Raw genomic sequence first — 112571 nt, forward strand, 5'->3', positions numbered from 1 at the left:
CCAGAGGCCACCCAGATCGCCACCAGGGCCGCCGCGATCACGATCGCCGCCACGACCAGCTTGGTCACCTTGGCCCGCTCGGCCGGGGTGAGCGGGTGCGGCACCCGCTCGCCCGCGCCCTCCAGCGACCGCTTGCGCGCGACGTACATGATCAGGCCGAGCGCCATGCCGACCGCCGCCGCGCCGAAGCCCAGGTGCCAGCGCGAGTCCCCGGCCAGCCACGGCGTGACGAAGATGCCGATCAGCGCGCCGAGGTTGATGCCCATGTAGAACAGCGAGAAGCCCGAGTCGCGGCGGGCGTCGTCCTGCTCGCGGTACAGGTAGCCGACCATGGCCGAGATGTTCGGCTTGAGCAGGCCGGTGCCGCAGATGATGAGGATCAGGCCGAGCCAGATCGTGGCGGGCGACTCGACGGGGATCGCCATCGAGATGTGGCCGAGCATGATGATGAACCCGCCCCAGAACACCGTACGGCGGGCGCCCAGGAGCCGGTCGGCGATCCAGCCGCCCGGCAGCGAGGTCAGGTAGACCAGCCCGCCGTACAGCGACACGATCGGCACGGCGGTCGTCTCGTCCAGGCCGAGGCCGTTGCGCACCGGGGGCGCGGTCAGGAAGAGCACCAGGATGGCGCGCAGGCCGTAGAAGCTGAAACGCTCCCACATCTCGGTGCCGAAGAGCGTGGACAGACCACGTGGATGGCCGAAGAAGGTCTTCTCATCCGTGCTCATGACGCCCCCCGACGACACAGTGTGCATGTGATCCAGCACTCTACGTGACCAGCGCGAAACGTTCCATATCCGGGTCTTGTCGAGCCTTGCGGCGATGTGGTGCGATGCAGGCCACCCGTGCAAGTGAGCACTGACTGGAGGCGCGTGCTATGGCCGATGTCCTTGAGGTTCGGGCCGAGATCGAGGGGCAGATCGCCGGGATGACCGTCTGCGAGATGCTCAGGCTGACCGCCGAGCGCCATCCGGACGCGCCCGCGTACTCCGATCCCGTCGAGGGCGGCTGGAGCACGCTGACCTACGCCGAGGCCAGGCGGCGGGTGCTGGAGATCGCGGCCGGATTCGCCGCGCTCGGCCTGGCGCCCGGCGAGGCGGTCGCGCTGATGATGATCAACCGTAGCGAGCACGTGCTGGCCGACCTCGGCGCCGTGCACGCCGGCGGCGTCCCCTGCTCGGTCTACTCCACCTTCGCCCCCGACCAGGTCGCCTTCGTGGCCGACAACGTGGGCGCCAGGTACGCCGTGGTCGGCGGGGCCGCCGACCTGTCCCGCTGGGATCCCGTCCTCGACCGGCTCCCCGACCTGCGCAAGATCATCGTGCTGGACGGCGCGCCGGCCGGTGACCGCTTCCTGAGCTGGGCCGACTTCCTCAAACTCGGCCGCGCCAGGCTGGCCGAGGCGCCCGGGGAGATCGAGGAGCGCTGGCGCGCGGTCACCCCCGGCGACGTGCTCACCGTCCTCTACACCTCCGGCACCACCGGCATGCCCAAGGGCGTCCCGCTGACCCACACGAACGTCTTCTACGAGGTCGAGTCCACCGACCGGCTCACCTCGCTGCCCGAGCGCGGCACCCAGGTCTCCTACCTCACCTACGCGCACATCGCCGAGCGCGTCCTCAGCCTCTACCTGCCACTGGTCAAGGTCTCGCACGTGCACTTCTGCACCGACCTGGCCAACCTGGGGGCCACGCTCGGCCAGGTGCGGCCGATGATGTTCTTCGGGGTGCCGCGCGTCTACGAGAAGATGATGGCCAAACTGCAGGCCGTCCTCGCCACACAGCCCGAGGAGCAGCAGGACAACGTCCGCAGGGCGATGGCCGCCGGCCGCGCCTACATCGAGGCGTGCCAGCACGGCGGCACCCTCACCCCGCAGATCCAGGCCGCCTACGACACCGCCGACGCGGCCCTGCTGTCCATCGTCAGATCCATGATCGGCTTCGACCAGGCGCAGTGGACCATCACCGGCGCCGCCCCCCTGCCCGACGACGTCCAGCGCTTCTTCGCCGGCCTCGGCCTGAAGGTCATCGACGTGTACGGCATGACCGAGACCACCGGCGCCTTCACCGGCAACAGCCCGGCCAGCTACAAGCTCGGCACCGTCGGCAGGCCCGAACCCGGCGTCGAGGTGCGCATCGCCGAGGACGGCGAGATCCTCACCCGCAGCCCGCTCAACACCTCGGGCTACGTCTCCCGCCCCGACGCCACCGCCGAACTGGTCGATGAGGAGGGCTGGCTGCACACCGGCGACATCGGCTCCATCGACGACGACGGCTTCGTCCGTGTCGTCGACCGCAAGAAGGAGCTCATCATCACCGCGGGCGGCGAGAACATCTCCCCGGCCGCCATCGAGAACCACCTCAAGGAGCACCCGCTCATCGGCCAGGCGCTCGCCTACGGCGACAACCGGCCCTTCCCCGTGGCCATCCTCACCCTCGACGGCGAGGCCGCGCCCGGGTGGGCGCAGGCGCAGGGCATCGCCTGCACCTCGCCGGTCGAGCTGGTCGAACACCCCGAGGTGCTCAAGGCCGTCGAGGCGGCCGTGCAGGCGGCCAACGACAGGCTGGCCAGGGTGCAGCAGGTCAAGCGGTGGGCGCTGCTGCCGGGGGAGTGGACGCCGGAGACCGAGGAGCTCACGCCCAGCCTCAAGCTCAAGCGGAGGGTCATCCACGCCAAGTACGCCGAGGTGATCGAGGGGCTGTACACCGGCTGAGCCTTTTGCCAACCGGGGCGTGTGTCACGACCCCGGCCATTACCGGATGCTTTCTACCGTCTTGATCATGACCAAGGCAGTTCTACTCGCATCGATGGTGGCGGGGGCGCTCGGCGTACCTGGACTGGTCGCGGCGCCGCCCGCCATCGCATCCGATCTCGAGATCAGGCAGATCACGGTACGGCCGGGCAGCCCGGTGGTCGGCCCCGACGGGGCGGTGAAGCTGGTGATCGACGTCGTGGCCCGGGGCGCGGAGGGCAAGGACGGCGTCACCATCAAGGTCGAGCCGGGGGCGCCGCCGCAGCCCGTCATCGGCTCGTGGCCCCGGCACACCGGGCCGGTCCAGGGGGGTGACCCCTTCGGGCCGGTACCCCTTGTTCCGGACGCGCCCGACCAGGAGCCGGCGGACACGGGGGCGGCGGACACGGGGGCGGCGGGGGCCGGGGAGGACGCGCAGGACCCGGCGAACTCGGGGGCGCCGGACGTCAGGGAACCGGCGGGCGTCAAGCCACCGGTCGTACGGAAGCCGCGGCCGGTCGTACGGAAACCCGCAGGTGTCAAGCCACCGGCCGTACGGAAACCCGGAGGCGTCGCGCCGCCGGAAGTGCGGGAACCCGAAGGCGTCAAGCCGCCGGAAGTGCGGGAACCGGAAGGTGTCACGCCGCCTGAGGTAGGGGAGCCGGAAGGCGGCCAGATGCCGGGGAACGAGGGCGGCACGGTGCCGGAGGTGGCGCCCCGGAGCGGGGACGCGGCCGCTCTCCTGGGCGAGGGGATGGCCGGCGCTCCCGCACCGCGCCCCCTGCTGAGGTGGCCTCCCCTGCCGTCCCGGGAAGAGGCCGCCGCGATGGACGCCCTGGCGGCCATGGGGGCCATGAGGCTGGCGGACGAGTGGGAGACCTGGCGGTTCCTGCCCGCCCGCGGACTGAATCGGTTCTACCCCGCGGGAGCGTGGACGATCACCGCGACCGCGAAGGACGAACACGGGCAGGTGGTGACGGAGTACCAGACGTTCGAGCTCAAGCATCAGACCAGACTCCGCTCGGTGGAGGCGGAGCGGGTGCAAGGCAAGCGGGGGGTACGCCTGCAGGGAACGCTGACCCGGGTCGACCCGCGCGGCTACACCGACTACGCGCCCTTCGCGGGCCAGCGCCTGGAGATCGAGCACCGGCGCGAGGGCGGCGACTGGACGAAGGCGGCCACCGTGACGACGACGGCCACCGGACGCTTCACCCGCACGGTACCCGGACGGGCGCACGGCACCTGGCGCGTCCGCTTCGAGGGCACCGGCAAGTACGCCCCTATCCAGAAAATCACCTAATACTGGGACAAATACCCCTAAGTCAATATGCTGTTGCCGAACTGTGATCTACTTTGCGGCAACTTTTCCTCCCTTTTGGGCGTCATTGCCGTAGGCGCACTCTGCTCGGAAGGCGTCTAAGCAACGGGGAGAGGAAGATCCAGATGAAGCGACGTATCGCCGCCGGCGTGGCGGCTGCCGCGCTCGGCGTCTCGGTGCTCGCGACCGCCGCTCCGGCGATGGCGGATCCCGGAGACGGTGGTTTCGAGCGCGGCGACGACCGCGGGAGCAACTACGACAGCGGCTACACCCGACTGGAGTTCGACGCGGGCCCCGAGCCGATCCGCGCGGGCCGTAGCCTTTCGCTGGGCGGCAGGCTGTCGGTCCGGTGTGACGAGGACTTCATCGACGGCTACGTGGTCGCCCACCAGTCCGGCTGGTGCAAGAGCGCGAGCTGGCAGCGGCTCGGCTGGAAGAACATCGTCATCCTGTTCAAGTCCGACCGTTCCAACCGGTGGGAGCACGTCGACACGGTCAAGACCGACCGTGGCGGCCACTTCTACACCGAGGCCAAGGCCTACACCTCCGGCACCTGGCGCGCGGTCTTCGAAGGCTCGCGCTACCTCGGCGGCGCCGAGGCCACGGACTGGGTGAAGGTCTACCGCGGCGGCTACCACCACTAGAGGTCCCAACGGACGCCCGGCCTCGAGAAGGCCGGGCGTTCGCAGTCTCACAGCTCCTCCAGCGCGGCCAGCAGCCGCTCGACCTCCGACCGGTCGTTGTAGTGGACCAGCCCCGCCCGTACGGCCGAGCCGCTGTCCCTGATGCCCAGCGCGGCCGTCAGCTCCCAGGCGTAGCAGTGGCCGTCCCACACGTTGATCCGCCTGGCCGCCAGGTGCTCGGCCACCTCGCGCGGGGTACGGCCCTCGACGGTGAAGTAGGCCGTGGCCGTACGGCGGCGCGGCGAGCCGATCAGGCGCACCGACGGCAGTGCGGCCAGCCCCTTCAGCAGATGCGACAGCTCGGCCTGCTCGTGGTCGCGCACCGCCGCCATCGAGGCCAGCACCCGCGCGCGGCGCGATCCCCGCGCCTCCGGGTCCAGCCCGGCCAGGTGGTCGACGGCGGCGCTCACCCCCGCCAGGTCGGCGAAGGGCAGCGTGCCCGTCTCGAAGCGCTCGGGCGCCTCCTCCGGTGCGGAGGCCAGCTTGTCCGGCACCAGGCGCGCCAGCAGGTCGGGGGCGGCGACGACGGCGCCGATGTGCGGGCCGCTCCACTTGTAGGCGCTGGTGGCGTACAGGTCGGCGCCGAGTTCGGCCACGTCGACGGGCAGGTGCGGGGTGGCGTGCACGCCGTCGACGTAGGTCAGCGCCCCCGCCGCGTGCGCGATCGCCGAGATGCGCGCCACGTCCGGCATGGTGCCCAGCACGTTGCTGGCGGCGGTCACGGCCACCAGCCGCGTGCGCCCGGTGACCAGCTTCTCGTACTGCGCGGCCGGCAGCTCGCCGGAGGGCAGCTCGACGTCGGCCCAGCGCACCTCCACGCCCGCCCGCCCGGCGGCCTGCACCCAGGGGCGGACGTTCGCGTCGTGGTCCAGGCGGGAGAGCACGATCTGGTCGCCGGGCCGCCAGCCGCGCGCGAACGCGGTGGCGAAGCGGTACGTCAGGGTGGTCATGTTCGGGCCCAGGACGACGCCCTCCGGCACGCCGCCGACCAGGTCGGCGACCGCGCGCCGGGCCCCGGCCACGATGGCGTCGGAGCGGGCGCTGGCCGGGAAGGCGCCGTGGGCGTTGCCGATCCCGGCCCGGTAGGCCCCGGCGATCGCGTCGATCACGGTCTGCGGCACCTGGGTGCCCGCGGCCGCGTCAAGCCAGGCGTACTCGTCGGAGAGGGCAGGGTAGAAGGCGCGCACACGGGAGACGTCGAAGCTCACAGTTCATGATGAACCCGGACGACTCCCGAATAAAAGGCGATCAACCCTTGTAATTGAACACTTGGCGCAGCGTGTGCTGGATGGTGACCAGGTCCTTCTGGTCGTCCATCACCTGGTCGATCGACTTGTAGGCGTCCGGGTGCTCGTCCACCAGAGCCGCCGCCCGGTCCGCGTTCCAGGTGCGCCCGCGCATCGCCTCGGTCAGCGACGCGACCGACAGCTCACGCTTGGCCTTGGTCCGCGACATCCGGCGCCCCGCCCCGTGCGAGCAGGAGTTGTACGACTCCGGGTTCCCCTGGCCGCGCACGATGTACGAACGCGTCCCCATCGAGCCCGGGATCACTCCCTCGTCACCCCGGTCGGCCTTGATGGCCCCCTTGCGGGTGATCCACAGGTCCTTGCCGTAGTGGGTCTCCCGCTGGGTGAAGTTGTGGTGGCAGTTGATCGTGCGGATCCGGACGCCCTTCCCCGCCACCCGGAACAGGGCGTTGACCAGGACCTTGTCCATCCGGGCGCGCGAGGCCATCGCGTACCGCTGAGCCCACAGCATGTCCTCGATGTACGCGGTGAACTCCGCGGTGCTCTGCACCAGGTAGGCCAGGTCCGGGTCCTCCAGGCCGATGGCCTGCTTCCTCATCAGCTTCTTGGCGTCGGCGATGTGCATCGTGGCGAGCTGGTTGCCGATGCCGCGCGAACCCGAGTGCAGCACCGTCCAGACCCGGTCGCGCTCGTCCAGGCAGACCTCGACGAAGTGGTTGCCGGAGCCGAGGGTGCCGAACTGGTCGGACACCTTCTTCTCCTGCCGGGGGGTCAGGTCGGTGTGCGGGCGGCCGAGCTCGCTCAGCGCGCGGTCCATGGCCGGGTCGGTGTGACCCTTGCCGACACCGGCCGGAATGCGGCGCTCCACCATCGGCATCAGCGCGGCCAGGGTGTCGGGCAGGTCGGCGGCGGTGAGCGAGGTCTCGGTCGCGACCATGCCGCAGCCGATGTCGACGCCCACGGCGGCGGGGATGATCGCGCCCTCCGTGGGGATCACCGAGCCGACCGTCGCACCGATGCCCACGTGCGCGTCCGGCATGAGAGCGACGTGGCCGGAGACGAACGGCAGGCGGGCGGCGCGCGCGGCCTGCGTGATCGCGCCTTCGTCGATCTCGCTGGCCCACGACAGCAGGTTCGGTGCGGGCTGGTTCGGCATGGTGATTCTCCTCGCTGGTCAATGATCAGTTTGTCCTGACCGGAAGGGAAATCCCACCTATTTTATCGCGCGGGCGACTTCGGGATCGGCGGCGCCGCAGGTCAGAGCCATCCTCTGGCGGACGCCTCGACCCCGGCCTTGAGCATCCGCAGCAGCAGCAGGTCCTCCTCGCTCGGCCGGTCGCCGACGGCGCCCAGGAACAGGGCGAACATGCGGTGAGCGGCGTTGTCGGTGCCCTGACATAGGCTGGGACCGATATCCCCCGGATAGGCAAGGAGGTGACGCCCGATGCTGAAGGACTCTTTCGGCCGGGTGGCAACCGATCTTCGGGTGTCCCTCACCGACAAGTGCAACCTGCGGTGCAGCTACTGCATGCCGCCCGAGGGGCTCGACTGGATGCCCAGCGCCCAACTGCTGACCGCCGACGAGATCGTCCGCCTGGTGCGCCTCGGCGTCGAACGCCTGGGCATCACCGAGGTCCGCTACACCGGCGGCGAGCCGCTGCTACGCCGCGAGCTGGTCGACATCGTCGCCCGCACCACCGCCCTGGCGCCGAGACCCCAGGTGTATCTGACCACCAACGGCATCGGCCTGGCCAAGCTGGCCGAGTCGCTGGCCGGCGCCGGGCTCGACCGGGTCAACGTCTCCCTCGACACCCTCGACCCCGAGACGTTCAAGCGGCTGGCCCACCGCGACCGGTTCGCCGACGTGATCGCCGGGCTGGAGGCCGCCGACCGGGCCGGACTGCGCCCGGTGAAGGTCAACACGGTGCTGATGCGCGGCGTCAACGAGACCGAGGCGGTGCCGCTGCTGCGCTTCTGCCTCGACCGGGGCTACGAGCTGCGCTTCATCGAGCAGATGCCCCTCGACGCCCAGCACGGCTGGAAGCGCGAGAACATGGTCACCGCCGACGAGATCCTGGCGATGCTGGAGCCCGAGTTCGACCTGACGCCCGACGACCTGGAGGAGCGCGGCAGCGCCCCGGCCGAGCGGTACCTGGTCGACGGCGGGCCCGCCAGGGTGGGCGTGATCGGCTCGGTGACCCGCCCGTTCTGCGCCGCCTGCGACCGGGTGCGCCTCACCGCCGACGGCCAGATCCGCAACTGCCTGTTCGCGACCGAGGAGTCCGACCTCAAGAGCGCCCTCAGGGCCGGCGCCACCGACGACGAGCTGGCCGAGCGCTGGATCGCCGCCGTGCGCGGCAAGCGGGCCGGGCACGGCATCGACGACCCGTCGTTCCTGCAGCCGTCCCGGCCGATGTCGGCTATCGGAGGCTGATCAGCTTCTTGTAGGAGTCGAGCCGGCGCTCCAGGTCGTAGGTGTTCATCGTGACCAGCACCTCCTGAGCGCCGGTCCGCTTCACCAGCGCGCCCAGCTCCGCCGCCACCTCGTCCTCGGTGCCGTGGATCTGGCCGCGCAGCGCCTCCTCCAGATACCCCCGCTCACGGTCGCTCATCGCCGCCCCGGCGATCTCCCGCGGCGGCCGCAGCGGCGGGAAGACGCCGTGCGTGCGCGAGTACGCGGTCGCCCACGCCTCGGGCAGCAGCAGCTCACGGGCGTCCTCGCCGACCGCGACCGTGGCCGCGACGATCACGTACGGCTCCGCCGCCCACTCCGACGGCCGGAACCTCTCCCGGTAACGTCCGGCGGCCTCGGCCTTGCCCCCGATGACCAGCGGCAGTCCGTGCTCGGCCGCGATGTCCGCCCCCGCCCCCATCGCCAGGACGAACACCGGCACCCGCAACCCCTCCGCGGGCATCGCGTGCACCCCGGGGTAGCGCCGCTGCCCCGAGAAGAACCCGAGCAGCTCCTCCAGTTGCTCGCCGAACCCGTCGGCGGCGCTCCTGTCCTGCCCGAGCGCCCGCCTGATGCCGCCGGTGAACCCGACCGAACGGCCGAGCCCCATGTCGATCCGCCCCGGATACAGCGACTCCAGCACCCCGAACTGTTCGGCGACGACCAGCGGCCGGTGGTTGGGCAGCATCACCCCGCCGGTGCCGACCCTGATCCGCGAGGTGGCCGCGGCGACGGCGGCGGCCAGCACGGTCGGCGCCGACCCCGCCACCCCGGGCACCGCGTGGTGCTCCGACACCCAGAACCGGTGGTAGCCGAGCGCCTCCGCCTCCCTGGCGAAGGCGACCGTGTCGCGCAGCGCCTGCCCGGGGTCGTGCCCCTGCCGGACGAGCGAGCGATCCAGAACCGACAGCCGTGTACCGATCACTACAGGTTCAACACGTTTCACCGGGGAGGATTCCCGTAGGGCCTGGGACGGCCAGTGCCTGCCCCGGGCGGAGCCCCGCGCCCCCGGCGGGGCAGGATGGTGGGCGTGGAGTACGACGCGATCATCCTCGCCGGGGGAGAGGCCCGCCGCCTGGGCGGGCGGGACAAACCCGGCCTCCAGGTACGCGGCAAGCCGCTGGTCGAACTGGTGGCCGCCGCGGTGCCCCAGGCGGCGCGGCTGGTCGTGGTGGGCCCGCCCAGGAACCTGCCCGGGGCGATCACCACCCGCGAGGACCCGCCCGGCGGCGGACCCGTCCCCGCCCTGCGCGCGGGGCTCGCCGAGGTCACGGCCCCCTACGTCGCCCTCCTCGCGGGCGACCTCCCGTTCCTCAGGCCCGAGCACGTCGCCGCCCTCCTCCGGGCGGCAGCGGGAGAGGACGCGCCCGTGCGAGGAGGAAGCGCGGCGGGAGCCGTACTCGTCGACGACTCCGGGCAGGCGCAGTGGCTGGCCGGGGTGTGGCGGACCGCGGCACTGCGTGCGGCGCTCGCCGGCTACGCGGGCCGCTCGCTGCGCGGGGTGCTCGCGCCACTGGAGCCGGTACGGCTGGCGCTGCCCGGCGAGCCCTGGTTCGACTGCGACACAATGGACGATCTACGCCAGGCCCGACAAGGAGAACCCGGATGAACGTGCTCAACGAGTGGACCGCCCTCGCCTGCGAGGAACTCGGCCTCGACCCCGCCACCGTGGACCGGGACCTGATCCTGGACCTCACCAAGGAGGTGGCGCACGGCGTGGCCCGGCCCGCCGCGCCGCTCACCGCCTACCTGCTCGGCCTCGCCCAGGGCGCGGGCACCGCTCCGCAGGACGCGGTGGCCCGCCTGACCGCACGAGCCCGCGAGTGGGAGAGGCCCACCTGACCTGCGGGTGGGGTGACAGGTGAACGTTCCTGTCAAGGCTGAGGATTTGCTGTGAGTCAGGACAGCGAACTGTAAACGATTTCGGGAAAGCGGCCCTATCCGAAATGTGAACACAAAAAAACCCCCGAAAAGGGGCGACGCCGGGTGGTTACGGGGGCAAACCACCCGGCGTCGCTTCATCGGCGTTCCGACGGGGGCCCGGAACGCCGGCACCAGCACTCCGACGGGGGACCGGAGCGCTTGGCTAAAGCGTACACCTACAACCCGTGGGATGCGTCAAGACTTAGTCACGACCCGATCTCGCGTCGGTGATGCGGTATCTCGTTTTGGTTAGCCGCAGGGCTCTGAAAGGTAGGAGGCGGGACATCCGACCCCCTCTCATTGGCCCCGATAACCGCTATGTACGGCAAAAAGATCGCCCCGGCGATGAACAGCAGCCGGTACGGCCACGGCACGGGCACCACGACCGCCAGGATCAGGCAGATCGTGCGGATGCCCATCTGGATGAGGTAGCGCTTCTCCCTGCGCCCGATGTCCTCGCTCAGCGAGCGCTGGGCATCGGTCACCTGATGGACGACCTGCTTCCTGCGCCAACCCCTCACCCCTCCCACGGTAGACCTCGGAGGGAAGCGGCGCGCCGGGCGCGGTGGCGGGCGAGGGCGGTCATGCGATCATGGCTTTCGAGTAAGGAGGTCGTGCTATGTCAGATCGAACGTATCGGGTGACGGAGATAGTCGGGACTTCGGGGGAGAGCCTCGACCACGCCATCCGCAACGGCATCCGCAGGGCGTCGCAGACCCTGCGGCACCTCGACTGGTTCGAGGTCACGGAGGTCCGCGGCCACATCGAGGGCGGCGAGGTCGCCCACTACCAGGTCGGGATGAAGGTGGGCTTCCGGCTGGAGGACGCCTGACGAGCCTTGTCACGATTCCGTAGGAGGCGTGACATCTGCCCCAGCGAGCGGGACACTCCGAGCAAGGAGTGATCGGCGAAGGGGACACCGCACGATGGGGATCAGGCACTGCCGTACCGCCGCGGTGTTGGCCGTGTTAGCGCTCGCCGCGGCGGCCGGCTGCGCGCGCGAGGCGGCACCGAAGGCCGCGCCCGCGGCGGCGCCGCCGGCCGCCGCGCCGGTGCTGCGGCAGAGCGGCGAGGAGATCGCCCGCACCACCGCGAGCCTGCGGCAGCTCGACGACCTGCCGATGTACGAGATGACCTTCCACGGCGGCTACGACCGCGAGGCGGTGCTGGCCGAGGAGGAACTGGCCAGGAAGGTCAAGGGCTGGGCCTGCTCGCTGTACCTGCGCGGAGCCGAGTTCGGCCGCAACTTCGACTGGGACCCCAACCCGGCGATGGTGGTGCGCGCCGACCCGCCCGACGGCTACGCCTCGCTGTCCGTGGTCGACCTGTTCTACCTGCTGGGCCGCCAGGGCTCGCCGAACCTGGCCGACGCGGGCGACCGCAGGCGGCTGGCGCACGCGGTGCTCGCCCCGTTCGACGGGATGAACGAGAAGGGCCTGGCGGTCGGCCTCGCCGCGCAGCCCGACGCCAAGGTCCCCGGCAAACGGCCCGGCAAGACCGCGGTGGGCAGCGTCCGGATCATCCGCATCCTGCTCGACAAGGCGGCCACGGTCGACGAGGCGGTCGCGCTGATGCGCGAGTACGACGTCGCCTTCGACGACGGGCCGCAGGTCCACTACCTCATCGGCGACAAGAGCGGCCGATCGGTCGTGGTGGAGTACGGCGACGGCAAGCTCAACGTCATCGAGGACGCCAAGCTGACCAACATCACCATGACCGGCACCACCCGGGCCGAGCGCCGCCAGGACACCCGCTACCGCGTGCTCGACGACGGCGTCGGCACCCGCGCCGACGGTCTCGACCTGCTCCAGCGGGTGGCCCAGGGGCACACCCGCTGGTCGGTCGTCTACGACCTCGACCAGGGCACCGCCAAGCTGGTCACGGCCAAGAGGTGGCAGCGCGTGCACCCCCTGGCCCTGAACGTCAGCTCGCCTGGCTGACCGTCGACATGTTGAAGTCGGGCACCCGGACGGCGGGCATGATCGTGCGGGTGAAGTAGTCGTTCCACTCGCGCGGCAGCGTCTGCTCGCTCGCCCCCACCTCGGTCAGCCGGCCCAGCAGGTCGACCGGGCTCTCGTTGAACCGGAAGTTGTTCACCTCGCCGACCACCTCGCCGTTCTCCACCAGGTACACGCCGTCCCTGGTCAGCCCGGTCAGCAGCAGCGTCTGCGGGTCCACCTGCCGGATGTACCACAGGCAGGTGAGCAGCAGGCCCCGCTCGGTTGAGGCGATCATCTCCTCCAGCGACCGGCCGCCCTCGGGCCCCCGCATGATCAGGTTGTCCACGCCCGGGGTGACGGCCAGCCCGCTCAGCCCCGCCGAGTGGCGGGTCTGCAGCAGCGCCGACAGCTCGCCGCCGGAGATCCACTCGGTGGCCGCCAGCGGCAGGCCGTTGTCGAACACCGAGCTCTCCCTGCCCGAGGTGTGCGCGATGGCGAACGGCGCGCACTCGATGCCCGCCGCCGCCGGATCGCTGGACAGCGTGACCGGCAGTTCGGCCAGGCGCTCGCCCACCCGGGTGCCGCCGCCCGGCTTGGAGAAGACCGTGCGCCCGTCGAGGGCGTCCCTGGCACCCGCCGACCAGTACATGTAGATCATCAGGTCGGCCACCGCGCTCGGCGGCAGCAGCGTCTCGTAGCGGCCGGCCGGGAGGTCGATCCGCGTCTTGGCCCACTCCAGGCGCTGGGCCAGTGAGGCGTCGAGGGCGGCCACGTCCACGTCGGTGAAGTCGCGGGTGGCCACGCCCGTCCAGGCCGAGCGCTTGAGGTCGACGGACTTGGCGTTCAGCTCCAGGCGGCCGGTCGGCTGGTCGTGACGCAGCCGCAGGCCCCTGCTGTTGCCGACGAAGGTGGAGGTCAGGGTGTGCTCGGCGAAGCCGTACAGCCTCCTGCCGCCCGCCTCGGCGGCGGCGAACGTCTCGCCCAGTGCGGGCGCGAAGTCGCCGAAGACCCCGATCGAGGTGGGCAGGACCGGGTCGGCCCAGTTGCCGGCCGAACCCGTGCCCTCGACGAGCGGCTGGGCGTCCTCGGCCGGCTGGGCGTCGCGCGCCGCCGCGTCGGCGGCGGCGACCACGCCGGAGAGCTGCTCGGGGCGTACGGAGGCGCGTGAGACGACGCCCACCCCCGGGCCCACGATCGAGATCACGGTGAGCTGCGAGGAGCGCGCCACGCCGTTGGTCGTCAGGGTGTTGCCCGCGAAGCGAAGGTTCGCGGTCGAGCCCTCGTCCACGATGACGACGCAGTCGTCGGCCTGGGAGAGCTCCAGCGCTCTCTCGACCATCTCCTGTGGATTCATCTGGGACTCCTCGCCCGCCTAGAGGTTCGCTCGCTCACTTTCCACCTTCCTGAACGGTGTTGAGAATCCGGACGCCGCGGAACAGCGCGGAGGGGCAGCCGTGGCTGACCGGGGCGACCTGGCCAGGCTGTCCCTTGCCGCAGTTGAAGGCCCCGCCCAGCACATAGGTCTGCGGGCCGCCGACCGCCTCCATGGACCCCCAGAAGTCAGTGGTCGTCGCCTGATAGGCGAAATCGCGGACTTGCCCTGAAATCTGACCGTTTTCGATCTTAAAGGCTCGCTGTCCGGTGAACTGGAAGTTGTATCGCTGCATGTCGATCGACCAGCTCTTGTCGCCGACGATGTACAGCCCCCGCTCGACGTTCCCGATCAGCTCCTCCGTGGAGGGGCCGCCCTCGGCCGGCCTGAGCGAGACGTTCGCCATCCGCTGGATCGGCATGTGGCCGGGGGAGTCGGCGAAGGCGCAGCCGTTGGAGTCGCCCAGCCCCTTCAGCAGCGCCATCCGGCGGTCGAGCTGGTAGCCGACCAGCAGGCCGTCCTTGACGATGTCGAACTCGCGGGTGGCCACGCCCTCGTCGTCGAAGCCGATCGTGGACAGGCCGTGCTCGACGGTCCGGTCGCCGACCACGTTCATCGCCGGCGAGCCGTACACCAGGGAGCCGAGCTGGTCGAAGGTGGCGAAGCTGGTGCCCGCGTAGGCCGCCTCGTAGCCCAGCGCCCGGTCCAGCTCGGTGGCGTGGCCGATCGACTCGTGAATGGTCAGCCACAGGTTGGACGGGTGGATCACCAGGTCGTAGTCGCCCGCCTCGACGCCGGGCGCGGCCAGTTTCTCCGCCAGCAGCTCGGGGAGCTGGGCCAGCTCGGCCGGGAAGTCCCAGCCGGTGCCCGTGAGGTACTCGTAGCCGCGGCCGACCGGCGGGGCGATCGTCGACATGTCGTCGAAGCCGCTCCCGCCCGCCTTCATCGCGTTGAGCTCGGGATGCACCCGCACCCGCTGCTGGGTGGTGACGGTGCCCGCGGTGTCGGCGTAGAACTTCTGCTCCTTGACCTGAAGCAGCCGGGCCGAGACGTGGTCGGCGCCCTTCAGCAGGCCCGCCGACCAGTCGGCCAGCAGTGCGACCTTCTCCTTCTGCGTGACGTCGAACGGGTCGATCTCGTAGGAGGAGACCCAGGTGACGTCGGCGTGCACGGGCTCGGGGGCCAGCGCGATGGGCTCCCTGTTGATCGGGGCGCTGACCTCCGCCACGCGCACCGCCTGCTCGGCCACCTCGGCCGCGGCCTCGGCGGTCAGATGCAGGCCCGCGGCGAAACCCCACGTCCCGTTCTTGATGACGCGTACGGCATAGCCGAGGTCGTCGGCGTCCACGGCGCCCTCGAGCCGGGCGTCGTAAAGGCTCAGCGTCTCCGCGCGGACCCGCTCGAGCCGGAAGTCGGCGTGCTCGGCGCCCAGGTCGCGGGCTCGCTGGAGTGCGGCGTCGGCCAGCCGCCTGAGCGGCAGGGCGAGGAAATCGGGATCGATCTGGCGCATGTCAACGATCCTAGCCCTGTGATCTTGTGCCTCCCGGACAAGTGCATACCCGCCGGTAGGAGATAGCGTCAGGTCCCATGGCACGCTCTGTACTCGTCACGGGAGGCAATCGCGGCATCGGCCTCGCGATCGCCCGAGAACTCGCCGCGGCCGGCGACGCCGTCGCCGTCACCTACCGATCGGGGGAGCCGCCAGAGGGACTGTTCGGCGTCCGCTGCGACGTGACCAGCATGGCCGACGTCGAGGCCGCCTTCGACAAGGTGGAGGCCGAGCACGGGCCCGTCGAGGTGCTGGTGGCCAACGCCGGCATCACCAAGGACACGCTGCTGGCGATGATGAAGGAGGAGACCTTCACCGACGTCCTGGACGCCAACCTCACCGGCGCCTACCGGGTGGCCAAGCGCGCCATCAGGCCGATGATGAAGCTCAAGCGCGGCCGCGTCATCCTGGTCTCCTCGGTCGTCGCCATGCTCGGCTCCGCCGGCCAGACCAACTACGCCGCCTCCAAGGCCGGCCTGATCGGCTTCGGCCGCTCCATGGCCAGGGAGTACGGCTCCCGCGGCATCACCGTCAACATCGTCGCCCCCGGCTTCGTCGAGACCGACATGACGGCCGAGATCGACACCGACGCGATCGTCAAGAACATCCCGCTGGGCCGCCAGGCCAAGCCCGGCGAGGTCGCGCGGGTCGTCCGCTTCCTGGCGAGCGACGACGCCTCCTACATCACCGGGGCCGTGATCCCCGTCGACGGCGGATTGGGAATGGGACACTGATGGGCATCCTCGAAGGCAAGCGCCTGCTGATCACCGGCGTCCTCACCGACGCCTCCATCGCCTTCGCCGTCGCCCGGCTGGCCCAGGAGCAGGGCGCGCGCGTCGTGCTCACCGGCTACGGGCGGCTGAGCCTGGTCGAGCGCATCGCCAAGCGGCTGCCCGAGCCGCCGCCGGTGATCGAGCTCGACGTCACCGACACCGCGCAGCTCGACTCGCTGGCCGACCGGGTGAGCGAGCACCTCGACGGCCTCGACGGCGTCGTGCACGCCATCGGCTTCGCCCCGCAGAGCGCGCTCGGCGGCAACTTCCTCAACACCTCGTGGGAGGACGTCGCCACCGCCGTGCACACCTCCACCTACTCCTACAAGTCGCTGGCGGTCGCCTGCCTGCCGCTGATGAAGGAGGGCGGCTCGGTCGTCGGCCTCGACTTCGACGCCACCAAGGCCTGGCCCGTCTACGACTGGATGGGCGTGGCCAAGGCCGGCCTGGAGTCCTGCAACCGCTACCTGGCCCGCGACCTCGGCAAGCAGGGCATCCGCGTCAACCTGGTCGCGGCCGGGCCGCTGCGCACGATGGCGGCCAAGTCGATCCCCGGCTTCAAGGAGTTCGAGGAGAGCTGGCCGGACAAGGCCCCGCTCGGCTGGGACCTGGGCGACACCGAGCCCGCCGCCAAGGCCTGCGTGGCGCTGCTGTCGGACTGGTTCCCCGCGACCACCGGCGAGATCGTGCACGTCGACGGCGGCGTGCACGCGATCGGCGCCTGACCGCACGTCCGAGGAGGGGCGCCGGCCGCCGGCCGGCGCCCCTTCGCCGTGCTCAGGCCAGCCGGTGGCGGCTGTTGCCGACGCGGACCGGCTCGAACGGGATGGAGCCCGCCCCCTGCTCGCGGCCGCGCCGCCGCTGCACCACCCGCGCGGCGAGCACCGCCGAGGCGAGCAGGATGGCGGTCAGCGTGGTGCCGAGCACGTCCCCGGCGGGCGCGCTCGGCCGTACCACCTGGTGGCCCGGCCACTTGCCGGACAGCTCGTCGGCGAACGACCCCGGCCACATCGGCTCCACCCTGACCTGGTCGGCGTCGGCCTTGCCGGGGTCGGCGACCACCGGGTCGGGGGTGTCGATGAGCTGTGGCTGCTGGTCGGGCGGGAGGGGGCCCTGCGTGGGCGCGACCGCGGTGTCCTGGTCGCGTTCGCGCGGCGTCGGGCTCGCCGAAGGCGTCGGCGTCGGCTTGGGCCGCCTGGCGTCCGCGGGCGCGGTCTCGGGGGGATCGTCCGGCTCGCCGAGATCATCGAAGCCGTCGCGATCGTCGTCCTCGTCGTCCTCGTCGCAGGCCGGCACGGTCAGGCAGGCCTCGTCCAGCGTCTCGGACACCAGGCCCTCGCCCGGCGGCCCGGCGGACTCCTCCCCGGCGTCATCGTCACCGCGGGGCGGGGCGACCGGCTTCGAGGTCGGCCCCGCCTCGCCGACCGTGCCGAGCACGGTGTCGGCGCCTTTTCCGAGCCGGTCGGTGACGGGTGCGAGGGAGTCGCCGGTCAGGTCGTCGACCGCATCGCCCACCTCGTCGACCAGATCGCACAGGCCGTCGGTCACGCCGGACAGCGCGCCGCCGCCCCGCTCGCAGTCACGCGCCTGCGCCGTCGCGGCGCCCGCGCCCATCGGGACCGCCGTCAGCGCCAGCGCCAGGACACCAATCGAGACCACGGATCTCCGGCGCCCAGTCCTCATCTCTCCCCCTCTTGCGTGGTTCACCAGAGGACAGCTTTCTGCAGGTGAGCCGTTTTTCCAGAGAAAGTTGCGATTCGGTATCGACTAGTGATACGCGAAGTGGACTCTCATTCGGTGGAGGAGACGTCGTCGAGGGCCTCGCGGATCTCCCTCGGCAGCACCAGGTCCTCCGACAGCAGGATGGCCCCGAGTTGCGCGTGCGTGCGCGCGCCGACGATCGCCGAGGAGATCCCCGGCTGGTCGCGCACCCACGACAGCGCCACCGACAGGGGAGAGACCCCGAGCCCTTCGGCCGCCGTGGTCACCGACTCCACCACCCGCCTGGACCGCTCGTCGAGGTACGGCCGGACGAACTCGGCGAAGTGTGGCGTGGCGGCCCGGGAGTCGGAGGGGATGCCGGTGCGGTACTTCCCGGTCAGCACCCCCCGGCCGAGCGGCGACCAGGCCAGCACGCCCGCCCCCACGTGCGCGGCGGCTGGCAGCACCTCGCGCTCGGGGTCGCGGGCCAGCAGGGAGTACTCCACCTGGGCGGCGACCACCGGAACCCGGCCTGGAACCGTCCGCTGCGCGGCGGCCGCGGCGGCGAGCTGCCATCCGCTGTAGTCGCACACGCCCGCGTAGACGGCCCGCCCCGAGGTGACGATGGCGTCCAGCGCCGCGAGCGTCTCCTCCAGCGGCACCTCCACGTCATAGGTGTGCAACTGCCACAGATCGACGTAGTCGAGCCCGAGACGGGCCAGCGAGGCGTCGACGGCGGCCAGCAGGTGCCGGCGCGAGGCGTCGCGCGGGCGGCGGCCTGCGGGGGTGAGCACGGCCTTGGTGGAGATCACCACTTCGGAGCGCGGCATGGTGTCCCTGATGAGCCGCCCCACCAGGCGCTCGGCGTCGCCGCCGGTGTAGACGTCGGCCGTGTCGATCAGGTTGCCGCCCGCCTCGGCGAACGTGCGCAGCTGGGCCGCCGCGTCCTCGGCGTCGGTGTCGCGCCCCCAGGTCATCGTGCCGAGTCCGAGGCGGGACACCGACAAGCCGCTCCGCCCGACATACCGCTGCTCCATGATCAGGCCAGATTACCGTCCGCCACCCCGAAACGCCGGGATGCCTCCGCCTGGCACGGCGCGCGTCTCGTGCCTGCGTCCCGCTGTCGCGGGCGCTTCGCCCGCTGTGTCCGCCCATAGGCTGTAGGGGTGGCGACTCTTCTCCTGGCCCGGCACGGGCTGACGGACCTGACCGGTCCCGTCCTCGCCGGGTGGACCCCCGGCGTCCATCTCAGCGAGGCCGGGCGGGCCCAGGCCAAGGCGCTGGCCGAGCGGATCGCCCAGGTGCGCCTCGACGCCGTCGTGTCCAGCCCGCTCGACCGCTGCCAGGAGACCGCCCAGGCGGTCGCCGACGGCAGGGGGCTGCCGGTGGAGACCGACGAGCGCTTCGGCGAGTGCGGCTACGGCGAGTGGACCGGCCGCCCGCTCAAGGAACTGGCCGAGGAGCCGCTGTGGCGGGTGGTGCAGTCGCACCCCAGCGCGGCGGTCTTCCCCGGCGGCGAGGCGCTGGCGGACGTGCAGCACCGGGCGGTCGCCGCCGTACGGGCGTGGAATGATCGCCTAGGGGAGAAAGCTGTCTACCTGGCGTGTACGCACGGTGACGTGATCAAGGCTGTCGTCGCCGACGCTCTCGGGCTTCACCTCGATCAGTTTCAGCGGATAACGGCCGATCCGGCGTCCCTGACCGTGATTCGTTATACCCCGTTGCGTCCCTTTGTTCTCAGGCTTAACGATGTGGGGGAATTGCGGTTCGCGGAGGGTTCGGAGGAGAAAGACGGGGGAGAAAACTCCACCGGGAGCGATGCCGCCGTCGGCGGTGGACCCGGGACCACGTAAGGTCGGGCTATGCCGGTCTTCGACTACGACCCACCAGAGAGGTTCGTGGCCGGTGCCATGGGGCAGCCGGGGGCACGAGTCTTCTATCTGCAGGCCCGGGCCGAGGGCAGACTGACCACGGTCGCGCTGGAGAAACTTCAGGTCGCCGCCCTCGCGGGCAAGCTCGACGAGCTGCTCGACGACGTGCTGCGCCGCAGCGGCGGCACCGCCCAGGTGCCCGCCATGGCGCCCGCCGACCTCACCGACAACGCCCCCCTCGACCAGCCCGTCACCGAGGAGTTCAGGGTCGGCACGATGGCACTGGCCTGGGACCAGGACACCGCCCAGGTCGTCATCGAGGCTCAGGAGATCACCGACGAGGAGGACCTCGGCGCGCCCGAACCGGCGATGCTCAGGGTCCGCATCAGCGCGGGCATGGCCCGCGCGTTCACCCAGCGGGCGCTGCGCCTCGTCGCCGCCGGCCGCCCGCCCTGCCCGCTGTGCGGCCAGCCCCTCGACCCCGAGGGGCACATCTGCGTCCGTCTGAACGGCTATCGCGGAGGTGAGGAGGCCACGTGAGCGCGCCCGAGAGCGAGCCGGCGTTCCGCCCCTTCCACCCCGCACGACAGGACTCCGACGGTGCGCTGCGGCTGCTCAGGGAGGGGCGGCTGGAGGTCGCCGGCCGCCTGGTCGAGGCGACCAACATGACGCTCTACTGCTCGGTCACGCTGGGCGGGCAGAGCGCGGCCTGCGTCTACAAGCCGGTGCGCGGCGAGCGCCCGCTGTGGGACTTCCCCGACGGCACGCTGGCCGCGCGCGAGGTGGCCGCCTTCGAGGTCTCCAAGGCGACCGGCTGGCAGATCGTCCCGCCCACCGTCTACCGCGACGGGCCGTTCGGGCCCGGCATGTGCCAGCTCTGGATCGACGCCGACCAGAGCGTCGACCTGATGGACCTGGTGCGCAGCCGCCACCCCGGCCTGCGCCGGATGGCGGTCTACGACGCCGTCGTCAACAACGCCGACCGCAAGGGCGGCCACCTGCTGCCCATGCCCGACGGCAACGTGTACGGCGTGGACCACGGCGTCTGCTTCTCCGCCGAGGACAAGCTGCGCACCGTGCTGTGGCAGTGGCGCGGCAGGCCGCTGCAGCGCGAGGCGGTCGGCGTGCTGGCCGCGCTGGAACGCGACCTGGAGTCGGGCTCCCTCGGCCGCCGCCTGCGCGAACTGCTCACCCTGGCCGAGGTCGAGGCCACCTGGATGCGGGTGCGCCGCCTCCTCGACACCGGCGTCCACCCCTACCCCTCCGAAGACTGGCCCGCCATCCCCTGGCCGCCCATCTAGGGGCCTGTCGTAGCCTGGGCCCATGTGCACGGTGATCGTGAAGACCGGGGACCCCCTGACCCTGCTCGGCGTACGCGACGAGTTCGCCGATCGGCCGTGGCAGGGGCCCGGCGAGTACTGGCCGGACCATCCGGGCGTGATCGGCGGTCGCGACCTCGAAGCCGGCGGCACCTGGCTGGCCGTCGACCCCGTCACCCGCCGCGCCGCCGCGCTGCTGAACGGGTGGGGACGGCCCGCCGACGAGAGCACCAGGACCAGCCGCGGCGACCTGCCGCTGCTCGCCCTGGACGCCGACGGCCTGCCCGACGTGGACCTGACCCGCTACGACCCCTTCCACCTGGTCCTGGCCAGCCCCGCCGGGGCCTGGCTGTGGTCCTGGGACGGCGAGGCGGTCACCAGCGCGCGGCTGCCCGACGGCACCAGCGTGATCGTCAACAGCGGCCTGGACGAGGCCAGCCCCAAGGTGGCCGCGCTGCGCCCGCTGTTCGACGCCGCCATCGACTGGCGCGCCCCGATGGCCGCCGACCCCACCGACGACCTCGACGCGCTGGTCATCAGGCACGAGCTGCCCGACGGCCGGGTCTACGCCACCCTCTCGGCCACCCTGCTCACTCTGGGCGAGGACGGCGTCGGCTACGACTTCAGCGATCTCACCGGCTGGAATTCCGTGAGCACCTCCCGCGTTGATCGAGGTGTTTCCCCGCACGGATAAGGTCAAAGCATGCGATCGTGGTCTGCCCAGAATGTGCCCAGCCTGCCCGGAAGCAGCGTCCCCCTGCGGTTGTACGACACCGCGGCCAGGCAGGTGAGGCTCACCGACCCCGGGCCCACCGCACGCATGTACGTCTGCGGAATCACCCCCTATGACGCCACCCACCTCGGCCACGCCAACACCTACCTGGCCTTCGACCTGGTGTCGCGGGTGTGGCTGGACGGCGGCCACCAGGTGCACTACACGCAGAACGCCACCGACGTCGACGACCCGCTGCTGGAGCGGGCCGAGCAGACCGGCCAGGGCTGGCGCGCGCTGGCCGAGCGCGAGATCGAGCTGTTCCGCACCGACATGGAGGCGCTGCGCATCCTGCCGCCGCGCGACTACGTCGGCGTCACCGAGGTGGTCGACCAGGTGGCGGCGCTGGTGTCGAGGCTCGCGGCCAAGGGCGTCACGTACACCGTCGAGGACGACGTCTACTTCAGCGTCGCCGACGCCCCCAAGTTCGGCGAGGTCTCCGGTTTCTCCCGCGAGGAGATGCTGCCGCTGTTCGGCGAGCGCGGCGGCGACCCCGAGCGGCCCGGCAAGCGCGACCCGCTCGACTGGCTGCTGTGGCGCGCCGAGCGTCCGGGCGAGCCCTCCTGGCCCTCGCCGCTCGGCCCGGGGCGCCCCGGCTGGCACGTGGAGTGTACGGCCATCGCCCTGGACCACCTGGGCGGCGGCTTCGACGTGGCGGGCGGCGGCACCGACCTGATCTTCCCGCACCACGAGTGCGGCGCCTCCGAAGGCCACGCGGCCACCGGCGAGTGGCCGTTCGCCAAGTTCTACACCCACGCCGGCATGGTCGCGCTCGACGGCGAGAAGATGTCGAAGTCCAAGGGCAACCTGGTGTTCGTCTCCAAGCTGCGCGCCGGGCACGACCCGATGGCCATCCGGCTCATCCTGCTGGCCCACCACTACCGCACCGACTGGGCGTACACCGCGGACCAGCTCCAGGCGGCCGAGGCGCGCCTGGAGACGTGGCGCTCGGCGGTGGCGCTCGGCGCCGGCCCGGACGCGGAGGGGCTGCTGGCCGAGGTGCGCGAGCGGATGGCCGACGACCTCGACGCGCCTGGCGCGCTGGCCGCCGTGGACGCGTGGGCCGCCCGGGCGCTGCGCGACGGCGGCTCCGACCCGGCCGCCCCCGCGCTGGTGCGGGACCTGGCCGACGCCCTGCTCGGCGTCGCCCTGTGACACCGGCCGCCCGTCCCAACGCCACGGCGACGGGCAGGCGGTAGGCGGTAGGCGGCGCGCCCTCGGTCGGGGCCGCGCCGTCACCCGGCGGCGGGCGGCTGCTCGCCGCCGTGCCGGACGGATCGATCCTGCAGGGGCCCGCCGCCGAACAGCTCAAGCGACTCCACGCCTGAGCGTTCGCGGAGCACGCTCAGGTACACGGCCTCGGTCAGCTCGGCGACGCGCGGCCAGCCGTACCCCTGCCGGGCCCGGACGGCGCCCGACTGGCCCATCGACCTGCGCCTGGCGGGATGGGCCAGCACCTCGCGCAGCGCCCTGGCCAGCGCCTGCGGGCGGCGCGGCGGCACCAGCACGCCGCAGCCCGCCACCGTGTCGAGGTGCCCGCCCACCCCGGAGGCGATCACCGGGACGCCGCACGCCATCGCCTCCAGCGGCACGATGCCGAACGGTTCGTACCAGGGCACGCTGACCAGCACGTCGGCCGAGCGCATCAGCTCGGGCACCCGCCCGCGCGGCACGCTGCCGATCACGCGGACCCGCCCGGCCAGGCCGTACGCCGCGGCCAGGTCCCGCAGCCGGTGCGCCTCGTCGTCCTCGGCGCCGCCGCCGGCGATCACCAGCTCCGCGCCGGGGACCTCGCGCAACGCCCGGACCAGCGTGTCGACGCCCTTGCGCGGCACCAGCCTGCCGATGCTCAGCACCCGCGTGCCGGGACCGCGCCGGACGGCCGGGCGCGGCCTGAACAGCCCCAGGTCGACCCCGCACGGCACGACTGCCACCCGCTCGGCGGGCACGCCCATCGCGCGCAGCTCGCGCACCTCGTCGGAGCAGGTGGCCACCACCGCGTCCACCCGCTCGCCGATCTCCCGCTCGGCCGCCACCCGGCAGGCCGGGCTGGTGTCGGCGCTGCCCTGCCAGCGGCGCTTCACCGTGCCGAGCGCATGGAAGGTCTGCAGCACCGGGAGATCCCCGCCCGCCGCCGCGAGCGCGGCCTGCCCGCTCATCCAGAAGTGCGCGTGCACCAGGTCGGGCGGCCTGGCCGACCAGCAGCGCGCCAGCTCCTCGGCGAAGGCCGCCATGTACGGCAGCAGCGTGTCCTTGGGCAACGGCGCGGCCGGTCCCGCCCGGACGTACTCGACGCTCGCGCCGGGGGCGAGAAACGCCCGGCGCGGCTGCGCGGGCGAGGTGCGGCGGGTGTAGACGACGACGTCGTGCCCGCGTGCCGCGAGCGCGGTGGCCAGCTCGGCGACGTGCACGTTCTGCCCGCCCGCGTCGGCACCGCCGAGCGCCGCCCGGGGATCCGCGTGTTCGGAGATCAGATCGACCTTCATGGAACCAGCTCCCTCCACTGCCAAGGACATTGGCTACCTGGACGAACGGCTCTCAAACGGAGCGGGGCGCCGAGCTGCGATTTTGCCGCGAACGGCGCATGACTCGCGGGTGAGGGGGTAAGCGGTGCACATTCACCGCTTCCTCAGGTCATTGGATCGCCATGACGACGACGTTCTTTCTCGGCCGTACCGGCAGGGCAGCCTGCCTGGACGAGGATCCCGAGCTGTTCTTCCCCATCTCGCCGGAAGGGCCCGGCCATGCCCAGGCAAACCTGGCCAAGGCCGTCTGCCGGCGATGTCCGGTGCGCGGCGCTTGCCTGGACTACGCGCTGCGCACCCGCCAGGCGCACGGCGTCTGGGGTGGTACCGACCCCGCCGAGCGCGGGGAACTGCTGACTAGCTCCCGCTGACGACCTGCTCCTCCAGCGAGGCGAGGAACCGCTCGCGCTCGTCCTCGGGCAGATGGTCGACGAACAGCACGCCGTCGAGATGGTCGACCTCGTGCTGCAGCACTCTGGCCAGCACGCCCAGCGCGCGGACCGTCACGGGCTTGCCCTGCATGTTCCGGCCACGGGCGGTGACCATGTAGGAACGTTCCAGTGGCCACCAGTGGCCGGGTGCCGACAGGCACGCCTCGTCGGCGGTGATCCTGCGCGGCGACAACTCCAGACGCGGGTTGATCAGATGGCCGGCCTTGCCGTCGTAGTCGTAGACGACGACCCGCCGCGGTATCCCGATCTGCGGGGCGGCCAGACCCGCGCGGCCCGCGCCCGCGCGCATGGTGAGGGTGAGGGACTTGACCAGATCGCGTAGCTCCCGATCGAAGACGGTCACAGGCTCGGCTACCGTGCGCAACAGGGGATCTCCGAACGCACGGATGAACTGGGCCACACGCAACTCCCCGAAACGATGTGCCGACATCCCGAGGATTCCCGCCCTGGCAGGCCCTCAACCGTCGTTAACTCCGTGTTTCCCGGGTGAATCAGATGCCCGCCGCGTTACTGCGGTGCAAGGGATGTAACCGGTGCACCGTCACACATCGTCATGGTGCGTAACAGCCTCTCCCTACCGTCGGGCGCACAACCGACGTAGGAGGAACCATGGCGCGACTGGCGTCCCGACGACCCCGCCTTCTGGCAGCGCGCAGGCAGGCCGGTGGCCAGGCGGAACCTGGCCTTCTCCATCCTGGCCGAGCATCTCGGCTTCACCGTCTGGATGCTGTGGAGCGTGGTGGCCGCCCAGATGGGGCCTACGACTTCAGCACCGACCAGCTCTTCTGGCTGGTCGCGCTGCCGTGCTACGTCCGCACCGTCGGCCTGGCCCGGCTGCCGGGCCTGGCCCACGCCCGCGTCTGACGCGGTTGGCCGCTCGTAGCACAGAGGTAACAGGTGGGACCCAGCGGTGAAATCACCCAGAAGCAGGATCGATCGCATGACCTCACTTCCCGATCGCGCGCCTGTGACGACGCGCGGCCCGCGCCCGGCACCGATCTGGCGCTCGCGTTGGGGCTGCTGCACCTGGTGGTCGCCGAGGGGCTGGTCGACGAGGAGTACGTGGCCGCCCGCACGAGCGGGTTCGAGGCGGTGCGCACCTCGGTGTCCGCCTGGTGGCCCGAGCGGGTGGAGCGGGTGACGGGGGTGCCACGGGCAGGGCGGCCGCGAGCACGGGCAGAAGGCCGACCAGCTCCCCGGGTACCGCAGGATCGACGACCCGGCCGTCGGCGCCCACGTGGCCGGGGTCTGGGGCGTCGACCCCGACGACCTGCCGGGGCCGGGACGGTCGGCGTACGAACTGCTCGACGCGCTCGGCATCGACGAGGGGCCCGCCGCGCTGCTGGTGTTCGGCTCCAACCCGGTGGTCTCCGCGCCGCGCTCGGCGCACGTCGCCCGCCGACGACGAGGGCGGGCCCGCCGACTACTCCGGCATCACCTACAGCCGACGATCGCCTCACCCCTGCACAAGCAGGTGTTCTCCCTGGTCACCGGGTTCTGCCTGGACGATCAGGCGGTGACGCTCCCGGCCTACCGGGTCCGGGTGCGCGACGGGTGGGTGGAGGTGGGACCCGTCACCGGGTCCCCTGACGAGGAAAGGCGATACACATGACGGTTGCCGGCACCGCCGAGGAAGGGCCCTGGGCACTGGAGACGTCGGTGGACGCGCTGGCCGGATTCACCATCGGGGTCACCGCGACCAGGCGGCACGAGGAGTTCCGCGCGCTGCTGGAGCGGCGCGGAGCCCGGGTGGTCAGCGCGCCCGCGATCAGGCTCGTGCCGCTCGCCGAGGACACCGGCCTGCTGGCCGCCACCCGCCGGAGCCTCGCCGGGCCCCTCGACGACGTGGTCGTCACCACCGGGGACGGCTTTCGCGGCTGGATGGCCGCCGCCGAAGGCTGGGGCCTGTCTGACGAGCTGGCCGAGCACCTCACCAGAGCCCGCCTGCTCACCCGCGGACCCAAAGCCAGGGGTGCCGTGCGCGCGGCCGGTCTCAACGACCACTGGACGCCGGCCACGGAGTCGTGCGAGGAGGTCAAGCGGCACCTTCTCGCCCAGGATCTGCGCGGGCGGCGCGTCGCCGTACAGCTGCACGGCGGGCCGCTGGACGGGTTCGTGGCCGAGTTGCGCGCGGCGGGCGCCGAGGTGATCGAGGTGCCCGTTTACCGATGGCTGCCCTACCGCGACAGTTCGCCGCTGCGGCGGCTGGTCAGCCAGGCCGTCTCGGGCGCCGTCGACGCCGTCGCCTTCACCAGCGCGCCCGCCGTACTCGCGATGCTGAACTCCGCCCGCGCCGACGGCCAGGAGGACGCCCTGCTCGCCGCCTTCGGCGACTCCGTCGTGGCCGCGTGCGTCGGCCCCGTCACCGCGCAACCGCTGATGGCCCGCGGCGTGCCGACCGTCCAGCCCGAACGCTCCCGCCTCGGGGCACTGGCCCGCATGCTGGCCAGGCACCTGCCCGAACGCCGGGTCACCCGCCTGGTCGCCGGCGGCCACGACCTGGAGATCCGCGGCCACGCGGTGGCGGTCGACGGGGCGCTGAAACCCCTGCCGCCGGCGCCGATGGCGATCCTGAAACGCCTGGCCGACAAACCCGGCCATGTCGTGCCCCGTTCGGAGCTGCGCACCGTGCTGCCCGGAGGAACGACCCGGGACTCGGCCGAACACGCGGTCGAGATGGCCGTCACCCGCCTGCGCCGCACCCTCGGCCCGGCCGGCATCGTGGAGACGGTCGTCAAACGCGGCTACCGCCTGGCCTGCGACCGCACCACCTTCCTGTGACGCCTGGGACCGACGCCCGCACGGGTGTCGCGGCGGCCCTCCGGCACGGTCCTCGCCAGGCCGCTCGGCCCGCACCCGCTGCTCGCCCGCGTCGCTGGCGCCACCGCCCGCACCGCCCGGGAGGGGCCGCGAATCGTGGTCGCCTCCTATCCGCTGGCTCCCGGGCACTTTCACCGGCTGCTCGCAGGCAGCGGCGCGGGGACGGTCAGCGAGCCGATCGGCGCGGCCGGGGAGGTGGCCGCGCTGATCTGGGCCCGGTTCGACGAGGCTCAGAGATCCGACGCCACCGGTTCGAGACGCAGCGCGCGGACGATCTCCTCGGCGCTCGCCGCCCGGGACGGGCCGTCGTCCTCCCCGGCGAACATCTCGTTGTAGGCGTGCCGGAAACACCCGGCCAGCAGCAGCCTGGCGCTGGCCACGGCGTCCACGGACGCCGCCACCCGGCCGAGGGCCTGCTCGGCCCGCAGATACTCCGACAGCGGGATTATCTCCGACATGGGGCCGAGGCCCTTGGCGCGTGCCGCGTCGCGGAAGCGGACGGTGACCGACGCGGAGGAGAAGGCGGGCAGCGCCGCCGACTGGATCTCCCCGTAGTAGTCGATGCCCGCCCGCGCGATCGGTACCAGGTTGTCGCTGACGCGCCCCTTTCCGATGAGGTGCGGCAGATCGTGCAGGATCCGCAGCCAGAGCGGAAGCCGGTCCTGGAGGAGTGCGAGAAAGTGGTCGACCGGCCCCCCGGTGCGGTCCTCTCGCATCGACAACGCCATCTCCAGAACGCGTCGCCGGGTCTCCTGGCTTCTCTGGTACGGGTCCACGTGCTTATCCAGCGGGAATGTCGCCATGGTTGCCCTTACGTGCGCAGTCACAGGGGTAGGTTCAACGTGGCAGGGGTGGAATTCGCGGAAGTTACACAGCCGTGTTTCTCATGGTTATTCAATCGTTGCCGGTTGGCGTTCCAACCTGGTGCGATACAGGTGAAACGCGCGAGGCACCGATTATTACTCGAAAACCCAGTTAAATGTGGGTATCGGAGAAACCTGAATTTTAGCTGTCAGTTTCGCCGTCACGGCGGCGCAGATAGCGCTCGAACTCCGCCGCGATCGCGTCGCCGGACGCCTCGGGAAGCTCGGCCGCGTCCTTGCGCTCCTCGAGCTCCTTGACGTACTCGGCCACCTCGCTGTCCTGCGAGGCCAGCTCGTCCACGCCGGTCTCCCAGGCGCGCGCCTCCTCGACCAGGTCGCCTAGCGGCATCGGGATGTCGAGCACGTCCTCGATCCGGCGCAGCAGCGCCAGCGTGGCCTTCGGGTTGGGCGCCTGGGCGACGTAGTGCGGCACCGACGCCCACAGCGAGACCGCCTTCAGGCCCGCCGTGCCGAACGCGTCCTGCAGGACGCCCACGATGCCCGTCGGGCCCTCGTACCGGGTCAGCTCCAGGTTGATGGAGCGGGCGAGGCCGTCGTCGGTCGCGGCGCCCACGATCGGCACCGGGCGCGTGTGCGGAGAGTCGTTGAGCAGCGCGCCGAGCATCAGCGCCAGCTCGATGCCCAACTCGTGGCAGACGCCGACGATCTCGTCGCAGAACGAGCGCCAGCGCATGTTCGGCTCGATGCCGCGCAGCAGCACCACGTCGCGCTCGGTGCCGGGCGGACGCGCCACGGACAGTCTCGTCGTCGGCCAGACGATCGAGCGGGTCAGCCCGTCGCCCATCTCCACGACAGGTCGCGTGACCTGGAAGTCGTAGTAGTCCTCCGGGTCCATGGCGACCAGAGGCTCGGCCTTCCACGCGCTCTCGAGATGGGAGATCACGCCGCTGGACGCCTCGCCGGCGTCGTTCCACCCTTCGAACGCGGCGATGAGCACCGGATCGACGAGCTCAGGGAGCCCTTCGAGCTCGATCACGCGCCGCCTCCTCTCACTGTCCTGCCGCTAAGCCTATGTGTAGAGGGGGGGCTCGCGTTACTGAGTATCGGCGATCAACCTCGCCCGCCCGGCAGAATGGCGGTCCCGCCGAGCCCGATAAGATTGGCGGCATGAACAACTCCCCATCGTTCCGTGAGGTCCTGTCCCAGCGCGTGATGGTCGCCGACGGGGCCATGGGAACGATGCTGCAGTCCTACGACCCCACCCTCGACGACTTCGAGGGTCACGAGGGCTGCAACGAGGTGCTCAACGTCACCCGCCCCGACATCGTGCGCGGCGTGCACGACGCCTACTTCGCGGTGGGCGTCGACTGCGTGGAGACCAACACCTTCGGGGCCAACCTCTCCGCTCTCGGCGAGTACGACATCGGCGCCCGCGTGTTCGAGTACTCCGAGGCGGGCGCCAGGATCGCCCGCGAGCGGGCCGACCACTGGTCCACCCCGGAGCACCCCCGTTTCGTGCTCGGCTCGATGGGGCCGGGCACCAAACTGCCGACCCTCGGCCACCTGTCGTTCGCCACCCTGCGCGACGCCTTCCGCGACAACGCCGCCGGGCTGATCGCCGGTGGCGCCGACGCGCTGATCATCGAGACCAGCCAGGACCTGCTCCAGGTCAAGGCCGCCGTCATCGGCGCCAAGCGGGCCATCGAGGACGCGGGCCGCGACGTGCCGATCATCGCCCAGGTCACCATCGAGACCAACGGCGCCATGCTGCTCGGCTCCGAGATCGGCGCCGCCCTCACCGCCATCGAGCCGCTCGGCGTCGACGTCATCGGGCTCAACTGCGCCACCGGCCCGGCCGAGATGAGCGAGCACCTGCGCTACCTCGCCCGCCACAGCCGCCTCAAGCTGTCCTGCATGCCCAACGCGGGCCTGCCCGTGCTGACCTCCGACGGCGCCTACTACCCGCTCAGCCCCGGCGAGCTGTCCGACGCGCACGAGAACTTCACCCGCGACTACGGCCTGGCCCTGGTCGGCGGCTGCTGCGGCACCACCCCCGAGCACCTCGCCCAGGTCGTCGAGCGGGTGCGCGGCAAGGAGCCCGCCGCCCGCCGCCCGCACCCCGAGCCGGGCGCCGCCTCCCTCTACCAGACCGTCCCCTTCCGCCAGGACACCTCCTACCTGGCCATCGGCGAGCGCTGCAACACCAACGGCTCCAGGGCCTTCCGCGAGGCGATGCTCGAAGGCCGCTGGGACGACTGCGTCGAGACCGCCCGCGACCAGGCCCGGGACGGCGCCCACATGCTCGACCTGTGCGTCGACTACGTCGGCCGCGACGGCGTGGCCGACATGAAGGAGCTGGCCTTCCGCCTCGCCACCGCCTCCACCCTGCCGATCATGCTCGACTCGACCGAGTCCGAGGTGCTCAGGGCCGGCCTGGAGATGCTCGGCGGGCGCGCGGTGGTCAACTCGGTCAACTTCGAGGACGGCCGCGGCCCCGACTCGCGCTTCCACAAGACCATGACGGCGGTGCGCGAGCACGGCGCCGCGGTCGTCGTCATGTGCATCGACGAGAACGGCCAGGCCCGCACCGCCGCCGAGAAGGTCCGCATCGCCGGCGAGACCATCGACGAGCTCACCGCCAACTGGGGCATGCGCGTCGAGGACGTCATCGTCGACTGCCTCACCTTCACCATCGCCACCGGCATGGAGGAGAGCCGCCGCGACGGCCTGGAGACCATCGAGGGCATCCGCGAGCTCAAGCGCCGCTACCCTGCCGTGCAGACCACGCTCGGCCTGTCGAACATCTCCTTCGGCATCAGCCCCGCCGCCCGCATCGTGCTCAACTCCGTCTTCCTCAACGAGTGCGTCAACGCCGGCCTCGACTCGGCCATCGTGCACGCCTCCAAGATCCTGCCCATGTCGCGCATCCCCGACGAGCAGCGCCAGGTCGCCCTCGACATGGTCTACGACCGCCGCCGCGAGGGCTACGACCCGCTGCAGCGCTTCATCGACCTGTTCGAGGGCGTCGACGTGGCCGCGCTGCGGGCGAGCAAGGCCGAGGAGCTCGCCGCGATGCCGCTGTGGGAGCGGCTCAAGCACCGCATCATCGACGGCGAGAAGAAGGGCCTGGAGGCGGACCTGGAGGAGGGCCTCGCCCAGCGCCCCGCCCTCGAGATCATCAACGACGTGCTGCTCGACGGCATGAAGACGGTGGGCGAGCTGTTCGGCTCCGGCCAGATGCAGCTGCCGTTCGTGCTGCAGTCCGCCGAGGTCATGAAGACCGCCGTCGCCTACCTCGAACCGCACATGGACCGGGTCGAGGGCGAGAACAAGGGCCGCATCGTGCTCGCCACCGTCAAGGGCGACGTGCACGACATCGGCAAGAACCTCGTCGACATCATCCTGTCCAACAACGGCTACGAGGTCGTCAACCTGGGCATCAAGCAGCCCGTCTCGGCGATCCTCGAAGCGGCCGAGGAGAACAGGGCCGACGTCATCGGCATGTCCGGGCTGCTGGTGAAGTCGACGGTCATCATGAAGGAGAACCTGGAGGAGATGAACTCCCGGGGCATCTCCCAGAGGTTCCCCGTCCTGCTGGGCGGCGCCGCGCTCACCCGCGCCTACGTCGAGCAGGACCTGGCCGAGCTGTTCACCGGCGAGGTCCGCTACGCCCGCGACGCCTTCGAGGGCCTGCGCCTGATGGACTCCTTCATGGCGGTCAAGCGCGGCGTCGCCGGGGCCACGCTCCCGCCGCTGCGCGAGCGCCGGGTCAAGACGGGCGCCGTCCTGCAGCGCACCCCCGTCGAGGAACTGCCCGCCCGCTCCGACGTGGCCGCCGACAACCCGCTGCCGAAGGCGCCCTTCCTCGGCGACCGCATCGTCAAGGGCATCTCGCTGGCCGAGTACGCCTCCTTCCTCGACGAGCGGGCCACCTTCATGGGGCAGTGGGGGCTCAAGGCCGCCCGCGGCGGCGACGGCCCCTCCTACGAGGAGCTCGTCGAGACCGAGGGGCGGCCGCGGCTGCGCATGTGGCTGGAGCGCATGCAGACCGAAGGGCTGCTGGAGGCGGCCGTCGTCTACGGCTACTTCCCGTGCGTGGCCGACGGCGACAACCTGATCATCCTCGACGAGGCCGGCGACGAGCGCACTCGCTTCACCTTCCCGCGCCAGCGCCGCGACCGCCACCTGTGCCTGTCGGACTTCTTCCGCGGCAAGGACTCCGGCGAGGTCGACGTGGTCGGCTTCCAGATCGCCACCATGGGCGGCAAGATCTCCGAGGCGACGGCCGAGCTGTTCGCCAAGGACGCCTACCGCGACTACCTGGAGCTGCACGGCCTGTCGGTCCAGCTCACCGAGGCGCTGGCCGAGTACTGGCACGCCAGGGTCCGCTCCGAGCTCGGCATCGGCGGCGAGGAGTCCCTCGACGACATGCTCAAGGTGAACATCCAGGGCTGCCGCTACTCCTTCGGCTACCCCGCCTGCCCCAACCTCGAGGACCAGGTGCAGCTCTTCGAGCTGCTCGCCCCCGAGCGGATCGGCGTCACACTGTCGGAGGAGTTCCAGCTCCACCCCGAGCAGGCCACCTCCGCCCTGATCACCCACCACCCCGAGGCGAAGTACTTCAACGTCTGACCGGGCTGACATCGGTCTGGCGTGTGGTGCTGGTGGGGCGGGTGTCAGGGTTCGGGCATGGTGGGGTGGGGGTGTGTGGCTGGTCGGGAGAGACCGCGTAGGGTTTGCGGACAAGGTTCTTGGCGGCGGGGGGAACATGGACGCGGTCTTCTTCGACATGGACGGCTTGCTGGTCGACACCGAGAAGGTGTGGCTGGAGATCGAGACCGACGTGATGGCCAGACTGGGCGGAGTCTGGACGCCTGAGCACCAGACGCACCTGGTCGGCGGCTCGATGGAGCGTACGGTCGACTACATGCTGGCCGTCTCCGGCTCCTCGGTCGCGCCCGCCCTGCTGCGCGAGTGGATGATCGACGGCATGGTCGCCCGCCTGGCCGGCGGGGTGAAGGTCATGCCCGGCGCCCTGGAACTCCTGGAGGACCTGCGCGCTGAGGAGGTGCCGGTGGGGCTGGTCACCTCCTCGCTGAAGGAGATCGCCGAGGCGGTGCTCGCCTTCGTCGGGCGCGAGCGCTTCGACACGATCGTCACCGCCGACGACGTGACGCGCACCAAGCCCGACCCCGAGCCGTACCTGACCGCAGCCCGCCGGCTCGGTGTCGAACCTGTGCGCTGCGTGGTGCTGGAGGACTCGCCCAACGGCGTCGCCGCGGGCACGGCGGCGGGCTGCGCGGTGGTGGCGGTCCCCAGCCTCCTCCCCATCGATCCCGCCCCCGGCCGCCTGATCGTCCCCTCCCTCACCGCCGTCACCACCCAGGACCTGCGCGACCTCCTCTGACCCGCCACCGCCCCTGTGCCGTACGAGAAGGAAGAAAGGGAAGCGACCCCTAAGGGTGGGGCCCTTCTTTCGGAGGAGGGGCGGGTGGAAGATCGCGTGCCAGGATGGGAGGGTAAGCGACGATGAGGGGCGGCCGTTATGGGCTTCGAGCAGATCGCGTGGTTGCCGCTGTGCGCCGGGGTGACCGCGGTGGGGCTGGTGTTCAGCTTCCTGGCGATGAGGCGCAGGGGAGTGGCGTCGGGGCTGAGGCTGGCGGCGTGGTCGCTGCTGCCCACCGCCGCCTACCTGACGGGGGCGATCGGCGCCCTGTGGACGATCGGCGCGACCGCGGTCGGGTTCGTCACGAATCTGGTGCTGAACCCGCTGGTCTGGGCGGGTGTGGCCGTGGCGGGGCTGTCGGCCGTCCTGTTCGTGGTCTCCGGGGTGATGCGATCCAGGAAGCTGGCGGGCGGGTCCCCGGCCAAGCAGGCCCCCGCGAAGGAGGCGGGCAAGGCGCGTCCGAAGCCGGCGGTGGCCGCTCAGGCCAAGCCCGCGGCGAAGGACGATGACTTCGGCGACATCGAGGACATTCTCAAGCGGCGCGGCATCAGCTGAAGATGTCACGGTTCCGAGACTCAACCGGAACGGCTCGTAGACATTCGCTTCAAGATCGATACGAATCCGTTTCGCGTGAATCACAGTTGAGCCACATAGCGGTCTGAGGGACTAGTCAGCGCAGCTCAGCCCATAGATCCTGCCTCCTGGGGCCGCGACATGCGGCCTGCACAGGCAAGGACGGGACCCCGGCAGGCGGTTCCGCCCAAGGGACGACGTCGTCCGCGATCCAGGGGGCTGTGAACATGCTCGCACCGGGCATGCGCGAGCACCGCACCCCGGTCTTGCGGTCGGCGGAGGAGGGCGCATGACCGCACCGCTCGATGTATCCGGCTCGGCTGGCGAGGCCGCGCCGGAGGCAGTGCTCGAAGGGGCGAGCGGCAAGGCGATCGTGGGCCGGTCGCTGGGACAGATCGCGTGGATGCGGCTCAAGCGCGACAAGGTCGCGATGGGCGGCGCCTTCATCGTCGTCTTCCTCATCCTGGTCGCGGTGTTCGCCCCGGTGATCGTCGCCATGTTCGGCCACCCGCCGCTCGACTTCAACCAGGACCAGATCGACCCCGCCACCCTCGCCCCGAAGGGCGCGTACGGCGGTATGAGCACCGAGTTCCTGTTCGGGGTCGAGCCGCTCAACGGCCGCGACCTGTTCAGCCGCGTGGTGTACGGCGCCCGCATCTCGCTGCTGATCGCCTTCCTGGCCACCCTGCTGTCGGTGGTCATCGGCACGATCATGGGCGTCATGGCCGGATTCTTCGGCGGCTGGGCCGACACCGTCATCGGCCGCACCATGGACGTCTTCCTGGCCTTCCCGCTGCTGGTCTTCGCGATCGCGCTGGCGGGCGTGGTGCCGGACAAGGCGTTCGGCCTGTCGGGCGACGCGCTGCGCATCGCCCTGCTGGTGTTCATCATCGGCTTCTTCAACTGGCCCTACATCGGCCGGATCGTCCGCGGCCAGACGCTCTCCCTGCGCGAGCGGGAGTTCGTCGACGCCGCGCGCAGCCTCGGCGCCAGAGGCCCGTACATCATCTTCAGGGAACTCCTGCCGAACCTGATGGCGCCGATCCTGATCTACGCCACCCTGCTCATCCCCTCGAACATCCTGTTCGAGGCGGCGCTGTCCTTCCTGGGCGTCGGCGTCAAGCCGCCGACCCCGACGTGGGGCGGCATGCTCGCCGACGCGGTGCGCTTCTACACGATTCCGCACTTCACGATCGTGCCCGGACTGGCGATCTTCGTCACCGTGCTGGCCTTCAACCTGTTCGGTGACGGTCTCCGCGACGCGATCGACCCGCGCAGCCGCTGACCTTCATGACCTCAGTGAACCCCCAGCTCAACACCCAACAAAGGGGTAGAAGTAATGAGTAGAAGATCCATACTGGCGACGGCGGCGCTGGGCACCGTTCTCGCCCTGGGCCTGGCGGCCTGTGGCGGCGGCGGGGCCGCGCCCACCCCGGGCCAGACCGGTGCCGCGTCCGCGGGCGCGGCGGCCAAGGACGAGTTCAACGCCAGCATCGACAAGATCTGGAACCCTTCCGACAAGAAGGGCGGCATCCTCAAGCTCGCCAACAACGGCACCTGGGACAGCCTCGACCCCGGCAACACGTACTACGGCTACTCCTTCAACTTCATCCGCCTGTACGGCCGGGCGCTGCTGATGTTCAAGCCGGCCCCCGGCAAGGACGGCAACACGCTGGTCCCCGACCTGGCCGAGAGCCTCGGTGAGACCACCGACGGCGGCAAGACCTGGACCTACAAGCTGCGCAAGGGCGTGAAGTACGAGGACGGCACCGAGGTGACCTCCAAGGACGTCGCCTACGCCGTGGCGCGCTCCTTCGACAAGAAGGTCCACCCGTCCGGCCCGAGCTACCTCAACGAGCTGCTCGACTGGCCCAAGGACTACAAGGGCGCCTACGAGAGCAAGGACGCCGACATCAGCTCGGCGATCACCACGCCGGACGACCAGACGATCGTCTTCCACCTGAAGCAGGCCTTCGGCTCCTTCGACTACATCGTGCAGATGCCGATGACGATGCCGGTGCCCAAGGACAAGGACACCGGTAGCAAGTACCAGGAGCACGTCATCTCGACGGGCCCGTACATGTTCGACAAGAACGAGATCGGCAAGAGCTTCACGCTCAAGCGCAACCCGAACTGGGACGCGGCCCTGGACCCGAACCGGCCCGCGCTGCCCGACGGCTACGAGGTCGCGCTCAACGTCAACGCCGACGACATCGACAACCGGATCATCTCCGGTGACCTGCACGTCGCCGTGGCCGGCACCGGCATGCAGACCGCCGCGCTGAGCCGTGTGCTGCCCGACCCGGCGCTCAAGGCGCGCGCGGACAACCCGTCGCTGCAGCGCCTGTGGTACACCTCGGTCATCCCGGACGTGAAGCCGCTCGACAACGTCGACTGCCGCAAGGCCATCCAGTGGGCGGCCGACCGGACCGGCCTGCAGCAGGCCTACGGCGGCGAGCTGTCCGGTGGCGAGATCGCGACCGGCATGATCCCGCCCATGCTGGCCGGCTACAAGAAGATCTCCACCTACGAGACCCCGGGCAGCAAGGGCGACGAGGCCAAGGCCAAGGCCGCGCTGACCGCCTGCGGCCAGCCGAACGGCTTCGAGACCAACATCTCCTACCGCGCCGAGCGCCCGGCCGAGAAGGCTGCCGCCGAGGCTCTGCAGCAGTCGCTGGGCAAGGTCGGCATCAAGCTGACGCTGAAGCCGTTCCCCCAGGGCGACTACTTCCAGCTGTACGCGGGCCGTCCGGCCTACGTCAAGGAGAACAACATCGGCCTGGCGATCAACGGCTGGGGCTCGGACTACCCCGAGACCTTCGGCTACCTGCAGGCCATCGTCGACTCCCGGACCATCCGTGAGGCCGGCAACTACAACCTCAGCATCAAGATGCCCGAGGTCGACAAGCTGATCGACAGCATCAAGGGCGAGGCCGACGAGGCCAAGCGCACCGAGATGTGGGCGCAGATCGACCAGCTGATCATGGACCAGGCCGTCACGCTGCCCGGTGTGTACGCCAAGTCGCTCCTGATGAGGGGCAAGGGCGTGACGAACGCGTTCATCAGCGACTCCCAGCAGATGTACGACTACGTCGCCCTCGGCGTCCAGCAGTAGAGCCAGCGGCGACAACAGATAGGCAGGTGAAGGCAACGGTGGCCGCCCCCGGCACAGCCTGGGGCGGCCACCCCGGCCGGGCACTGTGATCACTTACATCATCAGGCGCGTGATCGGCGCGGTACTCATGCTCCTCGTCGTGAGCGTGGTCACTTTCGCGATCTTCTTTCTGGTGCCCCGGATCGCCGGAGCGACACCGGAGGCGTTCGCCAGCCGCTATGTCGGCCGTACCGCGAGCCAGGAAACGATCCAGCTCATGGCCCAGCGCCTGGGCTTCAACGACCCGCTCGCCGTGCAGTACGGCCGCTTCATCAAGGGCGTCGTGGTCGGGTCGGAGTACGACACGGGCACGAGCGTCGAGAAGTGCCCGGCCCCCTGCTTCGGCTACTCCTTCATCACCCAGCAGCCCGTCTGGCCCGACCTGCTCGACCGGTCCCGGGTGACGCTCTCGCTGGCCGTGGGAGCCGCCGTCATCTGGGTGATCGCCGGTGTGTCCACCGGCGTGCTGTCCGCGCTGAAACGCGGCAGCTTCTTCGACCGGAGCGCCATGGGCATCGCCCTGGCCGGCGTGTCACTGCCGATCTTCTTCACCGGCATGATCTCCCTGGTCTTCTTCAGCTACAACCTGGGCTGGACCGTCCCGGGCGGCACCTACGTCGATCTCACGGTCGATCCGCTGCAGTGGGCCTACAGTCTGCTGCTGCCGTGGATCACCCTGGCCTTCCTGTTCGCCGCCGGATACGCGCGCCTGACCAGGGCGGGCATGCTGGAGGCGATGAACGAGGACTACATCCGCACCGCGCGCGCCAAGGGACTGCCCGAACGCACCGTGGTGGTCCGGCACGGACTGCGGGCCGCGCTCACCCCCATCGTCACCATCTTCGGCCTCGACTTCGGCCTGCTGCTGGGCGGCGCCGTCCTGACGGAGAGCACCTACTCCCTCAACGGCCTCGGCAAGTACGCCGTCGACGCCATCACCAACAACGACCTGCCCAAGGTGCTGGGCGTGACCCTGTTCGCGGCGGCCTTCGTCGTGGTGGCCAACCTGCTCGTGGACCTGCTGTACGCGGTCGTCGACCCGAGGGTGAGGCTCTCATGACCCAGGCGCACCTGGACGTGCGCGACCTGCGCATCCACTTCCCCACCGACGACGGCCTGGTCAAATCCGTCGACGGGCTGTCGTTCTCGCTGGACCGGGGCAAGACCCTCGGCATCGTCGGCGAGTCCGGCTCCGGCAAGAGCGTCACCAGCCTCGGCATCCTCGGGCTGCACAAGGGCGGCGGCGCGAAGATCTCCGGCGAGATCTGGCTCGACGGCGAGGAACTCGTCACGGCCTCGCCCGAGCACGTGCGCACGCTGCGCGGCAAGAAGATGGCGATGATCTTCCAGGATCCGCTGTCGGCCATGCACCCCTTCTACACGGTCGGCGCCCAGATCATCGAGGCGTACCGGATCCACCACGACGTGTCGAAGAAGGTCGCCCGCAAGCACGCGATCGACATGCTCGGCCGCGTCGGCATCCCCGAGCCGACCCGGCGCGTCGACGCCTACCCGCACGAGTTCTCCGGCGGCATGCGGCAGCGCGCGATGATCGCCATGGCGCTGTCCTGCGACCCCGAGCTGCTCATCGCCGACGAGCCGACCACCGCCCTCGACGTGACCGTCCAGGCGCAGATCCTCGACCTGATGCGCGACCTGCAGCGCGAGTTCGACTCCGCGCTGATCATCATCACCCACGACCTGGGCGTGGTGGCCGAGCTGTCCGACGACATCCTGGTCATGTACGGCGGCAAGTGCGTCGAGTACGGCACCGCCGAGGACGTCTTCTACCGCCCCGAGCACCCCTACACCTGGGGCCTGCTGGGCTCCATGCCACGCCTGGACCGGGAGGTCAGCGAGCGGCTGCTGCCGATCAAGGGCTCACCCCCCTCGCTGATCAACGTGCCGCCCGGCTGCGCCTTCCACCCCCGCTGCCCCTACGAGGAGCGCACGGACGGCAAGTCCAGGTCCGGGGTGCCCGAGCTGACCCAGACCGAAGGCGGCCACCTGGTGCGGTGCCACATGAGCAAGGACGAGCGGCGCGCCCTGTGGGAGAACGAGATCAAGCCAGTGCTGGAGAGCCAGTGACCGAGAACCGCAACGAGCCGCTGCTGTCCGTGCAGAACCTGGAGAAGCACTTCCCGGTGACCAAGGGCCTGCTCAAGCGGCAGGTCGCCGCCGTGAAGGCGGTCGACGGGATCAGCTTCGACGTGTTCAAGGGCGAGACGCTCGGCCTGGTCGGCGAGTCGGGCTGCGGCAAGTCCACCACCGGCCGGCTGGTCACCAGGCTGCTGGAGCCCACCCGCGGCAAGGTCGAGTTCCAGGGGCAGGACATCACCCACATGTCGCAGGGCAGGCTCAGGCCGCTGCGCCGCGACATGCAGATGATCTTCCAGGACCCGTACTCCTCGCTGAACCCCCGGCACACCGTCGGCACCATCGTCGGCGCGCCGTTCCGGATCCAGGGCGTGCAGACCGAGCACGGGACCAAGAAGGCCGTCCAGGACATCCTGGAGCTGGTCGGGCTGAACCCCGAGCACTACAACCGCTACCCGCACGAGTTCTCCGGCGGCCAGCGCCAGCGCATCGGCATCGCCCGCACGCTCGCGCTCAAGCCGAAGCTGATCATCGCCGACGAGCCGGTGTCGGCGCTCGACGTGTCGATCCAGGCGCAGGTCGTCAACCTGCTGGAGGACCTGCAGAACGAGCTCGACCTCACCTACGTGGTGATCGCGCACGACCTGTCGGTGGTGCGGCACATCAGCGACCGGGTCGCGGTCATGTACCTCGGCAAGATCGTCGAGATCGCCGACCGCAAGTCGCTGTACAGCTCGCCGATGCATCCGTACACCAACGCGCTGCTGTCGGCCGTACCCGTGCCGGACCCGAAGGTGCGCAGGGACCGCGAACGCATCCGGCTCACCGGCGACGTGCCGAGCCCGCTGAACCCGCCGCCCGCGTGCCGCTTCCACACCCGCTGCTGGAAGGCCCAGGACATCTGCAAGACCGTCGAACCCCCGCTGCAGGACATGGCAGGCAACCACAAGGTCGCCTGCCACTTCCCGGAGAACCCCCCAGCCGCCTAGAGCCTCCCTGTACGGCAAGCCCTCCCGCCCGCCACCCTCCGCACGTGGCGGGCGCCCGTCCAGGGCCACGCTCCCCGAGCGCACGCGGCCGGGCACCCAACGGAAGGCGGAACCTCAGGACAGCGCGCCCGGTGTGATCAGGCCCGTCTCGTAGGCCAGGACGACCGCCTGGACGCGGTCGCGCAGGCCGAGCTTGGTGAGGACGTTGCCCACATGCGTCTTGACCGTGGTCTCGCTCACCACCAGCTTGGCGGCGATCTCCGCGTTCGACATCCCCTTGGCGATCAGCTTCAGCACCTCCAGCTCCCGCTCGGTCAGCCGGTCGAGCCGCGCCGGAGTGGTCTGCTGGTAGGCCGACGGCAGCTTGGCCGAGAACCGGTCCAGCAGCCGCCGGGTCACGCTGGGCGCCACGATCGCGTCGCCCGCCGCCACCACCCTGATCGCCTGCACCAGCTCGTCCGGCGGCACGTCCTTCAGCAGGAACCCGGACGCGCCCGAGCGCAGCGCCTCCACGATGTACTCGTCGAGGTCGAACGTGGTCAGCACCAGCACCTTGGGCACGTGCGCGCCGGCCGCCGCGTCGCGCACGATCCTGCGGGTCGCCTCGATGCCGTCGACGCCCGGCATGCGGATGTCCATCAGCACCACGTCCGGCAGCAGCGCCCGCGACTGCTCCTGCGCGCCGGTCCCGTCGCCGGCCTGGCCCACGACCGTGATGTCCGGCTCGGCCTCCAGGATCAGGCGGAACCCCGTGCGCAGCAGCGGCTGGTCGTCCACCAGCAGCACCCTGATCGTCATCGCCCGTCCATCCGGATCGCCGCTTCCTTGTCCGCCGCCCCGCCGCGGAGCGTCCTCAGCGGGAACGTCGCCCGCACCTCGAATCCGCCCCCAGTTCGTGGACCGATGCTCAGAATTCCACCATAGAGGGAGACACGTTCGCGAATGCCCACCAGACCGTGGCCGGTCCGCTCGGACGCCGGGCCAGGCCCCCGGCCGTCGTCCTCCACCTGCACGCGTAGCTCGCGCACCTCGTGGTGCACCCGCACCCACGCGCGCGCCCCCGGGCCCGCGTGCCGCAGGGTGTTGGTCAGCCCTTCCTGAACCAGCCGGTACGCGGCCAGGTCCAGCCCCGGCGCGAGCTGGCCCCGCTCGCCCTCGATCCACAGCTGGACGGCCAGGCCCGCCTCGCGCATCTGCTCCACCAGCGCGGGCAGGTCGCCGAGCCCCGGCTGCGGTCCCAACTCGGCCGGACGGGAGGGGGCGTCGGTGCGCAGCACGCCGACGATGTTGCGCATCTCGTTCATCGCCAGCCGCCCGGTCGTCTCGATCGCGGTCAGCGCCTCGCTCGCCACGGCCGGGTCGGAGTCGAGCACCTTGCGCGCGGCGGCGGCCTGCACGGTCATCACGCTCACGTGGTGGGCGACCACGTCGTGCAGCTCGCGGGCGATCCGGGAACGTTCCTCGGCCCTGGCCGCCCGGGTGTCGGCCTCCCTGGCGCGCTCCAGGCGGCTGGCCCGGTCCTTGAGCTCTTCCAGGTAGGCGCGGCGCAGCCGCAGCGTCCGGCCGGTGCCCCAGACGGTGAACGCCACCACCAGCACCACGAAGTGGTCCTCCCACGACGGCGACAGCGGCGCCAGCGCGGTGCCCACCGCGTACCCGGCGGCCACGACGGCGAACGCGCCGAGCGCCACCGCCAGCCCGCGGTGCGCGGCGACGCTGTAGAGCAGGATCAGGCCGGCCAGGCCGCTCAGGTTCGCGCCGTAGCCGAGCCCCGACATCAGCACGTCCGGCACCTGGGCCGCGCACAGCATGGCCAGCGGCCTGCGCCGGCGGAAGGCGACCGGCACCCAGCAGAGCGCGACCAGCGCGGCGCCCCCCGCGTCGGGGGCGCGCAGGGTGCCCGGGGGCGGGCCCAGGTCGGTCATGAACGGCGCCGGGTCGGAGCTGAGGAACAGCGCCACCGAGACGACGGCCAGGGACGCGGCCAGCAGCACGTCGTAGAACAGGGCTCGGTTGGTGCGCACCGCTTCAATGTAAGACCAGGTGAGAGCGGGAAGCCTCCTCCCTTGGGAGGATTAGAGCTCGTCCGTCGCGCTTCTCCGGCGGCTCCGCACCGTGTCCCCGGGCTGCCGCGCCGGCACCGGCGGGGGAGTGCCGCCGAACTCCGGGCACAGCTCCTTGTGGTCGCACCAGTCGCACAGCCGCGACGGCCTGGACCGCCACTCGCCCGACTCCAGCGCCCGCTCGATCGCCGTCCACAGCGCCTGCACCTTGCGCTCGGTGGCCACCAGGTCGGCCTCGTCGGGCGCGTACCGCAGCACCTCGCCGCCCCCGCCCAGGTAGACGAGCTGCAGCAGCCGCGGGATGCTACCGCGCAGCCGCCACAGCACCAGCGCGTAGAACTTCATCTGGAACAGCGCCTTGGCCTCGAAGTCGGGCCCCGGCGCGCTGCCGGTCTTGTAGTCGACCACCCGGACCTCGCCCGTCGGCGCCACGTCCAGCCGGTCGATGTAGCCGCGCAGCATCAGCCCGCCGGCCAGCACCGCCTCGACGTAGAGCTCCCGCTCGGCGGGCTCCAGCCGGGTCGGGTCCTCCAAGGTGAAGTAACGTTCCAGCATCGCCCGCGCCTGCCCCAGCCACGTCACCTGCTCGGCGTCGTCGGCGAACATCTCCCCGAAGGCGGGCTCCTCGGCCAGCAGCCGCTCCCACTGTGGCTCCAGCAACTCCAGCGCGGCCGCGACCGAGCGCCGCGGCGCGGGCAGGTCGTAGAGCCGCTCCAGGACCGCGTGCACCACCGTGCCGCGCACCGCCGCCTGCGACGGCTTCTCCGGCAGCCGGTCGATCACCCGGAAGCGGTAGAGCAGGGGACAGGTCATGAAGTCGCCCGCCCGGGAGGGGGAAAGGGCTCCGATGATCACGGGTTCGGTCAACGTCATGTCCCTCACCGTAGGTCAAGGGGGCGACAGAATGGCCCTCGGAAAACAGGATCGCCCGTGCCGCCGCGTAGCATCAAGGCAGTCGGCCCCTTCGGGGACAGGTAAGGAGTGGTGAGTGAGCGCCGAGAGTCCACGCCAGGAATTCTCCGGCATCCGGATGGGCAGGCCGTTCGGCATCCCGGTCTATGTCTCGTGGACCTGGTTCATCGTCGCGGCGTTCATCACCTGGATGTTCGGCGACGTCGTCCGCGGCATGCTGCCCGAGCTGAGCGCCACCGTCGCCTACGCCGTGGCGTTCGTCTTCGCCGTGCTGCTCTACCTGTCGGTGCTGCTGCACGAGCTGGCCCACTGCGTGGTCGCCAAGATGTACGGCCTGCCGGTCCGCAAGATCACCCTCTACCTTCTCGGCGGCGTCTCGGAGATCGAGAAGGAGCCGCAGACGCCCGGCCGGGAGTTCCTCGTCGCCGCGGCCGGCCCGCTGCTGTCGCTGTCGCTGGCCGGTGGCGGCCTGCTCGCCGACCTGTTCCTGGTCACCGGCGGTGGCATCCCCCAGGTGCTGATCCTGCAGCTCTGGGTGGCCAACCTGATCGTCGGCGTCTTCAACCTGCTGCCCGGCCTGCCCCTCGACGGCGGCCGGATGCTGCGCGCCGGTGTGTGGAAGCTGACCAGCAGCCCCAGCTCGGCCACCATCGTGGCCGCGTGGGCGGGCCGCATCCTGGCGGTGGTCATCATCGTGGCGCCGTTCGCGCTGGCGATGATGAGCGGCCAGCCGGTCGACGAGCGCCAGCTCCTGTGGTCGGTGGTGCTGGCCGCCTTCATCTGGATGGGCGCCTCCCAGTCGCTGCGGGTGGCCAAGGTCCGCGCCCGCATCCCCAGGGTCAACGCCAGGGCGCTGGCACGCAGGGCGGTCGGCGTGACCGCCGAGACGCCGCTGTCCGAGGCGCTGCGCCGGGCCGGCGAGGCGCGGGCCGGAGCGATGGTGGTGGTCGACCACGAGGGCCGGCCGGTGGCGCTCGTCCACGAGTCGGCCGTCGAGGCCACTCCCGAGCACCGCAGGCCGTGGGTCACCGCCGGGTCCATGTCCCGCGCGCTTGAGCCCTCCCTGGTGCTGTCGGCCGACCTGACGGGCGAGGCGCTCATCGACGCGATGCGCGAACACCCCTCCGGCGAGTACCTGCTCGTCGAGCGCGGCGGCGAGATCTACGGGGTGCTGTCGACCGCGGACGTCAACCGCGTCTTCAGCGGAGTCTGACGCTGAGCGGTTTGTCCTACTCGTCTTCGCAGCGCGCCGCGACTACGCTCATGGGTAATTGATCAGGTAGTTGTCGCACCCCAGGGACGCACGCATTGGCTCACATGCCGCAGGCGGGTTCGAGGCGAGGACCGCGGACCGATACTGTTCCTCCTCGTCTGGGTAAGCGTATGGCTGGTGGCGGACGGGGTCGGCGCGGGCTCACAAGACCCGCCGGCGTTTCCGGGGAGGGAGAGTTCTGTGGCTGAGCAGGGCTACGGGGTGGTGCGACCGCTTCCGGGCAGCGGACTGGTCGCCCGCATGGGCGGACTGTTGCTGGTGTGCGACGGGGCGGAGGCGGCCGGCGGCGACCTGCTCGAGGCGCTGCGCGAGACCGCGGCCTCCGGCGGCGACGGCAGGGCCCTGGCCCGGCGCGCGGCCCAGGTCCTCGCCAGGACCATGACCGGTGAGCCGGCCTCCTGCGCGGTGGCGGGGCCCGCGCAGGGCGGCGTGGCCGTGCTGGTCAGCGGATCGGCCTCGGCGACCGTCACCTCCGGCGACGGCGAGACCCGCCTGGCCGGCAGCGACTCGCTCACCTGGACCGACCGGCTCGTGCACGGCCCGCTGCAGCGGGTGGAACTGCGCCTGCCCGACGCCGGCCAGGCGCACCCGGCGGTCCGCCTCGACGGCGGCGTCGTGGTCGGCGGCGGCGTCCAGTGCGACTTCGCCGAGAGCGGCGGCGTCCAGGCCCGGCCGATGACCGCCGAGCTGCCCTCCACCGCCTTTCACATCGAGCCCGGCATGCTGCCGCCCCGGCAGGAGCAGCACGCGCAGCCGGGCCCCGCGCCCCAGCCGGTCCACGAGCACGTCCCCGTCCAGCAGCCGCCGCCCTACCCCATGCAGGGCGCCCCCTCGGGCCCGCAGGTGCCGCACCCCGCGCCCGAGCCGCAGGGCCCGCCGTCCGAGCCGCTGCCGCCCATCGGCCACGGCCCCGGACACGGTCCCGGGCCGGCCTCGGCCCCGATGCCGCACATGGGGCCCGGGCCGACGCCGTTCGAGCACGGCCCGACGCCGTTCGAGCACGGCCCGACGCCGTACGACCACGGCCCGACGCCGTTCGACCAGGGCCACTCGCCGTTCGACCAGGGCCCGCCGCCGTATGACGAGCGGCCGCCGCTCTTCGACGACCGGCCGCAGGGCGGCACCGGGCCCGACCACCCGTTCCCGTCGCCTCCCGAGCAGCGCGAGGCGCCTCCCGAGCACGGCGACGACCGGCCGGGCGTGTTCGGCGTCGACTGCAAGAACGACCACTTCAACGACCCCCGCGCCCCCTACTGCGCGGTCTGCGGGATCGAGCTGGTGCAGCGGACCGCCGTGCCGTACAAGGGGCCGCGCCCGTCGCTCGGCGTGCTGCTGCTCGACGACGGGATGGCGCTGCCGCTGGAGAGCGACTACCTGCTCGGCCGCGACCCCGACCGGGCGCCCGAGGTGGCCGGCGGCACGGCCAGGCCCGCCAAAGTGACCAGCCCCGACGGCTCGGTCTCGCGCCGCCACCTGCGCGTCGCGCTCGACGGCTGGGACGTCAACCTGGTCGACCTCGGCTCGGTCAACGGCACCCAGATCCAGCCCCCCGGTGACCCCAACTTCTACGACATCCCCCCGAACGAGGCGGTCACCATAGCCCCGGGCACCACGGTCCGCATCGGCGTCTCCCGCACCATGCGCTACGAGGCCCACCGAGGCTGACCCCCGATCCGGTACTGCATGCCCCGGCGGGGCCCCACCACGGTCCCCGGCGCGCGCGGGCCCAGCCGGCCCTACGGGCCGCCGCCACCCTGGCGAGGTCCGTGTGCCGTCACGTCACACGGCCGGGCCGGTCACCCGCCTCATTGGAACCGGTTGAGCGCCTTGGCCAGTTCGGCGGGGCTGTTGACGCCGAGCTTCCAGTAGACCTGGTTGCGGTGGTTCATCGCCGTGCGCATCGCGATGCCCAGCCGCAGGCCGATCTCCCGGTGCGAGTGCCCGGCCGCGGTGAGCTGCGCGACCTGCAGCTCCCTGCCCGTGAGGTCGGGCGCGGCCAGCCCGCGCAGCGCCGGCGTGTCCGGCCCCTGGCAGGCCCCGGCCAGCGACCACGCCTCCGTGGCGGCCGCCCGCGACGCCCGGTCGCCCTTGGTCCGCAGCAGCAGCGCGGCGGCCTGGGCGGCGGCCTCGGCGGCGTGCAGGCGCAGGCCGAGCGCGTCGAAGGCGGACGCGACCTCCAGCAGCCGGCCCGGATCGGCCTCCGTCAGCGCCCTGGCGTGCCGGGCGGCCAGCCCGACCCGCGGGCCGTCATGCTCGGCGGACAGCTCCTCCAGGCGGTTGACGGCCGCGGCGGGGGCGCCCAGCCGTACCGCGTCGTGCAGGGCCACCGCCTCGAAGGCGGACAGGCCTGCCTCGCGGCAGTCGGCAGCTGCGGCCAGCGCCAGCCGGGCCGCGCCGCCGGTCTCGCCCGAGGCTGCGGCGATCCACACCCGGGCCAGCGCCACCCAGCGCATGTACGCCGTCCAGGTGGCCCGGTTGCGGGCCAGCGACGCCTCCAGGGTCTGCCGGGCCGCCGCGGCCTCGCCGCGCAGCGCCTGGACCGCCGCGTAGGCGCCCATGCAGCCGCCCACGGTCAGCGCGGTCTCGTGGTGGGCGGGCGCGTGCAGGATCAGCAGCGCGGCGCCGAGCTGGCCGCGCAGCGTGGCGGCGTGCCCCCGGGCCAGCGCCAGACTGCCCTCGCCGCGCGACCAGCCGCGCTGACCGGCCAGCGCGGATCGCATGGAGGCGATCGCCTGGTCCATCACGGACAGGTCGCCGGAGAAGTAGCCGCACATCGACCACGTCGAGTGCAGCGGCGAGACCAGCGCGGGGATCTCGTCACGCCAGGCGGCGGCGTCCGCGAGCGCCTCCTGGACCAGAGCGGCCGCCTCGGTCGTACGCCCGGCGTAGCAGAGGGCCAGGGCGCGTGAGCTGAGCGTCTGGGCGCGCAGCGCCGGGCTCAGGTGCTGCGCCAGCAGCTCGCCGCTGAGCCTGAGAGCGTCGCCTGGCCTGGCCGCCGAGGCGGTGAGGCTCAGCCGCTGCACGGCCACCTTGCGGCGCAGCGAGGGGTCGTTCAGCTCCTTCTGGGAGCAGGCCAGCAGATCGAGGGCGTCGCCGAGGCGGTCCATTCCCCAGGCCAGGTTGCTCGCCCTGGCCAGCGTCAGCCTGCTCGAGGTCGGCTCGTCGGCCGGTTCGGGGGTCGAGTCGAGCAGCGTGCGCGCCCGGTCGGGCTGCTGGGCGTAGTCGAGTACGGTGGCCAGCTGGATGGCCGCGGGCACCCCGCCGCCCGCCTCCACCGCGGCCTCGGCCAGCCGGATCGCCAGCGGGTAGTCGTGGGCCGACCAGGCCAGCCCGCAGGCCGCCAGCAGCGGCTCCGGCGCCGCGCCGAGCCCGCCGGCCAGCCGCCACACGGTCACCCGCAGCCGGTCCTCCCGCCGCCGCAGCCCCGAGGACTCCAGCGCGGCCACCAGGTCGGCGTGCCGCCGCCGGCGGCGCAGCTCGGGGCAGCGCTCGCGGGACACCTCGCCGTACAGCGGGTGGCCGAGCCTGGCGACCTCGCGGCGCCGCTCGATCCTGACCCTGATCAGGCCGCGCTCCTCGGCCTCCAGCACCGCCTGCTCCGAGCAGAGCGCGCTCAACGCGCGGGCGCCGATCGGCTCGGCGAAGGCGGTGTACTCCAGCACGTCCTTCAGCTCCGGCGACAGCGCGCCGATCCGCTCGTGGATCAGGTCCACCAGGCGGGGGGCGAGCGGTGGGTCGCCGGTGAGCTTCCACATGCCGTGGATCGGGCTGAGCGCCCCGGAGGCGCGCGCCGCGCCCACCACCTCGTACAGGAACAGCGCGTTGCCCTCGGTGATGTCGGCCAGCCTGCGTACGGTCGCGTCGTCGGGCTGGCCGCCCAGCGCGGCGGTGAGCACCGCGGTGATGTCCTCGTCGCTGAGCGGGTCGGCGTCGAAGCGGCGGACGTGGCCGTCGCGCCACAGTGTGGTGACCGTGTCAGGGGCCTCCTCGCCGCTGCGCAGCGTGCCGACGAGCCTGGCCTGCCGGGTACGCACCAGCGAGGCGATCACCTCGGCGGAGTGGCTGTCGAGCAGGTGGGCGTCGTCGACGGCCAGCACCAGCACCCGGCCGCGGGCGTGCGCGAGCAGTTCCTCGCCCGCCCAGCGCAGCGTGTTGACCAGGTGCGGCGGCTGGTGGCGGGGGATCAGGTCGGCGAGCGCGCCGTTGGGGATGGCGCTGGCCGCCTTGGTCGCCCTGATCCGCAGCAGCGTCACCTTCAGCGGGTTGAACCTGGTGAGCGCCTCACCGGCCAGCCTGCTCTTGCCGATCCCGGCGGGACCCGCGACGAGCACGCCCTGCGCCGTGGGGTCGCGGGCGAGCCTGACCACGTCCTCGAGATCCTGCGTGCGGCCGGCGAACGGCCAGCTTTTCATGGCGGCCTCCCCTTGGGGAAAATCGTATGCCCTTGAGACCTATTTCGTGATCGTCTATGTTCCTTCTGTGGTGCGATGGGGCGCGAAATTCGACGTTGATTGCCCGGCTTGTGGTCGCCCCACTGTCGCACGCGAGCCCGACGGGCTCCACCGGGTTTTCCTGCCGGCCGCCCTGCGGCCCTATTCGCTGGCCGTCTGCCAGAGCTGCGGGCAGGCCCTGCTGCTCGAACCGGAGAGCGAGGCGCCCGACACCGATCCCGAGGAACTGCCCGCCGGAGCCGCCCGGGTGCTGTGGCCCTCGGCCTGGCGGCCGATCGCCGCCGAGGTGCCACCGGTCGTCGGACAGGAGCTCACCCGCGCGCGCGAGTGCCTGTCGACGGGCTCGCCCTCCTCGGCCGTCCTGCACGTACGGCGCCTGCTGGAGGCGGTCTGCCAGGACCACGGCGTCCGGGGCAGGACGCTCTTCCACGCGCTGGGCGAGCTGCGCCGCCGCGGCCACATCGACGCCTGGCTGCTCACCTGGGCCGAGGAGCTGCGCGAGCTCGGCAACGAGGCCGCGCACCTGGGCTCGGGCGGCCGGGCCGCCCTGGGCAGGCGGGAGGCGATCGACGCGGTCGAACTGGCCGAAGCATTCGTCGACTACCTTTACGTCTTTTCCCGTAAATATCACGAGTTTCAGGTACGGCGCGGCATCACCAAACCCAATAAATCCCGAAATAAGATTATCGAGACCCCGGCGATGCGTATTCTTCGCAAATCGGGAATCGCCTTCACGGTCCATCCGCATCCCCACGATCCGGCCCACACCAAATCACGCGCCGCCGTCGCCGCCGAGCTAGGCTTCCCGCCCGGGCGCATGCTCAAAGCCGTCGTCGTCCACCTCGGCGAGCAGGTCGCGCTCGCCATCGCCCCGATCGGCGACCTGATCGACGAGCGGGCCGTCGCCGCCACGTTCGGCGTCCCCGCCGCCAGGGTCGCCGACCTGTCGGAGGTGGGCAGGCTCGCCGAGGCCATCGCCGCCGAGATCGTCAGCCCCGTCGCCCTGCCGTACCTGCCGGCCGTTCTGGAACGCGGTCTGGCCGGCGCGCCCACCGTCTGCCTGTCCAGCGGGCGGCACGGGCTGGAGCTCGAACTGGCCACGGCCGACCTGCTCAAGGTCACCTCGGCCAGGACCGCCGCCATCGTCAAGTGAGGACCACCGGATGACCGTCGCCGCCTTCGAGGCCGACCACGACGACCTGCTCTCCCTCAGCGACTGGCTGCACGACGCCGACGGCCTGCGCGGGCGGGTGACACTGGAGCACCGCCCGCCCGCCCCGGGCCTCATGGGCGGCGGGCCGCCCGCGCTGCTCGTCGCCGTCGACACCGGCCAGGCGGCCTCGGCCCTGGTCAAGACCGTGGAGTTCTGGTTGCGCCTGCGCGGCAGGGACATCGCGCTCCGGGTCCGCGTCGGCGAGGACTACAGCGAGATGGACCTGCGTGCCGGGGGCGACCCGACAGCCGTGCTGCGGCAGGTGGAGACGCTGCTGCGCAACGCCCTGGCCGCCGCCGGAGAATGAGCGCCTACTTCGCCTCCGGGCGCAGGCGCAGCCACTCCACATCGTCCGCCCAGCTGCCGTCCTCGCGCGGGAACAGCTCCCTGACCACGTACTCCCGGCTGAACCCGGCCCGTTCCAGCACCCGCTGGGAGGCCAGGTTGCCGACGTCGGTGCCCGCGACGATCCGGTGCAGGGCCGTGTTCTCGAACGCCCAGGCCACCAGCATCCGCACCGCGCGCGTCATCAGCCCCTTCCCCCGGAAGTCAGGCATCAGCGAGTAGCCGACCATCGCCTGGCCGAACACCGGCACCACCTGCGAGAGCTGCAGGTGCCCGGCGAACGCGCCGCTCTCCTCCTCGCGCAACGACACCTCCAGCCGCTGCCCCGACAGCCACCACCACCCGGTGTGCCGGCAGCGCTGCTCGTCCTCCTCCGGCGTGGTCGGCGGGCCCAGGGTGTACGCGGACACGCTCGGCACGGCCAGCATCCGGCTGAAGTCGGCCGCGTCCCCGACCGTCATCGGCGCCAGCCGCACCACCCCGTCCGACAGGTACCCGTCGGCGAAGAACGGCAGGTACGGCTCGAACACCGCCTCGCCCTCCCCGGCCAGCCTGCCGAAGCTCACCAGGTCGGCCCTGCGCCCGTCCCGCAAAGTCCTGGCCCGCCGCAGCCGCCCCTCCTGGGTGAACCCGGCAGCGTACGCGACCCGGAGGCTGGCCAGGTTCTCCAGCTCGGCCAGCAGCTCCACCCGGCCCACCCCGTGCCCGAAGGCCCAGTCCGTCACCGCCCGCGCCGCGGTCGTGGCCACGCCCCTGCCGCGCGCCCACGGCGCCACGGCGTACCCGATCTCGACGTTCCCCCGCACGTCGGGCGGGCGCAGCCCGATCGAGCCGAGAAACCCGCCGTCGGCGCCGGTGACGGTGAACTCGGCCCCGCCGTCCCGCCACTTCGCCTCGGCCGTCCTCAGGTAGTCGCGCGCGTCCTGCGCGGTGTACGGCACGGGCAGCTCCGGCAGGAACCGCACCGTCTCGGGATCGGCGCACGCCCGCACCTGCGCCTCGACGTCGCGCTCGGCGGGAGGGCGCAGGATCAGGGGACCGGTGGAGATGACCTCGCGGGGAAACATGTCCCCATTGCTATCAACGACCGCCGCCCCGCCGCGAGCCCGAATCGACCGGCTCGCACCCGCGGGCCTGGGACACTCCGGATTCCCCCTATCCTTTCCGCCATGGGTTTTCGCAGGCACGGGCCGTTCACGGTGGGGGACCAGGTGCAGCTCACCGACCCCAAGAACAAGCGTCACACGATCACGCTGAAGGAGGACGGGGTCTTCCACACGCACAAGGGCGGGATCCCGCACAGCGACCTGATCGGCCAGCCCGAGGGCTCGGTGGTCCGCTCCTCCGGCGGCACCCAGTACCTCGCCTTCCGCCACCTGCTGCAGGACTACACGCTGTCCATGCCGCGCGGCGCCGCGGTGATCTACCCCAAGGACTCCGCGCAGATCGTCGGCATGGCCGATATCTTCCCCGGCGCCCGGGTGATCGAGGCCGGCGTCGGCTCCGGCGCGCTGACCTGCTTCCTGCTGCGCGCGGTCGGCGCCGAGGGCAAGGTGACCTCCTACGAGCGGCGTGAGGAGTTCGCCGACGTGGCCCGCAAGAACGTCGAGAAGTTCTACGGCGGACCGATGGACAACTGGCGCCTGGTCGTCGGCGACCTGGTCTCGGCCATCGACGAGGCCGACGTCGACCGCGTCATCCTCGACATGCTGGCCCCCTGGGAGTGCGTCGACGTCGTCGCCAAGGCTCTCACACCGGGCGGCGTGATCTGCTGTTACGTGGCCACCACGACCCAGTTGTCGAAGACCGTGGAATGCATCAGGGAGCACGGGAGTTTCACCGAGCCCCATGCGTGGGAGACCCTGGTTCGCGACTGGCATGTCGAAGGGCTCGCCGTACGTCCGGATCACCGGATGATCGGGCACACCGGGTTCCTCGTCACGGCCCGCCGCATGGCGGACGGCGTGACGCCCCCGCCGCGCCGCAGACGTCCGAAGGGGAGCACCGAGGAAGTATGACAACTCAGCCACGGTGGTGCGTTGGTGTGTGACACGGGAACAGATCACCGTGTTCATACGCTGGGAGTGCTAAACGCACTAATAGGGACTATTCATCAAATACTGAACGTCACTCTACGAACACTGCCCGGCCAGGTTACGGAAGGGCCCGAGATAGGTAAGGTCCTAAGTAGTCGCCCTCGACTGGGAAGGAGGTGACGGGGCGTGGCAGCTCGCGATGATGCTGAGGCTCGGGCCGCGCAGCGCGAACGGGAGGTCGCTGATCTCACAACACAGATCTCCTTCCTCCAGGAGGAGATCACAGCGCTGCGTCGGAAGCTGGCCGAGTCCCCCCGTCAGGCCAGAGTCCTCGAAGAGCGTCTCCATGAGGTACAGGCCAATCTGGCAGCCGTGACCGGCCAGAACGAGCGCCTGGTGGCCACTCTCAAGGAGGCCAGAGACCAGATCGTGGCACTCAAGGAGGAGGTCGACCGGCTGGCGCAACCGCCGTCCGGGTTCGGCATCTTCCTCGAGGCCAGGGAAGACGGCACGGTGGAGATCTTCACCGGCGGCCGCAAGCTCCGGGTCAACGTCAGCCCGGCCGTCGACGTCGACGGCATGCGGCGTGGCCAGGAGGTCATGCTCAACGAGGCGTTCAACGTCGTCGAGGCCCTCGGCTACGAAGAGCTCGGCGAGATCGTGATGCTCAAGGAGCTGCTCGAGGACGGGCAGCGTGCCCTGGTCATCTCCCACGCCGACGAGGAGCGCGTCGTCCGCCTGGCCGAATCGCTGCTCGACCAGCCGATCCGCGCCGGAGACTCACTCCTGCTCGAACCCCGCTCGGGCTACGTCTACGAGCGCATCCCCAAGTCCGAAGTCGAAGAGCTCGTCCTGGAAGAGGTCCCCGACATCTCCTACGAGGAGATCGGCGGCCTCATGCGGCAGATCGAGCAGATCAGGGACGCCATCGAGCTGCCCTACCTGCACGCCGACCTGTTCCGCGAGCACAAGCTCAGGCCCCCCAAGGGCGTTCTGCTGTACGGCCCGCCCGGCTGCGGCAAGACGCTCATCGCCAAGGCCGTCGCCAACTCCCTGGCCAAGCAGGTCGCGGAGAAGACCGGCCAGTCCGGCAAGAGCTTCTTCCTCAACATCAAGGGCCCCGAGCTGCTCAACAAGTACGTCGGCGAGACCGAGCGGCACATCCGCCTGGTCTTCCAGCGCGCTCGTGAGAAGGCCTCCGAGGGCACCCCCGTGATCGTGTTCTTCGACGAGATGGACTCGATCTTCCGTACCCGAGGCTCCGGCGTCTCCTCCGACGTCGAGAACACCATCGTCCCCCAGCTGCTGTCGGAGATCGACGGCGTCGAGGGCCTGGAGAACGTCATCGTCATCGGCGCCTCCAACCGCGAGGACATGATCGACCCGGCGATCCTGCGGCCCGGCCGCCTGGACGTCAAGATCAAGATCGAGCGGCCCGACGCCGAGGCCGCCAAGGACATCTTCTCCAAGTACCTCATCAGCGAGCTCCCCCTGCATCCTGACGACGTCAGCGAGCACGAGGGATCCCGCGAGTCCACGATCCACGGCATGATCCAGAGCGTCGTCGAGCGGATGTACACCGAGAGCGAGGAGAACCGCTTCCTCGAGGTGACCTACGCCAACGGCGACAAGGAAGTCCTGTACTTCAAGGACTTCAACTCCGGCGCCATGATCCAGAACATCGTGGACCGGGGCAAGAAGATGGCCATCAAGCAGTTCCTCGAGACCGGGCAGAAGGGCCTGCGGGTGCAGCACCTGCTCGCCGCCTGCGTGGACGAGTTCTCCGAGAATGAGGACCTGCCCAACACCACCAACCCCGACGACTGGGCCCGCATCTCCGGCAAGAAGGGCGAGCGGATCGTGTACATCCGCACCCTTGTCTCCGGCAAGCAGGGCACCGAGGCCGGCCGCTCGATCGACACGGTCGCCAACACCGGCCAGTACCTGTAGAACCAACGCGAGGACCGTGCGGCCACCGGCCACACGGTCCTTCCGTTGTCCTGGCCGCAGGATGCGGTATCTGCGACTTGGACCCGCGCTTCGGATCCGCGACGTAGCACCGAAGTCTGCGCCTCAGGCACGCCCACGACTTAGGCCTGCGACTCGTATCCATGACCCAGGCTCGCGACCCGATCCGAATGCTGGGCTGCTGGCCGGCGATGCAACGATTCGATGGCATGGTGGGCACCAGTTGGACAGGGCGTTGGGTTGTGTGCTCGCAGGCTCGACAGCGTAGATATCCGGTCGTTTCGGGCACCAGCCCGTGAAGTCCGTCGGACAGGCACACGGTGGGCACGCCGGCCAGGCCGCGTTCCAAGACGGCCGGCAGGTACGGCACGGTCACCCCTGCCTTGGACGACCTGCCTTGGACGACCTGCCTTGGATCGGCCCGTTTTGGACCGGCCCAATTTGGGACCGACCTGCCTTGGACCGAGTCGGGAGGTGCCCTCTCGTCCTGCCTTCCCGCAGTCGCGCCGCAGGAGCAGGGCTGCGGTCACTCTTCTCTTCTGTATGCCGCCGTCTCCGACGGCTGCCTGCCCCGCTCCCTGACGGTGTGTCGAAGCCGCTCGCCTGATTCGACGGCGAACGCGCAGCGGCCCGCACCGCCATACTGCGGGAAGGCCGGACGACGCACCGCGCCGGGACCTCGCGCGAACCTCGGCCACCTTCCACGAACGCCGTTTGCCGCGAGACGCACGCCATCGCCTGGCCGCCGACCCACTCGACGTCAGCCTGGGGAGCGGGCCGACTGGTCGGGCGGCAAGGTCGGCTGACGTCTGGTGGGGGTCGCCCAGCAAGGCGGGGTCGGCGGCAAGGCAAGGCAAGGTTGGGTGGCGAGGCAAGGTCGGGTGGCGGAGTCAGGTGGTAGGGGCGGCTGACGGAGTCAGGCGGTGAGGTGGGTGGCGAGGTCGGGTGGGGTGTCATGGACGGCTGAATGTTGACCCTCTGGCGTTGTGCGGCTTCTAGGGCGGGGTCGGTTTTCACTCGTCGGCGACATGGGGAGCGGGCTGGGAGGGGCGGGGGTTGGTTCAGGTCAGGTGATTTCGACGCTTTCCAGGAGGCCCAAGGCGTCGGGGACCAGGACGGCCGCCGAGTGGTAGGTGGTCAGCAGGTAGGACATGACCGCCTGGTCGTTGATGCCGTCGAAGCGGACCGACAGACCCGGTTCGCACTCGTCCGGCAGGCCCGTACGACGCAGCCCGATCACGCCCTGGTCCTCGGTGCCCAGCCGCATCGCCATGATCGAGGTCAGCCCCTGCTCGCTGATCGGGATCTTGTTGCACGGCAGCACCGGCAACCCCCGCCACGCGATCACCGTCCCGCCGGGTACCACGGTGGTCTGCGGATACACCCCGCGGGCGTTGCACTGCCGGGCGAACGCGGCGATCGCTTTCGGGTGCGCCAGGAAGCAGTGCGTCTTGCGGCGGCGGCTCAGCAGTTCGTCGAGGTCGTCGGGGGTGGGGGGTCCGGTGCGGGTGTGGATGCGCTGTTTGAGGTCGGCGTTGTGCAGGAGGCCGAAGTCGCGGTTGTTGACGAGTTCGTCTTCCTGGCGTTCGCGTAGTGCTTCGATGGTGAGGCGGAGTTGTTGTTCGATCTGGTTCATCGGTTCGTTGTAGAGGTCGGCGACGCGGGTGTGGACGCGCAGGATGGTCTGGGCGACGCTGAGTTCGTACTCGCGGGGTTTGAGTTCGTAGTCGACGAATGTGCCGGGCAGTACCGCCTCGCCGACGTGGCCCGCGGCCAGCGCGATCGCCGCCTCGCCGTACTTGTTCTGCGCCGGGTGTGATCCGGACGCCCGCGCCTCCAGGTGCGCGCGCAGCTCGGGGGATCGGGTGAGGAGGTCGCGCAGCGCCCCGGCGCCGAGCACGAGCACGGTGCAGCCGGTGATCGCCCGCAGCGTGAACTCCCAGGTGCCCTCCTCGCCGGTGAGCACCTCGTCGCCGAGGTGGTCGCCGTCGGCGAGGCGGCCGAGGTCCGCCTCCGCGTCGTAGGCGCCCGGCGCGATCTTGCTCACCTTGCCGTGCGCGATCAGCACCACCTCGTTCCGCGGCGCCCCCGCCTCGACGATCGCCTCGCCCGGCTGGAACTCCCGCTGCGTGAACAGCCCGGACAGCGCCGCCAGCGCGTCGGCTCCGTCGAATCCGCGCAGCGCCGGCAGCTCGGTCAGCTCGCCGGGGATCACCCTGACCGCGGCGCCGGTCTGGGTGAAGCTCACCCGCCCGTCGCCCACCTGGTAGCTGAGGCGGCGGTTGACCCGGTAGACGCCGCCGACCGCCTCCACCCACGGCAGTACGCGCAGCAGGTGGCGGGGGGTGATCTCGCGCATCTGCGGCACCGATTTGGTGGTCTCGGCGAGATTGCGCGCGGCGGCTGTACTCAGGCTGAGCTGATCCGTCACAGGGACACTCCGTTGTTCAGGTAGTAGGGCAGCCGCCACGGCACGTGCGGCAGGGGAAAACGCGGGTCCCGCCCGCCGGGGACGGGCAGGCGGGAGTCCGTGGCGCGGTCGTCAGCCGATCTCGACGCTCTCCAGGATGCCGAGCGCGTCCGGCACCATGACGGCCGCCGAGTAGTAGGTCGTCACCAGGTAGTTGATGACGGCCTGGTCGTTGATGCCCATGAAGCGGACCGACAGGCCGGGCTGGTACTCGTCCGGCAGGCCCGTACGGTGCAGGCCGATCACGCCCTGGGACGCCTCGCCGACCCGCATCGCCATGATCGACGTCACCCCGCGGTCACTGACCGGGATCTTGTTGCACGGCAGCACCGGGATGCCCCGCCAGGCCGGGACGCTCTGCCCGAGCACCTCCACCGCCTGCGGGTACAGACCGCGGGAGTTGCACTCGCGGGCGAACGCGGCGATCGCCTTCGGGTGCGCCAGGATGACCGCCGGGTCCTTCCAGACCTTGGCCAGCAGCTCGTCGAGGTCGTCGGGGGTGGGGGGTCCGGTGCGGGTGTGGATGCGCTGTTTGAGGTCGGCGTTGTGCAGGAGGCCGAAGTCGCGGTTGTTGACGAGTTCGTCTTCCTGGCGTTCGCGTAGTGCTTCGATGGTGAGGCGGAGTTGCTGTTCGATCTGGTTCATCGGTTCGTTGTAGAGGTCGGCGACGCGGGTGTGGACGCGCAGGATGGTCTGGGCGACGCTGAGTTCGTACTCGCGGGGTTTGAGTTCGTAGTCGACGAACGTGCCGGGCAGTACCGCCTCGCCGACGTGGCCCGCGGCCAGCGCGATCGCCGCCTCGCCGTACGTGTTCTGCGCCCGCTCAGGACCGCTGGCCTCCCGCTCCAGATGCTCGCGTAGCGCGGGCTCGCGTTCCAGCAACTGCCGGAACGCCTCGGCCGGCATGACCAGCACCGTGCCCGCGGTCACCGCCTTCGCGGTGAAGTCCCACGGCCCCTCACGGCCCAGCAGCACCTGCTCGCCCAGATAGTCGCCGTCCGCCAGCACGCCCAGCGCGGCCTCGTTGTCGTAGGCGCCCGGTACGACCTTGCTCACCTTGCCGTGCGCGATCAGCACCACCTCGTTCCGCGGCCTGCCCGCAGAGACGATCACCTCGCCCGGCTGGAACTCCCGCTGCGTGAACAGGCCCGACATCGCCGCCAGCGCGTCGGCGTCGTCGAAGCCGTGCAGCGGGGGCAGCTCCGCCAGCTCGCCAGGGATCACCCGGATGTCGGCGCCCGTCGAGGTGAACGTGACCCTGCCGTCGCCCACCGCGTACGTCAGGCGGCGGTTGACCCGGTAGACGCCACCGATGGCCTCCACCCACGGCAGCACCCGCAGCAGGTGCCGTGAGGTGATCTCCTGCATCTGCGGCACGGACTTGGTCGTCGTCGCCAGGTTCCGTGCCGCCGCCGTGCCAAGGCTCAGCTGCGACTGGCCGTCGGGGAGAGTTGCCTCCGTCATGTACGAACCACCCATCTTCTCAGGTTGTTTTTTGCCTAGCGGTCGCGATGGGCCAGACGCTCGGCCAGAGCCGTCAGCGCCTGCTCGGCCGCCGGATCCAGCCGGGCCCCGCCGAGGACGCCGAGGGCCTCGCCGACGCGCTCACCGATCAGCGCCTCGACGTGCGCCAGGGCGCCGGTCCTGACCACGATCTGCCGTAGCTCCGCCGCGCGTTCCTCGGTCAGGTCCGCGTTGCCGTGCCACGCCTTCAGGTGGGCCACATCGCGGGGAGAGGCGTGACCGAGGGTGTGCGCGATGAGCACCGTGTGCTTGCCCTCGCGCAGGTCGTCCAGCGCCGACTTGCCGGTCGCCACCGGGTCGCCGAACATGCCGAGCACGTCGTCGCGCAGCTGGAAGGCCTCGCCTAGCGGCACGCCGAACCCGGAGTAGACCTCCAGCAGCGCCGGATCCGCACCGGCCAGCGCGCCGCCGATCTGCAGCGGGCGCTCCACGGTGTACTTGGCGGTCTTGAAGCGGACCACCTCCAGCGCCTGCCGTACCGTCATCTGCTCGCGTTCGCCGGCCAGGACGTCCAGGAACTGGCCGGTGATCACCTCGCCGCGGAGCGCGTTGAACAGCCGCTGCGCGGCCCGCAGCCGGTACTGCTGCACGCCGCAGCCGGCCAGCAGCTCCTCCGACCAGGCCAGCGCCAGCACCCCTAACAGGATCGCCGCGGACTGCCCGAAGCCGTCGGAGCGCCCCGCCGCGAGATCGCGGTGCAGTGTCGGACGGCCGCGGCGCAGCGCGCTGCCGTCCATGATGTCGTCGTGGATGAGCAGGCCCGCGTGGCACAGCTCCAATGCCGTGCAGGCCGAAATGATCTCCTCGCTGTCGGCGCCGCCCGCGCCTCGCCACCCCCAGTAGCAGAGCAGCGGCCGCAGCCGTTTGCCGCCGGTCAGCACGAACGCGCGCAGCGCCCGGTGCGCCGCCTCCACGTCCGGGTCGGAGACCACGGCCTGGTGCGCGTCGAGGAATGTCGCGAGCCGCCGGTCGACGCGCCGCCGCACGTCGTCTGACACCTGGTCGGCCGGCCGCCGTACCAGTTCGGCGGTCATCGTCGACTCTGTCTTTGCAGCAAATTGCCTCCCCCTTGAAGTCGCCACGCAGAGTGTGATCCGAATTGCTCTGTGTAGTCAAGGGCTCGCCTCACGGTTCACGCGAGTGAAATCGGGTCACATGGAACCCAAGCGCCACCAAAAGCCGTCCAAGTGGCGTGCATGATGATCTCCAGGGGGCCGGCCGGTGACCGCACGCCACGCCCGCGGGGGCGGCCGCCTCGCCGAGCTCGACCTGCTCCGCTTCGTGGCGGCGCTGGCCGTGCTCGCCTTCCACTTCTTCGTGGCCTATGCCTCCGTCTGGGGCTCGCGTCCCTCGGGGCTGTTCCCCGCCCTCGCGCCGCTCGCCGGATTAGGCATCCTCGGCGTCGAGCTCTTCTTCGTGATCAGCGGGTTCGTCATCCTGATGACGGTCTGGGGCAAGGGCATCGGCGCGTTCGCCCGCTCCCGGCTCGTCCGCCTCTACCCGGCGTACTGGATCAGCCTGGCCGCCGTCGCCGCCCTCTACGGCCTCACCGGCGCCAAGGCGCTCAACCCCAAGCTGAGCCCGCTGGAGTACGGCGTCAACGCCACCATGCTCCAGCGCCTCTTCGGCGTCCAGGACGCCAGCGGCGTCTACTGGTCACTCTGGGCCGAACTGCGCTTCTACCTGCTCATCGCCGTCCTCGTGCTGATCGGCGTCACCTACGGCCGCGTCCTGGCCTTCATGGGCCTCTGGCTCGCCGCCGCCATCGCCGTCAAGTCCGTCCCCTTCCTGCAGGTCGAACTCCTCGAAGAGATCGTCATGCCCGGCTACGCCGGTTACTTCGTCGCCGGCATGGCCCTCTACCTCATCCACAAGTACGGCTCGGCCTGGCTGCCCTGGGTCTTCGTCGTCGCCGCCTGGGGGCTCTCCCTGGACTCCGCCCTCGAACGAGTGGCGGGCCGGATCGAACTGGCCGGATTCAAGGCCATGCCCGTCACCGAGACCGGCGTCGTCATCACCATCACGGTCATCTTCGCCGCGATGGCCCTGGTCGCCCTCGGGTTGCTGCGCCTGCCGTCCTCGCCGGTCCTCACCGCGCTCGGCGGCACCACCTACCCGCTCTACCTGCTCCACTCGGTCGTCGCCGTCGCGCTCATCCCGCCGCTGGCCGGCTCCATGCCCGCGTGGGTCCTCGCGACCGCCACCGTCCTGGCCTCCCTTGTGGTGTCCTATCTTGTGTATTCCTGCGCCGAACGTCCCATCCAGCGGTTGCTGCGCCCCCGCCGCGCCACGCCCGCACCCCAAGCCCCTGCAACCCCCATCACATGGGATGAAAAGGCGTCGGTGCCATAACTCTGTGACCCTGGGGCACTGTGAAGGGCATAGGCTCGGGCATATAAACGGCGGATAGACAGACCCGGACGAACAGAGGGTGCGCATGACGGTGCGTCGGGTGATGGGCATCGAGACCGAGTACGGAATCTCCGTACCCGGCCAGCCAGGCGCCAACGCGATGGTGACCTCCTCGCAGGTCGTGAACGCCTACCTGGCCGCCTCGGCGGCCAGGGCGCGCAGGGCGCGGTGGGACTTCGAGGAGGAGAACCCTCTCCGTGATGCCCGAGGCTTCGATCTGGCCCGCGAGGTGGCCGACCCCAGCCAGCTGACCGACGAGGACCTCGGTCTCGCCAACGTCATCCTCACCAACGGCGCCCGGCTCTACGTGGACCACGCCCACCCTGAGTACTCCACGCCCGAGTGCACCAACCCGCGCGCGGCCGTCATCTGGGACAAGGCCGGCGAGCGGGTGATGTACGACGCCGCCGTGCGCGCCTCCGCGGTTCCCACCAACGCGCCCATCCAGCTCTACAAGAACAACACCGACGCCAAGGGCGCCTCCTACGGCTGCCACGAGAACTACCTCATGCGCCGGGCCACGCCGTTCGCCGACATCGTGCGCCACCTCACGCCGTTCTTCGTCTCCCGCCAGGTCGTCACCGGCGCGGGCAAGGTCGGCATCGGGCAGGACTCGCGCACCGAGGGCTTCCAGATCAGCCAGCGCGCCGACTTCTTCGAGGTCGAGGTGGGCCTGGAGACGACGCTGAAGCGGCCGATCATCAACACCAGGGACGAGCCGCACGCCGACCCGGAGAAGTACCGCCGCCTGCACGTCATCATCGGCGACGCCAATATGTCGGAAATTTCGACATACCTAAAATTGGGGTCCACCGCCCTCGTCCTCGCCATGATCGAAGACGGGTTCCTCACCCGCGACCTCGCCGTCGAGAATCCCGTGCAGGCCCTGCGCGCCGTCTCCCACGACCCCACCTGCCGCTACGAGATCGCCATGCGCGACGGCCGTCGGCTCACCGCCGTCCAGCTCCAGATGGAGTACCTCGAGCAGGCCCGCAAGTACGTCGAGGAGCGCGGGACCGCCACAGAGGAGATGAACAAGGACGTCCTCGACCGCTGGGAGTCCGTCCTCACCCGTCTGGCCGAGGACCCCATGCAGCTCTCCCGCGAGCTCGACTGGGTCGCCAAGCTCGAACTCCTCGAGGGCTACCGCAGCCGCGACGGCCTGGCCTGGTCCCACCCCAGGCTCCAGCTCGTCGACCTGCAGTACTCCGACATCCGCCCCGACCGCGGGCTGTACAACCGGCTCGTCGCCCGGGGCCGCATGCAGCGCCTGGTCAGCGAGGAGGTCGTGCAGCGGGCCGTGGAGAACCCGCCCAACGACACCCGCGCGTACTTCCGTGGCCGCTGCCTGCGCCAGTACAGCGAGTCGGTGGCCGCCGCCTCCTGGGACTCCGTCATCTTCGACATCCCCGGCCGGGAGTCGCTCCAGCGCGTTCCCACCCTGGAGCCGCTGCGCGGGACCAAGGCGCACGTGGGCGAGCTCTTCGACCGGTGCAGGACGGCCGCAGACCTGGTCGCCGCCCTCACGGGGGACCAGAGCTGACGGCCGTACCGCCGCCGGGGTTCAGATTGGATAGAAGTACTATCTAGTCAACCCTGTGAAGATCGAGTGGCGGCGGACGCGAAATGTCTGCCGGTTCGGGGAAGATAACCATCAGAGGTAGTCCCCCAAGCGGAGGTAGACATGGCAAGCAAGGACACCGGCGGCCAGAAGCAGACCGGACGCCGCGAGAACGAGGTCGAGGAGACCGAGGCGTCGGCGACCGCCGACGTGCAGGAGCGGAACGAGAAGCTCACCGACGATGTCGACGCGATTCTGGACGAGATCGACGAGGTCCTCGAGGAGAACGCCGAGGAGTTCGTCAGGTCGTACGTGCAGAAGGGCGGACAGTAGGAGGCGAGGCTGACACAGCGGGAGTGGGCGGGGAGGGAAGCTGTGTCCTCTTTGATGCTGGCTGTCCGCGTCAGGTCGCCATGATCGAGACCTGGCGCCGTCATCCAGTCCACTGATTCATGGCGACATTCTCGAATGCGGAAGCGATCCGTCCTCGATGGGCTCTAGCGTTCCCCTCATGTTTCCCCTGGAAAAGAGCGGAGCGTACTCGTGACCATTCTGGTGACCGGAGCGACCGGGACCGTCGGCCGGCAACTGGTCGAGCAGCTCGTACGGGCGGGTGAGCGCGTGCGAGCCCTGACGCGTGATCCGGCGGCGGCCGGCCTGCCGGCCGAGGCCGAGGTCGTGCGGGGCGACCTCACGAAACCGGACACGCTCAGACCCGCGCTGGAGGGGGTCACCGGCCTCCACCTGATCACGTTCGGCGGGGACGACGGCGAGCCGCTGCAGACCGGGCACGAGATCGTCGAGATGGCGACGAAGGCCGGCGTGCGGCGGGTGACGGTTCTGGGCGGCTGGGATCCGAGCACGGTGGAAAAGGCTCTCGACGACGGCGAGCTCGGGTGGACCTTCCTGCGGCCGGTGGAGTTCATGGCCAACGCGCTCGACCTGGCGGAGTCCATCCGGACCGAAGGGCTGGTCCGGGCGTTCGACGGTGGTCTGCGCAGCGCGATGGTGCACGAAGCCGACATCGCCGCGGTGGCGGCGACCGCGCTGATCCACGATGGTCACGCGGGGAAGGTCTACCCGCTGACCGGTCCGCAGGCCCTGACGCTGCCGGAGAAGCTGAGCACGATCAGCGCGGCGATCGGGCGCGCCGTGGAGCTGGTTCCACTCACCGAGGAGCAAGCTCGTGAGGAGATGCGAGCGGCCGGCTGTCCGGACGAGTACATCGAGTTCGCCATCCAGTTGGAGAAGAATCCGCCGCCCGAGGGCTCCGTCGTGCTTTCGACGGTGGAGGAGGTCACCGGCCGACCGGCACGGACCTTCGCCCAGTGGGTCGCCGAACGCGTCCACCTCTTCCGCTGAGAGTCCACCGGTCGTGAGATTGATCTACCAGACCATCATCAACGATCCCGGAGTGGCTCGTAGGTGATCGCGACGCCGAGCAGCCGTACCTGGTGCACGTCCTCGAAGCGGTCGAAGGCGGTGAGGGCGGCCCGCTCGATGGCGGCCGGGTCGGTGGTGGCGGCCGGGAGGGTGAACTGGCGGGTGCGGGTGATGAAGGGGGCCACGCGTACCTTGACCGTCACCCGCACCGCCCGGCGCCCCTCTTCGGCGGCCTCCCTGGCGAGTCGTCCGGCGAGCGCGGTGAGGTGGCGCTCCATCTCGGGGCGGTCGGTGAGATCCCGGGTGAAGGTGGTCTCGTGGCTGTGGCCGCGCGGCACCCAGGGGGCGGCGGTCACCGTGGTCTCGCCCCTGCCGAGGGCGAGGTAGCGCAGCCAGGGGCCGTTGGTGGGGCCGAAGCGGGCGGCCAGGTCGCCGGGGTCGGCGCGGGCGAGCTGGTCGACGGTGCGCAGGCCGAGAGCGGCGAGCTTCCGCTGGGTCTTGGCGCCGATCCCCCAGAGGGCGCCGGTGGGGCGGTCGCCCATGACGGCGGCCCAGGTGGCGGTGGTGAGGCGGAAGACGCCCGCGGGTTTGCCGAAACCGGTGGCGATCTTGGCCTGGTGTTTGTTGTCGCCGATGCCGACCGAGCAGGCCAGGCCGGTGCGGTCGGCGACGGCCCGCTGGATGGCGCGGGCCAGCGCCTCGGGGTCGTCGGTGTCGGCGCCGAGGAAGGCCTCGTCGATGCCCCAGACCTCGACGACGACAGGGAAGTCCCGCAGGATGGCCATCACGCGGGCGGAGACGGCCTCGTAGGCGGGCAGGTCCGCGGGCAGGAAGACGGCCTCGGGGCAGCGGCGGGCGGCGGTGCGCATGGGGAGGCCGGAGTGCACGCCGTACTCGCGGGCCTCGTAGGAGGCGGTGGCGACCACGGTGCGCGGCTGGGCCGGGTCGCCGGAGCCGCCGACCACGACGGGTCGGCCGCGCAGCTCGGGGTGGCGTGCGATCTCCACCGCGGCCATGAACTCGTCCAGGTCGAGGTGCAGGACCCACGCGCGGGTGGACATGGAGCCAGTATCGCGCGGGGAGGTCAGCGCTTGATCCCTCCGTGGAAGCGGAAGCCGTACCTGTGGCTGACGAGCAGGTACATGGCGACGACCGGCAGGGAGTAGAGCAGGGAGAAGCTGGACAGCAGGTCGAGTCTGGGCTGGCCGCCCTCGGTGTACAGGGTGTAGATGATCACTGAGCCGGGGGTCTTGCCCGGGTCGCGCAGCAGGATGAACTGGAACAGGAAGCCGCCCCAGACGCTGGCCATCGCCCAGACGGCGATCGTGGCCAGGCCCGGCCGGATGAGCGGGACGACGATGTGCCCGAGGATCTGCAGGGGCGAGGCGCCGAAGACGCGCGCCGACTCCTCGTAGGAGGTGGGCGTCTCGTCCATGAAGTCCTTGAGGATGAAGATCGCCGCGGGGAGCAGGCCGCCGGAGACGACCAGGACGAGGCCGAGGTGGGTGTCGACGAGGCCGAGCCTGCTGGCCAGCTCGAAGATGGGGACCATGGCGGCGGTGCCGGTGACCACCGAGGAGAGCAGCAGCAGCAGGTACAGCAGGGCGTCGCGGCCGGGGACGCGGACGCGGGACAGCGCGTAGGCGGCGAGGGCGGCCAGGACGACGACGGTGACGGCGGCGCCGCCCGCCTGGATGAGGGAGTTGCCGATGGAGGCGAGGGCGTAGGGGTGTTCGAGGATGGCGGCGAAGTTGGCGAGGGTGAACTCGGGCAGGGAGACGCTGATCCGGGGGTTGGCGTCGAAGGGGGCGGTGGCCAGCCAGAGCATCGGCAGGGTGAAGAAGGCGAGGACGACGGCGAGGAAGGCGGTGGCGGCGAGCCTGCCGAGGGCGTGCCGTACGTGGGTCATGGCGGTGGGACCTCCCGTTGCCGGCCGCGGAGCAGTCGCAGGTAGGCCAGGGCGAAGACGAGGTTGATCAGCAGGATGAGGAAGGAGATGGCGGCGCCGACGCCGAGCAGCCCGTTCTTGATGGCCACCTTGTACACGTAGACGGGCAGGATCTGGGCGGGGCTCTCCGGGCCGACCAGGACGAACGGGGTGAAGTCGTTGAACGTCCAGAGGCTGACGAGCAGGACGTTGGTCAGGATGTGCCGCCTGATGAGCGGCAGGACGACGTCGCGCAGCTGCTGGAAGACGCTCGCCCCGGCGAGCCTGGCCGTCTCCAGATGGGAGGGCGGCACGGTCTCCAGGGCCGCGGAGTAGAGCATCATCGAGAAGGCGGTGCCGCGCCAGGTGTTGAAGACGACGATGGACAGCAGCGGGTAGTCGAGCAGCCAGGCGAGGCCGGGGGTGTGCAGCAGCGCGTTCAGCGTGCCGTCGTCGCGGTCGAGCAGGGCGAACCAGAGGAACCCGACGACGGTGCCGGGCAGGATCCAGGACAGCAGCACGACCCCTTCGACGACCCTGCGGACGATCCCGGTACGGCCGCGCAGCAGCCACGCGAGGGTGAAGCCGAGGCCCGCCTGGCCGATGATGGCCGAGCCGCCGACGTACAGCATCGTGTACCAGAGCGAGGTCAGGAACGGCGGGTCGCCGAGGGTGTGGGTGTAGTTGTCGAGCCCGACGACCTTGGGCTCGGCGGCGGCCAGGCCGGTGAGCTGGTAGTCGGTGAGGCCGAGGTAGACGGTCCAGAGGGCGGGGAAGACGAGGAAGACCCCGATGAGGGCGAGGGCGGGCAGGACGAAGGCGACGGCCCCCCGCCTGCCGAGCCCCGCGGCGTCGGTGCTCAACGGTGCCGTCCCGGCCGCTCAGCCGGCGACGTTGGCGGGGCCGCCGACGAGGGCTTCGAGTTCGCGCTGGTAGGCGGTGGCGGCCTCGTCGGGCGGGGTGCCGGCGAGGACCTGGGAGGTGGCCTCCTGCAGGGCGGTGGAGACCCGCGGGTAGACGGCCAGCGGCGGCCGGTAGGCGGTGATGGGCAGCACCTCGTCGGCGATGTACTTCAGCATCGGGTCGGCGGCGAGGACCTCGTCGTTGACGTCCTTGCGGGCGCTGATGCGCACCTGCCCGGCGAGCTCGGACTTGGTGGCGGCGGCGGAGTGCATGAACGACAGCAGCTCCCAGGCCAGGGCGGGCTGCTTGGTGAAGGGGTTGAGGACGCGTACGGCCCCGCCGGACATGCTGACGTGGTCCTGGCCCCGGATGCCGGCCCCGGGCTGCCTGGCGGGGATCTTGGCGTAGCCGACGACCCGGTCCCGGTCGGCCATGGGGGCCACCTCGGCCTTGGGGGCGACGACGGAGCGCCAGAAGTAGTCGCTCTCGGCCAGGATGCCGATCCGGCCCTCGGCGAACTCGGCGAAGGACTTGTCGCGGCCCTTGGCCTCCTGCTGGAGCCTGGGGTCGCCGAGGCCGGCGGCGTAGATCTGCCGGTAGAAGCCGAGGACGTCCTTCATCGCCTGGGAGGCGCCGGCCCATCTGCCGTCGGTGTAGATCTCGGCTCCGGCGCCGGCCAGCAGGGGCAGCGCGCCCTGCATGGTGGTGGCCTCGCCCATGGCGGTGCCCGCGTTGATCTGGATGGGGGTGACGCCGGGGAGCTTCTTGAGCGCGGTGCCCGCGTCGATGATCTCCTGCCAGCTTCTGGGCTGCCACCGGTCGGTCAGCCCGGCCTTCTTGAACAGGTCCTTGTTGTAGAACAGGACGCGGCCGTCGGTGCCGAGCGGGATGCCGTACTTCTTGCCGTCGAAGATGCCGAGCCCCTGGACGGCCTCGGGGATCTGGGTCCAGCCCTCCCAGGTGTCGACGGTGGCGCCGGCCACGTCGGTGAGCGGCTTGAGGTAGCCGGCCTGGGCGAACTCGCCGACCCAGATGCCGTCGACGGCCAGGACGTCGGCGCCCTTGCCGGACTTCAGATCGAGGGCGATCCTGGTCTTGTACTGCTCGTCGTCTACGCCGCTGGGCTGGAAGGCGACCTTGACGGTCCTGCCGGCCGCCTTCTGCGCCTTCTCGAACTCGGGCACGACCCACTTCTCGATCCAGTCGGCGGACTCGGCGTTCTTGCCGCCGGAGATGGAGTTGGCGGCGATCGTGAGGGTGACGCCCTCCTGCCCGGACGGCGCCCCGGTGCCGCAGGAGGTGAGCGCGAGAGCCGCCAGAACGGTGATCACCGCAGGTCGGCGGGGGAGTCGCATCACGGCCTCCTGGCAGCAGGCAGTTTAGGACGTGCAGACATATCGACAATCGCACGGTCATCGGCGGCCGTAAAGAAACGATCCGATGTACGCGGGCGGTTCGCGGTGAGCTGATCGTGGGAAGTGCATGCACCAGCGCAACATGAGTAGGGTCGGCCGTAAGACACTGATGTTGGGAGGGAGTCGCGTGGCATCGCACAGGGATCTGCCCGCCGGCTTGATGAGCCAGCTCTTCGTGAACACCGGAAACTCGTCCTTCTCGGAGTTCGTCAGGGCGCACTCGCCGGACTTGCTGCCGCTGCGCCGGGAGGTGCTGGCCGCGCCGGTCGGCGACCAGGTGCCGCACGCGACGACGATCGTGGCCGCCACCTGCGCCGGGGGCGTGGTGATGGCCGGTGACCGCAGGGCGACGTCCGGGAACATGATCTCCCAGCGGGACGTGGAGAAGGTGTTCCGCACCGACGACTACTCGTGCATGGGCATCGCCGGTACGGCGAGCACGGGCATCGAGATGGCCCGGCTGTACCGCGTGGAGCTGGAGCACTACGAGAAGCTGGAAGGCCGCGAGATGTCGGTGGCCGGCAAGGCCAACCGGCTCGCCACGATGATCCGCGGCAACCTCGGGATGGCGATGCAGGGGCTGGTGGTGGTGCCGTTGTTCGCGGCCTACGATCCGCAGCGGGACGCGGGCCGCATCTTCAGCTACGACGTGGCTGGCGGGCCGTACGAGCGGGAGAGGTTCGACGCGATCGGGTCGGGCTCGATCTTCGCCAGGGGGTCGCTGAAGAAGCTCTACCGTGACGACGCCTCGGCCGACGACGTGGCGATGACGCTCATCCAGGCGCTCTACGACGCGGCCGACGACGACTCGGCCACCGGCGGTCCCGACGTGAGCAGGAAGATCTGGCCGATCGTGTCGGTGATCGACGCCGACGGTTTCCGCCGCCTGCGGGACGAGCAGGTCGCGGCCTACGTCGAGCAGATGCTCGAAGCCCGGTTGATCGCCCCCGACGGCCCCATCGCCCCGCTGCGCTAGAAAGGAACACCTTCGGTGTCCATGCCTTTTGGATATGCCTCCCCTGAACAGATCATGCGGGACAAGGCGGACTACGCGCGCAAGGGCATCGCGCGGGGCCGCAGCGTGGTCGTGCTGCAGTACGAAGACGGCATCCTGTTCGTCGCGCCCAACCCCTCGCGGGCGCTGCACAAGGTCAGCGAGATCTACGACCGGATCGGGTTCGCGGCGGTGGGACGCTACAACGAGTTCGAGGAGCTGCGGCTGGGCGGCATCCGCTACGCCGACATCAACGGGTACAGCTACGACCGCAGCGATGTGACCGCGCGCGGGCTGGCCAACCTGTACGCCTCGAACCTGGGCCGGATCTTCACCGAGTCGATCAAGTCGCTCGAGGTGGAGGTCGTGGTGGCCGAGGTGGGCGACACGGCCGAGAGCGACGCCATCTACCGGTTGACCTTCGACGGGTCGGTGTTCGACGAGCACGGGTTCGCGGCGATGGGCGGGCAGGCCGAGGCGGTGGGCACGCGGCTGAAGGAGCACTATCGCGAGGCGATGCCGCTGGCCGAGGCGCTGGACGCGGCGCTGAAGGCGCTGACCGAGCCCGGCGGCGAGCGTCCGCCGGTGGCGCAGCTCGAGGTGGCGGTGCTGGACCGCAACCGCGAGCACCGCAAGTTCCAGCGGCTGACCGGCGCCCGCCTGGAGCGCCTGCTGGCCTCCTCGGCTCCGCCCCTGGCGGCCCCTGCCGAGGAGACCCCCGACGAGGCTCCCACGGCTCCTGAGGGCGACCTGGACGACGGCTCCGGCGCCTGACGGCACCCGAACGCCCCGGCCCCGTCCGCCTTTCGCGCGGACGGGGCCGTCGCATGCCGGGAGTGCCCTGCCCGCCCCGCCGCCTCGGTTCAGCGGCGAGCCGCCGCGCGCTCGAAAGGGTCAGAAGCTCGGCGGCGTGACCACCCACAGGCTGACCGAGGGGCCGGGGCCCGGGTTGTGGTAGCGGTGCGGGGTGGTGGCGGGGACGTTGACGGAGTCGCCCGCCTCCAGGGTGTGCATGACGCCGTCGATCCAGTACTCCAGGCGTCCCTCCATCATCAGCCCCACCTCCTCGCCCGCGTGGCGGTGGGTCGCCTCGCCCGACGACGCCCCGGGCGCGACCCGCAGCAGCAGCATCTCCAGCGCCCCCGCCGGATGCGGGTTGAGCAGCTCGTAGGTGATGGCCCCGCCGCCGAGGCTGGCGATCAGGAGCCGGTCGGCGGGCCGGGTGACGACGCCGCCCTGCCGCTCGATGGAGGCGAACAGGCTGCTCAGCGTCACCCCGAGGGCGTCGACGATGGCGCGCAGCGAGGAGATCGTGGGGGAGTTGAGGCCGCGTTCGACGTTGGTGAGGAAGGTGCGCGACAGGCCGGTGGCGCGTGCGAGGTCGGCCATCGAGATGCCGGCCTCCTGGCGCCTGCGTTTCAGGGCGAGGCCGAGCCTGTCGTCAGACATCCGCCCACTATAGTGTGCAAAATCATCATAAAAGTTGGAGGTCGTGGTGGATTTCTGGGGTCAGGTCGACCGGCATGTGATCCGCTACGGAGCCGCGTTCATGCCGCGCGTCATCCAGCGCGCCGCCGGCTCCTACGTCTACGACGAGGACGGCGCGGCCCTCCTCGACTTCACCTCGGGGCAGATGAGCGCCATCCTCGGCCACGGCCACCCTGAGATCGTCGCCGCCGTCGGCGAGTCGGTGGCCAACCTCGGCCACCTGTTCAGCGGCATGCTCAGCCGCCCCGTGGTGGATCTGTCCGCCGCCCTGTCGGCCACGCTGCCGGCGGGCCTCGACAAGGTCCTGCTGCTGACCACCGGGGCGGAGTCCAACGAGGCCGCGCTGAAGATGGCCAAGCTGTACACCGGCGGCTACGAGGTGATCTCCTTCGACCGCTCCTGGCACGGCATGACCTCCGCCGCCTCGGCCGCCACCTACAGCGCCGGCCGGCGCGGGTACGGCCCGCCGCCGCCCGGCAACCTGTCCCTGCCCACCCCGAACGCCTACCGCTCGCCGTTCCGCACCGCCGACGGCGGCTACGACTGGCAGGCCGAACTCGACTACGGCTTCGAGGCGGTGGACCGGCAGTCGGCGGGCGCGCTGGCCGCCTGCATCGTCGAGCCCATCCTGTCCTCGGGCGGCATCATCGAGACGCCGCCCGGCTACCTGGCCGCGCTCAAGGCCAAGTGCGCCGAGCGGGGCATGCTGCTGGTGGTCGACGAGGCGCAGACGGGGCTCGGCCGTACCGGGGCGATGTACGCCTTCGAGCGCGACGGGATCGTCCCGGACATCCTCACCCTGTCCAAGACGCTGGGCGCGGGGCTGCCGGTGGCCGCCGTGGTGACCTCCGCCGAGATCGAGGAGCGCTGCCACGAGCGCGGCTTCCTCTTCTACACCACGCACGTGGCCGACCCGCTGGCCGCCTCGGTGGCCGCCACGGTGCTGCGCGTCATCGAGCGCGACGACCTGGTGGGGCGGGCGGCCGAACTGGGCGACCGGCTGCGCGCGGGCCTGCTGGAGCTGGCCGATCGCCACGAGGTCATCGGCGACGTGCGCGGCCGGGGCCTGCTGCAGGGCGTCGAACTGGTCGCCGACCGCGCGACCAAGCAGCCCGCCGACGAGGTGGGCCGGGCGGTCACCGAGGCCTGCCTGCTGCGCGGCCTGCACATGAACGTCGTGCAGCTGCCCGGCATGGGGGGCATCTTCCGCATCGCGCCGCCGCTCACCGTCTCCGACGCCGAACTGGACCTCGGCCTCGGCATCCTCGACACGGCGCTCGCCGAGGCGGGCAAGCTGTGACCGGCATCACATCGGCGGCGCAGAACCGCGCCGCCACCGGGGGAATCCAAGCCGGTGTGAAGACAACCCTCCTCGCGGCCGGTGCGGCCGCCGCCGTCCTGCTGTCGGGCGCTCCCGCGCACGCCGCCACGGCCGCGATCCCGGACTTCAAGGCACCGAAGATCTTCGGTACGACCTTCCAGCCCGATCCCGGCCACGATTTCACCAAGGGCATCCATTCCCGGCGCAACGGCATCCTGCGCGGCTGGATCACCTCGGTGACGGGCGCCACCGCCGAGTACACGCCGATCAAGTGGCAGAAGGACAAGTACGCCGAGGGGCACTTCGTCGGGCCCGCCGAGGGCGACGTCATGGCCTACGCCTCGCCGGTGGCCAGGCGCGTCGTCTTCCTCAGCGCGTTCGGCTGCAAGCCGTCGATGGCCGGGATGACGGTCGACCGGAAGACCGGCCTGGGCGCCAAGCGGTGCACCCGCGCGGACCTGATCAAGCGGGTCAAGCAGGTCAAGCGGCCCGCCCTGATCACGGTGTACAAGGGACAGATCGTGAAGTTCCAGGAGATCTACACGCCGTAGCCGTCCGAAAACCCGGCGAAGATCTCTCCCGCTCGCCGATCCGGGGAACTAGTGTGAGGTAATGGATCGTCGCATCTTCGGGCTGGAGAACGAGTACGGCGTGACCTGCACGTTCAGGGGACAGCGCAGGCTGTCCCCGGACGAGGTCGCGCGCTACCTGTTCCGGCGGGTCGTGTCCTGGGGCCGATCGAGCAACGTCTTCCTCCGCAACGGCGCGCGCCTGTATCTCGACGTGGGCAGCCATCCTGAATACGCAACACCCGAGTGTGACAACGTCATCGAGCTCGTCACCCACGACAAGGCGGGCGAGCGCATCCTCGAAGGCCTGCTGGTCGACGCCGAGAAGCGGCTGCGCGAAGAGGGCATCGCGGGTGACATCTACCTGTTCAAGAACAACACCGACTCCGCCGGCAACTCCTACGGTTGCCACGAGAACTACCTGGTCGGCCGGCACGGCGAGTTCGGCCGCCTGGCCGACGTGCTGATCCCGTTCCTGGTCACCCGGCAGATCATCTGCGGCGCGGGCAAGGTGCTGCAGACGCCGCGCGGCGCGGTCTACTGCGTCTCCCAGCGCGCCGAGCACATCTGGGAGGGCGTCTCCAGCGCCACGACCAGGTCCCGGCCGATCATCAACACCCGTGACGAGCCGCACGCCGACGCCGAGCGCTTCCGGCGGCTGCACGTCATCGTCGGCGACTCCAACATGAGCGAGACCACCATGCTGCTCAAGGTCGGCGCCACCGACCTGGTGCTGCGCATGATCGAGGCGGGCACGGTGATGCGCGACCTGTCGCTGGAGAACCCGATCAGGGCCATCCGCGAGGTCTCGCACGACATGACGGGCCGCCGCCGGGTGCGCCTGGCCAACGGCCGGGAGGCCTCGTCGCTGGAGATCCAGCAGGAGTACCTCTCCAAGGCCAAGGACTTCGTCGACCGGCGCGGCGGCGACCCGATCGCGCACCGGGTGCTGGAGCTGTGGGAGCGCACCCTGCGCGCGGTCGAGACCGGCAACCTGGACCTGGTCTCCAGGGAGATCGACTGGGTGACGAAATACCAGCTCATCGAGCGGTACCGGAAGAAGTACGACCTGCCGCTGTCCAGCCCGAGGGTGGCCCAGCTCGACCTGGCCTACCACGACGTGCACCGCAGGCGCGGCCTGTTCTACCTGCTGCAGAAGCGCGGCGCGGTCGAACGGGTGGCCTCCGACCTGAAGATCTTCGAGGCCAAGTCGGTGCCGCCGCAGACCACCAGGGCCAGGCTGCGCGGGGAGTTCATCCGCAAGGCGCAGGAGAAGCGGCGCGACTTCACCGTCGACTGGGTGCACCTCAAGCTCAACGACCAGGCGCAGCGCACCGTGCTGTGCAAGGACCCCTTCCGCAGCGTTGACGAAAGGGTGGACAAGCTGATCGCGGGAATGTAGATCTTCGACCGGCGGTTTACCTCGGCCCTACGTGATGGTCGGGTAGTGTGACGCGAACCTGCCGTCTTTCCCGAGGAATCCTCATGCGCCGCCGTCTGGCCGTACTAGCCGCCGCCCCGCTGATCTTCGCTGCCGCCTGCGGCACCGACACCAGCGGGGTCACCCCGAGTGGCGGGTCGTCCGCGGCCGCCGCCGCCTCGGGGCTGAAGGTGACGGGCGCGGCCAACGCCAAGCCCACCGTGACCTTCCCGCAGGGCACCCCGCCGGCCAAGTCCTCCTTCGAGGTGGTGGAGGCCGGCACCGGCGCCGCGGTGAAGAGCGGTGACAAGGTCATCGTCAACCTCACGATCTTCAACTGGGACGGCAAGACCAACGCGGCCCAGGGCTCCACCTACGACGCCCAGCAGCGGCCCGAGACGATCGAGGTCGGCCAGCAGCTGCCCAAGGTCATGCAGGACGGCTTCGCCAAGCTCAAGCACGGCGGGCGCCTGGTGACCGTGGTCGCCGCCGACAGCTACAGCAAGGAGCAGATCGAGCAGGCCAAGGCCCAGGGCCAGGACATGAGCGCCACCAAGGTGTTCGTGTTCGACGTGGTCGGCACCCCGCCCACGCCGCTGAAGGCGGCCGAGGGCAAGGAGACCGGCGACACCATCAAGGGCGTCAAGCTCGACAACCCCGGCGGCGACAAGGCCCCGACGCTGACCACCAAGACCTCCGCGAAGGCGCCCAAGGACCTGGTCGTCAAGACCGTGATCGAGGGCACCGGCAAGAAGGTCGAGGCCAACCAGCAGATCGTCGCCCACTACACCGGCAAGCTGTGGGGCACCGACAAGCAGTTCGACTCCAGCTGGGAGCGCGGCGAGCCCGCCACCTTCGCCCTCAACGGCGTCATCCAGGGCTGGAGCAAGGGCCTGACCGGCGTGCCCGTCGGCAGCCGCGTGGTGATGAGCGTCCCGGCCGCGCAGGGGTACGGTGACCAGGCCAACGGCGACATCCCCGCGAACAGCACGCTGGTGTTCGTCGTGGACGTTCTCGCCGCCTACTGACAGGTAGCCCGGTAGCATCTCGTGGCCCGGTGACGGACTCCCGTCGCCGGGCCTCCGTGCTGAAGGGACGCCGATGCGCCGTGCCGCCCTGCTCGCCCTCGTCCTGGCCGCCGGCTGCGCGCAGGCCCGAGCCGACCTCGACCTGAAGGTGGGCGGCCCTTTCGGCGCCAGGCCCACCATCGCCTTCCCCGACGGCAAGCCCTCGGCCGAGCTGCGCATCGACCAGCTCGCCGCGGGCGGCGGCGAGGCGCTGCGGCAGGACGACGTGGCCATCGTCCAGTACACCGCGCACGTGTGGGACGGGCGGCAGAACCGGCTGGTCGACTCCAGTTTCAACCGGGGCACCCCGGCCGCCTTCCCCGTGGGGCGGATGCTGCCCGGCCTGGACGCGGCGCTGCGGGGCCGCCGGGTGGGCAGCCGCGTCGCCGCCGCCATCCCGCCCGCGGACGGTTTCGGGGCGAACCCGCCGCGCGGCCTCGACCCCGACGGCGGCCTGCTCTACGTGATCGACATCCTCGGCACGCACCACAAGGGCGTCTCGGCCGCCACCTCAGGCGGCGACCTGGCAGGCGTCGAGGTGCGCGGCGGAGCCCGCCCGTCGATCCGCCTGCCGGCCACGGCGCCGCCGCGCCGTTTCGCCGCGAAGGTGCTGACCAGGGGCAAGGGGCCGCGTACTGAAGCGGGTCAGCTCGTGGTGACCCAGCACGAGGGCGTGGTGTGGGACGGCGGGCGGGTGTTCGACTCCACCTGGCGGGCCGGGCAGCCGAAGGCCTTCACCCTGGGCGACGGCAGCGTGATCAAAGCGTGGGACGAGGCACTGGTCGGCGTGCCGACGGGAAGTCGGGTGGCGATGATCGTTCCGCCCGCCTATGGTTACGGCGAGGCCGGGCAACCCGCGTTCGGCATCCGTGGCGCCGACACGCTCGTGTTCGTGGTCGACGTCATCGCCGCCTACTGAAACCTCCCCTGGGAGACCCCGCATGGGCCGCACGCTCGCCGCCGTCCTCGCCCTCACCCTCGGCCCGAGCCCGGCCTCCGCCCCCGCCGAGGCCGCCGTGCCCGCGCGTCCCGGGGACGTGTCGTTCTGCTCGGGGGTGAAGGTCTCGCGGTGCAAGTACGGGGGTGACACCGGAGCCGCCTGGGTGATCGTGACGGCCTCCGGCAAGGCGCGGGCGGCCCGGCTGGGCGCGAGGCTCCTGCACAACGCCCAGGCGGTGCGCAGGGCGTACGGGGTGCCCGAGAGCGTCGACATCAGGGTGGTCAAGGGGCCGGCCTGTTATCGCGGGTACGACGTGGTCACACCGAGCCGGGCCTGCACCTACGAGGCGCTGCGCCGGGATTTCTGACCGTAGACTGCCCGCTGTGAGCGGCGACGACCTGGGGGCGCTGGCCTCCCTGCACGACCCAGTCAGACGCGGCCTGTATGACCTCGTGGCGCGCGCGGGCCGGGACGTGAGCAGGGGAGAGGCGGCCGAGGCCGCGGGCATCTCCCGCACGCTGGCCGCCTTCCACCTCGACCGCCTGGTCGCGGCGGGTCTGCTGGAGAGCGACTTCCGGCGGCCGGAACGCAAGGGGCCGGGCAGCGGCAGACCGGCCAAGGTGTACCGGCGCTCGCGCGCCGAGATGACGGTCAGCCTCCCGCCGCGCGACTACGGCGCGCTGGCCTCGGTGCTGGCCGACGTGGTCGACCTGCTGGGCGCCGACGAGCAGGCCGAGCTGGCCGCCAGACGGGCGGGGGAGCGGCTGGCCGGGGAGCGCCCCGGAGGTGACCGCCCGGACGCGGTGGAGGTCCTGCGGGAGCGCGGCTACGAGCCCTACGCCGAGGGGGAGCGCGTCAGGCTGCGCAACTGCCCCTTCCACGCGCTCGCCGAACGGCACCCCGTGCTGACCTGCTCCATGAACCTCGCCCTCTGCCAGGGCCTGCTGGAGGGCCTGGGGGAGAACCCGGAGCGGGCGAGCCTGGACCCGAGGCCGGGGGAGTGCTGCGTCGTGCTTTCTAAAACAAACGAGAATTGACATAGAAACCTCACGGATGGTCTGCTGAGACTCATGCACCTGGCACAGCTGAACGTCGCGCACCTGCGCGCCCCCCTCGGCTCCCCCGAACTGGCCGACTTCGTCGCCGCCCTGGAACCCGTCAACGCGCTCGCTGACGCCGCCCCCGGCTTCGTCTGGCGGCTCATCGGGACGGTAACGACCCCCAGGCCACCGTCCAGCACTCCTACGGCGACCACCTGCTGATCAACATGTCGGTCTGGGAGTCGCTGGAGAGCCTGTGGAACTTCGTCTACCGCAGCGGCCACCTGGCCGTGCTGCGCCGCCGCCGGGAGTGGTTCGCCCACGCGGCGGAGCCGTACACCGTGATGTGGTGGGTTCCCGAGGGCGTCGTCCCCACGCTCGCCGAGGCGATGGAGCGGCTGGCACGGCTGAAGGCCGACGGGCCCAGCCCGGCGGCGTTCACCTTCAAGGACTCCTATGAGAGCAGTGAGGCGGCGAACCTGCCGGCCGCCGCCGAGGTGAGGAAGTAGGCCAGGTCCTCCTCCAGGCCCCGGCCCATCGTCGACAGCCGCACCGGCGACCTCCGCAGCGCCTCATGCAGGCCGTCGACGGGGACGGACACCAGCTCGTGCCGTACCGCCAGCAGTTCCGCCTGGTCTCTGACCCGTTCGCCGAACGCGCCCGCCAGCTCCGGCACCACCACCTGGGCCGGGGCCAGCGCCACCCGGCCGTAGGCCGTCAGCGAGTGGTGTGAGACCCCGATGTGCCGCTCGCGCAGATCTCCCTCGCTCACCCGCAGCGCCGCGACCGGGCGGCCGAGCAGTACCGCCGCCGCGTTGACCGCCTCACCGGCCGAGACGCCGGAGAAGCCCCAGCGGGTGCCCGTGCCCAGGTTGCCGGGCCCCTGGGTGACGATCGCCACGTCCGCCTCCAGCACCCACCTGGCGGCCAGCAGCCCGGTGTGCGTGGTGACCGCCTCGACGTCGCCGCCAAAGGCCTGGCCCACCGTGACCACCCCGGCCAGCCAGCCGATCTCGCGCAGCTTCGCGCACGCCATCGAGAACCAGGCGGGCAGCGCGCCCCCGTCCAGCATGACGTAGGCCACCCGAGGGTCGCGGCCGGCGCCCTCGCGCAGCCCGCACAGGATCGCCGGCAGCGCCGAGTGCAGGTCGGCCACGACGACCGGCATCCCGTCGATCGAGTCGGCCTCGCGCAGCGTCTCGTGGAAAGGGGAGTCCTGCTCGTCGGCGCCGAGTACGGTGGCCTGCAGCGGGGTGTATCTGGCCTTCACCAGGTGGCCGGGCCCGTGCGGATCTTCCGGCAATCTGTTCGGGATGGCCACCACCATGGCGTAACCTCCCGTACCGAGACCCATCGCGAGTGCGGTCGTGTTGAGCAGCACGTCGTCGCCGGGTTCGGGGCGGCCCACCAGGGGAGGGTAGGCCAGCGCCCGGCATTCCCCCTCGGGGACGGTGACGTCGAGTTCCATCGCTCCCGGCCACTCGCGCCGGATCCGTACAACCTCGCCCTTGCGCCATCTGATCACGGGGGCAGGGTAGCGTCGTTGGAGGAGGAATGAGGGCAGATGTCGCGCCGTAAGACCGAGCGGTTGCTGAATCTTGTGATCTGCCTGCTCGCCACCCACCGGCCGCTGTCGGCCGAGCAGATCCGCCAGGCCGTCCCCGGGTACGACCGCGACGGCGACGAGGCGTTCCAGCGGATGTTCGAGCGCGACAAGAACGAGCTGCGCGAGATCGGCATCCCGATCGAGGTGCACCGCGACCCGTGGGAGGACGAGCCCGGCTACCGCATCGAGCGGCAGGCCTACGAGCTGCCCGAGATCACCCTGGAGCCCGACGAGGCCGCCGTGCTGGGCCTGGCCGCCCGGGTGTGGCAGCGCGCCAGCCTGGCCGAGGCCGCCTCGGGCGCGCTGCTGAAGCTGCGCGCGGGCGGGGTGGCCACCGACCAGACCATCGGCGGCGGCGCCCTGGAGGTGCGCGTCGACACCCGCGACCCCGCCTTCCCCGCGCTGTGGGAGGCGGTACGCGACCGGCGGGTGGTGCGCTTCGACTACCGCGCCGCGGCCGGGGCCACCGTGCGCACCCGCACCGTCGAGCCGTGGGGCGTGATCAGCCGCCGCGGCCGGTGGTATGTCGCGGGCCACGACCGCGACCGCGACGCGCCGCGCGTCTTCCGCCTCAGCCGCATCTGCGGGCAGGTCGCGCCGGTGGGCAGGGCGGGCGTGGTGGAGGTGCCCGAGGGCGTCGACCTGCGCGCGATGGTCGGCTTCCCGGACGAGCCGGTGGAGGAGCGCACCGCCTCCCTGCGGGTACGGCAGGGCGCCTGCGAGGGCCTGCGGCAGGTGGCGCGGGCCGTACGGCCAGGGCGGGACGGATGGGACGAGGTGGAGCTGGTCTTCACCGACCCCGAGCGGCTGGCCGGATGGATCGCCAGCCTGGGCGCGGAGGTGGAGCTCGTGCAGCCGCCGGACGCCCGTGAGGCAGTGATCGCACGACTGAAGGGGGTTGGGGCGTGAGCGGGACCGCCGACCGGCTGCCGCGTCTGCTGGCGCTGGTGCCGTACCTGATGTCGCATCAGGGGGCGCAGGTCGGCGAGGTGGCCGAGCTGTTCGGGCTGAGCGAGAAGCAGCTCATCGACGACCTGCAACTCGTCTGGATGTGCGGGCTGCCGGGCCACACGCCGGGCGACCTGATCGACGTGTCGTGGGACGGCGGTGAGATCCTCATCGACAACGCCGACACCATCGCCAGGCCGCTGCGGCTGGGCATCGACGAGGCCAGCGCGCTGCTGGTGGCGCTGCGCCTGCTGGCGGCCACGCCCGAGCTGGCCGAGCTGGGCCAGGGCGACGCGCTGCCGCGCGTGGTGGCCAAACTGGAGCAGGCGGCGGGCGAGGGCGCCTCGGCGGTCAGCAGCCAGGTGGCCGTCGACGTCGACGCCGCCCCGGACGCGCTGCCCAGGGTGAAGGAGGCGCTGCGCGCCGGGCGGCGGCTGTCGCTGCGCTACTACGTGCCGGGCCGTGACGAGGTCACCCCGCGCGAGGTCGACCCGACCCGGGTGGTGATGGCCGACGGGCGCACCTACCTGGAGGGGTGGTGCTACCGCGCCGAGGCGATGCGGCTGTTCCGGCTGGACCGGGTGCTGACCGTCGAGATCCTGGACGTGCCCGCCGACCCGCCCGCCGGGGCCGAGCCGATCGACGTCACCCAGGGCGTCTTCCGGCCCTCGCCCACCGACGAGCTGGTGGAGCTGGAGGTGAGCGCCGCGGGCCGGTGGGTGGCGGAATACTATCCGTGCGAGCGGGTCGAGGAGCTGGGCGAGGGGCGGCTGCGGATCACGCTGCGCGCCCGCGACAGCGACTGGATCGTGAAGCTGGCGCTGCGCCTGGGCGACACCGGCCGGGTCGTCTCGCCGGCCGCGATGGCCGAGCGGGTGCGGGAGGAGGCCGAGCGCGCGCTGGCGCTGTACGCTCACAGGTCATGACATGGATCTACGCGGCCGTCGCGGTGGCCATGGCGGGCCTCGCCGTACTGGCGTTCACGGCGGCCCGGGTGCTGTCGGCGGCACGCGGTCTGAGCCGGGAAGTCGAGCGCGCGCACAACCGGATCGCGGCTCAGGAGCGAACACTGCGTGCCCAGATAGCGGACAACTGCCGCCGGGGGGATGAGACCACGCGCGTAGCAGCGTACGATCGTGCCTGAGATTGCAGTTCGCTCGGTTTAAGGACGTCTCATGCCAACTCTCGGAACTCCCGAAATCATCTTGATCCTGGTGGTTCTGGTGCTGCTGTTCGGCGCCAAGAAGCTGCCGGACGCGGCTAGGGGCATCGGCCGTTCGCTACGCATCTTCAAGTCCGAGGCCACCAAGCTGCGCGAGGACGACGACGACCCGTCGGTCGCCGCCCAGCCGACCGCCACGGTCCAGACCACCGCCACGGCGCAGCCCGCCGCCCAGCAGGCGCCCGCGCAGCTCTCCGCCGCGCCCGCGCCCACCGCGGAGGAGCAGGCCAGACTGCTCGAGGCCCAGGCCGCCAAGCTGCGCGCCGAGGCCGCGAACAAGAACTCCGCCTGACCCCGTCCACCCCACCACCCCGGGACTGCTGAATGGCGCTGCTCAAACGGTCGACCAAGGCCGGCCAGCCCATCGCCGACGACGGGCGCATGCCGCTCATGGAGCACCTGCGCGAGCTCCGCAACCGGCTGCTGATCGCCCTGATCGCGGTGGCCGTCGGCGTGATCATCGGCTGGTTCTTCTTCGAGCCGGTGTGGACGGTGCTCAAGGCGCCGTACTGCGACACCCTCCAGGCCAAGCAGCTCACCGGGGAATGCGCGCTGACCTACTCGGGCATCTTCCAGTCCTTCTTCATCACCCTGAAGGTCTCGGTGATGGTCGGACTGGTGCTGGCCTCGCCGATGTGGCTGTACCAGATCTGGGCGTTCGTCACCCCCGCGCTCTACCGCAACGAGAAGCGCTACTCGATCACGTTCCTCGGGATCGCGGTCCCGCTGTTCGTGCTCGGCGCCGCGCTGGCCTACTTCATCATGGACACCAGCCTGGGGTTCCTGCTGGGCTTCGCGCTCGAGGGCACGGTCGCGACGATCGGCATCGACGACTACCTCGACTACGTGCTGATCATGCTCGTGGTGTTCGGAGTCTCCTTCGAGCTGCCGCTGGTGATGGTCTTCCTCAACCTCATCGGGGTGCTGTCGCACGCCACGGTGGCCAAGCACCGCCGCATGATCATCTTCCTGATGTTCGTGTTCGGCGCGGTCGTCACCCCCGGCGGCGACCCGGTCGGCATGATGGCGCTCGCCGCCCCCATGGTGCTCCTGTTCGCCGCGGCGGAGCTGTTCATGTACCTGCGTGAGAGGCGCCTGCCCAAGGACGAGGACTACTCCGGCCTGTCCGACGACGAGGCCTCTCCTCTCGATTTGACCTCGACCGATACCGATTCCGAGAAATAGGCGATACGTTCCGGGCGTGAGCGCTCAACTCGCCCTGCTGGTCAACCCCGCCGCCCGCGGCGGACGCGCGCTGCGCCTGCTCGACCCGGTGGTGCGCCGCCTGCGCGAGGGCGGCGCCGAGGTGTCGGTGATCGTCGGCGACGGCGCCGCCGACGCCCTGGAACGCGCCTGTACGGCCGTCGCCGAGCGCCCCGACGCGCTGGTGGCCTTCGGCGGCGACGGCCTGGTCCACCTGGCGGTGCAGGCGGTGGCCGGCACCGAGGTCCCACTCGGCATCATCCCCGCGGGCACCGGCAACGACATCGCCGACGCCCTCGGCCTGCCCGTGCGGAACCCGCTGGCCGCCGCCGACGTGGTGCTGCGGCTGCGCCCCCGGATCGTCGACGCCGCCCGCGTCGGTGCGGACGAGTGGTTCGCCGGGGTGGTGTGCTGCGGTTTCGACTCGCGGGTCAACGAGCGGGCCAACGGCCTCACCTGGCCGCCGGGGATGGCCAAGTACCTGGTCGCGCTGGTGGAGGAGTTACGCGTGTTCCGCCCGATCCCCTTCCGGCTCACCCTGGACGGTGAGGTGATCGAGCGGGAGGCGATGCTCGTCGCGGTCGGCAACACCCGCTCCTACGGCGCCGGCATGCGCGTCTGCCCGGCGGCCAGCCCCGACGACGGCCTGCTCGACGTGACCATCCTCGGCGCCGTGGGCAGGGGCGCCTTCCTGCGCGCGTTCCCGCGCGTCTACCGGGGCACGCACGCCGGGCACCCGGCGGTGACGATGCTGCGTGCGCGCAGCGTGCGCCTGGAGGCGCCGGGCGCGATCGCCTACGCCGACGGTGAGCGGGTGGGGCCCGTGCCGCTGGTCTGCGCGGTCGAGCCCGGCGCGCTGCGCGTACTCACCTGATCTACACCGTAAAGGCGGCCGGGACGGGCCGTTCAGACGGCCGAGCAGGCCTACCCCGAGGCGGCGGCCGCCGCCGAGCGCGGGTTCGGGCTCCTCGCCGACTACCTCGCCGAGTGACGGGCGGACCGACCGGAAAGCCGATATCGGTAGGCTGACAGACATGACAACGCCAGCGGAACGCTACGCGGCCTTCCGTGAGAAGCACGCCGACGACGGAGCCGCGCTCAAGTCGTTTCGGGGCCTGTACGAATTCGACCTCGACGACTTCCAGCTCGACGCCTGCCGGGCGCTGGAGGCCGGGGACGGCGTGCTGGTGGCCGCCCCCACCGGCTCGGGCAAGACGGTCGTCGGCGAGTTCGCCGTCCACCTGGCCCTGGAGCAGGGGCTCAAGTGCTTCTACACGACCCCCATCAAGGCGCTGTCCAACCAGAAGTACAACGACCTCGTCAAACGGTACGGCACCGCCAAGGTCGGCCTGCTGACCGGCGACAACAGCGTCAACGGCGACGCGCCGATCGTGGTCATGACCACCGAGGTGCTGCGCAACATGCTCTACGCCGGCTCGGGCACGCTGTCCGGGCTCGGCTTCGTCGTCATGGACGAGGTGCACTACCTCGCCGACCGCTTCCGCGGCGCGGTCTGGGAAGAGGTCATCATCCACCTGCCCGAGTCGGTCAGGCTGGTGGCCCTGTCGGCGACCGTCAGCAACGCCGAGGAGTTCGGCGAGTGGATGGGCGAGGTGCGCGGCGACACCACCGTCATCGTCGACGAGCACCGCCCGGTCCCGCTGTGGCAGCACATGCTCGTCGGCAACCGCATCTACGACCTGTTCGTCACCGAGGACTTCGACGCCGGCGGCCACATCAACCCCGCCCTGCTGCGCATCGCCCGCGACGAGGAACGCCTCGCCGGCCGAGGCCGCCGAGGGTACGGCAGGCCCTCGCGCAGCCGCCCGCCCGACCGCGCCCAGGTGATCGAACGCCTCGACGCCGAGGCCCTGCTGCCCGCCATCACCTTCATCTTCTCCAGGGCCGGTTGCGCCGCCGCCGTCATGCAGTGCCTGCACGCCGGCATCAGGCTCACCGACGAGCGCGAACGCCACGAGATCCGGCAGCTCGTCGACGAGCGCACCGCCCACCTGCCCGACGAGGACCTGGCCGTGCTCGGCTTCCTGGAGTGGCGCGACTGCCTGGAGCGCGGCCTGGCCGCCCACCACGCGGGCATGCTGCCGGCCTTCAAGGAGGTCGTCGAGGAGCTGTTCACCCGCGGCCTGGTCAAGGCCGTCTTCGCCACCGAGACCCTGGCGCTCGGCATCAACATGCCGGCCCGCAGCGTGGTCATCGAGAAGCTCGACAAGTGGAACGGCGAGACCCACGCCGACCTCACCCCCGGCGAGTACACCCAGCTCACCGGCCGGGCCGGGCGGCGCGGCATCGACGTCGAGGGCCACGCGGTCGTGGTCTGGCAGCCGGGCATGGACCCGGTCTCGGTCGCCGGGCTGGCCGGCACCCGCACCTACCCGCTGCGCTCCAGCTTCCAGCCGTCCTACAACATGGCCGTCAACCTGGTCGGCCAGTTCGGCCGCGAGCGCGCCAAGACACTCCTGGAGGCGTCCTTCGCCCAGTTCCAGGCCGACCGGGCAGTCGTGGGGCTGGCCAAGCAGCTCCGCAAGCACGAGGAGGCGCTGGAGGGCTACCAGGAGGCGATGACCTGCCACCTGGGCGACTTCACCGAGTACGCCGGGCTGCGCCGCCGCCTGTCCGACCGGGAGACCGAGCTGTCCAAGCAGCGCGGCGCGGCGCGCCGGGCGGCCGCCGTACGGTCGCTGGAGGCGCTCAAGCCCGGGGACGTGATCAGGGTGCCGGGCGGGCGGCGCGCCGGGCTGGCCATCGTGCTCGACCCCGGCCTCACCCCGCGCGGCGACGGGCCGCGCCCCCTGGTGCTGACCATCGGCAAGCAGGTCAAGAAGCTCGACTCGGCCGACTTCCCGGTCCCCGTCGAGCCCATCGAGAAGCTGCGCGTCCCGAAGAACTTCAACGCCCGCTCACCCAAGGAACGCGCCAACCTCGTCTCCACCCTGCTCGCCAAGGTCGGTGACCGTGACCTCGGCAAGCCGCCCAGGGCCCGCGACCACACCGTCGAGGACGAGGAGATCAACGAGCTGCGGCGGCGCATCCGGCAGCACCCCTGCCACGGGTGCGACGAGCGAGAGGACCACGCCCGCTGGGCCGAGCGCTACTACAAGCTGCTGCGCGAGACCGAGGGGCTGCGCCGCCGGGTCGAGGGCCGCTCGCATGTCATCTCGCGCACCTTCGACCGCGTGTGCGGGGTGCTCAACCAGCTCGGCTACCTCGACGGGGAGAGCGTCACCGCCGAGGGCAGGCGGCTCGGGCGGCTCTACACCGAGCTCGACCTGCTCACCGCCGAATGCCTGCGGACCGGGCTGTGGGAGGAGCTCGACCCCGCCGAGCTGGCCGCGTGCGTGTCGGCGCTGGTGTTCGAGTCCCGGCAGGCCGACGACGCCCGCCGGCCCAAGATCCCCGCCGGACAGGCGCAGGACGCGCTGACCGCGATGATCCGGCTCTGGGGCGAGCTGGAGGGCATCGAACGCGACCACGGGCTGTCCATCATCCGCGAACCCGACCTGGGCTTCGCGTGGGCGGCCTTCCGCTGGACCAAGGGACACAGCCTCGACGCCGTCCTCAGCGACGGCATCAACGGCAGCGAACTGGCCGCGGGCGACTTCGTGCGCTGGGTCAAGCAGCTCATGGACCTGCTCGGCCAGCTCGGCAACGCGGCCCCGCCCGGCAGCAAGATCAAGCAGACGGCGGGGAAGGCCATGGACGCCATGCGCCGCGGCGTCGTGGCCTACTCGTCGCTGAGCTGACCGCCCGGTCAAGGTCTTGTGGTGGTGGGTGCACGCAACGTCACCTCGCGGCGAGTTTCCTGCGTGATCACAACGGACATCCCCATGTCGGAAGCCCGTTGAACCGCCGGACGCCCCACCAGCACCGACGTCCGGCCCCCGCCTGGAGGTTGGGATGTTCGCTCTCGTCGCTGCCCTGCTGTTCGTACTCGCCCTCGTCTTCGAGATCGCCGGCGTCGCGGTCGGTGGCATCGTCACCGTCACCACGCTGGGCACCGCGGGCCTGCTGTGCGTGGCCCTGCACCTGATGGGTGTGGGCGCGGGCTGGACGCCCATGAAGAAGTAACGGCCGCCGACCGGCCGCGCGCGAGCTCCCCCGGCACGCGCGCGGCCCCGCCGTACTCAGGCCAGGGTGAATCTGACCTCGCGGGTGCCGGGGTCGGCCTGGGCCAGCCGGACGGTGACCCGCTCGCCCAGCGGTAGCGGCCCGCCGTCGCAGCGGGCGATCACGGCGGGGTCGGCGAGCTGCACCTGCCCGCCCGCGCGGCGCTCGTCGACGTCGATCACCATGGCCTCGAAGGTCTGCCCGATCCGGTCGCGCAGCACGAACGACTCGACCAGGTCGATCACGGCCCGGTCCACGGCGCCAGCCCGGCGCCCGGTCTTCGCCATGATCTCCGGCAGGCCGCCGAGCGCCGCCTGGATCTCCTCCGGCACCGGCTCCCCGGCGGCGACCGCCAGGCAGACCTCGGTGGCGTACCGGTCGGCCAGCCGCCGCAGCGGCGCGGTCACGTGCGCGTACGGCGCCGCCACCGCCGAGTGCTCAGCCATCCGCGGCGGCGCCCCGTCGAAGGCCACGTAACCCGAGCCGCGCAGCAGGACCCGGGACTCGTGCAGGAACGCCGCGTGCGCCGGATTCTTCGCGTCGAGCCCGTGCACCACGTCGCCGTAGGCGGCCCCGTCGGGCCAGGGCACGTCGAGGGCGGCGGCGACCCTGCGGACCTTGGCCAGGTCGCCCGGCTGCGGCGGCGGCAGCACCCGCAGCAGGCCGATCTCCGCGTCGAGCATCATCGAGGCCGCCGCCATGCCGGTGAGCAGGGAGATCTGCGCGTTCCACGCCTCGGCGGGCAGCGGCACCCGGTACTCCAGGCGGTAGCCGTCGTCGGCGACCACCTCCTGCTCGGGCGTGGGGAGCGTCACGCCGCCGCGCTCGCGCTCCAGCTCCAGGCGCAACCGGCCGAGCTCGGCCAGCAGCTTCAGCGTGCCGTCGGCGGTGCCGGTGTCGACGGCTGCCTGCACGTAGTCGTAGTCGAGCCGTTCGCGGCTGCGCACCAGCGCACGCTGCACATCGGCGCCGATCGTCCGGCCCTCGGCGTCGAGGTCGATCCGCCACACGGCGGCCGGCCTGGTCACGCCGGGCAGCAGGCTCGCCGCCCCCTCCGACAGCACCTGCGGGTGCAGCGGCACCTTGCCGTCGGGCAGGTAGACGGTCTCGCCCCTGGCGCGGGCCTCGGCGTCGATCGCGCCGCCGGGCCTGACGAACGCGCCGACGTCGGCGATCGCGTACCAGACGCGGTAGCCGTCGCGCAGCGGCTCGATGGAGACGGCCTGGTCCAGGTCCATGGAGCCGGGCGGGTCGATGGTGACGAACGGCAGGTCGGTCTGATCCTGCCGGTCCGCGAACGCGGCGTCTCGGGCCGCGGCCCCGGCCTCCGCCAGCACGGCGGAGGGGAAGTCCCGTGGAAGCTTCAGCTCTCGTTCGAGCCGCTCGAACCCGTCGGCCAGCCGTGGGTGCATGTCCCTTGGCACCCTTATGTTCGTGTTCGCCACCCGGTCAACCTATCGCCCCGGGGTGCCGGCGACGGAGTACGGCGGGTTGCGGGTCGTCTTCAGCGGGTCAGGACGTCGAGGAGGCGGTTCAGCGGGCTGTCGAGGCCGTAGCGGTCGGCCAGCCGTACCAGGGTCTCGGGGTCGCGGGGCTTGGCGGGCAGGGTGAGGTCGGTGTCGGGGAGGGGGGCGTCGGGGGCGACCTCGACCACGGCGGGGGCGACGCGCAGGTAGTCGCGGGCGGCGGTCAGCTTGTTGCGGCTGCCGGCCGGGAAGCCGTCGGACTGCCCGGCGTCCAGGGCGGCCAGCAGCGCCTCCAGGGATCCGAACCTGGTGATCAGCGCGGCGGCGGTCTTCTCGCCGACACCGGGAACGCCGGGCAGGCCGTCGCTGGGGTCGCCGCGCAGGGTGGCGAAGTCGGCGTAGGCGCGGCCGGGGATGCCGTACTTGGCGGTGACGAACGCCTCGTCGACGACCTGCAGGTTGCGGATGCCGCGCGCGGTGTACAGCACGCGCACGGGGCGGGTGTCGTCGACGAGCTGGAACAGGTCGCGGTCGCCGGTGACGATGTCGACGGCGCCGGCGGCGGCGCGGTGGGTGAGGGTGCCGATGACGTCGTCGGCCTCGTAGCCCTCGGCCTCGATCCTGGCGATGCCGACCGCGTCGAGGACCTGCTCGATCACCGGGATCTGCGGCACCAGCGTGTCGGGCACCTCCTCGAGGTGCCCGGAGGCGACCCGGTGCGCCTTGTACGTCGGGATCGCCTCGACCCGGAAGGCGGGCCGCCAATCGGCGTCCATGGTGGCCACCAGCTCGGCGGGGGAGTGCGTGCGGACCAGCGTTGCGATCATGTCGATGAGGCCGCGCACCGCGTTGACGGGCATGCCGTCGGGCGCGGTCATCGACTCCGGGATGCCGTAGAAGGCGCGGAAGTAGAGCGACGGGGTGTCGAGAAGCATCAGCACGTGCCTATGGTCGCACTTCGGCGGCCTCCGGGGTGGCGTGCACGCGGACCGCGAGCAGGCAGGCGTCGTCCTCGGGGTTGGGGCCGCCGATGCTGGCCAGCAGCCGGTCCAGGCCGGCCTCCAGGTCGTAGCCGGGCAGCTCGCCGGCGGCGGACATGACCAGCCGCAGGCCCTCGTCGATGTCGCGGGTGCGCCGCTCGACCAGCCCGTCGGTGAACAGCAACAGCAGGTCGCCCTCCCGCAGCTCGACCCTGGCCAACTCGTACGGCTCGTCGCCGGTCGCGCCGAGCAGCACGCCGTCGGGCGCGCCGAGCTGCTTCACGAGCCCGTCGCGCACCAGGATCGGCGCAAGGTGCCCCGCCTGGCCCCAGGTGAACACCCTGGTCGCCGGGTCGAAGTGGCCGACCAGGGAGGTGGCGGTGGTCTCGTCGAGGCGGTGCATCACCAAACCGTTGAGCCAGGACAGCAGGCGGTCGGCCGGTTGGCCGGTCATGGCCAGCCCGATCAGGGCGTGGCGCAGCTGGGCCATCAGCGCGATGGCGGGCAGCCCGTGGCCGGAGACGTCGCCGATGGACAGCAGGACCCTGCCGTCGGGCAGCTCGGCCGCCTCGAACCAGTCGCCGCCCAGGTTGGCGGTCTTCTCCGCGGGGACGTAGCGCACGGCGACCCTGGCCTGCGGCAGGTCGAGGCAGCCGACGGGCTCGGGCAGGATGGCCTCGCGCAGCGCCAGCATCACGCCGCGCTCCTCCGCGGCACGCTCCCTGGCCTCCAGGAGCTGGCGGCGCGACTCGGACATGATGCGCTCGGCTCTGCGGCGCCCGGTGATGTCCTGGATCACGCCGTGCACGCCGGTCGGCCCGCCGTGCCCGAAGTGCGGCTCCAGCACCGCGCGCAGGTGGCGGATCTCTCCCTTGCGGCGGATGCGGAACTCGGCCTGCACCGGCTCGACGCCCTGCACGACCGTCCACAGCAGCTGGTCCAGCGCGGCCAGGTCGCCGGGCTCGACCGTGCAGGCCAGGTCGGGTAGCGTCACCGGGCCCTCCACCGGATCACGGCCGAAGATCACGTAGACGTGGTCGGACCACACCGCCTGCCCGGTGCGCAGATTCCATTCGACCCAGCCCATGTTGCCCAGCCGCTGGGCGTGCCCCAGTTGCACGGCGAGGAGCTCGGCCGCCTCGCGCCGGTCGAGCTGCTCGGTGAGTCGCCTGACCAACTCGGTCGCCGTCAGGGGGCGGCCGAGCCGGTGGTCGTCTGTGGAGGGGAGGGCAGGCTGATGGCCGCCCGCGACGCCGACCATGTGGCTCGCTCTCAAAACGTATTGGAACGGGACAATTGCCCCACCGTAAGTGATCGTCCTTGAACGGAGTGTAGCGAGCGCTTGCGAGTTGTGAGAGCTTTTCGTGGATTCCCCGCGAGGCGGCCGGGAGTAGATTGGACGCCGTGATGTCCGCAGACCTTTACCCAGTGTCCCGTCTCGCCGCCGTCCAGGCCGCCACCGCCCGGGCCGGCCTTGACGCGCTCCTCCTCACGCCCGGCCCCGACCTGCGCTACGTCAGCGGCTACGAGGCCCTTCCCCTGGAGCGGCTGACCTGCCTGGTGGTGCCGGCCGCGGGCGAGTCGTTCATGATGGTGCCGCGCCTGGAGCTGCCCGCCGCGCAGGCCTCGCCCGCCTCGCGGCTCGGCGTGGAGTTCGTCGCCTGGGACGAGACCGACGACCCCTACACCCTGGTGGCCGACCGGCTCGGCCGGGTCGCGAGGGTGGGTCTCGCCGACCGGATGTGGGCGATGGCGTCGCTGCGCTTCCGCGCCGCGATGCCCGCGACCGACCAGGTGCTGGCCGGCAGCGTGCTGCGCGAGCTGCGGATGCGCAAGTCGGCCGCCGAGGTGGCCGCGCTGCGTGAGGCGGGCGCCGCGATCGACGCCGTCCACCTCCAGGTGCCGGGCCTGCTGAAGGCCGGCCGTACCGAGCGCGAGGTGGGCCGGGACATCCACGACGCGATCCTGGCCGCGGGCCACTCCACCGTCGACTTCGTCATCGTCGCCTCCGGCCCCAACGGCGCCAGCCCGCACCACGAGGTGTCCGATCGGGTGATCCAGACGGGTGAGCCGGTCGTCGTCGACATCGGCGGGCAGCTGCACAACGGCTACTGCTCCGACTCCACCCGCACCTACTGCGTGGGCGAGCCGCCGGCCGAGTTCGCGGCCTACTACGAGGTGCTGCGCCGGGCGCAGCAGGCGGCCTGCGAGGCGGTACGGCCGGGCGTCACCTGCGAGTCCGTCGACGCGGCGGCCCGCGAGGTGATCGCCGAGGCGGGTTACGGCGACTACTTCATCCACCGCACCGGCCACGGCATCGGCATCGAGACGCACGAGGAGCCGTACATCGTCTCGGGCAACACCGAGCTGATGGAGCCCGGCTTCGCCTTCTCCGTCGAGCCGGGCATCTACCTGGCCGGGCGGCACGGGGCGCGCATCGAGGACATCCTGGTCTGCACCGAGACCGGCGGCGAGCGCCTCAACAACACCTCGCGCGAACTGGTGATCGTCTAGCACCGCCGGTGGAGGTCCGCTGATCAGGTGGCGGGGGACCAGACGAGCAGGCCCAGGCACATCTCGTCGCTGGTGCCCTCGCCCCAGACCACGTAGCGCGGCGGCTGGGAGCTCAGCTCCGGAAGCAACGCCCGCAGCCCCGCGTCGTGGGTGCAGGTCACCTTGAGCGTGTCACCCGCCTTGACCGTGACGGGTTCGGCGAGCGGGCGGATGGCCTGCTCGTCGAAGTTGTAGCGGGGAATGTCCAGCAGCGTCCGCCCGCCCGTCTCGCCCGGGTTCAGCTCCACCTTGATCGCCCGGCCGAGCAGGTGCATGTGCCCGGCCGTGGCGTACACCGTGCCGCCCGCCTCCAGGCGCGTCGCGCAGTGCTGGGTGGGGCCCGGCGCCGGGGCCTTCTCGCCGTTGCACATGGCGTTGAGCTGGCCGACCATTTCCCCAGCCTGCTCGCCGAAGCGCCGGGTCAGCTCGCCCACGGCCGCCTTCCGGTCGCACAGCGGCCCCGACTCCTCGCTCGTGCACGGCAGCTCGATCGGCGCGGTCAGCAGCGCGGTCCGCAACGGGGTGAGCTTCGCGTCGCCGTCGGCGAAGCGGAGCCTGATGCCCGACTGGTCGGTGCCGACCGGCTTGCCCTCGGTGGCCAGCAGGTTGTAGTGCACCTGCAGGATGAGGCGGCTGCCCGGCGCGACCGGGTAGCCGACCTTCTGCTTCAGCAGCGTCTCGTTGGCCCCCGGCGCCCAGTGGCCGATCCACGCGCCGTCGTCGATGCCGGCGTCGCCGAAGCAGGTCCAGCCCTCGCCCGGCGTGCTCGCGTCCAGTCTGCCCGCCGCCTCGGCCTTGCCGGGGGCGATGGAGTAGACGATCGCGTGGTGCACGAGGTCGGTGTTCTGCGGCAGGAACTGGTTGCCGGTCAGGAACGCGGGCCCGGTCAGCTCCGGGTCGAGCAGGAAGCAGCGGTACTCGTCGGTCGCCCCCTTGGGCGCGGCGGGGGTGTACGCGCTGGGCAGCTTCAGGTTGACGAACCGCTCGCCGTCCCGCAGCGGGGCCGCGGGGGGTGGGGGAGACGCCGTCATGCCGTGGCCCGGGTGTGCGCTCTGGCTCGCGGGCGGCTGTGCCGTACCGGCGCGTTGTGCGCATGATGTCACGAGCAGGACCCCCGCGAGCGCGAGGGCCGTCGCACCCCACCATCGTGTCGATGTCATACCGTCCAGAGTCCTCGCCGGCGCGCCGGATGCCATCCACCCCAGGGTCGGACTCACTCCTCCGGAAGGGGGAGCTTTCCGGGGCTGCGGGCCGGCGGTCGTCGCCTGCGTGGTCGCCGAGTGGGAGGCAGGCGGTAGGTGACCGCTGGGAATGCGTAACAATCAGGGGAGTCACCCCTTACCTGGAGAGTGCCGCGATGAGCGTTGAGCGTGTGCTGCCCACCCCCGAGGCGCACGACCTGATCGACCTGACCCGAGACCTGATCGCCAAGGAGGTGGCGCCACGCGCCGCCGGCGACGAGGTCGCGTCCAGATTCCCCCGCGAGGTGTTCGCCACCCTGGGGGCCGCCGGCCTGCTCGGCCTGCCGTACCCCGAGGAGTACGGCGGCGCCGGCCAGCCGCAGGAGGTGTACCTGCAGGTGGTGGAGGAGCTGGCGGCGGGCTGGCTGACCGTCGGGCTCGGCACCTCCGTGCACACGCTGTCGTGCTTCCCGGTGGCTGCCTTCGGCACCGAGGAGCAGCGCGCCGAGCTGCTGCCCGCCATGGTCGGCGGGGACCTGCTCGGCGCCTACTGCCTGTCGGAGCCGCAGTCCGGCTCGGACGCCGCCGCGCTGACCACCCGCGCGGTGCCCGGACCGGACGGCTACACCGTGGACGGCGTGAAGGCCTGGATCACCCACGGCGGCGTCGCCGACTTCTACATGCTGATGGCCCGCACCGGCGACGCCTCCGGCGCGCGCGGCATCTCCTGCCTGCGCGTGCCCGGCGAGGCCGACGGGCTCTCCTTCGGCGCGCCCGAGCACAAGATGGGGATGCGCTCCTCGCCGACCGCCCAGGTTCGCTTCGACGGGGTACGGCTCCCGCCCTCCGCGCTCGTCGGCGCCGAAGGCGAGGGCTTCCGCATCGCCATGGCCGCGCTCGACGGCGGCCGGCTCGGCATCGCCGCCTGCGCGGTGGGCGTCGCCCAGGCCGCCCTCGACGCGGCCACCGACTACGCCCGCGAACGGCGGCAGTTCGGCTCGCGCATCGTCGACTTCCAGGGGATCGGCTTCATGCTCGCCGACATGGCCACGCACATCACGGCGGCCCGAGCGCTGTACCTGGAGGCGGCCCGGCTGCGCGACCACGGCCGCCCGTACAGCACGCAGGCGGCGATGGCCAAGCTGTTCGCCACCGACGTGTGCATGAAGGTGACGACGGACGCGGTGCAGGTGCTGGGCGGGTACGGCTACGTGGAGGACTTCCCCGTGGAGCGGTACATGCGCGAGGCCAAGGTGCTGCAGATCGTCGAGGGCACCAACCAGATCCAGCGCCTGGTGATCAGCAGGGCGCTCGCCAAGGGGTGACCCCGGAATGCCGGCGTCACCGGAAGGTCTGTGCACCGGCCGGTGGCGCGCCCGGGCTTCGACTGCGGCAGAGTGGCCCTATGAGGCGTCCTGTTGCTGTCCTCGCGGTTCTGGGGATGGTCGTGGCCGGTTGCGGTACGGGGGCGCAGCTCAGCCAGGCCGTTCTGGACCAGGCGCGTCTTCAGGGGGTGGCCCCGGACCTGATCTACGCGGTGGAGCTGGAGGGGTACGAGCTGGTCGAGCAGTCCGTCGGCGGCGTGAACGAAGAGGGCTTCGGCGCCTTCTACGTCTCACCGGCGGGTTCGCGGGTGGAGTTGCGGGTGGATCGGGGCCGGTTCGGCGACGGGCTGTGCGTGGACACGATGCTCAAGGACGCCGAGCCGCAGACCGCGCCGGTGACGTGCGAGCGCGACGAGGTGGGCTGGTATCGGGTGGGGGGTGGGCGGCACGAGTACACGGCGGTGCGCGGCGACCTGCCCACCGTCGGCGACGGCGCCCCGCACAATCCCGTGGGCCCTGGCGGCTGATCGCCGGTCCGCAGGAATGTCGGTGCCGACTGGCAAGATCCCGCCATGCGCGAACCCGCCGTGAGCAAGGTGATCAAGGATGCTCTGGTCACCGCGAGCTGGATCCAGGAGGTACTCGCCCAGCGGCGGACCCTGCTGCGCTGGTCGAGCCCGCAGACCTGCCCTGGACCGTGGGACGAGCAACGCGGCCTGGCCTCGCGCCTCCAGGCCAAGCAGGTCCGCCGCGACCTGAACGAGCGCCTGTCCCGCACCGAGGGCGCGGAACGCCGCGCGGCGGTGATCTGTCTCGCCCGCTGCACGAAGGACCGCTACACCGAGGAGCTCGACCTCGCCCTGTCGGGCTCGAGTGGCTGGACCGTGACAGAGATCGCCGCGCTGCTCACCGTCCTGAATGGGTTCGAGCCCCGCTACGGAGACGACACATGGCTGTCCCGGGTGCTCGACCTGGCCCAGGACTTCGACCCGCAAGAACGCGAAACGCTGCGGAAACCGATCGAACCGCTCGTCCGGGCGATCTACGACAGCCCCATCGAGGCCGCCAGACGCCGCCGCCTGGAACGCCTGATCGCCCGCGTCCTGCGCACCGACCCCGCCCCCATACCGAGATCGACACTCTCGCTCTCGGACCGCTGGGCCACGACCATCTGCGACCACCTCGACAGAACCCCCCACCTCCTTCCCCTGATCGACCACCTCTGCGAGCTACGCGGCCCACGCCCGACCAAGGCGTGGCGCGTCCGCTGCGGCGAACTCCTGCGAACCACCGACGCCCGGCATCTGGTACGGCTGGCGCTGCGCGCCTTCGACCGCGACACCGAGCAGATCCGCCGGTGGGGCTCGACCTGGCGGCTGGTCGTCTCGGAGCGGAACGTGGACACGGCCCGCGGCTTCGTCTGGGCCGCAGTCCTCCTGGGCGACGACCACGCCCAAGGCGGTGGCGATGGAGGTGCAGGGCGGCGGGAGGTCGTTCAGGCGCTGGTGGCGCTGGCTGTGCGGACCTCGGGTGTCGAGCAGCGGATCCGATCACGGGCGTGCTGACCCGCAGCCTGATCTGGCAGACCGGCCGGGACGGCTGGACCGCCTTCCTGTGCGACGAACCACACCCGGGACGCGACGACGCAGCGGCCTCGGATGGCTACGCAGTGGCTCCGGAGGGGGAGGCAGCGGAGGTGGGGGGTGGTGAGGCTGAGGTGTCAGGGGATGGAGTGAGTGATGTTTGTGAGCGAATGGTGCGGTTGTGGCATCCGGGGCGGGTTTCGCTCGCGGAGGTGTCGGCGTGGCGGGAGGTGGTGACGGGGCGAGGGGTGCGGCAGCCGTTCAAGCAGGCCTTTCGGGAGGTTTATCTGCTTACTCCGGCTGAGGGGCGGACGGGTCTCTACTCCAATCGGTTCGCGGCGCACATCGTCGAGCATCGGCGTCTGTACGCGCTGCTCAAGGAGCGTGGCTGGCAGACCAACTGGCTGGGGGCCTTCCGGAAGGGGTTCGACGCCGAGGCCACGAAGGAGTTGGCCGAGGGGGCTTGGCGGATCGAGTTCCGGTATGAAACGGCGGTGGTGGACGGGTACGAGGTGACGCTGGCCGCCACCGATCAGGTGCGCTTCGATCGGCGTGCCGGGCGCGCGTGGCGGCGGGTGGCGTTGGCGGAGGTGCCGCCGCTGGTGTTCAGCGAGGGTATGCGGGACGTGGACCTGTTCGTCGCGATCACGTCGATCGCCGCCGATCCCGGGTGGAGCGATCGAGGGGAGGAACGGCACCGCGACTACTGGAGCGACATGTCCTCCGCCCCGCTGCCGCCGTCCGGCGAGGTGCGCCGCGACGCGCTGGCCCGCGTCCTGCCCCGTACGGCCATCGCCGATCGCTGCACCCTTACCGACCGTTTCCTGATCGTCCAGGGTGACCTGCGTACCTACAAGATCCACTTAGGCAGTGCAAACATCCTCATGGAACCCGGGGACGTCTATCTGTGCATCGTCCCGAGCCGTAGGGGCGACACGAAAGTGTTTCTCCCCTTCGAGGAGGACGGCCGCCTCGCCCTCGTCCTCAGCAAGGCCTTCCTGCTGGCCCGCGACACCCGCATCAAGGACAAATCCATCCTCAAGCAGATCCACGGATGACCGCCGCACACCGTCCTGACCGGTTCCGCTCGGTGCGGTGCGGTGCGACCGCAGGGCGGCGCGAGGGCGGGGCGGGAGCAGGAATTCCCAAAGGTGCAGGGAGGGGCAGGGGCTGCAGGGGAGATCAGGCAGCAGATAGCGATAGATGGCGGCAGATATGTGCAAGTGGTGGGCAATCTGCGTGCAAGCAGTGAGTTCTAGCGTCGCAGCGTGTCCAGACGACTGACTCCCGGTGCCGCCGCGCTAGCCGCGGGTGCCGCGCTGATGCTCTCCCAGGCGCCCGCGTTCGCGCAGGCCGCCACTCCCACACAGACCGGCGCCCTCGCTCAGGCGGCGAACCCCGTACCGGTGGCGAACCCCGCCCAGGCTCACGCGCCGGCGCCTGCCGCGGTGGCCAGGAAGTTGTTCCGTGCCTGGTTGAGAGGTGACCGGGCCGCTGCCGCCAAGGTGGCCTCGCCCGCTGCGGTGAGCAGCCTGTTCGCGTACGTCTACCGCGCCCCGGACCGGTTCGCCGGGTGCACCGGGAACGCCTGCCGGTTCACGTACACCAGCGTCCGCGTGCCCGGTGGTCTCAACGGCATCCTGATGGTCGTCTCCGGCCCCAAGGTGACCAAGGTCTACACCTCCAGCCACCTGACCAAGCCGTCCCTGGCCGCCACCTCCCTGTTCAAGGCGTGGACGCTGAACGACCGCAGCCGCGCCCTCCAGTTCGCCGCCGTGCCGGCCGTCAAGACGCTGTTCAGGACGAAGTACGACCCCAAGGGCGTGACGCACACCTTCCAGGGCTGCTCGGCCGAGCCGAAAGGCCACGCGTGCGCCTACTCCTACGAGGGCGGCGCCATGCTGATGCACGTCCGCGGCTCGAAGCACGCCGGCTACGACGTCCGCTCGATCACCTACATCGCCGACTGACGGGTTCAGTGGCTCCGGTTGACGATCAGCTCGCACAGGTCGCGCAGTTCGTGCAGTTCGGTCGCGCCGGGGAAGCACGCGCCGAGGGCCTCGACGGCCAGGCCGGCGTGCCGGGCGGCCAGTTCGCGGGTGACGTCCGCGCCGCCGGCGGCCTCGATGAGGTCGGCGGCCAGCCGTACCGTGTCGTCGTCGAGGTCGCCGGTCAGCAGCAGGTCCTCCAGTTTGCCCGCGGCGGGGTCGTCGGCGGCGAGCGCGGAGAGCACCGGCAGGGTCTTCTTGCCGGCCCGCAGGTCGCTGTAGACGGGCTTGCCGGTGACGGCGGGGTCGCCCCAGATGCCGAGTAGGTCGTCGACCATCTGGTAGGCGAGGCCGAGGCTGCGGCCCATGCCGTACATGCGCTCGGCCTGTGCCGCCGAGCCGCCGCCGAGCGCGGTGCCGACGGCGGCGGCGCAGCCGAGCAGCGCGCCGGTCTTGCGCGCGGCCATGCCGGAGTACTCCTCGGCGGTGACCGCGTCGTCGCCGTTCCAGGGCCGGTTCTCGAACGCCATGTCCTCGGTCTGCCCGTGCACGAGTTCCACCAGCGCCCGCGACAGGTAGCCCATGGCGATGGAGTTGTCGGTCGCCGCGAGCCGGCTGATCGCCAGCGCGAGCAGGGCGTCGCCGGTGAGTACGGCGGGGCCGACGCCGAACGCCTTCCAGACGGCGTCCCGGTGCCTGCGGCGCTCGTCGCTGTCGATGATGTCGTCGTGCACCAGCGAGAAGGCGTGCACCAGTTCGACGGCGAGGGCGCCGGGCACGGCGCTGTCCGGCGGCGAGCCGGCCGCCTGCGCGCACAGCATGGCCAGCGCGGGACGCAGGCTCTTGCCGCCGTGCTCGTCGAGGGGCGTGCCGTCGATGTCGGACCAGCCGAGGGTGAAGGCGGCCATGTGGGCGCCCCACGGGTGCAGGCTCGTCACGGCCTGCCTGAGCGCGGGTTCCATGAGGCGCCGGTAGCGGGTCAGGACCTCGCTGGTGGCGTGGGGTGGTAGCGGGCGCGGGTCCCCGAGATCCCCGGAGGGAGACGCGGCAAAACGGGCGGCCATCAATCCTCCGAACTGAAGAGCGTGAGCAGATTATCACCGAACGCCTGTCTTGATCGGATAGATGTGATCATGTGATACTTCGCCCGAAGAGTTACAAATGTCGGAAGAGTTACGCCTTCTGGCGGATGATGCTCCTGAGGTCTGCCGCAAAGTGGGAGTCGCCACCATGTCCGTTGCCCCTGACACCAATGTGACCAGGGGGGCGCGGACGCTGCCCTTCTACCGCGTCATCCCCCGGCTGCTGAAGGAACCCGTCACCGAGCTGTCGAAGATGGGCATGGAGAACGACGGCCAGCCCGTACGGCTGGACATCGGACCTTTCCGGCCGTTCCTGATCTCCCACCCCGACCACGTCCAGCAGGTCCTCAAGACCGACTGGACCAACTTCATGCGTCAGGGCATGTTCTGGAACGCTGTATGGCGGGTGACCGGGCACGGGATCGTGAGCGAGGGGCCCGCCTGGGAGACGAGCAGGAAGATCCTCCAGCCGCTCTTCACCGCCAGGTACATCGCCTCGCTGGGCGAGCAGATGGCCGAGGTCATCGCCGCCAGCGTCGCCGAACTCGACGAATACGCGCGGACCGGCGAGCTGATCGACGCCGCCTCCCGGATGAACTCGATCGTCAACCACGTCATCATCAAGGTCCTGTTCGGCGGCCGGATCCCCAGGGAGACCGGCGAGCGGCTGGCGCCCGAGTTCGCCACCTGCGCCACCTCGATCGCCTTCCGGCTGCTCGTCCCCTTCGTCCCGGACTCCATCCGGGTGCCCGGCGACCGCGCCTTCCTGGCCGCGCTGAAGAAGATCGACGACATCGTCTACCCGCTGATCGAGCAGGCGCGTACGGAGAAGAACGACGCCAACGACGTGCTCTCGGCCGTCCTGCGGGCCAGGACCGAGCAGGACGGGGGCTCCACCGACCCGCGCCAGCTGCGCGACGACGTGGTCAGCATCTACGGCACCGCGTCGGAGACCACCGCGATGACGCTGACCTGGCTCTGGGGGGTGCTCGAGGACCACCCCGAGGTGTACGCCCGGCTGCGCGAGGAGATCGACCGCGTGGTCGGCGACGGCCCGGTCAGGGCGGCGCACGTCGACGACCTCACCTACCTGCACATGATCCTGCAGGAACTGCTGCGCCTCTACCCGGCGGCCTGGATGGTCCCCCGCCAGGTGGTGAACGACGCGGTGATCGGCGGCGTCCGGCTGAAGGCCGGTACGCAGGTGCTGATCAGCCCCTACACCACGCACCGGCTCGAGGAGTTCTGGGACCGGCCGCTGGAGTTCGACCCCGAGCGCTGGTCGCCCGAGCGCGCCGAGCGCCGTCACCGCTACAGCTTCTTCCCCTTCGGCGCGGGCCCGCACGTGTGCCTGGGACAGCAGCTGTTCTATATGGAGGCACCCCTGGTGATCGCCAACATGGTGCGCAGGTTCCGGCCCGAGGTGGCCAACCCGCAGCGGCTCACCCCGGCGCCCGGCGCGTCGGTCCGTCCCAAGGAGCAGGTCCTGCTCCGGCTGTTCCCGGCCGAGCGGAGCACCCAGGCGTGAGCGTACGGGAGGTGGCCGCCCCCGGGGCGGCGGACGTCGCCACGGCCGCGGACGAGCTGGTGGCGGGCCTGATGTTCCGGCCGTGGGGGCAGGTCTCGACCTCGGTGTACGAGACCGGCCGCCTGGTCACCCTGGCCCCCTGGCTCACCGGGCACCACGAGCGGATCGACTACCTGGTCGCGTCGCAGGGGCCCGACGGATCGTGGGGCGCGCCCGACGGGTACGGCCTGGTGCCGACGCTGAGCGCGACCGAGGCGATCCTGTCGGCGATGCTGCGCGGCGACACCGCGGCCGGTCTCGGCGAGGCCGCCGAGCGCGGGCTGCGGGTGCTGGCCGGCTGGCTGGCCGTACCGCAGGAACTGCCCGACATGCCGGCCATCGAGCACATCGTGCCCTCGCTGGTCGGCCTCATCAACGAGCACCTGGCGGCCCTGCCCGCCCACCCGCCGCTGCCGCTGCCGCAGGGCATGAGCTACGCGACGCTCGACCTGGTCAGGTCCTGGGTCGCCTCCGGCGCGGAGGTCCCCGAGAAGCTGCTGCACGCCCTGGAGATCGCCGGTTCCGCCGCCGGCGCCGCGCCGGCCGTCAAGCCCACGGCCATCGGCACCGTCGGCGCCTCACCGGCCGCGACCGCGGCCTGGCTGGGCGCCGGGCCGGTCCGCGAACCCGGCGACCCGGTCATCGGCCACCTGGAGGCGGTGGCCCGCCGCCACGGCGGCCCCGTGCCCGTCGGCCTGCCGATCACCGTGTTCGAGCGCGGCTGGGTGCTGAGCTGGCTGCTGCGCGCGGGCATCCGGGTGGAGGTGCCGCCGGAGATGGTGGCCGACCTGCGGGCCGCGATCGGCCCCGCGGGCACGCCCGCCGGGCCGGGCCTGCCCGCCGACGCCGACACCACCTCGGTGGCGCTGTACGCGCTGGCGCTGCTCGGGGCGCCCGTGGAGCCCGACAGCCTGTGGGCGTTCCACTCCACCACCCACTTCTCCACCTGGCTGGGCGAGCAGGGCGCGTCGGTCAGCGTGAACGCCCACGTGCTGGACGCGTTCGGCCAGTACGTGGCCTGCCGGCCCGCCGAGGCCGCCCGCTACGAACCGGCCATCGCCGACGTGGCCGCCTGGATCCGCGGGCGCCAGTCGCCCGACGGAAGCTGGGCCGACCGGTGGCACGCCTCGCCGTACTACGCCACCGTGAGCTGCGCGCTCGCGCTGGACGAGTTCGGCGGAGCCGAGTCGGCGGAGGCGGTGCGGGCGGCGGTCGAGTGGGTGCTGGCCGGTCAGCGTCCCGACGGGTCGTGGGGGCGCTGGGAGGGCACCGCGGAGGAGACCGCCTACGCGATGCAGGTCCTGCTGCTCACCCGCCGGCGCGACGACCCGCGCTGCGCGAGCGCGGCCGCCCGCGGCCATGCCCACCTGCGGCGCGTGTCGGGCGGCAGCCACCCGCCGCTCTGGCACGACAAGGACCTGTACGCGCCGGTCGCCGTGGTGCGAGCCGCGGTGCTCGCCTCCTCGCACCTCGCGCAGCGGGCCTAGCCGCCGTGGGCGCGGGCGTCGTCGCCGAGGTCCTGGACGGTGTAGGCGTGGGTGTCGCGCGCCCGGTACCACCCGCCGTTGAAGGCCACGCTCCGGCGCTGGCCCTCGGCGACGCCGGCCAGCTCGGCGGGCAGTTCGCCGAGCTCCTTGAGGAAGGCGGCGTCGAGCTCGTCGACGTGGGCCGAGACCTGGGCGACGGCCTGGGCCGTGCTCAGCCCGGATCGCTCCAGGATGCTGATCGAGTTGGGCTTGCCCTCGGCCCGCTCCCGCTCGAAGCTCCTGATGTCGTTGGCCAGCCGCAGGCAGGACCCGCCGAGGTCGGTGGCGTGCTCGATCGCCGTCCAGTGCGCGGCGCGCGCGGGCAGCGGGCCGCAGACGCCCAGCGCGGCGGTCCACCACGCGTGGTAGAGGATCGTGATCATGCCGTTGGCCAGGTAGCCGCTGTAGGAGGGCCACGCCTCGACGCCGGAGGTCCAGCCGCGCTCCCGGCCCATCGCGGCCCCCGCGATCTCCAGTTGCACCGCGAACTCGGGCGCGTGCTCGGCCGCGCCGGGGTAGCGGTGGAAGCGCTCGCACCACTGCCGCCAGGCCTCGAGGAGTTCGGCCACCGGCCCGCCGGCGCCCTCCGGGGGCGCGCCGCCGGTCAGGATGGCGGGCAGCCGCTGGAAGAAGGCGGCGAAGTCCCGGTCGGACCAGGATCCGGCGATGCCGTCGGCGATGTCGTCGACGCCGAACAGGATCGTGGTCAGGGCGCCGAGGGAGGCGATCTGGTCGAGCTCCGCGCGAGGGAACGTCGCGGCGGCCGACAGGCAGCTGAAGGCGAGCCTGCTGGCGGAGCTGTCACCCTCGGCGAACAGCGCGGGGAAGGGGCGCAACCAGTCGGCCGCCAGCGGCACGGCCTCCACCGCGGCCCGCAGCACCGAACCCCGATCGGGCTCGGGTACGCCCGCGAGCTGGTGCGATCCGGCCATCAGCCGGTCCGCGAGGTCGTTTCGAATGCCGAAGTACTCCTGGGCGCTCACCGGAGGAGCATATCCGCGATCTTGCTAGCCAAGACCGCAACATATGTGGATATTTGTACCCAAAGGAGTGGGGTTGCCTTGAGTGAAGATCGTGAGCTTGCTACTGTTCCGGGGTTGCTGGCGCGGTAGGCCGCTTCGCGTCCTGGTGGTGAGCCATTCGATGATCTTCGCAGGGTAGGTGTAATGCGCTTCCGCAATTCACGGCTGCGGACCAAGGTCACAGCACTGCTGCTCTCCTTGGCAGCGCTGTGGTCGTTCGCCGCGTGGGTCACGCTACGCGAAGGCGTCAACCTGCTCTGGGTGACCCAGCTCGACGCCAGCGTGGTCGGGCCCAGCGAACCGGTCCTCGTCGAACTCCAGCGCGAGCGCCGGATCGCCCTGGTCCGGCTGGGCGACGGCTCCTTCGGGACCCGCAAGGAACTGCAGACGCAGCGCCAGAACTCCGACCGGGTGATCGCCGACTTCGAGACCGAGGCGCAGGCGGGCATCGTCGACCTGGCCGCCGACGAGGAGGGCGGCAAGCGGCTCGACGCGGTCTTCAAGGGCCTGGCGAGCCTGAAGGATCTGCGCAAGAGCGTGGACGCCGAGCGGCTGACCCGGGTCCAGGCGTCCGACGCCTACTCCGAGGTGATCGACTCCTTCTACCGCATGTACGCGTCCATGGCCACGCTCGACGACAAGACCGTCGCCAAGGACGTGCGCACCCTGCTCGCCCTGAACCGGGCCAGGGAGGTCCTGTCCCGGGAGGACGCGCTGCTGGCCGGCGCCCTCGCTGAGGGGACGCTGAGCCTCGCCGAGCACGCCGAGTTCACCCAGACCGTGGGCGCCTGGCACATCCTGGCCGACCAGGCGGCGGCCGAACTTCCCCCCGGGGACAAGACCGCCTACGACAAGATGGCGAGCGGCCCGGCGTTCACCAAGCTGAAGGTCCTGGAGACCCGGCTGACCGAACAGGCCAACGGCCTCGACGGGATCCCGTTCACCGCCGACCAGTGGCGCGCCGCCGCCGAACCGGCCATCGCCGACTTCTCCGCCATGGTCTTCTCCGCCGGCGACCGCGTCGTCGACCGGGCGGCCCCCGTCGCCGTCGGCGTCGTGGTACGGCTGGCGCTGGCCGGCGGCCTCGGCCTGATCGCCGTCATCGCCTCCATCATCCTGTCCATCACCACCGCCCGAGCCCTCTTCGCCCAGCTGCAGAAGCTGCGCGACGCCGCCCACGAGCTGTCCGACGAACGCCTGCCCGGCGTCGTCGAGCGCCTGGGCCGCGGCGAGGAGGTCGACGTGGCCGCCGAGGCGCCACCGCTGAAGTTCGGCGACGACGAGATCGGGCAGGTGGGCCAGGCGTTCAACACGGTCCAGGAGACCGCCATCCGGGTCGCCGTCGAGCAGGCCGAGCTGCGCCGCAGCATCCGCGACATCCTGCTCAGCCTGGCCCGCAGGACGCAGGGCCTGGTGCACCGCCAGCTCACCGTCCTCGACGTCATGGAGCGCCGCGAGACCGAGCCGGAAGAGCTGAGGGACCTGTTCAGGCTCGACCACCTGGCCACCCGCATGCGCCGCAACGCCGAGAACCTCATCGTGCTGTCCGGCGCGACGCCCGGCCGTACCTGGCGCCGGTCGGTGCCGATGGTCGACGTGGTGCGCGGCGCGCTGGCCGAGGTGGAGGACTACACCAGGGTCACGCTCATGCCGATGGGCCAGGTGGAGCTGACCGGCCGCGCCGTCGGCGACGTCATCCACCTGCTCGCCGAGCTGATCGAGAACGCCGTCTCCTTCTCCCCGCCGTACACGATGGTGCAGGTCGGTGGCCAGCTCGTGGCCAACGGCTACGTCCTGGAGATCGAGGACCGCGGCCTCGGCATGACCGACGAGGACCTCGCGGCGGCCAACGACCGGATCAACGACCCGCCGGAGTTCCGGCTGACCGGCACCGCCCGCCTCGGCCTGTACGTCGTCAGCAGGCTGGCCGAGCGCCACCAGATCAAGGTGTCGCTGAAGGCCTCGCCGTACGGCGGCACCACGGTCGTGGTGCTCATCCCGCACGAGCTGGTGCGGCCCGAGAGCGAGACGGGACCGGTGGAGGAGACGCGGCCGGCGGACGAGCCGCGGCTGCCGCAGCGGGTGACCGTGCCGGCGCAGGGCCAGCAGCCCGCGCAGGCCCGGCCGCAGGAACCGCTGGGTCTGGCGACCGCGCTGCGCACGGCGGCGCCCGTGGTGCCGGTGGTGGACGAGCCCGCGTCCGCCGTGCCACCCGAACAGCAACGGCAGCGACGGCCGGAGTCGGAACCACAGGAACCGGCCTTCACGCCGTCGGGGCTGCCGTGCCGGGTGCCGCAGACCAACCTCGCCCCCGCGCTGCGCGCGGAGGAGACGGAGGTCGTGGCGGAGACCGAGGCCGAGGAGGACGACGACGAGCGCTCACCGGAGGAGATCCGCGCCATCATGGGAGCCTTCCAGTCGGGGACGAGGCTGGGCAGGACCGAGGCCGCCAAGCTCGCAGGTGACGACGAGGCAGGGAGAGACACGTGAGACCAGGCTCTGCCACCGATCTGAACTGGCTGCTCGACGACCTGACCGGCAGGGTCAGGGAGGCCGAGCACGCCATCGTACTGTCCTCCGACGGCCTGCTGATGGCCTCCTCCAAGGGGCTGGACAGGACCGAGGGCGAGCACCTGTCGGCCGTGTCGGCCGGCCTGCAGAGCCTGGCCAAGGGCGTCAGCGAGCACGTGGGCGCGGGCGCCGTACGGCAGACGGTCGTGGAGTGGAAGTCGCGCTTCCTCATCGTGACCGTGGCCGGGGAGGGCGCCTGCCTGGCGGTGCTGTGCCTGCAGGACGCCGACATCGGGCTGGTCGCCTACGAGATGGCCATGCTGGTGACCCGCGTCGGCCAGTACCTGACCTCACCGGCCAGAACGGACTCTCCCGTCAGGAGCGAAGCCGCACGATGAGCCGTACGGACGAACCCACTGATGAGCACTGGCTCGACCCTGAGATCGTCCGACCCTACGTGATGACACGAGGCCGGACCGAGCCCACCCGGGGCAAGTTCGACCTGATCTCGCTGGCCGTGGCCGTGGGCGGACCACCGGGCCCGGACGCGGGGCTCGACCCCGAGCATCTTTCGATCATCCGGCTGTGCCGGGCGCCGCTGTCGGTGGCGGAGATCGCGGCGCATCTCGACCTTCCGGCGGGCACGGTCCGTGTCCTGCTGGGCGACCTGTTCGACAAGGGGTTCGTCACCGTGCAGGAACCCCAACCCGAGGTGGACATGCAAGACGAGAAGATGTACAGGGCGGTGCTCGATGGACTTCGGTCGCTCTGATCGCTGGCGGCTGCCGACCGCGATCAAGATCTTGATCGCCGGTGGTTTCGGCGCGGGCAAGACCACGATGGTCGGCGCCGTCTCCGAGACGCGCCCGTTGCGCACCGAGGAGACCCTGACCGACCGCGGCACCGACGTCGACGACACCTCCGGCGTCGAGGCCAAGCGCACCACGACGGTCGCGATGGACTTCGGGCGCATCACCATCCGCGACGACTACATGCTGTACCTGTTCGGCACCCCCGGCCAGGAACGCTTCTGGTTCGTCTGGGACGAGCTGGCCCTGGGCGCGCTCGGCGCGGTCATCCTGGCCGACACCCGCCGCCTGGCCGACTGCTTCCCCTCCGTCGACTACTTCGAGCGGCGCGGCACGCCGTTCGTGGTCGCGGTCAACTGCTTCGAGGGGGCGCGCACCTACGAGCTGGCCGAGGTGCGGATGGCGCTCGGCCTGGACCCGGCGGTGCCGATCGTGATGTGCGACGCCCGCAGGCGCGACTCCAGCAGGGAGGTGCTGATCAGCCTGGTGGAGCACGCCATGAAGCTGCGCGCCATGCCGGTCGGGACCACGCCGTGACCATCAGCCGATACCTTTGATCGATGGAGGAGATCGATCGCAGGATCGTCACGCTGCTGGCCAGGGACGGGCGGATGAGCTTCACCGACCTGGCCAGGGAGACGGGGCTGTCCGTCTCGGCGGTTCACCAGCGCGTCCGCAGGCTGGAGAAGCGCGGGGTGCTGCGCGGCTACGCCGCGCTCGTCGACCATGACGCGATCGGGCTGCCGCTGACCGCGTTCGTGTCCATCAAGCCGATCGACCCCGCGGCGCCGGACGACGCCCCCGAACGGCTGGCCGGCCTGAGCGCCATCGAGGCGTGCCACAGCGTCGCCGGGGACGAGAGCTACATCCTCAAGGTGCGCGTCTCCTCACCGATCGGCCTGGAGGAGCTGCTGCAGCAGATCAGGGCGGCCGCCAACGTCTCCACCCGCACCACGGTGGTGCTGAGCACCCCGTACGAGCACCGCGCCCCCGAGCTCGGGGGCGCGGTGGACCCGCAGGAGGGCAACGCTCAGCGCGCGGCGCCGTAGCGGGCGCGCAGCCGGGCCTTGGCGGCGTCGGGCGCGCCCATCCGGTCCAGCCCGTTCAGCGCGGCGCCGGCGATCGGCGGCAGGTCGGCGACCAGCAGCTTGGCGCGCGGCGCGCGGAGCGCGAACGCGCCGTCGAGCAGGCTCATCAGCAGCGGATCCCGCGCCCTGAGCACCCCGCCGCCGAGTACCACCTCGACGGGCGTCTCCAGCAGGTCCAGGCGGCGCAGACAGACCTCGGCCAGCACAGTGACCTCCTCGGCCAGCCGCTCGACCAGGGACCTGGCGACCGGGTCGCCGTCCGCCGCGACGGCCAGCAGGCCCGGCGCCAGATCCTGCAGCTCCGCCTCGCCGACCTCGCCGAAGTGCAGGTCGAGCACGAGCCGCTCGACCGCGGCGACGCCGAAGTGCTCCTTGACCAGCGTGGTGAGCGCGGTGGCCGGGCCGCGGCCGTCCTCGGCGCGCACCGCGTGCCAGAGCACCTCCTCGCCCATGTGCAGGCCGCCGCCCCAGTCGCCGCTGATCCGGCCGAGCGCGGGGAAGCGGGCGACGCGGCCGTCGGGGCCGACGCCGGCCGCGTTGATGCCGGCGCCGCACACCACCGCCACGCCGGAGGGGCCCGACGCGCCCGCGCGCAGCAGCGCGAAGGTGTCGTTGGCGACGACGACGTCGGGCGCGAAGCCGCGCTCGGCGAACTCGTCGCGCAGGGTGTCCTCCTCCACCGGCAGGTCGGCCCCGGCCAGGTAGGCGGCCAGATGGTCGGCGTACGGCACCGCGGCGGCCTGGCCGAGCGCCCGCCGTACCGCGTCCTGGACGACGTCGACGGCCGCGCCCACCCCCGCGCTCTGCGGGGTGAACGGGCCCGAGCGGCCCTCGGCCAGGATCGTGCCGTCCTCGGCCACCAGCACGACGTCGGTCTTGCTGTTGCCGCCGTCGACGGCCAGCAGGGTGCGCACTACGACACCGTCCAGGGCAGGTGCCGGCGGTTGGCGTCGAGCAGCAGCCGGGTCAGCTCGCCCGCGACCGCCTCCTGGCCGACCAGCGGGTGCGCGAGCAGGGCGTCGTGCACGCGCTCGGCGCCGCCTTCCAGTGCCGCCGTCAGGGCCAGCGCCTCGTAGGCCGTCACATGCGCGATCAGGCCCGCGTAGAGCGGTTCGACGGGCGCGACGGGCAGCGCCGTCGCGCCCGCGGCGGTGATGGCGGCGGGGACCTCGATCACCGCGTCGTCGGGCAGGAAGGGCAGCGCGCCGCCGTTGCGCAGATTCACCACCTGAGTGTCGCCCCGGTCGCCGAGCAGTGAGGCGATCAGCGCGACGGCCGCCTCGGAGTAGTAGGCGCCGCCGCGCCCGCCGAGCAGGGCGGGTTTGGTGTCGACGGCCGGGTCGGCGTACATCTCCAGCAGCCGCGCCTCCATCGCCGCCACCTCCGACGCGCGCGTCGGCTTGCTCCGCTGCTCCTCCACCACCAGGTCGTGGGCGTAGAAGTAGCGCAGGTAGTAGGAGGGCACGACGCCGAGGCGGCGGATCAGCCCGACCGGCAGGCCGACGTCGTCCGCGATCCGCTCCCCGTGCTCCTCGATGAGCCGGGGCAGCACGTCCGCGCCGTCGAGCTGGACCGTGCGCTCCCAGGACAGGTGGTTCAGGCCGACGTGCCCGAGCGACACGCGTTCGGGCGCGACGCCGAGGTGCCCGGCGAAGCGGCGCTGGAAGCCGATGGCCACGTTGCACAGGCCGATGGCCCGGTGCCCGTCGCGCAGCAGCGCCCTGGTGACGATCCCGACCGGGTTGGTGAAGTCGACGATCCACGCCTCGGGCGCCAGTTCGCGCACCCGCGCGGCGATGTCCAGCACCACCGGGACCGTGCGCAGCGCCTTGGCCAGGCCGCCCGCGCCGGTGGTCTCCTGGCCGACGCAGCCGCAGCGCAGCGGCAGCGTCTCGTCGACGTCGCGGGCCGCCTGCCCGCCGACCCGCAACTGCAGGAGTACGGCCCGCGCCCCCGCCACCCCCCGCTCGACCGAGTCCGTGGCGATCACCTGGGCCGGGTGCCCGGCCCGCGCCAGCATCCTGCGCGCCATGCCCGCCACCGGCTCCAGGCGCCGCGCGTCCCGATCGATCAGCGCGATCTCGGTCAGCGGCAGCTCCTCCCGCAAGCGGGCGAATCCGTCGATCAGCTCCGGCGTGTACGTCGAGCCGCCCCCGACAACGGCGATCCTCAACCCTTCACCCCCGTCAGTGTCACGCCCTCGATGAAGACCCGCTGGGCGAAGAAGAACACGATGATCACCGGTGCGGTCACCAGGAGGGTGGCCGCCATGGTGAGGTTCCACTGCACGCTGTGGAAGGCCTTGAAGGTGGCCAGGCCGAGCGACAGCGTCCAGTTTCCCTGCTCGGTCCCGGCGTACAGCAGCGGGCCGTAGTAGTCGTTCCAGCAGTAGAAGAACTGGAACAGGGCGACCGCCGCGATGGCGGGTTTGGCCATCGGCAGGATCACCCTGACCAGGGTCCTGAAGTCCGAGCAGCCGTCCACCCTGGCCGCGTCGGTGTACTCCCTCGGGATGGTGATGAGGAACTGGCGCAGCAGGAAGACGGAGAAGGCGTCGCCGAGCAGCATGGGCAGGATCAGCGGCCACAGCGTGTCGGTCAGCCCCGCGCGGGCCCAGATCAGGTAGACCGGCACCGCGACGACCTGGGGCGGCAGCATCATCATGGTGATCACCATGAGGAAGGCCAGCCGGCGGCCCCGGAAGCGGAACCTGGCCAGGGCGTAGGCGACCGGCACCGACGACAGCAGCATGAACACGGTGCCGAGGGCGGCGTACATGAAGGTGTTCAGCGTCCAGGTCAGCAGGTGCGACTTGACGAACACGTCGGCGAAGTTGCCCCAGTTCCACGACTCGGGCCACAGCTTGCTGGTGAGCGCCTGCTGGTCGGTCATCAGCGCGGTCAGCGCGACGAAGAACAGCGGCGCGAGGAACATCAGCGCGATGGCCAGGGCGATCGCGTGGGTGGCGATCCACATCAGCGTGGTGCGCCCGCGCCGCGCGGGGCGCCGCCGCGGGGCCGCCGTCCGGTGCGCGGCGGGCGCGGTCAGGGTGGTGCTCATCGTTCCTCCTCGGCGATGCGGAAGCGGCGCAGCAGGATCAGCGTGAAGATCATCGAGGCGCCGAACAGCAGCAGCGCCAGCACGCACGCGTACCCCATGGAGAAGTCCCTGAAGCCGACGTGGAACAGCCACTGCGGCAGCGTGAGCAGCGACTGGTCGGGGTAGCCGGGGGTGAACGAGGTGCCGGGGGAGTCGGTGGTGCCCGAGGCCACCCGCGAGGCGATCATCGCCTGGGTGAAGTACTGCAGGGCGTAGATGACCGCGGTGATCGCGGAGAACATCAGCACCGGCGAGATCGTCGGCAGCGTGATGCTGCGGAACTGCCGCCAGGGCCCGGCGCCGTCGATGGCCGCCGCCTCGTACAGGTGCTTGGGCACGTCCAGCAGCGCCGCCAGGAAGATGATCATCGTGTTGCCGGCGCCCCACATGGCCAGCAGGGTCAGGCTCGGCTTGGCCCAGGCGGCGTCGCCGAACCAGTCCGGCCCGGTGACGCCGAGCAGCGCCAGGAACTGGTTCCACGGGCCGGTCGCCGGGTTCATCAGGAACACGAACGCCACCGTGCCGGCCACCATCGGGACCAGCGAGGGCAGGTAGAAGACCGTGCGGAAGAAGCCGACGCCCGCCTTCAGCCGGGTGACGAGCTGCGCCAGCGCCAGCGAGAAGATCACCTGGGCGGGCACCATGAAGACGACCAGCCACAGGGTGTTCTTGGCGGAGGTCCAGACGCGGTCGTCCTGCAGCAGGTAGCGGTAGTTGTCCAGGCCGATGAACTCCAGCGTGAACAGGTCGTAGCGGTGGAAGGAGAAGTAGACGGTGGCCAGCAGCGGGTAGGCGAAGAAGATCGAGAACCCGACGAGCCAGGGCGAGAGCCACAGGAGGGCCCGAAGGCCCTCCCGGCGCCGCCACGGTGTGGTGAGGGCGGCCATGAGATCAGCCGCCGGACAGCTTCAGCTTGTCGTTGATGCGCTTGTCGACCGAGGCCAGCCCGGCGTCCAGGTCCTTGACCGCGCCCTTCTCCCACTGGATGAGGAAGGTGGAGAAGGCGTCCTGGTTGAAGACGCTGTTCACGTTCGCGGGCAGGGTGCTGGTCTTGGGGTGGGAGAAGATGTCAAGGAAGGTGCCGAAGCGGTCGTCCTTGTCCAGGTTCGGCGACTCCATGGCGGCCTTGGTGGTGGGCACGTTGCGCAGCGCGTTCGACAGCGTCACCAGGCTGTCGGTGTCGGTGGTGAGATATTTCACCAGCTCCCAGGAGTGCTGCGGGTTCTTGGCGCCCTTCGGCACGCCGATCACGGTGCCGGCGGTGAAGCCGCTGCCGTACAGGTCGGGCTTGTCGTCGGCGACCGGGAGCGGCGCGGTGGCGTAGTCCAGGCTCTTGGCCTTGGGGTCATTGGCGATCATGGCGTTGCGCCACTCGCCGTCCAGGATCATCGCCACCTTGCCGGTGAAGAACGGGTGCTCGGCGCCCCACTCGTCGCCCAGGCTCTTGCGGAACTTCTCCAGCTTGTCGTAGCCGTACCAGTCGACCAGGTCCTTCTGCCACTGAAGGAGCTGCTTCCAGGCGGGGTCGGTGCCGATCGCCGAGGTGCCGTCGTCGTTGTACCACTTGGCGCCGACCATCGGGCCCAGGTGGGAGGGGGAGTTCTCGTAGTACTGGAAGCTCGGGATGAAGCCGGCCACCTTGATCGTGCCGTCGGCGTCCCTGACCGTCAGCTCCTTGGCCAGCTTGGTCAGCTCCGACAGCGTCTTGGGCGGCTCGTTGCCCTTCATCAGCGCCTTGTTGTAGTACATCCCGTAGGCGTCGGCCAGCAGCGGCATCGTGCACCGCTTGCCCTCGAACTCGGTGTACAGCCGGGAGGCCGCGGGCAGCACCGACAGGTCGATGCCGTCCTGCTTGATCACCGGCGTCAGGTCCTGGAAGGCGCCGCTCTTGCACCACTGGGCCACGTTGTCGGTGGTGAAGGAGGCGGCCACGTCCGGCGGGTTGCCGCCGCGGACGGCCTGGGTGATCTGGTCGTCCTGGACGCCCTTCTTGGCCTTCACGGTGATCTGCGGGAACTTCTTGTTGAAGCCGGCGATGGCCTGCTCGAACGCCTTGACCTCGGCGTCGGTGGCGAAGCCGTGCCAGAGTTCGAGCGTGGCGGCGGGCAGCGCCGCCGGCGCCGAGCCTGAGGGCTTGGGCTGGGCGCCGAGCGAGGGCGCCGCCTCCTTGCCCGCGGTACAGGCGGTCAGAGCCAGTGCCGCGAGCGCGGCGACCGCCATCGGGACGAAGCGCACGGGGGGTGCCTCCTCATGAAGTGGGAACGGTGGAGCTGAAGACCTCGTCACGGGTGGTGTCGAGGGCGAGGTCGAGCGCACCGGCGAGGACGGGGTTGCCCTCGACGGTCGACAGCCGCAGCACGGGCCGCGGGATGGTGAGCGCGTGCAGCTCGTGTTCGACGAGCTCGCGCAGCGGTTCGCCGCCGGACAGCACGATGCCGCCGGTCAGCACGATCAGTCCGGG

Annotated in this window: 106 protein-coding genes and 2 pseudogenes (2 of these 108 running past the window's edge); 69 read left to right on the forward strand and 39 right to left on the reverse strand. The window is 71.2% G+C overall.

Annotated features, from left to right (window positions below):
• On the reverse strand, positions 1–728 hold the start of the coding sequence (locus tag ABZ911_RS20865; protein WP_358057928.1) for a peptide MFS transporter. It extends 754 nt beyond the left edge of the window; the window shows 728 of its 1482 coding nt (coding positions 1–728); the start codon lies at positions 726–728; its stop codon lies beyond the left edge, outside the window.
• Between the two features lie 149 nt (positions 729–877).
• Between ABZ911_RS20865 and ABZ911_RS20870 the strand changes: the two genes are divergently transcribed.
• The 3 genes from ABZ911_RS20870 (at position 878) to ABZ911_RS20880 (ending at position 4693) form a co-directional block, all read left to right on the forward strand.
• Entirely contained in the window at positions 878–2713 is a 1836-nt protein-coding gene (locus ABZ911_RS20870) for an AMP-dependent synthetase/ligase (protein ID WP_358057931.1), read from the forward strand.
• A gap of 67 nt (positions 2714–2780) precedes the next feature.
• On the forward strand, positions 2781–4031 hold the full coding sequence (locus ABZ911_RS20875) for a hypothetical protein (RefSeq protein WP_358057934.1): 1251 nt from the start codon (positions 2781–2783) through the stop codon (positions 4029–4031).
• A gap of 143 nt (positions 4032–4174) precedes the next feature.
• Complete coding sequence (locus ABZ911_RS20880; protein WP_358057937.1) at positions 4175–4693, forward strand: hypothetical protein; 519 nt, start codon at positions 4175–4177, stop codon at positions 4691–4693.
• Between the two features lie 47 nt (positions 4694–4740).
• Here the strand turns inward: ABZ911_RS20880 and ABZ911_RS20885 are convergent, their stop codons facing one another.
• Both ABZ911_RS20885 and ABZ911_RS20890 read right to left on the reverse strand, forming a co-directional pair.
• Positions 4741–5940: a cysteine desulfurase-like protein gene (locus ABZ911_RS20885; RefSeq protein ID WP_358057940.1), complete on the reverse strand. Its 1200-nt coding sequence runs from the start codon at positions 5938–5940 to the stop codon at positions 4741–4743.
• A 40-nt stretch (positions 5941–5980) separates the two neighbouring features.
• On the reverse strand, positions 5981–7135 hold the full coding sequence (locus ABZ911_RS20890) for an RtcB family protein (RefSeq protein ID WP_358057943.1): 1155 nt from the start codon (positions 7133–7135) through the stop codon (positions 5981–5983).
• Between the two features lie 288 nt (positions 7136–7423).
• Here ABZ911_RS20890 and moaA point away from each other — a divergent pair, with 288 nt between their 5' ends.
• Positions 7424–8413 (forward strand): GTP 3',8-cyclase MoaA, encoded by a 990-nt coding sequence (gene moaA, locus ABZ911_RS20895; protein ID WP_358057946.1) that lies wholly within the window; start codon positions 7424–7426, stop codon positions 8411–8413.
• Here the strand turns inward: moaA and ABZ911_RS20900 are convergent.
• Positions 8400–9356, reverse strand: coding sequence for an LLM class flavin-dependent oxidoreductase (locus tag ABZ911_RS20900; RefSeq protein ID WP_358057949.1), 957 nt, complete (start codon positions 9354–9356; stop codon positions 8400–8402). The two genes, moaA and ABZ911_RS20900, sit on opposite strands and share 14 nt — an antisense overlap.
• Before the next feature lie 96 nt (positions 9357–9452).
• Between ABZ911_RS20900 and ABZ911_RS20905 the strand changes: the two genes are divergently transcribed.
• A complete protein-coding gene (locus ABZ911_RS20905; protein WP_358058337.1) occupies positions 9453–10040 on the forward strand; it encodes a molybdenum cofactor guanylyltransferase in 588 nt (195 codons plus the stop codon).
• Complete coding sequence (locus tag ABZ911_RS20910) at positions 10037–10273, forward strand: DUF6457 domain-containing protein (RefSeq protein ID WP_358057952.1); 237 nt, start codon at positions 10037–10039, stop codon at positions 10271–10273. The genes ABZ911_RS20905 and ABZ911_RS20910 overlap by 4 nt, the downstream gene beginning before the upstream one ends.
• Positions 10274–10560: 287 nt before the next feature.
• Here the strand turns inward: ABZ911_RS20910 and ABZ911_RS20915 are convergent, their stop codons facing one another.
• Positions 10561–10839, reverse strand: coding sequence for a DUF3099 domain-containing protein (locus ABZ911_RS20915; RefSeq protein WP_358057955.1), 279 nt, complete (start codon positions 10837–10839; stop codon positions 10561–10563).
• Between the two features lie 134 nt (positions 10840–10973).
• Between ABZ911_RS20915 and ABZ911_RS20920 the strand changes: the two genes are divergently transcribed.
• Entirely contained in the window at positions 10974–11186 is a 213-nt protein-coding gene (locus tag ABZ911_RS20920) for a dodecin (protein ID WP_358057958.1), read from the forward strand.
• A gap of 94 nt (positions 11187–11280) precedes the next feature.
• Positions 11281–12294 (forward strand): carcinine hydrolase/isopenicillin-N N-acyltransferase family protein, encoded by a 1014-nt coding sequence (locus tag ABZ911_RS20925; protein ID WP_358057961.1) that lies wholly within the window; start codon positions 11281–11283, stop codon positions 12292–12294.
• On the opposite strand, the gene ABZ911_RS20930 is transcribed toward ABZ911_RS20925, so the two are convergent.
• Together ABZ911_RS20930 and ABZ911_RS20935 are read right to left on the reverse strand one after the other, a co-directional pair.
• The gene (locus ABZ911_RS20930) at positions 12278–13648 is read right to left on the reverse strand and encodes a metallopeptidase TldD-related protein (RefSeq protein ID WP_358057964.1); all 1371 of its coding nucleotides are present in this window, start codon (positions 13646–13648) and stop codon (positions 12278–12280) included. The genes ABZ911_RS20925 and ABZ911_RS20930 overlap by 17 nt on opposite strands.
• Before the next feature lie 34 nt (positions 13649–13682).
• Complete coding sequence (locus ABZ911_RS20935) at positions 13683–15176, reverse strand: TldD/PmbA family protein (protein ID WP_358057967.1); 1494 nt, start codon at positions 15174–15176, stop codon at positions 13683–13685.
• 77 nt (positions 15177–15253) lie between these two features.
• On the opposite strand from ABZ911_RS20935, the gene fabG reads away from it, so the two are divergent.
• Positions 15254–15949: a 3-oxoacyl-ACP reductase FabG gene (fabG, locus tag ABZ911_RS20940; protein WP_358057970.1), complete on the forward strand. Its 696-nt coding sequence runs from the start codon at positions 15254–15256 to the stop codon at positions 15947–15949.
• Positions 15949–16713: an enoyl-ACP reductase FabI gene (gene fabI / locus ABZ911_RS20945; RefSeq protein WP_358057973.1), complete on the forward strand. Its 765-nt coding sequence runs from the start codon at positions 15949–15951 to the stop codon at positions 16711–16713. Before fabG ends, fabI begins: the two co-directional genes overlap by 1 nt.
• 52 nt (positions 16714–16765) lie before the next feature.
• Here fabI and ABZ911_RS20950 read toward each other — a convergent pair whose 3' ends face one another.
• Together ABZ911_RS20950 and ABZ911_RS20955 are read right to left on the reverse strand one after the other, a co-directional pair.
• Positions 16766–17647: a hypothetical protein gene (locus ABZ911_RS20950; RefSeq protein WP_358057976.1), complete on the reverse strand. Its 882-nt coding sequence runs from the start codon at positions 17645–17647 to the stop codon at positions 16766–16768.
• A gap of 131 nt (positions 17648–17778) precedes the next feature.
• Complete coding sequence (locus ABZ911_RS20955; RefSeq protein ID WP_358057979.1) at positions 17779–18726, reverse strand: aldo/keto reductase; 948 nt, start codon at positions 18724–18726, stop codon at positions 17779–17781.
• 129 nt (positions 18727–18855) lie between these two features.
• On the opposite strand from ABZ911_RS20955, the gene ABZ911_RS20960 reads away from it, so the two are divergent.
• The 5 genes from ABZ911_RS20960 (at position 18856) to mshC (ending at position 22806) form a co-directional block, all read left to right on the forward strand.
• Positions 18856–19542, forward strand: coding sequence for a histidine phosphatase family protein (locus ABZ911_RS20960; protein WP_358057982.1), 687 nt, complete (start codon positions 18856–18858; stop codon positions 19540–19542).
• Positions 19543–19551: 9 nt separating this feature from the next.
• Positions 19552–20100 (forward strand): DUF3090 domain-containing protein, encoded by a 549-nt coding sequence (locus ABZ911_RS20965; protein WP_358057985.1) that lies wholly within the window; start codon positions 19552–19554, stop codon positions 20098–20100.
• A 65-nt stretch (positions 20101–20165) separates the two neighbouring features.
• On the forward strand, positions 20166–20861 hold the full coding sequence (locus ABZ911_RS20970) for an SCO1664 family protein (RefSeq protein WP_358058342.1): 696 nt from the start codon (positions 20166–20168) through the stop codon (positions 20859–20861).
• Positions 20862–20883: 22 nt separating this feature from the next.
• Complete coding sequence (locus ABZ911_RS20975; RefSeq protein WP_358057988.1) at positions 20884–21573, forward strand: NRDE family protein; 690 nt, start codon at positions 20884–20886, stop codon at positions 21571–21573.
• A 9-nt stretch (positions 21574–21582) separates the two neighbouring features.
• Complete coding sequence (mshC, locus tag ABZ911_RS20980) at positions 21583–22806, forward strand: cysteine--1-D-myo-inosityl 2-amino-2-deoxy-alpha-D-glucopyranoside ligase (RefSeq protein ID WP_358057991.1); 1224 nt, start codon at positions 21583–21585, stop codon at positions 22804–22806.
• A gap of 80 nt (positions 22807–22886) precedes the next feature.
• On the opposite strand, the gene ABZ911_RS20985 is transcribed toward mshC, so the two are convergent.
• Complete coding sequence (locus tag ABZ911_RS20985; RefSeq protein WP_358057994.1) at positions 22887–24137, reverse strand: glycosyltransferase; 1251 nt, start codon at positions 24135–24137, stop codon at positions 22887–22889.
• 161 nt (positions 24138–24298) lie between these two features.
• On the opposite strand from ABZ911_RS20985, the gene ABZ911_RS20990 reads away from it, so the two are divergent.
• Positions 24299–24547 carry a WhiB family transcriptional regulator gene (locus ABZ911_RS20990; RefSeq protein ID WP_358057997.1) on the forward strand — a complete coding sequence of 83 codons (249 nt, stop codon included), beginning with the start codon at positions 24299–24301 and terminating at the stop codon, positions 24545–24547.
• Here ABZ911_RS20990 and def read toward each other — a convergent pair.
• Positions 24534–25058, reverse strand: a complete 525-nt coding sequence (def, locus tag ABZ911_RS20995; RefSeq protein ID WP_358058000.1) for a peptide deformylase — start codon at positions 25056–25058, stop codon at positions 24534–24536. The genes ABZ911_RS20990 and def overlap by 14 nt on opposite strands.
• Positions 25059–25357: 299 nt before the next feature.
• Here def and ABZ911_RS21000 point away from each other — a divergent pair, with 299 nt between their 5' ends.
• From ABZ911_RS21000 to ABZ911_RS21015, 4 genes and pseudogenes are all read left to right on the forward strand, one after another.
• Positions 25358–25492 carry a hypothetical protein gene (locus tag ABZ911_RS21000; protein WP_358058003.1) on the forward strand — a complete coding sequence of 45 codons (135 nt, stop codon included), beginning with the start codon at positions 25358–25360 and terminating at the stop codon, positions 25490–25492.
• A 117-nt stretch (positions 25493–25609) separates the two neighbouring features.
• Positions 25610–26021: pseudogene (locus ABZ911_RS21005) on the forward strand (nitrite reductase); the annotation flags it as partial.
• 57 nt (positions 26022–26078) lie between these two features.
• Entirely contained in the window at positions 26079–26240 is a 162-nt protein-coding gene (locus tag ABZ911_RS21010) for a nitrite reductase (NAD(P)H) small subunit (protein WP_358058345.1), read from the forward strand.
• Complete coding sequence (locus ABZ911_RS21015) at positions 26237–27409, forward strand: uroporphyrinogen-III synthase (RefSeq protein ID WP_358058006.1); 1173 nt, start codon at positions 26237–26239, stop codon at positions 27407–27409. Before ABZ911_RS21010 ends, ABZ911_RS21015 begins: the two co-directional genes overlap by 4 nt.
• A gap of 269 nt (positions 27410–27678) precedes the next feature.
• Here the strand turns inward: ABZ911_RS21015 and ABZ911_RS21020 are convergent, their stop codons facing one another.
• Positions 27679–28164, reverse strand: a complete 486-nt coding sequence (locus tag ABZ911_RS21020) for a hypothetical protein (protein ID WP_358058009.1) — start codon at positions 28162–28164, stop codon at positions 27679–27681.
• Between the two features lie 289 nt (positions 28165–28453).
• Positions 28454–29308, reverse strand: coding sequence for a PAC2 family protein (locus ABZ911_RS21025; RefSeq protein WP_358058012.1), 855 nt, complete (start codon positions 29306–29308; stop codon positions 28454–28456).
• Between the two features lie 131 nt (positions 29309–29439).
• Between ABZ911_RS21025 and metH the strand changes: the two genes are divergently transcribed.
• The 8 genes from metH (at position 29440) to ABZ911_RS21065 (ending at position 40531) form a co-directional block, all read left to right on the forward strand.
• The gene (gene metH, locus ABZ911_RS21030; RefSeq protein WP_358058015.1) at positions 29440–32904 is read left to right on the forward strand and encodes a methionine synthase; all 3465 of its coding nucleotides are present in this window, start codon (positions 29440–29442) and stop codon (positions 32902–32904) included.
• A 136-nt stretch (positions 32905–33040) separates the two neighbouring features.
• Positions 33041–33679 carry an HAD family phosphatase gene (locus ABZ911_RS21035; protein ID WP_358058018.1) on the forward strand — a complete coding sequence of 213 codons (639 nt, stop codon included), beginning with the start codon at positions 33041–33043 and terminating at the stop codon, positions 33677–33679.
• A 138-nt stretch (positions 33680–33817) separates the two neighbouring features.
• On the forward strand, positions 33818–34273 hold the full coding sequence (locus tag ABZ911_RS21040; protein ID WP_358058021.1) for a cellulose synthase: 456 nt from the start codon (positions 33818–33820) through the stop codon (positions 34271–34273).
• A gap of 307 nt (positions 34274–34580) precedes the next feature.
• Complete coding sequence (locus tag ABZ911_RS21045) at positions 34581–35576, forward strand: ABC transporter permease (RefSeq protein WP_358058024.1); 996 nt, start codon at positions 34581–34583, stop codon at positions 35574–35576.
• A 54-nt stretch (positions 35577–35630) separates the two neighbouring features.
• The gene (locus ABZ911_RS21050; RefSeq protein WP_358058027.1) at positions 35631–37406 is read left to right on the forward strand and encodes an ABC transporter substrate-binding protein; all 1776 of its coding nucleotides are present in this window, start codon (positions 35631–35633) and stop codon (positions 37404–37406) included.
• Between the two features lie 85 nt (positions 37407–37491).
• A complete protein-coding gene (locus ABZ911_RS21055; protein WP_358058030.1) occupies positions 37492–38505 on the forward strand; it encodes an ABC transporter permease in 1014 nt (337 codons plus the stop codon).
• A complete protein-coding gene (locus ABZ911_RS21060) occupies positions 38502–39533 on the forward strand; it encodes an ABC transporter ATP-binding protein (protein ID WP_358058033.1) in 1032 nt (343 codons plus the stop codon). The genes ABZ911_RS21055 and ABZ911_RS21060 overlap by 4 nt, the downstream gene beginning before the upstream one ends.
• The gene (locus ABZ911_RS21065) at positions 39530–40531 is read left to right on the forward strand and encodes a dipeptide ABC transporter ATP-binding protein (protein ID WP_358058036.1); all 1002 of its coding nucleotides are present in this window, start codon (positions 39530–39532) and stop codon (positions 40529–40531) included. Before ABZ911_RS21060 ends, ABZ911_RS21065 begins: the two co-directional genes overlap by 4 nt.
• A gap of 114 nt (positions 40532–40645) precedes the next feature.
• Here the strand turns inward: ABZ911_RS21065 and ABZ911_RS21070 are convergent, their stop codons facing one another.
• From ABZ911_RS21070 to ABZ911_RS21080, 3 genes are read right to left on the reverse strand one after another with little or no spacing between them, the layout of a single operon-like run.
• Positions 40646–41329, reverse strand: coding sequence for a response regulator transcription factor (locus tag ABZ911_RS21070; protein ID WP_358058039.1), 684 nt, complete (start codon positions 41327–41329; stop codon positions 40646–40648).
• Positions 41326–42555 (reverse strand): sensor histidine kinase, encoded by a 1230-nt coding sequence (locus ABZ911_RS21075; protein WP_358058041.1) that lies wholly within the window; start codon positions 42553–42555, stop codon positions 41326–41328. Before ABZ911_RS21075 ends, ABZ911_RS21070 begins: the two co-directional genes overlap by 4 nt.
• Before the next feature lie 51 nt (positions 42556–42606).
• The gene (locus ABZ911_RS21080) at positions 42607–43467 is read right to left on the reverse strand and encodes a RecB family exonuclease (RefSeq protein WP_358058044.1); all 861 of its coding nucleotides are present in this window, start codon (positions 43465–43467) and stop codon (positions 42607–42609) included.
• A 115-nt stretch (positions 43468–43582) separates the two neighbouring features.
• Here ABZ911_RS21080 and ABZ911_RS21085 point away from each other — a divergent pair, with 115 nt between their 5' ends.
• Positions 43583–44719: a site-2 protease family protein gene (locus ABZ911_RS21085; protein ID WP_358058047.1), complete on the forward strand. Its 1137-nt coding sequence runs from the start codon at positions 43583–43585 to the stop codon at positions 44717–44719.
• Between the two features lie 240 nt (positions 44720–44959).
• Positions 44960–46444 (forward strand): FHA domain-containing protein, encoded by a 1485-nt coding sequence (locus ABZ911_RS21090; RefSeq protein WP_358058050.1) that lies wholly within the window; start codon positions 44960–44962, stop codon positions 46442–46444.
• Positions 46445–46584: 140 nt separating this feature from the next.
• Here the strand turns inward: ABZ911_RS21090 and ABZ911_RS21095 are convergent, their stop codons facing one another.
• Positions 46585–49191, reverse strand: coding sequence for an AAA family ATPase (locus tag ABZ911_RS21095; RefSeq protein ID WP_358058053.1), 2607 nt, complete (start codon positions 49189–49191; stop codon positions 46585–46587).
• A 67-nt stretch (positions 49192–49258) separates the two neighbouring features.
• Between ABZ911_RS21095 and ABZ911_RS21100 the strand changes: the two genes are divergently transcribed.
• Together ABZ911_RS21100 and ABZ911_RS21105 are read left to right on the forward strand one after the other, a co-directional pair.
• Entirely contained in the window at positions 49259–50383 is a 1125-nt protein-coding gene (locus ABZ911_RS21100; RefSeq protein ID WP_358058056.1) for a DUF4145 domain-containing protein, read from the forward strand.
• Between the two features lie 10 nt (positions 50384–50393).
• Positions 50394–50750, forward strand: coding sequence for a hypothetical protein (locus tag ABZ911_RS21105; protein ID WP_358058059.1), 357 nt, complete (start codon positions 50394–50396; stop codon positions 50748–50750).
• Between the two features lie 4 nt (positions 50751–50754).
• Here the strand turns inward: ABZ911_RS21105 and ABZ911_RS21110 are convergent, their stop codons facing one another.
• Positions 50755–51855, reverse strand: coding sequence for a GNAT family N-acetyltransferase (locus ABZ911_RS21110; protein ID WP_358058062.1), 1101 nt, complete (start codon positions 51853–51855; stop codon positions 50755–50757).
• Between the two features lie 102 nt (positions 51856–51957).
• Between ABZ911_RS21110 and ABZ911_RS21115 the strand changes: the two genes are divergently transcribed.
• Complete coding sequence (locus ABZ911_RS21115; protein ID WP_358058065.1) at positions 51958–52806, forward strand: tRNA (adenine-N1)-methyltransferase; 849 nt, start codon at positions 51958–51960, stop codon at positions 52804–52806.
• 204 nt (positions 52807–53010) lie between these two features.
• Positions 53011–54774, forward strand: a complete 1764-nt coding sequence (gene arc / locus ABZ911_RS21120) for a proteasome ATPase (protein WP_358058068.1) — start codon at positions 53011–53013, stop codon at positions 54772–54774.
• Positions 54775–55858: 1084 nt separating this feature from the next.
• Here the strand turns inward: arc and ABZ911_RS21125 are convergent.
• From ABZ911_RS21125 to ABZ911_RS21135, 3 genes are all read right to left on the reverse strand, one after another.
• Positions 55859–57223 carry a family 2B encapsulin nanocompartment shell protein gene (locus ABZ911_RS21125; RefSeq protein WP_358058071.1) on the reverse strand — a complete coding sequence of 455 codons (1365 nt, stop codon included), beginning with the start codon at positions 57221–57223 and terminating at the stop codon, positions 55859–55861.
• Positions 57224–57334: 111 nt separating this feature from the next.
• The gene (locus ABZ911_RS21130) at positions 57335–58726 is read right to left on the reverse strand and encodes a family 2B encapsulin nanocompartment shell protein (protein ID WP_358058074.1); all 1392 of its coding nucleotides are present in this window, start codon (positions 58724–58726) and stop codon (positions 57335–57337) included.
• A 35-nt stretch (positions 58727–58761) separates the two neighbouring features.
• Entirely contained in the window at positions 58762–59820 is a 1059-nt protein-coding gene (locus ABZ911_RS21135; protein ID WP_358058077.1) for a polyprenyl synthetase family protein, read from the reverse strand.
• 187 nt (positions 59821–60007) lie between these two features.
• On the opposite strand from ABZ911_RS21135, the gene ABZ911_RS21140 reads away from it, so the two are divergent.
• The 4 genes from ABZ911_RS21140 to ABZ911_RS21155 all read left to right on the forward strand — a co-directional run bounded on the left by ABZ911_RS21140 (position 60008) and on the right by ABZ911_RS21155 (position 64121).
• On the forward strand, positions 60008–61138 hold the full coding sequence (locus ABZ911_RS21140) for an acyltransferase (protein ID WP_358058080.1): 1131 nt from the start codon (positions 60008–60010) through the stop codon (positions 61136–61138).
• A gap of 85 nt (positions 61139–61223) precedes the next feature.
• On the forward strand, positions 61224–62741 hold the full coding sequence (dop, locus tag ABZ911_RS21145) for a depupylase/deamidase Dop (protein WP_358058083.1): 1518 nt from the start codon (positions 61224–61226) through the stop codon (positions 62739–62741).
• A 141-nt stretch (positions 62742–62882) separates the two neighbouring features.
• On the forward strand, positions 62883–63092 hold the full coding sequence (locus tag ABZ911_RS21150) for a ubiquitin-like protein Pup (RefSeq protein WP_358058086.1): 210 nt from the start codon (positions 62883–62885) through the stop codon (positions 63090–63092).
• A gap of 210 nt (positions 63093–63302) precedes the next feature.
• Positions 63303–64121 carry an NAD(P)H-binding protein gene (locus tag ABZ911_RS21155; RefSeq protein ID WP_358058089.1) on the forward strand — a complete coding sequence of 273 codons (819 nt, stop codon included), beginning with the start codon at positions 63303–63305 and terminating at the stop codon, positions 64119–64121.
• 38 nt (positions 64122–64159) lie between these two features.
• Here ABZ911_RS21155 and ABZ911_RS21160 read toward each other — a convergent pair whose 3' ends face one another.
• The 4 genes from ABZ911_RS21160 to ABZ911_RS21175 are packed head-to-tail and all read right to left on the reverse strand — an operon-like array spanning position 64160 to position 68327.
• Positions 64160–65203 (reverse strand): DNA polymerase IV, encoded by a 1044-nt coding sequence (locus ABZ911_RS21160; RefSeq protein ID WP_358058092.1) that lies wholly within the window; start codon positions 65201–65203, stop codon positions 64160–64162.
• A 23-nt stretch (positions 65204–65226) separates the two neighbouring features.
• On the reverse strand, positions 65227–66051 hold the full coding sequence (locus ABZ911_RS21165; protein ID WP_358058095.1) for a carbohydrate ABC transporter permease: 825 nt from the start codon (positions 66049–66051) through the stop codon (positions 65227–65229).
• Positions 66048–66932: a sugar ABC transporter permease gene (locus ABZ911_RS21170; RefSeq protein ID WP_358058099.1), complete on the reverse strand. Its 885-nt coding sequence runs from the start codon at positions 66930–66932 to the stop codon at positions 66048–66050. The genes ABZ911_RS21165 and ABZ911_RS21170 overlap by 4 nt, the downstream gene beginning before the upstream one ends.
• Before the next feature lie 18 nt (positions 66933–66950).
• Positions 66951–68327 (reverse strand): extracellular solute-binding protein, encoded by a 1377-nt coding sequence (locus ABZ911_RS21175; RefSeq protein ID WP_358058102.1) that lies wholly within the window; start codon positions 68325–68327, stop codon positions 66951–66953.
• 220 nt (positions 68328–68547) lie between these two features.
• Here ABZ911_RS21175 and prcB point away from each other — a divergent pair, with 220 nt between their 5' ends.
• Positions 68548–69363: a proteasome subunit beta gene (gene prcB / locus ABZ911_RS21180; protein WP_358058348.1), complete on the forward strand. Its 816-nt coding sequence runs from the start codon at positions 68548–68550 to the stop codon at positions 69361–69363.
• Between the two features lie 21 nt (positions 69364–69384).
• Positions 69385–70155 carry a proteasome subunit alpha gene (gene prcA / locus ABZ911_RS21185; RefSeq protein WP_358058105.1) on the forward strand — a complete coding sequence of 257 codons (771 nt, stop codon included), beginning with the start codon at positions 69385–69387 and terminating at the stop codon, positions 70153–70155.
• A 120-nt stretch (positions 70156–70275) separates the two neighbouring features.
• On the opposite strand, the gene ABZ911_RS21190 is transcribed toward prcA, so the two are convergent.
• Positions 70276–70830: a cupin domain-containing protein gene (locus ABZ911_RS21190; RefSeq protein WP_358058109.1), complete on the reverse strand. Its 555-nt coding sequence runs from the start codon at positions 70828–70830 to the stop codon at positions 70276–70278.
• Between the two features lie 46 nt (positions 70831–70876).
• On the opposite strand from ABZ911_RS21190, the gene ABZ911_RS21195 reads away from it, so the two are divergent.
• From ABZ911_RS21195 to ABZ911_RS21230, 8 genes and pseudogenes are all read left to right on the forward strand, one after another.
• Positions 70877–72169 (forward strand): aspartate aminotransferase family protein, encoded by a 1293-nt coding sequence (locus ABZ911_RS21195; RefSeq protein WP_358058112.1) that lies wholly within the window; start codon positions 70877–70879, stop codon positions 72167–72169.
• Positions 72166–72741 (forward strand): hypothetical protein, encoded by a 576-nt coding sequence (locus ABZ911_RS21200; RefSeq protein WP_358058115.1) that lies wholly within the window; start codon positions 72166–72168, stop codon positions 72739–72741. Before ABZ911_RS21195 ends, ABZ911_RS21200 begins: the two co-directional genes overlap by 4 nt.
• 61 nt (positions 72742–72802) lie before the next feature.
• Complete coding sequence (gene pafA / locus ABZ911_RS21205) at positions 72803–74161, forward strand: Pup--protein ligase (RefSeq protein ID WP_358058117.1); 1359 nt, start codon at positions 72803–72805, stop codon at positions 74159–74161.
• Between the two features lie 83 nt (positions 74162–74244).
• Positions 74245–75207, forward strand: a complete 963-nt coding sequence (locus tag ABZ911_RS21210) for an FKBP-type peptidyl-prolyl cis-trans isomerase (protein ID WP_358058119.1) — start codon at positions 74245–74247, stop codon at positions 75205–75207.
• A 73-nt stretch (positions 75208–75280) separates the two neighbouring features.
• On the forward strand, positions 75281–76165 hold the full coding sequence (locus ABZ911_RS21215; RefSeq protein ID WP_358058122.1) for an FKBP-type peptidyl-prolyl cis-trans isomerase: 885 nt from the start codon (positions 75281–75283) through the stop codon (positions 76163–76165).
• A gap of 22 nt (positions 76166–76187) precedes the next feature.
• Positions 76188–76553, forward strand: a complete 366-nt coding sequence (locus tag ABZ911_RS21220; protein ID WP_358058125.1) for a hypothetical protein — start codon at positions 76188–76190, stop codon at positions 76551–76553.
• Positions 76554–76569: 16 nt separating this feature from the next.
• A complete protein-coding gene (locus ABZ911_RS21225; protein ID WP_358058128.1) occupies positions 76570–77223 on the forward strand; it encodes a helix-turn-helix domain-containing protein in 654 nt (217 codons plus the stop codon).
• Positions 77224–77256: 33 nt separating this feature from the next.
• Positions 77257–77735, forward strand: a pseudogene (locus tag ABZ911_RS21230) (DUF3291 domain-containing protein).
• Here ABZ911_RS21230 and ABZ911_RS21235 read toward each other — a convergent pair.
• The gene (locus tag ABZ911_RS21235; RefSeq protein ID WP_358058131.1) at positions 77681–78751 is read right to left on the reverse strand and encodes a DUF3866 family protein; all 1071 of its coding nucleotides are present in this window, start codon (positions 78749–78751) and stop codon (positions 77681–77683) included. The pseudogene ABZ911_RS21230 and the gene ABZ911_RS21235 overlap by 55 nt on opposite strands.
• Positions 78752–78790: 39 nt before the next feature.
• On the opposite strand from ABZ911_RS21235, the gene ABZ911_RS21240 reads away from it, so the two are divergent.
• The 8 genes from ABZ911_RS21240 to ABZ911_RS21275 all read left to right on the forward strand — a co-directional run bounded on the left by ABZ911_RS21240 (position 78791) and on the right by ABZ911_RS21275 (position 86291).
• Entirely contained in the window at positions 78791–79741 is a 951-nt protein-coding gene (locus ABZ911_RS21240; protein ID WP_358058134.1) for a WYL domain-containing protein, read from the forward strand.
• The gene (locus tag ABZ911_RS21245) at positions 79738–80706 is read left to right on the forward strand and encodes a WYL domain-containing protein (protein WP_358058137.1); all 969 of its coding nucleotides are present in this window, start codon (positions 79738–79740) and stop codon (positions 80704–80706) included. Before ABZ911_RS21240 ends, ABZ911_RS21245 begins: the two co-directional genes overlap by 4 nt.
• Entirely contained in the window at positions 80703–80924 is a 222-nt protein-coding gene (locus ABZ911_RS21250) for a hypothetical protein (protein WP_358058140.1), read from the forward strand. Before ABZ911_RS21245 ends, ABZ911_RS21250 begins: the two co-directional genes overlap by 4 nt.
• Positions 80925–80955: 31 nt before the next feature.
• Positions 80956–81294 carry a Sec-independent protein translocase subunit TatA gene (tatA, locus tag ABZ911_RS21255; RefSeq protein ID WP_358058143.1) on the forward strand — a complete coding sequence of 113 codons (339 nt, stop codon included), beginning with the start codon at positions 80956–80958 and terminating at the stop codon, positions 81292–81294.
• Between the two features lie 32 nt (positions 81295–81326).
• Positions 81327–82187, forward strand: coding sequence for a twin-arginine translocase subunit TatC (tatC, locus tag ABZ911_RS21260; protein ID WP_358058146.1), 861 nt, complete (start codon positions 81327–81329; stop codon positions 82185–82187).
• Between the two features lie 16 nt (positions 82188–82203).
• Positions 82204–83079 (forward strand): YegS/Rv2252/BmrU family lipid kinase, encoded by an 876-nt coding sequence (locus ABZ911_RS21265; protein ID WP_358058149.1) that lies wholly within the window; start codon positions 82204–82206, stop codon positions 83077–83079.
• 160 nt (positions 83080–83239) lie between these two features.
• On the forward strand, positions 83240–85966 hold the full coding sequence (locus ABZ911_RS21270) for a DEAD/DEAH box helicase (RefSeq protein WP_358058152.1): 2727 nt from the start codon (positions 83240–83242) through the stop codon (positions 85964–85966).
• Positions 85967–86120: 154 nt separating this feature from the next.
• Positions 86121–86291: a hypothetical protein gene (locus ABZ911_RS21275; protein WP_358058155.1), complete on the forward strand. Its 171-nt coding sequence runs from the start codon at positions 86121–86123 to the stop codon at positions 86289–86291.
• Positions 86292–86347: 56 nt separating this feature from the next.
• On the opposite strand, the gene ABZ911_RS21280 is transcribed toward ABZ911_RS21275, so the two are convergent.
• The 3 genes from ABZ911_RS21280 to ABZ911_RS21290 form a co-directional block, all read right to left on the reverse strand.
• Positions 86348–87742 (reverse strand): RNB domain-containing ribonuclease, encoded by a 1395-nt coding sequence (locus ABZ911_RS21280; protein WP_358058158.1) that lies wholly within the window; start codon positions 87740–87742, stop codon positions 86348–86350.
• Positions 87743–87834: 92 nt separating this feature from the next.
• Entirely contained in the window at positions 87835–88731 is an 897-nt protein-coding gene (locus tag ABZ911_RS21285; RefSeq protein ID WP_358058351.1) for a 5'-3' exonuclease, read from the reverse strand.
• Positions 88732–88741: 10 nt separating this feature from the next.
• On the reverse strand, positions 88742–90037 hold the full coding sequence (locus ABZ911_RS21290; RefSeq protein ID WP_358058161.1) for a SpoIIE family protein phosphatase: 1296 nt from the start codon (positions 90035–90037) through the stop codon (positions 88742–88744).
• A gap of 146 nt (positions 90038–90183) precedes the next feature.
• Between ABZ911_RS21290 and ABZ911_RS21295 the strand changes: the two genes are divergently transcribed.
• Positions 90184–91290, forward strand: a complete 1107-nt coding sequence (locus tag ABZ911_RS21295; RefSeq protein WP_358058164.1) for a Xaa-Pro peptidase family protein — start codon at positions 90184–90186, stop codon at positions 91288–91290.
• Positions 91291–91313: 23 nt separating this feature from the next.
• Here the strand turns inward: ABZ911_RS21295 and ABZ911_RS21300 are convergent, their stop codons facing one another.
• Positions 91314–92360 (reverse strand): monooxygenase, encoded by a 1047-nt coding sequence (locus ABZ911_RS21300; RefSeq protein WP_358058167.1) that lies wholly within the window; start codon positions 92358–92360, stop codon positions 91314–91316.
• 326 nt (positions 92361–92686) lie between these two features.
• Between ABZ911_RS21300 and ABZ911_RS21305 the strand changes: the two genes are divergently transcribed.
• The 5 genes from ABZ911_RS21305 (at position 92687) to ABZ911_RS21325 (ending at position 97388) form a co-directional block, all read left to right on the forward strand.
• Positions 92687–93835 (forward strand): acyl-CoA dehydrogenase family protein, encoded by a 1149-nt coding sequence (locus ABZ911_RS21305; RefSeq protein ID WP_358058170.1) that lies wholly within the window; start codon positions 92687–92689, stop codon positions 93833–93835.
• Between the two features lie 80 nt (positions 93836–93915).
• Positions 93916–94362 (forward strand): hypothetical protein, encoded by a 447-nt coding sequence (locus ABZ911_RS21310; RefSeq protein WP_358058173.1) that lies wholly within the window; start codon positions 93916–93918, stop codon positions 94360–94362.
• A 45-nt stretch (positions 94363–94407) separates the two neighbouring features.
• Entirely contained in the window at positions 94408–95400 is a 993-nt protein-coding gene (locus ABZ911_RS21315) for a hypothetical protein (RefSeq protein ID WP_358058176.1), read from the forward strand.
• On the forward strand, positions 95394–96476 hold the full coding sequence (locus ABZ911_RS21320) for a DUF4132 domain-containing protein (RefSeq protein ID WP_358058179.1): 1083 nt from the start codon (positions 95394–95396) through the stop codon (positions 96474–96476). The genes ABZ911_RS21315 and ABZ911_RS21320 overlap by 7 nt, the downstream gene beginning before the upstream one ends.
• Positions 96477–96686: 210 nt before the next feature.
• A complete protein-coding gene (locus tag ABZ911_RS21325; protein WP_358058183.1) occupies positions 96687–97388 on the forward strand; it encodes a hypothetical protein in 702 nt (233 codons plus the stop codon).
• A gap of 5 nt (positions 97389–97393) precedes the next feature.
• On the opposite strand, the gene ABZ911_RS21330 is transcribed toward ABZ911_RS21325, so the two are convergent.
• On the reverse strand, positions 97394–98470 hold the full coding sequence (locus ABZ911_RS21330) for a polyprenyl synthetase family protein (protein WP_358058186.1): 1077 nt from the start codon (positions 98468–98470) through the stop codon (positions 97394–97396).
• A 166-nt stretch (positions 98471–98636) separates the two neighbouring features.
• On the opposite strand from ABZ911_RS21330, the gene ABZ911_RS21335 reads away from it, so the two are divergent.
• Both ABZ911_RS21335 and ABZ911_RS21340 read left to right on the forward strand, forming a co-directional pair.
• Complete coding sequence (locus ABZ911_RS21335) at positions 98637–100016, forward strand: cytochrome P450 (protein WP_358058189.1); 1380 nt, start codon at positions 98637–98639, stop codon at positions 100014–100016.
• Positions 100013–101542, forward strand: a complete 1530-nt coding sequence (locus tag ABZ911_RS21340; RefSeq protein ID WP_358058192.1) for a prenyltransferase/squalene oxidase repeat-containing protein — start codon at positions 100013–100015, stop codon at positions 101540–101542. Before ABZ911_RS21335 ends, ABZ911_RS21340 begins: the two co-directional genes overlap by 4 nt.
• On the opposite strand, the gene ABZ911_RS21345 is transcribed toward ABZ911_RS21340, so the two are convergent.
• Positions 101539–102564, reverse strand: coding sequence for a terpene synthase family protein (locus ABZ911_RS21345; RefSeq protein WP_358058195.1), 1026 nt, complete (start codon positions 102562–102564; stop codon positions 101539–101541). The genes ABZ911_RS21340 and ABZ911_RS21345 overlap by 4 nt on opposite strands.
• Positions 102565–102747: 183 nt before the next feature.
• On the opposite strand from ABZ911_RS21345, the gene ABZ911_RS21350 reads away from it, so the two are divergent.
• Genes ABZ911_RS21350 through ABZ911_RS21370 form a run of 5 tightly spaced genes read left to right on the forward strand, consistent with a single transcriptional unit; the run spans position 102748 to position 106972 of the window.
• On the forward strand, positions 102748–105093 hold the full coding sequence (locus ABZ911_RS21350) for a nitrate- and nitrite sensing domain-containing protein (RefSeq protein WP_358058198.1): 2346 nt from the start codon (positions 102748–102750) through the stop codon (positions 105091–105093).
• Entirely contained in the window at positions 105090–105512 is a 423-nt protein-coding gene (locus ABZ911_RS21355; protein WP_358058201.1) for a roadblock/LC7 domain-containing protein, read from the forward strand. Before ABZ911_RS21350 ends, ABZ911_RS21355 begins: the two co-directional genes overlap by 4 nt.
• Positions 105509–105886 carry a DUF742 domain-containing protein gene (locus ABZ911_RS21360; protein ID WP_358058205.1) on the forward strand — a complete coding sequence of 126 codons (378 nt, stop codon included), beginning with the start codon at positions 105509–105511 and terminating at the stop codon, positions 105884–105886. Before ABZ911_RS21355 ends, ABZ911_RS21360 begins: the two co-directional genes overlap by 4 nt.
• The gene (locus ABZ911_RS21365; protein ID WP_358058208.1) at positions 105867–106460 is read left to right on the forward strand and encodes an ATP/GTP-binding protein; all 594 of its coding nucleotides are present in this window, start codon (positions 105867–105869) and stop codon (positions 106458–106460) included. Before ABZ911_RS21360 ends, ABZ911_RS21365 begins: the two co-directional genes overlap by 20 nt.
• A 23-nt stretch (positions 106461–106483) precedes the next feature.
• Positions 106484–106972 carry an Lrp/AsnC family transcriptional regulator gene (locus ABZ911_RS21370; protein WP_358058211.1) on the forward strand — a complete coding sequence of 163 codons (489 nt, stop codon included), beginning with the start codon at positions 106484–106486 and terminating at the stop codon, positions 106970–106972.
• On the opposite strand, the gene ABZ911_RS21375 is transcribed toward ABZ911_RS21370, so the two are convergent.
• The 6 genes in view from ABZ911_RS21375 to ABZ911_RS21400 are tightly spaced (at most 13 nt apart) and all read right to left on the reverse strand, a layout consistent with a single transcriptional unit that may run on beyond the window.
• Positions 106954–107925 (reverse strand): BadF/BadG/BcrA/BcrD ATPase family protein, encoded by a 972-nt coding sequence (locus ABZ911_RS21375; protein WP_358058214.1) that lies wholly within the window; start codon positions 107923–107925, stop codon positions 106954–106956. The two genes, ABZ911_RS21370 and ABZ911_RS21375, sit on opposite strands and share 19 nt — an antisense overlap.
• Positions 107925–109184, reverse strand: coding sequence for a 6-phospho-beta-glucosidase (locus ABZ911_RS21380; RefSeq protein ID WP_358058217.1), 1260 nt, complete (start codon positions 109182–109184; stop codon positions 107925–107927). Before ABZ911_RS21380 ends, ABZ911_RS21375 begins: the two co-directional genes overlap by 1 nt.
• Entirely contained in the window at positions 109181–110071 is an 891-nt protein-coding gene (locus tag ABZ911_RS21385) for a carbohydrate ABC transporter permease (protein WP_358058220.1), read from the reverse strand. The genes ABZ911_RS21380 and ABZ911_RS21385 overlap by 4 nt, the downstream gene beginning before the upstream one ends.
• On the reverse strand, positions 110068–110997 hold the full coding sequence (locus tag ABZ911_RS21390; protein WP_358058223.1) for a sugar ABC transporter permease: 930 nt from the start codon (positions 110995–110997) through the stop codon (positions 110068–110070). The genes ABZ911_RS21385 and ABZ911_RS21390 overlap by 4 nt, the downstream gene beginning before the upstream one ends.
• A gap of 4 nt (positions 110998–111001) precedes the next feature.
• Positions 111002–112345, reverse strand: a complete 1344-nt coding sequence (locus ABZ911_RS21395; protein WP_358058226.1) for an extracellular solute-binding protein — start codon at positions 112343–112345, stop codon at positions 111002–111004.
• Positions 112346–112358: 13 nt separating this feature from the next.
• Positions 112359–112571, reverse strand: the end of a protein-coding gene (locus ABZ911_RS21400) for an ROK family transcriptional regulator (RefSeq protein WP_358058229.1). It continues 987 nt past the right edge of the window; only the last 213 of its 1200 coding nucleotides appear in the window; the start codon falls outside the window, past its right edge; the stop codon is at positions 112359–112361.

The sequence above is a fragment of the Nonomuraea sp. NPDC046570 genome, from assembly GCF_040645915.1.
Classification (GTDB): Bacteria; Actinomycetota; Actinomycetes; order Streptosporangiales; family Streptosporangiaceae; genus Nonomuraea.

What these genes read in the sequence shown, in the direction of transcription:
- ABZ911_RS20935 (WP_358057967.1), bottom strand. Translation starts at nt 15,176, where the DNA reads ATGCGCCAGATCGATCCCGATTTCCTCGCCCTGCCGCTCAGGCGGCTG.
- ABZ911_RS20925 (WP_358057961.1), top strand. Translation starts at nt 11,281, where the DNA reads ATGGGGATCAGGCACTGCCGTACCGCCGCGGTGTTGGCCGTGTTAGCG.
- ABZ911_RS21370 (WP_358058211.1), top strand. Translation starts at nt 106,484, where the DNA reads ATGGAGGAGATCGATCGCAGGATCGTCACGCTGCTGGCCAGGGACGGG.
- ABZ911_RS21110 (WP_358058062.1), bottom strand. Translation starts at nt 51,855, where the DNA reads ATGTTTCCCCGCGAGGTCATCTCCACCGGTCCCCTGATCCTGCGCCCT.
- ABZ911_RS21135 (WP_358058077.1), bottom strand. Translation starts at nt 59,820, where the DNA reads ATGACCGCCGAACTGGTACGGCGGCCGGCCGACCAGGTGTCAGACGAC.
- ABZ911_RS20955 (WP_358057979.1), bottom strand. Translation starts at nt 18,726, where the DNA reads ATGGAGCAGCGGTATGTCGGGCGGAGCGGCTTGTCGGTGTCCCGCCTC.
- ABZ911_RS21040 (WP_358058021.1), top strand. Translation starts at nt 33,818, where the DNA reads ATGGGCTTCGAGCAGATCGCGTGGTTGCCGCTGTGCGCCGGGGTGACC.
- ABZ911_RS21150 (WP_358058086.1), top strand. Translation starts at nt 62,883, where the DNA reads ATGGCAAGCAAGGACACCGGCGGCCAGAAGCAGACCGGACGCCGCGAG.
- ABZ911_RS20910 (WP_358057952.1), top strand. Translation starts at nt 10,037, where the DNA reads ATGAACGTGCTCAACGAGTGGACCGCCCTCGCCTGCGAGGAACTCGGC.
- prcA (WP_358058105.1), top strand. Translation starts at nt 69,385, where the DNA reads ATGCCTTTTGGATATGCCTCCCCTGAACAGATCATGCGGGACAAGGCG.
- ABZ911_RS20930 (WP_358057964.1), bottom strand. Translation starts at nt 13,648, where the DNA reads ATGAATCCACAGGAGATGGTCGAGAGAGCGCTGGAGCTCTCCCAGGCC.
- ABZ911_RS20870 (WP_358057931.1), top strand. Translation starts at nt 878, where the DNA reads ATGGCCGATGTCCTTGAGGTTCGGGCCGAGATCGAGGGGCAGATCGCC.
- ABZ911_RS20985 (WP_358057994.1), bottom strand. Translation starts at nt 24,137, where the DNA reads ATGAAGGTCGATCTGATCTCCGAACACGCGGATCCCCGGGCGGCGCTC.
- ABZ911_RS21105 (WP_358058059.1), top strand. Translation starts at nt 50,394, where the DNA reads ATGACCGTCGCCGCCTTCGAGGCCGACCACGACGACCTGCTCTCCCTC.
- ABZ911_RS21165 (WP_358058095.1), bottom strand. Translation starts at nt 66,051, where the DNA reads ATGACCCACGTACGGCACGCCCTCGGCAGGCTCGCCGCCACCGCCTTC.
- ABZ911_RS21335 (WP_358058189.1), top strand. Translation starts at nt 98,637, where the DNA reads ATGTCCGTTGCCCCTGACACCAATGTGACCAGGGGGGCGCGGACGCTG.
- ABZ911_RS21035 (WP_358058018.1), top strand. Translation starts at nt 33,041, where the DNA reads ATGGACGCGGTCTTCTTCGACATGGACGGCTTGCTGGTCGACACCGAG.
- ABZ911_RS21290 (WP_358058161.1), bottom strand. Translation starts at nt 90,037, where the DNA reads ATGGTCGGCGTCGCGGGCGGCCATCAGCCTGCCCTCCCCTCCACAGAC.
- fabG (WP_358057970.1), top strand. Translation starts at nt 15,254, where the DNA reads ATGGCACGCTCTGTACTCGTCACGGGAGGCAATCGCGGCATCGGCCTC.
- ABZ911_RS21315 (WP_358058176.1), top strand. Translation starts at nt 94,408, where the DNA reads ATGCGCGAACCCGCCGTGAGCAAGGTGATCAAGGATGCTCTGGTCACC.
- ABZ911_RS20990 (WP_358057997.1), top strand. Translation starts at nt 24,299, where the DNA reads ATGACGACGACGTTCTTTCTCGGCCGTACCGGCAGGGCAGCCTGCCTG.
- mshC (WP_358057991.1), top strand. Translation starts at nt 21,583, where the DNA reads ATGCGATCGTGGTCTGCCCAGAATGTGCCCAGCCTGCCCGGAAGCAGC.
- ABZ911_RS21350 (WP_358058198.1), top strand. Translation starts at nt 102,748, where the DNA reads ATGCGCTTCCGCAATTCACGGCTGCGGACCAAGGTCACAGCACTGCTG.
- ABZ911_RS21240 (WP_358058134.1), top strand. Translation starts at nt 78,791, where the DNA reads ATGTCGCGCCGTAAGACCGAGCGGTTGCTGAATCTTGTGATCTGCCTG.
- ABZ911_RS21300 (WP_358058167.1), bottom strand. Translation starts at nt 92,360, where the DNA reads ATGACGGCGTCTCCCCCACCCCCCGCGGCCCCGCTGCGGGACGGCGAG.
- def (WP_358058000.1), bottom strand. Translation starts at nt 25,058, where the DNA reads ATGTCGGCACATCGTTTCGGGGAGTTGCGTGTGGCCCAGTTCATCCGT.
- ABZ911_RS21215 (WP_358058122.1), top strand. Translation starts at nt 75,281, where the DNA reads ATGCGCCGTGCCGCCCTGCTCGCCCTCGTCCTGGCCGCCGGCTGCGCG.
- ABZ911_RS21070 (WP_358058039.1), bottom strand. Translation starts at nt 41,329, where the DNA reads ATGACGATCAGGGTGCTGCTGGTGGACGACCAGCCGCTGCTGCGCACG.
- ABZ911_RS21285 (WP_358058351.1), bottom strand. Translation starts at nt 88,731, where the DNA reads ATGCTTCTCGACACCCCGTCGCTCTACTTCCGCGCCTTCTACGGCATC.
- ABZ911_RS20965 (WP_358057985.1), top strand. Translation starts at nt 19,552, where the DNA reads ATGCCGGTCTTCGACTACGACCCACCAGAGAGGTTCGTGGCCGGTGCC.
- ABZ911_RS21280 (WP_358058158.1), bottom strand. Translation starts at nt 87,742, where the DNA reads ATGCACCCACGGCTGGCCGACGGGTTCGAGCGGCTCGAACGAGAGCTG.
- fabI (WP_358057973.1), top strand. Translation starts at nt 15,949, where the DNA reads ATGGGCATCCTCGAAGGCAAGCGCCTGCTGATCACCGGCGTCCTCACC.
- ABZ911_RS20920 (WP_358057958.1), top strand. Translation starts at nt 10,974, where the DNA reads ATGTCAGATCGAACGTATCGGGTGACGGAGATAGTCGGGACTTCGGGG.
- ABZ911_RS21305 (WP_358058170.1), top strand. Translation starts at nt 92,687, where the DNA reads ATGAGCGTTGAGCGTGTGCTGCCCACCCCCGAGGCGCACGACCTGATC.
- ABZ911_RS21390 (WP_358058223.1), bottom strand. Translation starts at nt 110,997, where the DNA reads ATGGCCGCCCTCACCACACCGTGGCGGCGCCGGGAGGGCCTTCGGGCC.
- ABZ911_RS21160 (WP_358058092.1), bottom strand. Translation starts at nt 65,203, where the DNA reads ATGTCCACCCGCGCGTGGGTCCTGCACCTCGACCTGGACGAGTTCATG.
- ABZ911_RS21015 (WP_358058006.1), top strand. Translation starts at nt 26,237, where the DNA reads ATGACGGTTGCCGGCACCGCCGAGGAAGGGCCCTGGGCACTGGAGACG.
- dop (WP_358058083.1), top strand. Translation starts at nt 61,224, where the DNA reads ATGACGGTGCGTCGGGTGATGGGCATCGAGACCGAGTACGGAATCTCC.
- ABZ911_RS21060 (WP_358058033.1), top strand. Translation starts at nt 38,502, where the DNA reads ATGACCCAGGCGCACCTGGACGTGCGCGACCTGCGCATCCACTTCCCC.
- ABZ911_RS20890 (WP_358057943.1), bottom strand. Translation starts at nt 7,135, where the DNA reads ATGCCGAACCAGCCCGCACCGAACCTGCTGTCGTGGGCCAGCGAGATC.
- ABZ911_RS21130 (WP_358058074.1), bottom strand. Translation starts at nt 58,726, where the DNA reads ATGACGGAGGCAACTCTCCCCGACGGCCAGTCGCAGCTGAGCCTTGGC.
- ABZ911_RS21270 (WP_358058152.1), top strand. Translation starts at nt 83,240, where the DNA reads ATGACAACGCCAGCGGAACGCTACGCGGCCTTCCGTGAGAAGCACGCC.
- ABZ911_RS21330 (WP_358058186.1), bottom strand. Translation starts at nt 98,470, where the DNA reads ATGGCCGCCCGTTTTGCCGCGTCTCCCTCCGGGGATCTCGGGGACCCG.
- ABZ911_RS21095 (WP_358058053.1), bottom strand. Translation starts at nt 49,191, where the DNA reads ATGAAAAGCTGGCCGTTCGCCGGCCGCACGCAGGATCTCGAGGACGTG.
- ABZ911_RS21385 (WP_358058220.1), bottom strand. Translation starts at nt 110,071, where the DNA reads ATGAGCACCACCCTGACCGCGCCCGCCGCGCACCGGACGGCGGCCCCG.
- ABZ911_RS20880 (WP_358057937.1), top strand. Translation starts at nt 4,175, where the DNA reads ATGAAGCGACGTATCGCCGCCGGCGTGGCGGCTGCCGCGCTCGGCGTC.
- ABZ911_RS21190 (WP_358058109.1), bottom strand. Translation starts at nt 70,830, where the DNA reads ATGTCTGACGACAGGCTCGGCCTCGCCCTGAAACGCAGGCGCCAGGAG.
- ABZ911_RS21275 (WP_358058155.1), top strand. Translation starts at nt 86,121, where the DNA reads ATGTTCGCTCTCGTCGCTGCCCTGCTGTTCGTACTCGCCCTCGTCTTC.
- ABZ911_RS20875 (WP_358057934.1), top strand. Translation starts at nt 2,781, where the DNA reads ATGACCAAGGCAGTTCTACTCGCATCGATGGTGGCGGGGGCGCTCGGC.
- ABZ911_RS21365 (WP_358058208.1), top strand. Translation starts at nt 105,867, where the DNA reads ATGGACTTCGGTCGCTCTGATCGCTGGCGGCTGCCGACCGCGATCAAG.
- ABZ911_RS20975 (WP_358057988.1), top strand. Translation starts at nt 20,884, where the DNA reads ATGTGCACGGTGATCGTGAAGACCGGGGACCCCCTGACCCTGCTCGGC.
- ABZ911_RS21210 (WP_358058119.1), top strand. Translation starts at nt 74,245, where the DNA reads ATGCGCCGCCGTCTGGCCGTACTAGCCGCCGCCCCGCTGATCTTCGCT.
- ABZ911_RS21080 (WP_358058044.1), bottom strand. Translation starts at nt 43,467, where the DNA reads ATGACGTTGACCGAACCCGTGATCATCGGAGCCCTTTCCCCCTCCCGG.
- ABZ911_RS21020 (WP_358058009.1), bottom strand. Translation starts at nt 28,164, where the DNA reads ATGCGAGAGGACCGCACCGGGGGGCCGGTCGACCACTTTCTCGCACTC.
- pafA (WP_358058117.1), top strand. Translation starts at nt 72,803, where the DNA reads ATGGATCGTCGCATCTTCGGGCTGGAGAACGAGTACGGCGTGACCTGC.
- metH (WP_358058015.1), top strand. Translation starts at nt 29,440, where the DNA reads ATGAACAACTCCCCATCGTTCCGTGAGGTCCTGTCCCAGCGCGTGATG.
- ABZ911_RS20905 (WP_358058337.1), top strand. Translation starts at nt 9,453, where the DNA reads ATGGTGGGCGTGGAGTACGACGCGATCATCCTCGCCGGGGGAGAGGCC.
- tatA (WP_358058143.1), top strand. Translation starts at nt 80,956, where the DNA reads ATGCCAACTCTCGGAACTCCCGAAATCATCTTGATCCTGGTGGTTCTG.
- ABZ911_RS21295 (WP_358058164.1), top strand. Translation starts at nt 90,184, where the DNA reads ATGTCCGCAGACCTTTACCCAGTGTCCCGTCTCGCCGCCGTCCAGGCC.
- ABZ911_RS21115 (WP_358058065.1), top strand. Translation starts at nt 51,958, where the DNA reads ATGGGTTTTCGCAGGCACGGGCCGTTCACGGTGGGGGACCAGGTGCAG.
- ABZ911_RS21360 (WP_358058205.1), top strand. Translation starts at nt 105,509, where the DNA reads ATGAGCCGTACGGACGAACCCACTGATGAGCACTGGCTCGACCCTGAG.
- moaA (WP_358057946.1), top strand. Translation starts at nt 7,424, where the DNA reads ATGCTGAAGGACTCTTTCGGCCGGGTGGCAACCGATCTTCGGGTGTCC.
- ABZ911_RS21045 (WP_358058024.1), top strand. Translation starts at nt 34,581, where the DNA reads ATGACCGCACCGCTCGATGTATCCGGCTCGGCTGGCGAGGCCGCGCCG.
- ABZ911_RS21220 (WP_358058125.1), top strand. Translation starts at nt 76,188, where the DNA reads ATGGGCCGCACGCTCGCCGCCGTCCTCGCCCTCACCCTCGGCCCGAGC.
- prcB (WP_358058348.1), top strand. Translation starts at nt 68,548, where the DNA reads ATGAGCCAGCTCTTCGTGAACACCGGAAACTCGTCCTTCTCGGAGTTC.
- tatC (WP_358058146.1), top strand. Translation starts at nt 81,327, where the DNA reads ATGGCGCTGCTCAAACGGTCGACCAAGGCCGGCCAGCCCATCGCCGAC.
- ABZ911_RS21175 (WP_358058102.1), bottom strand. Translation starts at nt 68,327, where the DNA reads ATGCGACTCCCCCGCCGACCTGCGGTGATCACCGTTCTGGCGGCTCTC.
- ABZ911_RS21050 (WP_358058027.1), top strand. Translation starts at nt 35,631, where the DNA reads ATGAGTAGAAGATCCATACTGGCGACGGCGGCGCTGGGCACCGTTCTC.
- ABZ911_RS21250 (WP_358058140.1), top strand. Translation starts at nt 80,703, where the DNA reads ATGACATGGATCTACGCGGCCGTCGCGGTGGCCATGGCGGGCCTCGCC.
- ABZ911_RS21310 (WP_358058173.1), top strand. Translation starts at nt 93,916, where the DNA reads ATGAGGCGTCCTGTTGCTGTCCTCGCGGTTCTGGGGATGGTCGTGGCC.